Here is a 107379-nt window from a genome sequence, read left to right on the forward strand (position 1 = left end):
GTTTCCAGCCCTTTCCGGCGATTTGTATCATTTTGTCGAGAGCCCGGGCGATTGCACGGGTCCGGACGGCAGACGGGAGCTTAGCGCACCCGGCCGCGCTGGATCAGGTTGACGATCGCCAGCAACACGATGGCACCGGCAATGGCAATCAGCAGGCCGGTCAGCGAGAACGCCTGGACCGTACCCTGCACGCCGAGCAGCGGGCCTGCCAGCGCGTTGCCGATCACCGAACCGATGATGCCGACCACGATATTCCAGAAGATGCCCATCGAGGCATCGCGGTTCATGACCATGCTTGCCAGCCAGCCGGCGATGCCGCCGACGATGATTGCGATAATCCATCCCATGACTTGAATTCCTCCTGCTTGATGGCTCGGACTGGCCACACCCGCCTTCAACGCAGGTAACCGCAGCATGTTCCGGAGGGCCGGTGGCGCGCAGCAGGAGGGGCCGGAGGCGCTGCCGCCCCGGCCTCCTTTGCAGGATGATTATTGTTTTGCTTTTGCGGTGAGGGTTCAGCCCGCCGCCTTGCCCTTTTTCACCTGCCGGTAGATCGCCAGCAGGACCAGCGCGCCGATAACCGCGGCAATGAAGCCCGGGCCTTCGCCCGGTTCATACCAGCCGATCATGCTTCCCACGAATCCGGCCACGGCGGCCCCGGCAATGCCCAGCAGGATAGTGACGAAGATATTGCCCCCGTCCTTGCCCGGCATAAGAAGCTTGGCCAGCGCACCCGCCAGCCCGCCGACGATGATCCAGCCGAGCCAGCCGTATTCCACGAAAAGATCCATGACTATTTCCCCCTCTCCAATTGGAAGAAGGTTAACATAGATCAATCAAGCCCTCGTGCAACAAGGGCCTGGCGCTGTTTCAGTACTTGAGCTGGCGTTCGTAGAGGTCGCGGTAATGCTGGATGCGGGTGACGCGCAGGCCCTGCATGCCCGAACGGTCCACGGCGCGCTGCCAGCTGGCGAATTCCTCCAGCGTCAGCGAATAGCGCTCAAGTACCTCGTCGATGGTCAGCAGGCCGCCATTGACGGCTGCCACGACCTCGGCCTTGCGGCGCACCACCCAGCGCCGCGTTTCGGGCGCGGGCAGGTCAGCAATGGTCAAGGGCTCGCCGAGCGGGCCGATTACCTGTGCCGGACGTATTTTCTGGTTCTCGATCATTTATTTCCTCGGGTCGCTGCCGAAATCGGCATCATGCGACGCCCCATCAATGCAGCCGCTCCCTTTGCCATTGGCTAAATCTTCAGGGTTAACGACATGTTTTCCTTCAGCCAGCGCAGCGATGCGACGGGCCGAGTGCGCATCGAAGCTGGCCAGGTGATCCTCGTGCGATTCGTGCCGGGATTCGTGCAGGGACTGGCGCAGGTCGCGCTCCGCCTCGAGCCGGGAGCACAAGTCGCTCCAGGTCAATCCGCGCAGGGATCCGGCGCTGGCGCCATCCTCGGCAGAATCGTGCGCCACGGGGGCCAGGGGCAGTTTTCCTTCGAACATGCCGCTGTCATAAGCGCGCAACCGTCAAGAAGCGGTAAACTGGGTCCTAACCATGTGTTACCCGCCCGATGTTACCCGCTTGGCGGGAATCGGCAGACCATTTGGCGAGAGTGGGCCTTGGGTGTATGGGCCGCCGCATGGCCAGTTCCGTTTCCTCTCTCCCAGCCGTTTCCGGCGCGGTTAACGCCGCCGCCCTGTTCGACCTGCCGCGCCCCGCCGCCGAATGCCGCATCGTGGTGGCCATGTCGGGCGGAGTGGACAGCTCGGTGGTCGCCGCGCTCGCCGCATCCACCGGGGCCGAAGTGATCGGCATCACGTTGCAGCTCTATGACTATGGCGCCGCAACCGGACGCAAGGGTGCCTGCTGCGCGGGCGACGATATCGCCGACGCGCGGGCCGTGGCCGACCGGCTGGGCATTGCCCACTATGTGTTCGACCATGAAAGCCTGTTCCGCGAGGAAGTGGTCGAGCGCTTCGCCGACGATTACCTCGCCGGACGCACGCCGATCCCCTGCATCCGCTGCAACATGGGGCCAAAGTTCACCGACCTGCTCGGCATGGCGCGCGAACTGGGCGCCGATTGCCTTGCCACCGGCCACTATGTGCGGCGGGTAGAGGGTGAACAGGGTGTTGAACTGCACCGCGCGCTCGATCCGGCGCGCGACCAGTCCTATTTCCTCTACGGCACCACTGAACAGCAGCTCGCCTTCCTGCGCTTCCCGCTGGGCGGGCTACCCAAGGACGACGTGCGGCAGCTCGCCGCGCACTACGGCCTGGCCGTGGCCGCCAAGCCCGACAGCCAGGACATCTGCTTCGTCCCCGATGGCGACTATGCCAAGATCGTCACCAAGGTGCGGCCTGCGGGTGTGCGGCCCGGCAATATCGTCCATGCGCAGACCGGCGAGGTGCTGGGGCGCCACCAGGGCATCATCCATTTCACCGTGGGCCAGCGGCGCGGGCTGGAGATCGGCGGACTGGCCGCGCCGCTCTATGTCGTGGCGCTGGACGCCGAAACCGCAGAGGTCCGCGTCGGCCCCAAGGCCATGCTGGCCGTGGCCGCCGCGCACATCGTTAAGACCAACCGCATCGGCCCGCTGCCCGAGGGCGGGCTGACGGCAAAGGTGCGCAGCCTCGCCAAGCCGGTTCCGGTCACGCTGGAGGGCGAGCCGGGCGGCGGCGCTCCCTGCATGATCCGCTTCGCCACGCCCGAATTCGGCGTCGCGCCGGGACAGGCGGCGGTGCTATATTGCGGCGACAGGGTGGTCGGCGGCGGCTGGATCGAATCGACCGAAGCCGCCATCGCGCCCGAAGCCGCCTAGTCTTCCCAGCTATCCAGCACGCAGCCGAAGCCTTCGCGGAAGCGGGCCGTGTCGCTGGCGACCAGTGGAACCCTGGCGGTGACCGACATGTCCGCCTCGTTCTCGCTCACGAAGACCAGCGCCATCCCGGCCACGAAATCGCCCTTGCAACTGGCGAGATCGCGCCCCCCGAGGTACTTGCACGAACAGGCCGTGCGCGCACCATAGGCGGTACCGGCGGCGGCTTGCCCTGCAATCGCCTCGCCGTTCCACCACAGGCCTGCGCCGACCAGCGCGAGTGCTGCCAGGGCCCAGCCTTTCCAGCTGCGCCGGGTGGTTCCGGAGGTCGTAGTGGAGTTCCTGTTTCGGGTTGCCATTCCTGCCTGCCTGCACGATTGAATGCGCCCATGACGCCAGCACCCTTTCCTAGCCGCACCAACAGGTTCTGGCCATTGCTTCTGCCACTTGTCCTGCTGGCAGGCTGCGGACAGGAAGGCCCACCCCCGCTCCCGCCGCTGCCCGAAGGCGCGCTGGAAGCAGTGTCGGTCGAGCCAGGCGTGCCGCGCGAGACACTGGCCCGCGCAGTCGATGCGCTGTTCACTGGCGAAGGCATCGGCGAGGGCACCGGCGAAACCCAGGCGCTGGTCATCTTGCACCGCGGCGAAGTGGTGGCCGAACGCTATGCCGATGGTTTTGCGCCCGACACCCGCTTCATCGGCTGGTCGATGTCGAAGACCGTCACCGCCGTCCTTATCGGCATGCTGGTGGCCGATGGGCGGCTGGCGCTCGACCAGAGCCCGCCGATCGAACACTGGCAGCGCGCCGGCGAGCCGCGTGGCGAGATTACCCTGCGCCAGCTACTGCAGATGCGATCGGGGCTGCGGCACGAGGAGGGGGCTGACCCGGTTTACGAATCATCCGAAGTGCGGATGATGTTTCTCGACGGGCGCGCTGACATGGCCGCCTGGGCCGAAGCCCAGCCGCTGGCCCATCCGCCGGGCGCCGTGTTCCGCTATTCCACCGCCACCACGGTAATCCTGGCCGACGTGGCCGCCCGCCTGCTCGCCCCCGATGGCGGACCGAGCGACCGGCAGCAGGCCATGGCCGATTTCCTCGACGCCCGCCTCGCCGTGCCGCTGGGCCTCGACAGCATGGTGGCCGAATACGATGCAGCAGGCACCATGGTGGCGGGCAGCGCGGTCTGGGCCAATGCCCGCGACTGGGCACGGTTCGGCGATTTCCTGCGCAACGGGGGCTCTTCCGGCGGCGTGCAGGTGGTGCCACGCGGGTGGATCGATTTCATGCGCAGCGAAAGCCCGCGCGCGCCCGACTATGGCGCGCAATTGTGGCTCAACCGGCCATCCGGCACCGACCGGGACGTGCTGTTTGCCGACCAAGGGCCTGACAGCGCCTTTGCCGCGCTGGGTCATCTTGGGCAGATCCTGTATGTTTCACCGCGACAAGGGCTAACCCTCGTGCGGCTTGGTCATACGTCGGGCGAGCAGCAGGATGCGCTGGTGGCTGCCGTGGCGGAGATTTCGGCGCTCTATCCGGTGCGCTAAGGCCGCCGGATCAGACCCGATCCGGCAGCAGTTCCTCGCCCTCGTCGCGCTGCAGGTCTTCAGGGTCAGGGTGGATCAGCACTTCGACGCCGGGGAATTCCGCCTCGATGCGCGCCTCGATCTCGTCCATCACCCGATGCGCTTCGGCTACGGTCATCTGCGGATCGACCGCCGCATGGAACTGGACGAAATCGTTGGAGCCGCTGGTGCGGGTGCGCAGGTCATGTACGCCGCGCAACTCCGGCTGGCGGGCGAGCACCGCCAGGAAGGCCTCGCGCCTTTCGTCGGACCATTCCTTGTCCATCAGGTCGTCAATCGCCCGGCCCGCCGCGCGCCAGGCACCCCAGCCCAGCCACACTGCGATGGCGAGGCCGAAGAACGGATCAGATCCTGCCACGTCCAGATAACGGTCGAGCACCAGCGCGGCGATCACCGCCAGGTTGAGGAACAGGTCGCTCTTGTAGTGCAGGTGGTCGGTGGCGATCGCCAGGCTGCCGGTGCGGGCCAGCACGTGGCGCTGCCAGGCAAGCAGGCCGAGCGTTGCCACCAGCGCGATCAGCGACACCGCGATGCCCTCGTCTGCCGCCGTCACCCGGGCACCCGAAATCCACTGGTCGATGGCGCGGAACGCCAGCCCGAGGGCCGACAGCGAAATCAGCAGGACCTGGAAAATCGCCGCCAGCGCTTCGGCCTTGCCGTGGCCGAACCGGTGGGTCGCATCGGCCGGGCGCGAGGCGATCCACACGCCGGTCAGGGTCGCTACACTGGCAATGAGGTCAAGGCTGGTATCGGCCAGGCTGCCGAGCATGGCAGTGGAATCGGTGCGCCACACGGCCCACAGCTTCATCCCCACCAGCAGCAAGGCGACCGAGATCGAGGCATAGGCCGCGCTGCGGTTGAGCTGCCCCCGCTCGGCGAAGGTTTCGCTCACGGGTAAAGCAGCGTGCTCGACCAGCCCTGCCCGTCGCGGGTGAACTGGCGGCGTTCGTGCAGGCGATGGGCGCGGTCGGTCCAGAACTCGATGCGCTCGGGATCAAGCCGGAAGCCCGTCCAGTGGGGCGGGCGCGGCACTTCGCCGGCGCTTTCGCAAGCCGCGGCAATCTCGTCCACCCGCGCCAGATAGGTCTCGCGGCTGTCGAGCGGGCGCGACTGGACGCTGGCCGCCGAACCCACCTGGCTGGCGAAGTTGCGCGAGTGGAAATAGGCGTCTGCCTCTGCCGCGGTCACTTCTTCCAGTGGGCCTTCGATGCGGATCTGGCGGCGCAGGCTCTTCCAGTGAAACAGCAGGGCGGCCTGGGGGTTGGCAATGATCTCGGCCCCCTTGCGGCTCATGGCATTGGTGTAGAACACGAAACCGCGCTCGTCCTGCCCCTTCAGCAGCACCATCCGCACCGATGGCGCGGCATCCGGGGTGGCAGTGGCCAGCGCCATGGCATTGGCATCGTTGGGCTCGCTTGCCCGCGCCTCGGCATACCATGCCGCAAACAAGGCGAAGGGATCGGTGTGCGGAATGGCGTTTTCGGTATCGAGCATGGATAGCGCTCTACTACTGGCGTGGTCCGAGGGGAAGCGCGCTGACGCAACCGCTTGCCACGGCGCATTGCATTACCTAGCTAACACACCATGAGCGATCCCTATTCCATCCTTGGCGTTTCCCGCAGCGCGAGCGAGGCGGAGATCAAGTCGGCCTATCGCAAGCTGGCGAAGGAACTGCACCCTGACCGGAACAAGGACAACCCGGCGGCGAGCGAGCGGTTCTCCACCGTCACCCGCGCCTATGACCTGCTGTCCGACAAGGACAAGCGCGCCCGGTTCGACCGTGGCGAGATCGACGCCGATGGCAATCCGCGCGGCCCCTTCGGCGGCGGCGGCGGCGGTGGCGCGTTCGGCGGGGCTGGGGGCCATCGTCCCGGCGGACCGCAAGGCGGCGGCTTCGGGGCCGAGGAAGTCGATATCAGCGACCTGTTCGAAGGCCTGTTCGGCCGCGGTGGGGCCGGAATGGCCGGAGGCAGCGCGGGCTTCGGTCGTCGCCCGCCGCCGCCTCCACCGCGCCGGGGGGCCAACGTGTCCTATACGCTGCGCGTGCCCTTCACCGATGCCGCCACCCTCGCCGCTCAGCGGATCACCCTGGGCGATGGCAAGACGATCGACCTGAAACTGCCCGCAGGCGTAGAGGACGGCACCCAGATGCGCCTCAAGGGCAAGGGCGAGCCTGGTGCCGGGGGACCGGGCGATGCGCTGGTGGCCATCGCGATAGAGCCGCATGCCTTCTTCCGCCGCGATGGCGACGACGTGCTGCTCGACCTGCCGATCACGCTGGACGAGGCGGTGAACGGGGCCAAGGTCAAGGCGCCCACGGTGGACGGCCCCGTCATGCTGACCATCGCGCCGGGCTCCGGATCGGGCAAGGTGCTGCGACTGAAGGGCCGGGGCTTCTCCAAGAAGGGCGGCGGGCGCGGCGACCAGCGGGTCACGCTAGAAATTAACCTGCCCGAGGATCTGGACGATCTCGCCGCTCGGCTCGAAGGGTGGCAGGATCAAACTGCGGTGCGCCAGCGTTTCGGCCTCTAACGCCTTTACCGGGCGCTTCTTATGTCGGGAGGTGCGGTATCCTGCCACCCGCCCGACGAGACAGACTGGAGCCACCGCTTGACCAGCCAGGACACGCCCCACCAGCCGCCCGTTCCCGGCCCGCCCAAGCGCGATCTCTCGCCCGAGGCGCGGCGCCGGTCACCCCGCCGCCACCGGGAGCACCTGCTCGACCAGCCGCTGGCCGCGCGGTGCTGGATCGTCGGCAAGCGCGTGCTCAATGGCGCTTACAACGACGGGCTGATCCATGCCGGCAACCTGGCCTATATGTCGCTGCTGGCGATCTTCCCCTTCTTCCTGACGGGCGCTGCCATCTTCTCGCTGGTCGGCGAGGTGGAGGAGCAGGCCGCCGCAGTGGGAGCCGTGCTTGCCGCCCTGCCGCCGGTAGTGGCCGACGTGCTGCGTCCCGTGGCCCTCAACGTGATCGAGGCGCGCAGCGGGTGGCTGCTGTGGCTCGGCGGGCTGTTCGGCCTGTGGACCGTGGGCAGCCTGATCGAGACCATCCGCGATATCCTGCGCCGCGCCTATGGCACCCACGCCACCCGCGCCTTCTGGCAGTATCGGCTGCTGTCCACCGGCATCATCATCGGCGCGGTGCTACTGCTGATGCTGTCGCTGATCGCCCAGGTGGCAATCGGCGCGGCCGAGCAGGTGATCGACGCCTGGCTGCCGCAACTGACCGACATGCTCAACCGCCTCGCCTGGACCCGGATCATCCCGGCAGTCGGCCTGTTCGGATCGATCTTCCTGCTGTTTTATACCCTGACCCCGGCCCAGTACCGCCGCAGCCGCTATCCCAAATGGCCCGGCGCGCTGCTGACCACCCTGTGGTGGGTGGGGGTAACCATCGCCCTGCCTCCTGCGCTGCGCTCGATGTTCAACTATGACCTTACCTACGGATCGCTGGCCGGCAGCATGATCGTGCTTTTCTTTTTCTGGCTGGTAGGATTAGGGATGGTCGCAGGGGCGGAACTCAATGCCGCGCTGGCCGAACCGCCGGAGGACCATCCGGAGGACGAGGCGCTGGGTTTTGCGGTGCCGGAAGTGCAGGAGTACGGTTGAATGGATGGGCTGATGAAGGGCAAACGCGGCCTGATCATGGGGCTGGCGAACGACAAGTCGCTGGCCTGGGGCATCGCGCAGAAACTGCACGAACACGGCGCGGAGATGGCCTTCTCGTTCCAGGGCGATGCGCTGAAGAAGCGGGTCCAGCCGCTGGCGGCGCAGGTCGGCAGCGACTTCCTGATCGAATGCGACGTGTCCGACATGGCTGCGATGGACGCCGCCTTTGCCGAGATCGAGGCGCGCTGGGGCACGATGGACTTCCTCGTCCATGCCATCGGCTTTTCCGACAAGGCGGAGCTGCGCGGGCTCTATGTCGATACCAGCCTCGACAATTTCTTGATGACGATGAACATCAGCGCCTATTCCTTCGTCGCCGCCACCAGGCGGGCGCGGGCGCTGATGCCGAACGGCGGATCGATCCTGACGCTGACCTACTATGGCGCGGAAAAGGTCGTGCCGCATTACAACGTGATGGGCGTGGCCAAGGCCGCGCTGGAGGCGAGCGTGAAGTACCTCGCCAACGATCTTGGCCCGGAGAACATCCGCGTCAACGCGATCAGCGCCGGACCGATCAAGACCTTGGCGGCGAGCGGGATCGGCGATTTCCGCTATATCCTGAAGTGGAACGAGCTGAACGCACCGCTGCGCCGCAATGTCACGATTGAGGATGTCGGCGGTTCGGGCCTCTACTTCCTGTCCGACCTCGCCAGCGGCGTGACGGGCGAAGTCCACCATGTCGATGGCGGATACCACGTGGTCGGCATGAAGCAGGAAGACGCGCCGGATATCGCGCTTTCCTGAGGCCCTTGTTCCATATATGTTCCTTCCACGATTCGATGGAAGGAGTGATGGACATGGCAACAGGTGGATGCCGCTGCGGCGCGGTGCGGTACGAGATTTCGGGAGACGCGCTGCACAGCGCACTGTGCCACTGCCGCGATTGCCAGATGGCAGCGGGCGCACCGATGGTGGCCTGGCTGGCGGTCAAGGCCGAGGGCTTCACCCTGCTGCAGGGTAATCCTGCCAGCTATAACGGCGCGGGCCGGTCGATCCGGCACTTCTGCAGCATGTGCGGCACGCCGCTGCACTTCGTGAACGAGGAAATGCTGCCGGGGATCGTCGATATTCCGTCGGTAACGCTCGACGAGCCCGATGCGGCGGCACCGCAGGCCCATATCCAGGTGGCCGAGCGGCGGGCGTGGATGGCGGGTGCAGGTAACTTGCCTGAGTTCGAGCGATGGCCGGGTTGAGCACAAAGGTGACAGAAGTGACAGTGTGTCACCTTTGATTTCGGCCTGGAAACGGCGGAATTTTGCGGGTTTGCGGGCCGGGTGACAAAGTGACACCTGCCCGGGAGAGAGCGCGATTGGCGCGGGGGGTTTAACGGTAGGAAAGAGCCGGGCCGGGATATGGGCTGGGTTGGGTGGTGTAGGAAAGCTCCGTTGCAATCCAGCGCCGTCGCGTGAAGTCACTCCTTCGTCATTCCCGCGCAGGCGGGAATCCAGCGCGAACCTCGGAACTGGATTCCCGCCTGCGCGGGAATGACGAATCTTAAGAGCAGCGCTTAGTTCACCCCGCCTTGCGCAGATCCTCGACCACAGCCGCAACCGCTTCAGCCCGCGGCTGATCGGGCCAGATGCCGCGCGTGTCATAGACCTGCTTCGTGGCCCGTTCGGCGAGCGGCACGCTCTTGAACACGTCGTGATCGACCAGCACGATCATCACCGCGCAATCCTCCAGCGCCGAATCGATATCGGTGTGGACCGCGCCGGTGCCTTCGAATTCGCGCGGCAGTTCGGCGGCGTGGGGCTCGACCACGTGGATCCGGTCACCGAAGCGGCGGGCCAGCGTGGCCGCCACCAGCCGCGCGGGGCTCTCGCGGAAATCGTCGATGTTGGCTTTGAAGGCGAGGCCGAGGCAGGCGACTTTCGCATGCGGATTGGCTTCCACCAGCGCGGCGGCTTGCGCGATCACGTGGTGGATCTTGCCATCGTTCACCCCGCGCGCAGTGCGGATCAGCGGGCTTTGTTCGGGGGCTGCTGCCACGATGAACCACGGATCGACCGCGATGCAATGCCCCCCCACGCCGGGGCCGGGGGTGAGGATGTTGACGCGCGGGTGGCGGTTGGCGAGCTTGATCACCTCCCACACGTCCAGCCCCATCGCGTCCGAGATGATCGACAGCTCGTTGGCAAAGGCGATGTTGACGTCGCGATAGGCGTTTTCGACCAGCTTGGTCATTTCGGCGCTCTTGGCATCGGTGGTAATGCAGGTGCCGCGCACGAAGCGCTTGTAGAAGGCCAGCGCCTTCCTCGCACAACGCGGCGTGATCCCGCCGATCGAGCGATCGTTGTTGGTCAGTTCTTCGAGGATGCGCCCCGGCAGCACGCGTTCGGGGCAATAGGCGATCGAGACGTCGGGCGTGCCGCTGCACAGACCCGGCATGGCCAGATCGGGGCGTTCGGCGGCGATCATGTCGCGCATCTGCTCGGTCGTGCCCACAGGACTGGTCGATTCTAGGATCACCACATCCCCTGCCTTCAGCACCCGCGCCACGTTGCGCGCGGCATCGAGCACATAGGTGAGGTCCGGCGTGTGGCGGCCATCCTTGGCGAACGGCGTGGGCACGGCGATCACGAACACATCGGCGGGCGCAATCTCAAGCGAGGCAGTCAGCAGCCCGCGCGCAACCACGCCCTGCACCAGCCCGTCGAGATCGACCTCCTCGATATGGATCTCGCCGCGGTTGATCGTGTCCACGACATGCGGCGTCACATCCACCCCGTGCACCCGCATCCCGGCCCGCGCGATGATCGCAGCGGTGGGCAGCCCGATATAGCCGAGGCCGATGACAGAAACGGTGGGCAGAGTCTCGCCGCGCATGGAATGCCTTTCGCGTGTGTGGTGCGGACAGGCATTGGCGGAAAAAGGTTTATGTTCGGGTAACGATGGGGCGGTTCGGCTTCAAATGCGGTGTGTTGGCTTACGAACCTGTTGCGGACATAGGCCGTCCTTGGGATAGTGGGGCATGGTTGGTCGCATTTCCGTTTTGAGAAAGCTGCTCGACCGCTGGTCGCGGCAGCAAGAGACAGCGTTGTGGCAGATGACGGAGCGCAAGACGGCATTCAAACGCATCGCAGGATTCTCAAAGTCGGAACGTGTCGACGCCAAGTTCTTCCTCCTAGCGGTCGCGCCATTTGTTCCGGTCATGATCTCGGACGAACTGGGCTTATCGCGCGGTGTTCTGTGGCACGGTTGGTTTTGGCTCAGTGTGATTTGGGCAGTCGGCATCTTCGCAGTGGGGTGCGCTTCCTATTGGCGAGCCTTCCGCCGGTCTCTGGAGCGAAAGCCATAGCGTCTGCTTTCCACCCAATTCCAGCCGTTCGAAGCCGAAGTCGCGGGCCCCAAAAGCAGCCGCTTGGACAATCCAAATCACCCCGCCAGCAAATCGCAGATCCTCCGCGCCGAGTGCCCATCACCAAACGGATTGTGCGCCTGCGCCATCGCGGCATAGGCGGCGCGATCGTCGAGCAGCCGCGTTGCTTCGGCCACGATGCGGCCCGCATCGGTGCCGACCAGCATGGCCGTGCCGGCCGCCACGCCTTCGGGGCGCTCGGTCGTTTCGCGCATGACCAGCACCGGCTTGCCGAGCGCGGGGGCTTCTTCCTGCACGCCGCCGCTGTCGGTCAGCATCAGGTCGGCAATGGCGAGCAGGCGGGCGAAGTGCGGGTAATCGAGCGGTTCGATCATGGCGACATTGCCGATCCCGCCCAGTTCCTGGTCCATCACCGCGCGCACGTTGGGGTTGAGGTGGACGGGGAAGATTACCGCCACATCGTCCCGCGCGGCTAGGCGGCGCACGGCGCTGGCGATCTGCGCCATGCCCTCGCCGAAATTCTCGCGCCGGTGGGTGGTCACGCCCACGATGCGTTTGCCCGCGAATCGCTGTTCCAGCGGGGCGAGGCCTGATGCCAGTTCCGGCTCGGCCTCGATCCGTGCGGTGATCCAGTGCAGCGCGTCGATCACCGTGTTGCCGGTGACGTGGACGGTGGCGGGGTCGATATTCTCCGCCAGCAGCGCGGCTTGCGCGGTCTCGGTCGGCGCGCAGTGCAGTGCAGCGATGGAGCCGATGATCTTGCGGTTCACCTCTTCCGGCCAGGGATGGTAGATCGAGCCGCTGCGCAGCCCCGCCTCCACATGGCACACCGGGACCTTGCGGTAATAGGCAGCCAGCGCGCCCGCCATGGCCGTGGCCGTATCGCCCTGCACCACGACCCAGTCGGGCTTTTCCTCGTCCATCACCCGGCCAAGGCCAGTGATCAGCCGCGCGGTCAGTTCGTCCAGCGTCTGGTCCGGCTGCATCAGGGCAAGATCGTGGTGCGGGGTGAGGCCCGCGATGTGGAGCACCTGGTCGAGCATCCCGCGATGCTGGCCGGACACGCAGACACGGCTGTCGAAGCGGCTGTCCGCTTCCAGCGCGTGGACCAGCGGGAACAGCTTGATCGCTTCGGGGCGGGTGCCGAAGATGGTGAGGATGCGGGCTGGTGCAGTCATGTCCCGCCCATAGCCCGGCGGTGGTTAACTATGAACTACGAGAAGACTGAGGCCTACGAGGCCTATTCGCCAACCGTCGGAAGCGGCTCGTCCTCTTCGCCCGGCAGCGGGGCGTCGCGTTCGGCTTCGAGGCGCTCCAGATAGGCGCGTTCGAGTTCTTCCACCCGCGCCTGGGTGCGGGCGGCATCGACGTCGATGGTTTCGAGCCGTTCGGCGCGGGCCTGTTCGATCTGCAGGCTGAAGCGGCGTTCCGGCGCATTCTCGCGCGCGGCGACCTGGGCTTCGATCTCGGCGATGGAGCAGCCGAGTTCGGCGCCCCCGCCAATATTGTTGCACGCGTTGGGCGCCAGGGAACCGACATTCTCGGTCGCCCGGACGCGGTCGGCCCAGCTGCGGTTTTCCGGGCTCTGGCCCTGGCGAAGCTGGCTCGGGATGCGATAGGGATCCTCGATCTCCTCGCACACCACGATGGTGTTGGGGTCTTCGGACTGCGGACATGTGCCACCAGCGGGGATCTGGACCATCATGATCCGCTCCGAATCGGCCTGGGCCCCGGTGTTCTGCGCGGCGGCAGGCAGGGCGACGAGGCCCAAGGCAATTGCGGCAGGAACGGTAAGGCGGGTCATCTGGTCATGTCCTCGAATGGTGCGGCATCATCGGTGCCTGCTGCTGAACCCATAGTGAAGCGCTGGTTCCTCCACATTGGGCCTGATCAAATCTTCTCCGACAATCGGATCGCGGCGCGGCAGCCAAGGCGCACGGCGGCGGAAAACAGGGCATAGGCCGGGGCCTTTTCCGCCCCTGCCGCAAGCGCCGCATCGCGGTGTTCGCGTTCGTCATCCCTGAAACGGGCGATCATGCCGGCCAGTTCCGGATCGTCGCCACTTGCTTCCAGTTCGTCAAGCTGGGCGGTGTAGTGCCGGTCGATCTCTTCCTCGATCGCGGCGGTGCAGGCCATGGCGGCCTCGGGCCCGATCAGCGCCGATCCGGCACCAAGGGCAAAGCCCGCCACGTTCCAGAACGGCTGGAGCGCGGTTGGCCGCACGCCGCGACGCGCCATCAGGGCATCGAACTGGGCCCGGTGATCGGCTTCCTGCCCGGCCATGGCGCGGATCTCCGCCGAATGCGGCCCGCGATCGCCCATCACCGCCAGTTGCCCGGCATAGATGCGCGTGGCACCGAATTCGCCCGCCTGGTCAACGCGGATCATGGACGAACGGTCGGGTGCAATGCTCATGCTCTTTCCATTACCTTCTGGTCTTCTTTCGCAGCAGGGCGAATATGGTGATCGCCCCGCCAATCGAAAAGATCGCGTTGAACCCGGCAAGCGAGATACCCATCAGGGTCCAGGCTGGAATGTCGCACGAAATCGTCGGCTGGGCCAGGATCGCCTCCAGCGCATCGCCGCCGGTGGTGGGCGCCAGGGCGCAGGCGGTGATCCCTTCCCACCAGTCATATTCGACCCCGGCATGGAACACGCCGATCAGGCCCGAGACCAGGATCGCGACAGCCGCCAGCCCCACCAGCGGGCGGCGCTGGGGCGGCATGGCATAGGCGGCAATGGCGAAGACCAGTGCGGCGAAATGCGGCCAGCGCTGCCACCAGCACATCTCGCACGGATAGAGGCCGAAGCCATATTGCGACACATAGGCGCCCGCCAGCAACAGTGCCGGAATGGCCAGCGCCAGCCGCTGGGCGTGGAATTCCCCCTTGCGCATCATCCCAGACCTAGTTGCGAGAAGCAGGGGCAGCGCGCGTAGCCACAGTCACCCGCGACGTGCGGCGCAGGGTTTCCAGCGCATAGTGCAGCTGGAAGTCCTCGATGCCCTGTTCCTCCAGCTCGGCCGAGGTAAGCAGGAAGCGCGGGTCGTCGATCCGGTCGCGTTCCAGCGCCTCGTCCTCGCGGTTGATCTCGTTGACGAGGTGACCGCGCAGGTCGCTTTCGCGCAGGGCATAGCGCTGGCGCCGCTCGGCATCGGGATCGGACAGCTGGGGCACGCGGATATCGGGCGCGATCCCGCCTTCCTGCACACTGCGGCCCGAAGGGGTATAGTAGCGCGCGGTGGTGAGCTTCAGGGCCGAATCGCGGGTCAGCGGCAGCAGGGTCTGCACCGAACCCTTGCCGAAGCTGCGCTCGCCCATCACCAGCGCCCGGTCATGGTCCTGCAGCGCACCGGCCACGATCTCGCTGGCCGAGGCCGAGCCTTCATCGATCAGCACGATGATCGGCACGCCTGCGGCAGCATCGCCGCGATAATAGGTCTCGGCCTGGTAGAACACCGTGTCGGCGCGGTTGCGGCCGCGCTGCGAGACGATCTGGCCGGAGGACAGGAACAGGTCCGACAGGGCCACGGCCTCATCCAGCGAACCGCCGGGATTGCGCCTGAGGTCGAGCACCAGGCCCGACAGCCTGCCACCAGCTTCACTGCGCAGGGCGGCCAGCGCAGCGTTGACATCGGCCCCCACGTCGCGGCTGAATTCGTTGACGCTGATGTGGCCTATGTTGCCAGCCATCAATTCATGGGTCACCGGCTCAAGGTCGATCACGCCACGCGTCACGGTGACTTCCAGCGGCTCGTCACGGCCGGGGCGGAACAGGGTGAGGTCCACCGTGGTGCCCGCCACGCCGCGCATCTGTGCCACGGCATCGTTGATATCCAGCCCGAAGATCAGGCTGCCATCGATATGTGTGATGAAATCGCCCGCCTTGATTCCGGCTTCCTCTGCCGGACTGCCGCGGAACGGGCTGACCACCTTGACCGCGCCATCGTCCATCTGGATCGAAATGCCGAGGCCCTGGTAATTGCCGTCAATCATCGTCTCCAGCCGCTCAAGCGAGGCACCGTCCAGATAGGCCGAATGCGGATCAAGCGCAGCCAGCATCCCGTCGATCGCGCCGCGGATCAGCACCTCGTCCTCCACCGGCTCCACGTAACTCGCCTTGATCCGCTGGTAGGTGGCGAACAACCGGGCGAACTCGGGCGAGGCGCGGCTTTCGACCTGGGCGAACCCCGCCGTGGTGGCAGGCAGCAGCGCAATGGCCGTGCACAAGGCGGCAGCACGAAGAACGGGAGCGAATTTCATCAGCGGTCTGTTCCTGTCATATCCCAGCAGCGTTGTATCGCAGGCCCGGGCTTAACGCCAGATGAGGATCGGCACGGCCAAAGTGGGGTATCAGCGCGCGAATTCCAGCGGATTGACCGCCTCGCCATCGCGACGCAGTTCCAGCGTCACGGTGGGCCTACCCGGCCCCGCCACGCCGATTGGCGCGCCGCCGACCAGTTCGTCGCCCACGGCCACGTCGCTGCGGGCGAGGCCGGTGACAAGGCTGGTCCAGCCGCCCGCGTGCTCGATAATCACGATCCGGCCATAGCCGCGATAGGGCCCGGCAAAGGCCACCCGGCCCGCTGCTGGTGCCACTACCTGGGCATTGGATCGCGGGGCCAGCGTCAGCCCCTGGCTCAGCACCCCGCTTACCGGCGCGCCGAATCCGGTTACCGTGCGGCCGGCGACCGGCAGGATATATGGCGCGGGCGCGCCGACAGGTGCACTGGCAGAAGTGATCGCTGCGGGCTCCTCGGCGACAAGCGGCGCATTTCCTTCGGGCCGCAGCAGGGGTCCGGGAAGTTCGGCGAGGCGGTTGCGCAGCACGGCGGCACGGTCAAGCTCGCCCACCAGGGCATCGAGATCACGCGCCTGTTCGCCCAGGGCCAGCGCCCGTTCGGCCTCGCGGCTGGCCAGGCTTCCCGCCTCGCGCGCGGCGAGTCGCTGGCGCGCTTCGAGTGCGGCCAGTTCGGTGCGCCGCTCGGCCAGTGCAGCTTCCTCCTGCCGCAGGACCTGCGTGGCCTGTGTGGTTTCCTGCCGCAACACGGCCTGTCGATCGATCGCGGCGCGCAGGGCCACGGTGCGCGCCTCGACCTGCGGCACGGTGCTGGCCATCACGGCGCGTAGGTAAACCAGATCGCGCACTTCGCCCGGACGCAGCAGCGACAGGGCGACGGGACGGCGCGAGAACTGCTGCAGGGCGGCAGTCAGGGTAACGATGGGGCGCTGTTCGCGGCCAAGGGCACTGCGCAGCCGCGCCTGTTCCTCGCCAATCAGGGCCAGCCGCGCATCGGCGGCGGCGATCCCGGCTTCGGCCTGCTGGACCCGCGCGGCAAGCGCGGCGGCCTGGCGGGCGGTGCGATCGACCGCGTCCTGGCTGGCGGCGGCCTCGGCTTCCAGCCGGACGGAGCGCGCTTCTGCCGCCTCGCGCTCGGCCAGGGCCTGTTGCAGGGCGGCGCGGGTCTCGCCCGCGTCCTCGAACACCGGCGCGCGCTGGGCCATGGCAGCAGTGCCAAGCACGGCGCAGGCAAACAGCAGGACGAGCATACGCGACATGGCGCTATCCTGACCTGTGATAGGGGTGTCCGGCAAGGATTGATGTGGCGCGGAACAGTTGTTCGGCCAGCATGGCGCGGGCCAGCAGGTGCGGCCAGGTGGCACGCCCGAAAGCCAGCAGCAGGTCGGCCTGCCCCCGCTCCTCGTCGGAATGGCCATCCGCCGCACCCAGCACGAAGCGGCATTCGCGCATCCCGCCATCGCGCCATTTTTCGAGGATGGCGGCGAGTTCCTCCGACGACAGGTCGCGCCCCTTCTCGTCCAGCAGCACGGTGCGGCACGGGGTCAGCGGATCGGGAATGCGGCCGCCTGTTTCGGGCAGTTCTGTGAGCTTGAAGGGCCAGGTCAGGCGCTTTTCATAGCGCTGGACCAGTTGCTCTTCCGGCGAGCGGGCGATCTTTCCGCGAGCGATGATGTGGAGGAGCATTTTTTGTTTCGCCTCAAGCGGATCCCTTGCTTTCCGCACCCCCATCTGGGGGCGCGGTCCTCGGTGCTGATCCCTGCACTACGCTTCGGGGCACCTGCGGGCGGGCGTTTGCCCTATGTGGTCCGCTTGTCGCGGACCAGACCAGCTTACCGAGGAAGCGCGGGGACGGGCCGGAGGCCCGCAAGGCCGACCGGCCGTCGCGCGTCGCCGCGCGGTAGCCTAAGGGGCCGGATGGCCCCGCCGGCGCTTGAGGCAAGACAAGTCAGGCCATTCCGACCTTTTCGTCGCCGAAGCCCCACATCCTCTCAAGGTTGTAGAAGCTGCGCACTTCGGGGCGGAACAGGTGGACCACCACGTCGCCGGTGTCGATCAACACCCAGTCGGCTGCGGGCAGGCCTTCCACGCGCGGCGGGGCATAGCCGTTCTGCTTGACCTTCTCGGCCAGCTTGCTCGCCATGGCAGCGACCTGCCGGGTGGATCGGCCCGAGGCGATGATCATGTGATCCGCGATCGAGCTCTTGCCTTCCAGCGGGATGGAAACGAGGTCCTGCGCCTGATCTTCATCGAGCTGTTCGAGAATCAGGGCGTGGAGCGAGCCGGGTTCGGCGGTGATGCTGTGGTCTGGATTGCTGGTCATGGAAATGATGGTTGCGGTGCCGGAAACTGCCGGGTGGGCTTGCGCCATGTGCGGGCTATCGGTCATCGCGACGTGTCATGCTCCTGTGTCGAATGAATGGAGAATACCGACCCATAGCAGACATGCGACAGGCCGGAGCGCCTCATGCGTCCCGGTCCGGTGCTTGACTGCGAAGTAGGGAATGCGTGACTTCGTCCCGAAGAACCGGCCCAAGTGCCGGACCATGTGCAAGGCCGGAAAACCGGCTCGCCCAGTGCGGATCCGCCTGCCTTATGGCCGTGGCCGAGCGCGGATCGGGATCGAAACGCAATTCTATCAGCGCCGGTGCGCTCCATTCGCCCCGGTTGGACAATCGGGCTGCGGACAACCGGTAACGCCGCAGCCAAGCCATCGCGGGGCTCGCGATAGCGGCGTCATCATAGCCGGGGCGGGCAATGACCGCAATCGGCAATTCGCGGGCGATCTGCCGCCAGTTCTTCCAGCGGTGGAACTGGGCCAGGTTGTCGGCCCCCATCAGCCACACGAACCGACGTTTGGGATAGCGCCGCTTCAGCGCGCGCAGGGTATCCACGGTATAGCGGGTGGCGAGCTCCTGCTCGATCGCTGTCACCCTGATCGGCGCCCGCCGCGCCTGCCTTTGCGCCGAGCGGAAGCGCGCAGCGAGTAGGGCCATGTTGCTCTGCGGTTTCAACGGGTTGCCGGGCGAAACCAGCCACCAGGCCTCGTCCAGCCCGAGCGCGTCGATGGCGAACAGCGTCACCCGCCGGTGACCGCGATGGGCAGGGTTGAAGCTGCCGCCCAGCAGCCCGGTGATCGGGCCTCGCTTCACCTGTTCGGACGGCGCGGCGTTACGCGGAAGCCGTGCCGCACGTCCTGCGCCTTGATCGCCCAGGCGGGGTATTCATCGTCGAGCTTGCCCACGGCGTCCAGCGCGGCGAGCTCTTCATGGGTCAGTTCGATATCGCTCGCGGCGAGGTTCTGCGCCAGCTGTTCGGGCCGCTTGGCCCCCATGATCACGCTGGCGGTGACCGGCTGGTGAAGCAGCCAGGCGAGCGCAATGGCCGCCACCCCCACGCCGCGCGCCTCTGCCATCGGCCGCATCGCCGCCACGGCCTCTGCCGCCATGCGCTTGTCGGCGCGGGGGAAATCGAGCTTTGCCCGCCGCCCCTCGCCCGACACCGCGCCATCTTCGCCAAAATCGTACTTGCCCGACAGCAGGCCGCCCACCAGCGGGCTCCACACCATCAGGCCGAGGCCTTCGCTGAGCATCATGGGCACGATTTCGCGCTCCAGCTCGCGGCCCGAGACGGCGTAGAACGCCTGGTTGGAGACGAACCTGTCCCAGCCGCGCAATTCGGCAATGCCCAGCCCCTTGGCGATCTGCCACGCCGCCCAGTTCGATACCCCGACATAGCGCGCCCTCCCGCTGCGCACGATGTCCTCCAGCGCGCGCAGGCCCTCCTCCATCGGGGTGTTGGGATCCCAGCCGTGGATCTGGTAGAGATCGACATGGTCGAGCCCCAGCCGCGTCAGGCTGGCGTCGATCTGGTGGAGCAGGTGGACGCGGCCATAGCCGCCATCGTTCGGCCCCTCGCCCATCGGCCCCATGCCCTTGGTGGCGATCACCACCTGGTCGCGGGCAATACCGAGGTCGCGCAGCGCCTGGCCGGTGAACTGTTCGCTCTGCCCCATGGAATAGACATTGGCCGTGTCGATGAAGTTGACGCCGGCATCCAGCGCCTGTTTCATCAGCGCGGTCGAGCCTGCCTGGTCGAGATCATGCTGGAAGAAGGCGCTGGGTGCCGTGCCGAAGGTCATGGCCCCCAGGCACAGCTCCGATACGACCAGCCCCGATTGGCCAAGGCGGTTGTAACGCATCGCCAATTCTCCCCTTAGGGCCGCGCCTGCCCGCTGCCGTGCACCTGCCACTTGTAGGTCGTCAGCCCCTCCAGCGCCACGGGTCCGCGCGCATGGAGCCGCCCGGTGGCAATGCCGATTTCCGCGCCCAACCCGAATTCGCCGCCATCGGCAAACTGGGTGGAGGCATTGTGCATCACGATGGCCGAATCGACCTCGGCCAGGAAGCGGTCTGCCACGGCAGCATCGCCGGTGATGATCGCTTCTGTGTGGCCGCTGGAATGGCGCGCGATGTGGTCCATCGCCGCTTCCACCCCGTCCACCACGGCAACCGAGGCCACGGCGTCGAGATATTCGGTGTCCCAGTCTTCCGCCGAGGCCGCCTTGATGCGCGGATCGAGCGCCTGTGCGCGGGCATCGCCGCGCAATTCGCACCCGGCATCGAGCAATGCGCCCACGACCTCGACCGAGCCGGGGAAGGCAGCGTCGAGCAGCAGGGTTTCCAGCGCCCCGCAAATGCCCGTGCGGCGCATCTTGGCATTGACTGCCAGCTCCTTTGCCATCGCGGGTTCGGCGGCGGCATGGACATAGGTGTGGCAGATACCATCAAGGTGGGCGAGCACCGGCACGCGGGCATCATTCTGCACCCGTTCGACCAGGCTCTTGCCCCCGCGCGGCACGATCATGTCAATGAGGCCCGCCGCAGCCAGCATGGCACCCACGGCTGCGCGGTCCTGCGTGGGGACAAGCTGGATCGCTTCGGCCGGAACGCCTGCGCTCGCCAGCCCTTCGGACATGGCAGCAGCAATGGCCCGGTTGGAATGGACCGCTTCGCTTCCGCCGCGCAGCAGCGCCGCATTGCCCGACATCAGGCACAGCGCGGCGGCGTCTGCCGTTACATTGGGGCGGCTTTCATAGATGATCCCGATGAGGCCGATGGGAATGCGGCGGCGCACCAGGTCCATGCCCGCCAGCGCCGTGCTGCGGTCGATCACCTGGCCGACGGGATCGGGCAGGCGGGCGACATTCTCGATCGCCCCGGCAATGCCTTCCAGCCGCTTGGCATCCAGCCGCAGCCGGTCGAGCATGGCACCCGACAGGCCGCGCGCCTCGCCTGCCGCGATATCCTGCGCATTGGCTGCGAGGATCGGCCCGGCATGGGCGCGAAGGGTCGCGGCGGCTGCCATCAGGGCAGCGGCCTTGGCCTCGGTCGGCATCTGCGCCAGCACCCGCTGCGCGCGCCGCCCCGCCCGCGCCAGCCCTTCGACCAGCGTGGTTACATCGTCCTGCAAAAGCTCTGCCTGTTCCATGGTGCGGGCGGATAACACCCGGCTGGCCGCTTGTCAGGAGGAATCACGCGAATCGGCGTGGTGCTGGCTAAGTAACCGAATCTGTCGCGTTTATCCAAATCGCGTTTCGTTCCGCGCCGTCGAAAATATATTTCCACCGTGAGGATCGACTCGTCGCATTGTGCCTTCGATTCGCCCCAAAGGTTAACACCAGCCATCGACTCGCTGCGTGTTGCCGCTAACCAGACCTCCGACGGGGACTGAAGCAACACTTAAGGGGTCGTCTTGGACAAGCATACCGCCGGCGGTTTTTGGGACCGTCTGCGGGCCTGGTTTCCCGAGCGTGAGTTCTTCATGCGCTCGCACGGACAGGTCCGTTTTCTTACCGTAACCACACGCATGCAGATGACTGCCGCCGGGCTTGCCGCCGTAGCGCTGCTCGGCTGGGGTGGCTCGATGGGCGCGATGGCGATCAGCCAGTACCGTGCCAGTTCCGAACGCGCTTCGCTGCTGACCCGCGAAGCCCAGGTCGCCAAGGCGGAAGACCGACTGGAAGTCTATCGCGACGATCTTTCCGCCACCACCGAGGACCTCGCCAAGCGGCAGGACTATCTCGACGAAATCCTCAACATGCTGCCCGAAGACCTGCTGGCCGCCAGTGAAAGCGATGCCCCGGTTTCCGATTCCGCGGAAGAGGCCGCCGAACTTATCGGCCTGATCGAAGGCGCCATTCCCGAAGCAGCGGGCCTTGCCCGCCTCGAAGCGCGCCAGCTCGCCTTCGTCGAACGCCTCACCCGCTATGCCGACAGCCGCGCCAGCCGTACCGAACAGGCGATCCGTTCGCTGGGCCTCGATCCGCGCAGCGTGATGGTCCGTGACGAGGATGCCATGGGTGGTCCGCTGGAAATGCTGGCATCGGATGCCAAAGGCTCGCTCGACCCCCGGTTCGAACGGCTGGCCCTTAGCCTTGCCCGCATGGGTGATTTGGAACGCGGGCTGAGTGGTATTCCGCAGGTCATGCCGGCCGACATGCGCAACATTTCCTCGGGCTTCGGCATTCGCCGCGATCCGTTCACCGGCCGCGCCGCGATGCACTCCGGGCTCGATTTCCGCGGGCCGATGGGCGCGCCGATCCACTCTGCCGCCGATGGCCGCGTGACATTCGTTGGCAACAAGGCTGGCTATGGCCGCACGGTGGAAGTCACCCACAGCGACGGGATGATGACCCGTTATGCCCACATGTCGCGCTTCGATGCGCGCGTCGGGCAGGAAGTCACCGCCGGCACGGTGATCGGCCGGATCGGCAGTTCGGGCCGTTCGACCGGCCCGCACCTCCATTTCGAAGTCCATATCAATGGCCGCCCGGTCAACCCGCGGCCTTTCCTGGAGTCCGCCCCCGATGTTCTCGAAGAAGTCCGCGCGGGCCACACCGCGCACAGCGCCGAGAGCCACAACCATGGCCGCTAGTGGCTCGACCTTTTCGGTGATCGGCACCGATGTCACCATCCGCGGCGATGTCGAGGCTTCGGCCGACCTCCATGTCGATGGCACGGTGCTGGGCGACCTGGCCTGCGCCAACCTGGTGCAGGGCGAGGCGAGCCGCATCGAAGGCGCCATCACCGCCGAACGCGCGCGCCTCTCGGGCCACGTCAAGGGCACGATCACCACGCGCGACCTGGTGGTGCTGAAAAGCGCCCGGATCGAAGGCGACGTGGCCTATGAAACACTGACCATCGAACAGGGTGCGGCGGTCGAAGGCCGGTTTGCGCCGCGCGGCGCAGTGCGCACTACCGGTAAAACGGAAGATGGTGAGCCCAAGCTGACCCTGGCCAGCTAAGCGCTCGACCGGCAACGGATACGAAAAGGGCGGCCTTGTGGGGCCGCCCTTTCTGTTTTCATCCAGGCGAAAAGGTTCAGCCCTCGCCAGCCTCGGCAGCGCGCTTGGCTTCGAGCCATGCTTCGGCTTCGGCTTCCTGTGCCGCGCGGGCGGCAGCGGCGACAGAGGCGGTGCGCTCGGCCTTCAGTTCCTCGATCAGCACTTCGCGGTCGTCGCGGCGGACGGGGGCGTTCTCGTCCACAACCGGCTCTTCCACCGGCTGGCCGGCAGCGGCCTTCTTGGCGGCGCGGGCCACGGCGGCATCGAGTTCACGCTGCGAACACAGGCCGAGGGTAACCGGATCCTTGGCCGTTATGTTCGAGATGTTCCAGTGGCTCCGCTCGCGGATCGCCTGGATCGTGTTGCGCGTGGTGCCGATCAGCTTGCCGATCTGCGCGTCGGAAATCTCCGGGTGGTTGCGGATGATCCAGGCGATGCCATCGGGCTTGTCCTGCCGCTTGGACACCGGGGTATAGCGCGGGCCCTTGGTGCGGCTGACATCGACCGGGGCCTTCTGCATCTTCAGGCGGTATTCGGTATCGGCCTGGCCGCGCTCGATCTCCTCGTGCGTCAGTTCGCCCGAGTGGACCGGATCGCGCCCGGTGTACTTGGAGCTGGCGAGGTCGTCGGCCATGGCCTGGACTTCGAGAATGTGCAGGCCGCAGAATTCCGAGATCTGCTCGAAGCTCAGGGCGGTGTTGTCGACCAGCCACGAGGCGGTCGCATGGGGCATCAGGGGAGTGGGCTGGGCCACGTCAAATCTCCGAAATGTCGGGCGCGAAAATCGCGCCGGAAATAAAAGGGCCGCCCCTTGCGGAGCGGCCGTTACCCTTGCGGTCTAGTCGCTTGCGCCGCGATGGGCAAGCATTTGAGTCAGGGGCGGGTGGCGGGTGCGCTCAGGCCGGATGCGGCGAGAGCATGGCGGGCACCTCGGGCTGGCCCAGTGGCTGCAAGGCGGCAAGGAACTGCTGCGCACTCGCCCGCCAGCCGAACGACCGGCCATGGGCGCTGCAATCGCTGCGGTCCAGCGTCAAGGCCATGGCGATCGCCCGGTCGAGGTCATCGTCCATCACGCCGGACCGGGGCGACAGCACGTCGAGCGGGCCGGCCACCGGATAGGCCGCCACCGGCGTGCCGCAGGCCAGGGCCTCGATCATCACCAGCCCGAAAGTGTCCGTGCGGCTGGGAAACACGAACACGTCCGCCCCGGCATAGCAGGCCGCCAGGTCCGCTCCGCCAAGCTGGCCAAGGAAATGCGCCTCGGGAAAGCGGGCGCGCAGGGATTCCAGCGCCGGACCATGGCCCACCACCACCTTGCTGCCGGGATGGCTGGACCCAAGGAAGGCCTCGATGTTCTTTTCCACCGCCACCCGCCCGACATAGAGCTGGATCGGGCGCGGCAGGCCGAGGAACAGGTCGGGCGGCGGATAGTCCGGGTGGAACAGGGCCGTATCCACGCCCCGGCTCCAGTGGCGCAACTGCTCCAGCCCCTGTGCGCGCAGTTCGCACCGGATCGTCTCGGTCGCCACCATGATCGCGGCGGCGGGGCGGTGGAAGCGGCGGATGACCGGCCAGATCCAGCTTGCCGGAAGCCCGGTGCGGCGCGCCACATAGTCAGGAAACTGGGTGTGATAGGCGGTGGTGAAGGCGCGGCCATTCCTCAGGCACCAATGGCGGGCAGACCAGCCGAGCGGGCCTTCGGTGGCAATATGGATGGCGTCAGGACGCATCCGCGCCAGCATGTCGCCAACCCGGCCCGGCCCGGCCAGCGCCAGGCGGATTTCGGGATAGGACGGGCATGGGACCGAACGAAACCGGTCGGGAGAGATGATTTCCACCTCGTGCCCTAGGCTGCGCAATTCGCCGCTCACGCTGGCCAGAGTGCGGACCACGCCGTTGACCTGCGGGGCCCAGGCATCGGTGACGAGAGCTATCTTCATCAGGCTGCTTCAAGCACGACAGCGGGCACAGCCGGAACAGCCCGCGCCGCCGCTTCGGCCTGGCGCCGCGCCACTTCGGCCGGCCAGTGGAGGATTTCCATCCGCCCGTCGTCATGTTCGACCAGGGCATTGCAGCCTTCCACCCAGTCGCCGTCGTTCCAGTATTCGATCTGCCGGCCGTTGTGGGTGAACATCCGGTGTTCGGCAGTATGGATATGGCCGCAGACCACGCCATCCACCCCGCGCTCCCCTGCCGCGCGGGCGACCACTTCTTCATAGTGCGAGATGAACTCAACCGCGTTCTTGACCTTGTGCTTGGCCATCTTGGACAGCGACCAGTAGGGCAGGTCGAACCGCCGCCGCACCGCATTGACCCACAGGTTCAGGCCCATCAGCAGGTGGTAGGCCGCGTCCCCGACGAAGGCGAGCCAGCGGTGGGCCAGCATGATCGTGTCGAATTCGTCGCCATGCAGCACCATCAGGCGGCGGCCATCGGCGGTATCGTGGAAGGCCGCGCGCCGGATCTCCACCCCGCCGAAGTTCAGCCCGGTGAACTGACGGAACATCTCGTCATGGTTGCCGGGGATATAGACGATCCGCGTCCCCCGCTTGGCGCGCTTGAGGATCCGGCGGACGATGTCGTTGTGGCTGGCCGGCCAGTAGAACTTCTTCTTCAGCCGCCACCCGTCGATGATGTCGCCAACCAGGTACATCGTTTCGGAATCGACAGAGTCGAGGAAGTCGATCAGCAGTCCGGCGTTGCAGCCCTTGGTGCCGAGGTGGACATCGCTGATCCACACCGTGCGGAACTTGCGCCGTTCACCTGAAACCGGCTCGGGGATCGATGGCTCCTGCCGTTCGAAATCCGCCAGCCGTGCCACGACCGGGCTATTGCCCAGATTGCCTTCGAGATAGTCCCCGAACATGGTGCGGGATCCCTTATTGCCTGTCATGGCTAAAGGCCTATGCCGAAGGTTTGTTACACCCTGCGCTCATTTGCGAGTCAGATTGGCGACAACATGACCGACTTGTGACAGCTGGACCTGTCAGCCCTCCACCAGATAGGGCTGCGGGGCGATCCACGGGCTGACCATGTTGTAGGGCACGGTCACGAACACCGCTTCCACCTCGGCGATCTTGCCATCGACGATCTTGAACAGTTCGAGCAGCACGAAGCTGTGGGGGAAATGGAAGATCGACTTGTGGCGGCTGCCATCGGTCCAGGTGACATCGGTCACCTTGCCGGCATGGTCGATGAACCCGGCCGCCAGGACCACGCCCTTTTCCTCGTCCACCAGCGGGTAACGCCGGTCGCGCAGGCGGTCGTCATAGATGTACTGTCCCAGCCGGAACTGGTCGGCCGTGCCCATCTTCGCGATGGGATAGCCTTCGATATCGACATTGGTGGTCTGCAGCCCGTTCTCGATCCGGTCGCATTCGTCGGTAAAGTGGGTGAACAGCTTGCCATCGTTGAGCTGGATCGTGTCGAAATAGCCATCGGCAATGGAGATCAGACGCGCGCGCGGGGTACGCTGCTCCACCGGCACATCGGCCAGCAGCAGCGGGCGCGGGGCCTTTTCATAGCCGCTGATCTCCGGGAACGGCCCCAGTTCGTGGGCGCGGCAGACGATGGTCTCGACCTCGCAGATCCCGTCTTCGGCAAAGGCCAGCCGCAGGGCCAAGATGGCCGGATGCCCGCTTTCCTCGATCACCCCGAACCAGCTTGCCTGCCCGTCTTCCAGGTCAGCGTGCTTCAGGTCATAGTCGGGCCGGACGGCGGAAATGGTGTTCCACAAGCCATCGCCGATGCGCATCTGCACATTGTTCTCGGTGAAAATGACATCGGGCGAGAACACCAGGCCCGAAGGATCGCGGGCCGCCAGCGCGGCGAGGTAATCGTCCACTGCGCCCAGCAGGTCTGCCCGGTCCCACTGTTCAACCGGATGCGATGATAGGGTCATGTTCAATCCTCTCCTGTCAGGTCGAGCACGATCTTTCCGACATGCTCGCCCGCTTCCATTCTTCGGTGGGCATCTGCCGCGGCGGCCAGCGCAAAGCTGCGATCCATCTGCGGTCTGAGCACACCCTCTGCCACCAGCGGCCACACGTTCTGCGCGATGTCGTCCGCCAGGGCAGTCTTGAAGGCGTCGGACCGGGGGCGCAAGGTCGAACCGGTCATCGTCTGGCGGCGGACCATCAGCTTGCCCATGTGGACCTCGGCCACTGGACCGCCCAGCGTCGCAATGGTCACCAGTCGCCCTTCGATGGCAAGGCAATCAAGATTGCGCTGGGTATAGGTGCCCGCCACCACATCAAGGATTACGTCTGCCCCCTTGCCGCCGGTCAGCGCCTTTACCTGCTCGACGAAATCGGCGGTGCGATAGTTGATCGCATGGTTTGCACCCACATCCAGCGCAGCAGTGCATTTATCGTCCGACCCGCAGGTGACGATCACGGTCACGCCGAACAGCCTGGCCAGCTTGGTCGCCATGGTGCCGATCCCGCTGGTCCCGCCATGGACCAGCAGCACCTCGCCATCGCGCACCATGCCGCGCTGGAACACGTTGTGCCACACGGTGAACAGCGTTTCGGGCATGGCGGCGGCCTCTGCCAGTGACAGGCCGCGCGGCACGGGCAGGCAGTGGCCCGCCACGGCGAGGCAATATTCGGCATAGCCCCCGCCGTTCACCAGAGCGCAGACCCTCTGGCCCAGCAACTCCACGTCCGCGCCATCGCCTATGGCCACGACAGTTCCGGCAATCTCCAGCCCTGGCAGGTCGCTGGCACCCGGCGGCGGTGGATAGAGCCCGGCGCGTTGCAGGCAATCGGGGCGGTTCACGCCTGCATGGCTGACCCGCACCAGCACCTGCCCCGGCCCCGGCTGCGGCACCTCCCGCTCCACCAGCTGCAATACTTCCGGTCCGCCGGGCGCAGTGATCCCCACCGCCCGCATCCTGTTCGGCAAATCAAACACGAATTATCCCCAAGTCACATCTTGCTGTAACCCCTATTCCCTAGGGTTGCAGCCCATTGACAGCAAGCGGGCATGGGGCGATGCTGCGATGCAATGGAAGACGATCTTCCCCGCAAGCGCGGTGACGCGGCAGGCCTCCTGGCAAAGGAGCCGCTCGACAGCTATTCGCAGGACGAGCTGATGGAGCGGATCGCCCAGCTCGAAGCCGAAATTGCCCGCGTGAAGGCACAACACGCCAAGGCTGCCGACCATCGCAAGCTGGCCGACATGCTGTTCAAGCCGAAAAGTCAGAGCTGATGGGCCGGGGCGGCCCTTCGTACCCCTCGCAATCGCGCCGCTGCGACATATATCGTTGGTATCAAGGCGGGCGGCAGCATTCAGCCAATCGCAACTCATGTGGCGCTATCATGCGCCCGAAAGACAGGTAATCATGGCAAGGTTCGCACAAAACCTCGAAAAATCGCTCCACAACGCGCTGCAGCACGCGACTGATCGCGCGCATGAATATGCCACGCTCGAACACCTGTTGCTGGCCCTGGTGGATGACGAGGATGCGGGCGAAGTGATGACTGCCTGCGGGGTGGACCTGCCCGAACTGGGCAACGTGGTGCGCCAGTACCTCGACCAGGAATACCAGTCATTGAAAACCGATGATGACGAGGATCCCAAGCCCACCGCCGGGTTCCAGCGGGTGATCCAGCGCGCCATCCTCCACGTGCAGAGCAGCGGCAAGGACATGGTCACCGGCGCCAATGTGCTGGTCGCGCTGTTTTCCGAGCGCGACAGCTATGCGGTCTATTTCCTCCAGCAGCAGGATATGAGCCGGCTGGATGCGGTCAGCTTCATTTCGCACGGCATCGGCAAGAACGGCCGCCAGATCGAAAACCGCCCGCCTTCGGGCAGCGAAGAGCCGGAAGTTTCCCGCGCGGCGGACGAAAAGCCGGAAAAGAACAAGAAGGATTCCGCGCTCGACCAGTTCTGCGTCAACCTCAACCAGAAGGCGCTGGATGGCCGGATCGACCCGCTCATCGGGCGCGGGCCGGAAGTGGACCGGACGATCCAGATCCTCTGCCGCCGGTCGAAGAACAACCCGCTCTACGTGGGCGACCCGGGCGTGGGCAAGACGGCCATTGCCGAAGGCCTTGCGCGCAAGATTGTCGAAGGCGAAGTGCCCGAAGTGCTGGAAGATGCCGTCATCTACAGCCTCGACATGGGTGCCCTTCTGGCCGGTACGCGCTATCGCGGCGATTTCGAGGAGCGGCTGAAGCAGGTCGTCAACGAACTCGAGAAAATGCCGGAAGCCGTTCTTTTCATTGATGAAATTCACACGGTGATTGGTGCCGGCGCGACCAGCGGCGGGGCGATGGATGCCTCCAACCTGTTGAAGCCCGCGCTGTCATCGGGCGCTATCCGCTGCATCGGCTCGACCACCTACAAGGAATTCCGCAACCACTTCGAAAAGGACCGGGCCCTCCTGCGCCGGTTCCAGAAGATCGACGTGAACGAACCCACGGTGGAAGACACGATCAAGATCCTCAAGGGCCTGCGCACCGCCTTCGAGGAGCATCACAAGGTCAAGTATACGCCCGAGGCGATCAAGACCGCGGTGGAACTGTCGGCTCGCTACATCAACGACCGCAAGCTGCCCGACAAGGCGATCGACGTGATCGACGAGGCAGGCGCCATGCAGATGCTCGTGCCGCCCAGCCGCCGCCGCAAGACGCTGACCGCCAAGGATATCGAAAAGGTGATCGCCACCATGGCGCGCATCCCGCCGAAATCGGTCAGCAAGGACGACAAGGCCGCGCTGGCCAGCCTCGACAAGGACCTGAAGCGCGTCGTCTTCGGCCAGGACGAGGCCATCGGCCAGCTCGCCACAGCGATGAAGCTGAGCCGTGCGGGCCTGCGCGATCCGGACAAGCCCATCGGCTCGTTCCTGTTTTCCGGCCCCACCGGCGTAGGCAAGACCGAAGTCGCCCGCCAGCTCGCCCAGATCATGGGGATTGAGCTGAAGCGCTTCGACATGTCGGAATATATGGAACGCCACAGCGTCTCCCGCCTGATCGGCGCGCCTCCGGGCTATGTCGGCTATGACCAGGGCGGCCTGCTTACCGATGCAATCGACCAGCACCCGCATTGCGTGCTGCTGCTCGACGAGATCGAGAAAGCCCACCCCGACCTGTTCAACATCCTGCTGCAGGTGATGGATAACGGCCGCCTGACCGACCATCACGGCAAGACGGTGGACTTCCGCAACGTGGTCCTCATCATGACGACCAATGCCGGTGCATCGGACGCTGCCAAGCAGGGAATCGGCTTTGGTGCCGGGACCAAGCACGAGGCACAGGAAGAGGCGGTGAAGAAGATGTTCACGCCTGAATTCCGCAACCGCCTCGATGCCGTGGTGCCCTTTGCCTATCTCGGGACCGAGATCGTCAGCCGGGTGGTGGACAAGTTCATCCTCCAGCTCGAACTGCAGCTGGCCGACCAGAACGTCCATATCCAGTTCGACAGCGATGCCCGCGAGTGGCTGGCCAAGCGCGGCTATGACAAGATGATGGGTGCGCGGCCCATGGCGCGGCTGATCCAGGAAAAGGTCAAGCAGCCGCTGGCGGAAGAACTGCTGTTCGGCAAGCTGGCCCAGGGCGGCGAAGTCCATGTGAGCATGAAGGACGACAAGCTCGCCTTCGAACTCACCCCCGCCGCGCCCAAGGCCTCGCGGCCCAAGAAGCCGCGCAAGGCCGCTGCCAAGCAACCTGATGCCCCGGCCGAGGAAGATTCGACCGAAGACTGAGGCTCGGCTTCAGACAGGTACCAAAGGGCGGTGCTGGAACTCCAGCGCCGCCCTTGCCATTTAGGCAGCCTATGAGCGCACCCTTCTCCTGGATCCGCCCCGATCCGCACGGCATCCGCATCCTCCCGGCAAATGCCTGGATCGATCCGGCCAGGCCGGTGGACCGGGCCCTTGTCACCCACGGCCATGCCGACCACGCTCGGGGCGGCCACGGCGAGACGATTGCCACGCCGGCCACCCTCGCCATCATGAAGTTGCGCTACGCGACTTCTGCCGGGGCCATACCGGTGGAATACGGTGAGACGGTCGCACTGGGTGGCGGCGTCAGCGCCACCTACATTCCCGCCGGCCACGTGCTCGGCAGCGCGCAGATCCTGCTGGAGCACGCGGGCGAGAGGGTAGTGATAACCGGCGATTACAAGCGCCGCGCCGATCCCACCTGTCCCCCGTTCGAAGTCACCCCCTGCGACGTGTTCATTACCGAGGCGACCTTCGGCCTGCCACTGTTCACTCATCCGCCGATCGAGGAGGAGATCGCCAAGCTGCTCGCCCGGATGGGGGCCGAGCCGGACAGGTGCGTGCTGGTAGGCGCCTATGCGCTGGGCAAGGCGCAGCGGGTGATCGCCGAATTGCGGCAGGCAGGCCACCATGCGCCGATCTACCTCCACGGCGCGATGGAGAAGATGTGCCACCTTTATGAGGATTTCGGGGTGGGCCTGGGCGAACTGCGGCTGGTGGCCGACACGCCGAAAGACGAAATGCGCGGGGCCATCGTGGTCTGCCCGCCGTCGGCCCTGGGCGACAGGTGGAGCCGCCGCCTGCCCGATCCGGTCACCGCCATGGCCAGTGGCTGGATGCGCGTGCGCCAGCGCGCCCGCCAGCGCGGGGTGGAACTGCCGCTGGTCATCTCCGACCATGCCGACTGGCACGAACTGACCCGCACGGTGGAGGAAGTGAACCCGGCGGAAACCTGGATCACCCACGGCCGTGAGGAAGCCCTGCTGCGCTGGCACCAGCTCCACCAGCGCCGCGCCCGCGCCCTGGCGCTGGTCGGCTATGAAGACGAGGATGACTGAGCGGCGCAAATTCCTCCCCGAAACGGGGAGGGGGACCGCCCGAAGGGGGGTGGTGGGGGCTTGCCGCACAAGGCTACCTCGCGCCGGTACGCCGACTCCCTCCACCACCTTGCAGGTAGTCCCCCTCCCCATGCTGGGGAGGATCTAGCATGCAGCATTTCGCCGCCCTGCTCGATGCGCTGACCTATACGACCGGGCGCAATGCCAAACTGCGGCTGATCGCGGATTACCTCCTTGCCACGCCCGATCCCGATCGCGGCTGGGCCATGGCGGCCCTCACCGGCGGGCTCGATTTTCCGGCGGTCAAGAGCTCCACCGTGCGCGCGCTGATGCACGAGCGGGTCGATCCGGTACTGTGGTCACTGAGCCGCGATTTCGTGGGGGATACGGCCGAGACCGCCAGCCTGCTGTGGCCCGCGCCCGCCACAATTGACGTCACGCCGCCGCCCAGCCTTGACGAAGTGGTGGGCCGCCTGTCCGCCATGACCCGCCAGTCCGTCATGCGCGACCTGCCGCTGCTGCTCGACCGGCTGGACGAACCGGGCCGCTATGCCCTGATCAAGCTTGCCACCGGAGCCTTGCGTGCAGGCGTATCGGCGCGGCTGGCACGCACGGCCTTTGCCCTGGCCTTTGCCGTGCCGATCGACGAGGTGGAGGAGTACTGGCACGGGCAGCAGCCGCCCTATGCCCCGCTGTTCGCCTGGGCGGCAGACGGCGCGCCGCCGCCGCGCACCGATCACCTGCCGCTGTTCCGCCCCTTCATGCTGGCCCACCCGCTGGAGGAAACCGAAGTCGATCTGGCGGACTATGTCGCCGAGTGGAAATGGGACGGCATCCGCGTGCAACTGGTCCGCGTGAACGGCGAGACGCGCGCCTATTCGCGCTCGGGCGATGATATCTCGGCCAGCTTCCCTGAAATGGTCGCGGCTCTTCCGGTCGATGCCGTGCTCGATGGCGAATTGCTGGTGCGCGGCAGCCACCAGGGCGGCGAAAGTGGCGGCGCGGCCAGTTTCAACGCATTGCAGCAGCGGTTGGGCCGCAAGACCGTGTCGAAAGCCATGCTGGCCAATTACCCCGCCTTCGTGCGGCTCTATGACGTCATGGTGCTTGATGGCGAGGACTTGCGCCCGCTGCCCTGGACCGAACGACGCCAGCGGCTGGAATCGCTAATGGAGCACCTCCCCGCCAGCCATTTCGACCTGTCGCCGCTGGTCGAAGCGCCCGATTTCGCCGCCCTCGCCGCCATCCGCGAGGGCGCACGCGACGAGGCGATCGAGGGGCTTATGCTCAAGCGGCGCGACAGCCCCTATGTGTCGGGCCGCCGGGTCGGCCTGTGGTACAAGTGGAAGCGCGATCCGCTGCTGGTCGATTGCGTGCTGATGTATGCCCAGCGCGGCAGCGGCAAACGCTCCAGCTTCTATTCCGACTATACCTTCGGCTGCTGGGACGGTGATCCTGACCAGGGGGCCGACCTGCTGCCGGTCGGCAAGGCCTATTCCGGCTTTACCGACGAGGAACTGGCCCTGCTCGACAAGCATGTCCGCCAGAACACCACCCAGCGCTTCGGTCCGGTGCGCGAGACGACGCGGAGCCTGGTGTTCGAGGTGGCCTTCGATTCGGTCCACACCAGCAAGCGCCACAAGTCGGGGCTGGCCATGCGTTTCCCGCGCATCCGCCGCATCCGCTGGGACAAGCCCGCGCACGAGGCCGACCGGATCGACGCACTGCGGGCACTGATCAAGGATTGACTTTGCGGCAGGTCAAGGTGCTGGGCGGGACCGGTGCTAGGCAGGCCTCATGCAGGAAACCGCCCTAACCCCGTTCGACCGCATCGGCGGACGCACTGCCATCGCCCGGATCGTGGACCGGTTCTATGACCTGATGGACGGCGAGCCGCGCTTTGCAGCTTTGCGCGCCATGCACGGTGCTGACCTTGGCCCGATGCGCCACTCGCTCACCGGATTTCTCACCGGCTGGGCAGGCGGCCCGCGCGACTGGTTCGAGCAGAACCCCGACAAATGCATGATGAGCGCGCACGGAGGCCTGCCCATTACTCCCAAAACCGCCGCGCAATGGATCGAAGCCATGGCGGCGGCCTTTGCCGACTGCGGCCTCGCCGATCATCCGGTGGGGGTGCTGATGATGGATCGCTTCAAGATGATGGCGCGCGGTATGGCGGGCAACCACACCACCGCAGATTGAATTTCCCTGCGGTGCGGCGCAGTATAGGGCATGATCCAGCTTGATCGCGCCGAACGCCTGCTTGCCTATGCCATCGCGGGGGTAGCGGGGTTCGTCGATGCCTCGGGCTTCCTGGCGGCGGACCGCTTCTTCGTTTCGTTCATGTCGGGCAATACCACGCGGCTGGGGGTGGAACTGGCGCGCGATGCCGGTCCCGCGCTGGTTGCGGGCCTGCTGCTGGCGGGCTTCGTGCTGGGCGTGGCAGCGGGCGCATTGGTGGCCGAACATTTCGGTGCGCGCCGCAAGACTGCCGTGCTGGCCTTGTCGGCAATGCTGCTGCTGATTGCGGCCGGAGGGCAGGCGGCGGGCAGCACCGAACTGTTCCTTGGCGGGGCCGTGCTGGCCATGGGGGCGATCAACAATGTGTTCCGCAGGGATGGCGGAGTGGCGCTGGGCGTGACCTATATGACCGGCGCGCTGGTGCGCATGGGCGAAGGACTGGCAGGCTGGATCGGCGGCAGCGGCAGGGGCGGCAAGGGCGCGCTGGCCAGCCTGATCCTGTGGGCCAGCCTGGCAAGTGGCGGTTTCCTCGGCGCGATTGCCTTTCTCGGCTGGCCGGAAGCGGCGCCCTGGCTGGCCTGCCTGTGGGCGCTGGCGCTGGTACTTGTGGCAGCGGAAATCGAACGGAAGTCCGCTCAGCCCAGTTGAACCAGCTTGTCGCGCGAAGTTGCGCCGCGCAACAAGTGGAGCCGTGAGGGCGCGCAGCCGAGTGCCGTTGCCAGAAGGGCGAGGACCGCCTCGTTCGCCGCGCCGTCCTGCGGCTTCACGCGCGTTTTCACCAGCACGCGGTTGTTCTCGATCACCACGGATTCGCTGCGCGCGCCCGGCGTTACCCGCACCGCAAGCCGCCCTTCGCCATCGGCCAGCGCACGGATCGCTTCCGCTTCGGGCAGGTCAGCTTTCGGCCGCGCCATGACCGCGCAGTTCGGCAAGGTGGCGCTCTGCCAGGCGGCAATAGCGTTCCGTCTGGAAGCGGATCTTGGCGATCTGGCTTTCGTCCTGCGCCCGGAAGAATTTGGCCGGGCGGCCGACCCACACTTCGCCCGCCGGGATCACCTTGCCGGGGCTGAGAAGGGCGCCTGCCCCCAGCATCGCGCCGGGGCCGATCCGGCTGGCATCCATCGCCACCGCGCCCATGCCGACAAAGCCGCCGTCCTCCACCGTGGCTCCGTGGACGATGGCCATGTGGCCGATCACGCAATCCTCGCCGATCAGGGTGGGCAGGCCCTCTGTCGGCACGGAGGCTTCGGGCCGCGGGCCTTCGACGTGGATTACCGTGCCATCCTGCACGTTCGACCGCGCGCCGACGACGATGCGGTGGATGTCGCCGCGCAGCACGCAGTTGTACCACACGCTCGCCTGCGGGCCGATTGTCACATCGCCAATGATCCTCGCGCCGGGGGCAATAAACGCACTGTCGTGGATTTGCGGCACCTTGCCCTCGAACGGCAGGATCGTGGCCCCGGGGAAGCGTGGATCGGCAGTCATCTTGTGGCCCATTCCTCGCGGGTGATTTGGTAGACGATCGTCGGATTATCGATCGGCGGATAATCGGGATCGTGAAACTCGAGCGCGGGCGCGCGGGTCATGCCGACCGCCTCCATCAGGCTCCAGCTGGCCACGTTTCGATTCGATGCCTGTGCCACCACGAATTCAGCACCGTGATCCTCAAAGGCCCAGCGCAGAACTGCATCAACCGCCTCGCGGGCATAGCCGCGCCGCCAGCGGTCCTCGCGCACCAGCCAGCCGATTTCCAGATCGCCCGGATTAGGCGCATGGATGTCATCGACCCGCTTGAGCCCGCAATGGCCCACCAGTGCGCCACCATCCCGCTCGAACATCAGCAGGAAGCAGAACCCTTCGGCAGCAAAGGTGGCTGCAGAGCGGGCCAGCCGCTCGTCAATCTGGGCGCGGGTTATCACGCCTGCCAGATGCTCCATCACCGTCGGGGTATTGAGCACGGTGAACACAGCGCCCGTATCCTGCATCTCGCCTGCATCAGACGCCTGCGGACAGCGCAGATCCAGCCGTGCGGTTTGCAGTACCGCTTCAGCCATTGAGCAGCCGCGCCGCCAAAGGCGCGTGATAGGTCAGCACGCCGGAACAGCCCGCGCGCTTGAAGGCCAGCAGGGTCTCCATCACCAGCGCATCGCGATCCCCTGCGCCGGCCGCTGCTGCCGCTTCGATCATCGCATATTCGCCGCTGACCTGGTAGGCGAAGACCGGCACATCGAACCGCGCCTTCACCTGTGCGACGATATCGAGGTAGGGCAGGCCGGGCTTGACCATCACGCTGTCGGCGCCCTCGGCAATGTCCAGCGCCACTTCGCGGCACGCTTCCAGCGCATTGGCCGGGTCCATCTGGTAGCCCTTCTTGTCGCCTTTCAGCAGGCCGCCTGAACCCACCGCATCGCGGAACGGGCCGTAGAAGGCACTGGCATATTTGGCGGCATAGGACATGATCTGCACATCATGATGCCCGCCTGATTCCAGCGCGGCACGGATCGCGCCGATGCGGCCATCCATCATGTCGCTGGGCGCAATGATATCGGCCCCGGCGCGCGCCTGGTTCAGTGCCTGGTCCACCAGCACGGCGACCGTATCATCGTTCACCACGCGGCCCGCCTGGTCCACCAGCCCGTCCTGCCCGTGGCTGGTATAGGGATCCAGCGCCACGTCGGTCAGCACGCCGATCCCCTCGCCGCAGGCCTGCTTGATGGCGCGGATTGCCTGGCACATCAGGTTGTCGGGATTGACCGCCTCGGCCCCGTCCTCGCTGCGGCGATCGTGCGGCGTATTGGGGAACAGCGCCACGCATGGGATACCCAGGGCCATGGCCTCCTTCGTCCGCTCGGCCACCAGGTCGACCGACCAGCGCGAGACGCCGGGCAGCGAGCCGACGGGTTCTTCCACGCCCTTGCCGCCGGTCACGAACAGCGGCCAGATCAAGTCTGCCGGGGTCAGCACGGTCTCGCGGTGGAGTGCCCGGCTCCAGCCGGCAGAGCGGCTACGGCGCAAACGGGTGGCTGGATAGCTGGCGGAATGGCTGGTGTTCATGGGCGAGCGTCCTGCCGCAAAAGCCGCTGGACTGCAATCAGCCGCGCGTTACGCCGGGATCCGCTGGCGGTTCTCCAGCCGGTCGATCTCGCGCGCGGGTTCGTCGACAAAGGCAGGATCGGGTGCGAGCGGAGCCAGGGCCGCACCGGGTTCCACCCGTTGCAGCAGGTCCAACTGGGCGCGGAAATCGGCCAGTTCGCGCCCTTCGAGCTGGGCGCGGGTGACAAAGCGCACGGTTGACGGGTCGATCGTCTGGCCATTGCGGTACATTTCGTAGTGCAGGTGCGGTCCGGTGCTGAGGCCGGTCGATCCGACATAGCCGATTACCTGCCCGCGCCGGACCTGCTGGCCATTGCTCACCGCGATACGGCTCATATGGGCATAGCCCGTGCCGAGACCGCCCGCATGGCTAAGGCGCACGAAATTGCCATGCCCGCCGTTGCGCCCCGCAAAGGTCACGCGGCCATCGGTAACGGCATAGATCGGCGTGCCCTGGGCAGCCCGGAAATCGAGGCCAGCGTGCAGTCTGCGATAACCGAGGATCGGGTGGCGGCGCATGCCATAGCGGCTGGTGATCGCGCCCGGCACCGGAGCCAGCAAGCCTTCGCGCTGCTCTCCCACGCCAGAAGCTTCGAAGTAGCGCCCTTCGCGGCCCCAGCGCATCATGCGCTTTACCGGGCGGCCATCGCGCAGGATCGCGGCGTAGAGCAGTTCGCCCTCGTCCACTTCGCCGGTTGCGGCGCGCTTGTAATCGACAATCAGGTCGAACTCGTCGCCAGCGCGGATATCGCCGTTCATTTCAGCCGAGATCACCCGCAGGAACTTCTGCGCCGATGCCGCCGGGGCACCGGCCGCCCGGGCGGAGCGGAAAAGGCTGTCGCCCACCGTGGCACGGATGCGCAGCGGAGTGGCATCGACCGCGATCGGCTTGGGATTGAGCACCAGCCGCCCGTCCTGCCGCTCCACCGCCAGTTGCAGATCGAACCGCGCACGGAAGGACAGGGCATCGACCGGTCGCGGCGCACCCGAAGCGAGGCGGCGACCCAAGGTGATATCGACCTGCGTACCGGACTGGATTTCGCTTGGCGGCATGGCACCGGCAATCAGGCGGGCGATCTCGCCTGCTTCGTCCTGGCTCACCCCGGCACGGCGCAGCATGCGCTCGAAACTGTCCCCCTGGGCCAGGGTAGCAACCATGTCGAGCCGCGGGCGTTCAGGGGCATTAGTCAGCGGGATAACCGCCTGGGTCGCGCCCATCCGGCGGCCGCTGTCGGCCCCCAGGGCCAGCGGCATGATCATCTGGCTGCGGAATTCGTCGCGCACATGGTCGTCGATCACCATGGAGGGTGCGGCCTCGACTTCGGAAAAACCGGGGAATGCCGCCAGCGCCAGCGCCGACAGGCCGACCAGCGTGCCAACCCCGCGCAGCCACCGGCGCGAACCAATGTCGCGCGCCAGATCGGGCGCAAGATCGATGCCCGACAGCCTCAGCGAAGCATGTTCGCGCCATTCGTGATAGCGATCGGCAAAACCGCCGATGCGCGCCTGCTTGCGTGAAACAGCTGCGGAATCCGTTACGGATTTCGGCGGCAAAGCGTGCGCCAAAGACAGCTGCGCCGACGGGAAATTCCCGCCTGCCCCCGCTTCGTGTCCCTGGTTGTCACGCTCGGTGAACAAGCTCACCCTCCAAATGGCCGCCATGTGTCCGGACGGCCCCGTCCCGTGGGGATAATTACTGACCTTGTCCATTGCCCTGATAAAGTAAATTCGGCCTTAACAACGACCAGCCGAGTCCGCCTTGCGGTGAATCGAACTTGAGGGTTTTCCCCTATGGCCGGGCGCAAGGTGATTGCACCTGCGCCAAGCCACCCTACACTTGGGGGCAGTTGTGAATGCGCGTGTCCCCGATCACCGCATCCGCGCCGTCCTGGGGCCGACCAATACCGGCAAGACCCACCTGGCGATTGAGCGGATGTGCGGCCATTCCAGCGGGGCGATCGGCTTCCCGCTGCGGCTTCTGGCGCGCGAGGTGTTCGACAAGGTCCGCGCAATCAAGGGCGATGCCCAGGTTGCCCTGATTACCGGCGAGGAACGGATCGAACCGCCCAATGCCCGCTATCTGCTGTGCACGGTGGAGGCCATGCCGCGCAGCCTGATGGCCGAGGGCGGAGATCGCGCCTTCGTGGCGCTGGACGAAGCGCAACTGTGCGCCGACCGCGAGCGCGGCCACATCTTCACCGATCGCCTGCTCCATGCCCGCGGACGAGAGGAGACCATGCTGCTGGGTTCCGCCACGCTCGAACCCATGGTGCGGGCGCTGGTGCCGGGCGTGCAGGTGGAACAGCGACCAAGGTTCTCCACGCTCAGCCATGCAGGAACGGTCAAGTTGTCGCGCCTGCCGCCCCGCAGCGCGATCGTCGCCTTCTCGATAGAGGAGGTTTACCGCGTGGCCGAGCTGCTGCGGCGGTTTCGCGGCGGCGCGGCGGTGGTGATGGGGGCGCTCAGCCCGGAAACCCGTAACCGGCAGGTGGCGCTGTTCCAGTCGGGCGAGGTCGATTACATCGTGGCGACCGATGCCATCGGCATGGGCCTCAACCTCGATGTCCACCATGTCGCCTTCGCCTCGCTGTCGAAGTTCGACGGGGTGCGCCAGCGGCGGCTGACCCCGGCGGAAATGGCCCAGATCGCCGGGCGCGCCGGGCGGCACCAGCGCGATGGCACCTTCGGTACGCTGGCGGGAGGTCGCGGCAAGGACAATGCCTTCACCGACGAGGAGGTCTATGCCATCGAGCAGCACCGTTTTGCTCCGCTAACCCGGCTATTCTGGCGCGAGGCCGAGCCGCGCTGCACCTCTGTGGACGCGCTGATCGCCGACCTCGAGCGTCCGCCCGAGCTGCCCCAGCTGGCTGCCGCTCCCGAAGCGATCGACCTTGCCGTGCTGAAACGGCTTGCGGAGGATGAGACAGTGCGCCGTGACGCCACTACGCCTGCCCAGGTGAAGCGCCTGTGGCAGGTGTGCCAGCTCCCCGATTTCCGCCAGCAGGGAGCAGAGATGCATTCGCGCTTCGTGGCCCGGCTGTGGAGCGACCTGCGCCAAGGCCACCTGGGCGCGGATTTCGTCGCCGCCCGGATCGGCGAGCTTGGCGAGACGCGGGGCGACATCGACACATTGCAGGGGCGGCTCGCGGCGATTCGTAGCTGGGCCTACATCTGCCAGCGGCCCGACTGGGTGCTGGCGCGTGACGAAATGGCTGCCCGCGCCCGCTCGGCAGAGGCAAAATTATCCGATGCCTTGCACCAGAGATTAACCGAACGTTTTGTTAATCGGCGGACTGCTGTACTGATGAAAAGCATGGGGAAGGATGCCGGATTGTTGCGCGTAACACTTGAAGACAATGGAAAAGTCACCGTCGAGGGGGAGCCGATCGGCCACCTCGAGGGGTTTCGTTTTGTGGTTGATGCCGATGCCAGCCGCGAGGATCGCAAGTTGATGCTTGCGGCGGCGGAAAAGCACCTGCCGCAATTGCTGGCGCAGAGGGCCGAGGCCCTGGTGACGAGCGAACTCGGCGCGCTAGAGATCGGCAGGCATGACGGCGTTCCCGCCATCCTGCGCGACAACCAGCGCATCGCCCGACTGGAACACACCAAGGCGGCAACCCGTTTTCGCATAGTTCTGGACAAGGATCTGGCCCCGCTCGACCCTGCGCAGCGCACGCGGCTGGCCGAGGCGCTGGATCATTGGCTCGAAGGGCAGCTCGCCCCGCTTGCCCCCCTGCGGCAGATCGAGGAAGCCGCGGTCGATCCCGAGGCGGGCACCGAAGTGCGCGCCCTGCTGCTCACCCTGGCGGGCCGCAATGGCTCGGTCCGGCGCGAGGATGCCGGGCTGGCGACGGTCCCCAAGGAAAAGCGCCCCCTGCTGCGCCAGCTCGGCGTGCTGATCGGCACGCTCGACGTGTTCATGCCCGCCCTGCTCAAGCCTGCGCCGCGCAAGCTGCTACACGACCTGGGGCTGGATAGCCGCCCGCTCAATCCGCGGATGGAAGCGGTGATCGCGGCGGAACGGCAGATGCCGGCAGGCTATGTCCGCGCAGGCAGCCAGGCGGTGCGGATCGACATGGCCGAAAAGCTGTTCCGCGCCGCACACGACCAGCGGGCCAAGGCCGTGGCGAAAGGCAGCCCGCGCGGCTTTCCGGTCGATCCGGCCCTGCCGACATCGATGGGACTGGTGCCCGACAATTTCCGCGCCCTGATGCGCGATGCGGGCTTCCGTCCGGGCGAACAGCGGGCCTTGCCCGAGGGTGCTTTCGGACCCCCCGCGCCGCTGGTGTGGTCCTGGCGTCCTCACCGCAAGGACCAGCCCCGCTCTGAACACGGATCGCGCGAGCAGGACCGGCGTCCCCGGCACAACGGGCCCAAGGGCAAGGGCGGCAAGCCCGGGTCACACACAGGACCACAAAACCAGCCGCAAGCTGCCGAGCGCAAGCCCGAAAGCGCGCCGCCTGCCAACAATCCCTTCGCCGGACTGGCGGACCTTCTGAGGTAGAACCTGACTGCGATGCGGCTCGACCTCTTGCTCGTGCGCCTGCGCTTCGTGGCTTCGCGCAAGCTGGCGCAGGACTGGATCGGCGCTGGGCACATGCGCCGCAACGGCAGCCGGGTGGTAAAGGCCAACCAGCCGGTGGCTCCGGGCGACGTGCTGACCTTGCCGCTGCCAATTGGCATGGCAACGACTGTGCGGGTGATAGAAATCCTTGCTTTGCCCGAGCGGCGCGGTCCGGCAAGCGAGGCACAGACCTGTTATCGGGTGCTTGACGTCCAGACTTGACCGGGGCGCGGCAATCGCCATAGCAGGGCAAAACCCGGCGCCCGATGAAAGACAGGCGGCCGAACGGATCGAAGGGAACTCGCTCACATGACTTATGTCGTCACCGACGCCTGCATCAAGTGCAAGTACACCGACTGTGTCGAGGTGTGCCCGGTGGACTGCTTCTACGAAGGCGAGAACATGCTCGTGATCAACCCTTCGGAATGCATCGACTGCGGCGTCTGCGAGCCCGAATGCCCGGCCGAAGCCATCCTGCCCGATACCGAAAGCGGCACGGAAAAGTGGCTCGAGCTGAACACCCAGTATTCCGCCCTGTGGCCCAACATCACCGAAAAGAAGGATCCGCCGGAAGATGCGGATGAATTCAAGGGCCAGGAAGGCAAGTTCGACGCCTTCTTCTCGCCTGAGCCCGGCGAAGGCGACTAAGCCGCTTTAAACGCTTGTAAAATTGCTGGAAAGCCCGGTGTACCTGCAAAAGGCACGCCGGGTTTCCGTGCACCTTGCCGCCCCACTGGTAATTTTGTTGCGAATCTGCTATATAATGAAACGCTCACCCGTATCCCTTTCGTGGAACGGGCAGATAGGAAGGCAGGTTTCCCCCTCTCAGCGTCGTCACAACCGGGATGAAGGCCGCCGGCGGGTCGCGCGGTCGATCAATCCCTGTCGCTGAAGCAGAGACCTGTCGGCAGTGAAAGGACAATACATGGCATCTGTTGCCCCCGCCTTCGACGTAGGCGATTATGTTGTTTATCCCAAGCACGGTGTCGGTCGCGTGATCGAGTTGCAGAGCGAGGAAATCGCCGGAATGCAGCTCGAACTCTACGTGCTCCGGTTCGAGAAGGAACGCATGACCTTGCGCGTTCCGGTCAACAAGGTCGAAGCCATCGGCATGCGCAAGCTGTCGAGCGACAAGACCCTGAAGGAAGCGATGGAAACCCTCAAGGGCAAGCCCAAGGTCAAGCGCACCATGTGGAGCCGCCGGGCGCAGGAATACGAAGCGAAGATCAATTCGGGCGACCTGGTGTCAATCGCCGAAGTGACGCGCGACCTGTTCCGCCCGGAAGACCAGCCCGAGCAGTCTTATTCCGAACGCCAGATCTTCGAGGCTGCCTCCAGCCGCCTCGCCCGCGAACTGGCGGCGATGGAAAAGACCGATGAACCCGCCGCGTTGCAGAAGATCCTCAACGTGCTGAAGGAGCATGCTCCCCAGTACTACGAGACCGCTGCCGAAGACGCCTGAAGCGGGCCCAAAGGGCACCAGAAGGTCTAGAAGGGGCCGCTCCGCATGCCGGGGCGGCCCTTTTCGCATGTCGACCAGCGACCTGTCAGGATCGACCGGTGCGTTTGCCTGGTCGGCCCCGCTCGTGTATCAGTGACTTAACACACAGATACAGGAGTCGTCATGAACGGCAAGATCAACGGCAGGGGTTTCGAGAAGATGTTCCGCGCAGTCGGCCCCTTCGTGGCCATGGCCGCGATGAGCGGGGTGATGGCAGCCCAGCGCAAGAACGGCAAATTCCAGTTCGACTGGGATGGCCCCGATTGCGGCGCCGGCAAGGGATTCGGTGCCAAGGGCAGCGTTCCGCTGGATGACCTCGACATGGGCGGCGAGACGCCGACCGGGCTGGTCCTTGCCGGAGCCGACCGGGTGACGATAACCGAAGGCGAAGACTTCGCCATCGCCATCCAGGGTGATGACGAGGCGAAGGAGGACTTGCGCTTCTGCCTGAAGGACGGTGCGCTCCATGTGGCCAGCAACAACAGCAGCCATGGCGGCGAAGGCGTGGCGACGATCACCGTGACCATGCCTGCCCCGCACAAGGTCACCCTTGCCGGATCGGGCGAAATCACAGTCGAATGCCTGCCCGACGATGCCGAAGTGGTGATCGCCGGGTCCGGCCGCGTGGTGGCGCGCGATATCGCGGTTGACCGGCTCGACGTGTCGATCGCCGGCAGCGGACGGTTCAAGGCGAGCGGCAAGGTCGCACGGCTCGATCTCAATGTCGCGGGCAGTGGATCGGCGAAGATGGGTGCGGTCATGGTCGACAAGGCCCGCGTCACCATCGCCGGGTCGGGCAACGCGGTGTTCGCCAGCGATGGCGAGGTGAAGGCGCGGCTGATGGGTTCGGGCACGGTCACTGTGCGCGGCGGGGCGCGGTGCAAGGTGCAAGGCATGGGCACCGGCTCGCTGGTCTGCGAACGGCGCGACAGCGGGATCGACGACACGGGCGGGGACAGCGGCGACTGAGCATGGTGCGTCGTTGCGCCGCGCTTTCCGGCGGTCCATGTTCGCCATTCCATCAACGGCAAGGACTGGCCGATGAAACTGCCCGCGCTGCTGCTGTGCTCGGCCTTGCCGCTGTTTCTCGGCGGCTGCCTCAGTACGGCAGCCGATATCGTAACCGCGCCGGTGCGCGTGGCGGGCAAGGCGGTGGACCTTGCCACGACCAGCCAGTCCGAAGCGGACGAGAATCGCGGTCGCGAAATTCGCCGCCGCGAGGAACGGCTGGGCCGCCTGCAGCGCGAATACGAAGACAAGGCCGAGCTCTGCGACCGGGGGAATGACCGCGCCTGCCGCGAGGCGGTGGCCCTGCGGCGCGAAATGGATGCACTGATTCCGACCATTCCGATGGAGCCGGACAACGATTGAGGGGCCGGGGGGCATGGCACAGAAACCGACACGATTCAGCACGCGCGAACTGGGCTTCTCCGCAGCCATGGGTGTGGTTGCGGCGGGCGGCATCGCCCTCGTCGTCTATGACGACGATTTCCAGGGCGACCGACGGATTGTGCAGGCGGATGCTTCGGCCGATGCCGAGCTGGTGTACCAGCTCGAATCGTTCAACCAGGTCGCCTCGGTCGGGCCACAGGATGTGAAGATCACATTGGGTGACAGCTTCTCGGTACGTGCCGAGGGGCCGGGCGATGCCCTCGACGGGCTCGAAGTGGTGGTCGAACAGGGCAGTTTGATGATCCGCCCGCGGGACGAGGGCTTGTCATTCAGCAGGCCGCAGTTCGCGGATGTCACCCTCCACATCACCATGCCAATGGTCGATCGCGTGTCGCTGTCCGGATCGGGCGACATGAGCGTGGACCGCGTGGAAGGCACGCTGTTCACCGCCTCTGTCGAAGGCTCGGGCGAAATCGAGGTCGGCGAGCTGGCGGTCGGGCAGGCCGAACTGGTGCTGGCGGGCTCCGGCGACATGAAGTTGGGCGGCAGAGTGCAGGACCTGCGGCTGGAGATAAACGGATCGGGCGAGCTGGACGCCTCGGGACTTGAAACAACCAGCGCCACAATCACCATCAACGGATCGGGCGAAGCGGCGCTCGATGTCGCCAGCCAAGCGCAAGTCACTATCAACGGCAGCGGCGATGTCGAGATTACCGGGCCTGCGGTCTGTACGGTGACGATAAACGGCAGCGGCGATGTGAGCTGCGAGGGCAGCGCCAGCTAGGCCGCAGCGCGTTTCAGCCGGTCGTTGATTGCAGCGCCAATGCCATCAGGCGGGATCGGGGCCACGGCAATGCGCGGAAGGTCCGATGCGGCGGCTTCATGCAGGCAGGCATAGAGCCGCGCCGCCGCCTGCGACAGGTCGCCGCTGGCCGACAGGGTGCAAGCCCCCTCCACCGGCCCGAAACCGATCAGGAACTCGTCCGCTTCGGCCTTGTCTACATCGAGCCGCAGCGGCTTGCCGGGCGAATAGTGGCGCAGCATCTGGCCGGGCGCTTCGATGCCTGCACCGGCATCCACTGGCGCGCATCCCAGCAGCTCCGCAATCTGTGCTGCCGTCACCGGTCCTTTGCGCAGCAGGCTCCAGGCACCCCTTTCGCGCAGGGCCACGATGGTCGATTCGAGGCCCGCCTCGCAGGCTCCGCCATCGAGGATTGCCGCCAGGCCTTCGTCCAGCGTGGCGGCGACGTGAGCGGGCGTGGTGGGGCTGATATGCATCGAACGGTTGGCAGACGGTGCGGCCAGCGGCAGGTCCAGCGCCTCCAGCACCGCCCGCGCAACCGGGTGGGCGGGCATGCGCAGGGCCACCGTCGGCAGGCCCGCCGTTACGGCCGGAGCGATCCCTGCATCGTCGCGGAGCGGAAGAACGAGAGTGAGCGGTCCCGGCCAGAACCTGCCTGCCAGCATCGCCGCACGGTCATCGAACAGGGCCAGCCGCCGCGCCATGGCCTCGCCCGAAACGTGCACGATCAGCGGATTGAACCCCGGCCTGCCTTTCGCGCGGTAGATTGCCGCCACGGATCCTTCGCGATCGGCACGGGAGGCCAGGCCATAGACCGTCTCGGTCGGCAGGGCGACCAGCGCACCTTCGCGCAGCAGGTGCACGGCGCGGGCAATGCCCTTGGAGTCTGCAGGCAGGATTGCTGTCATGACGCTTGCGCTAATACCCGCCCGCCGCCAAGCCAAGCCTATTGCGCAAGCGCCTTGACGCGGGGCGGCGATGAAGGCGAGGCAAGGGCATGGACAACAGTGAACCCCTGATGCGCCGCCTGGCCGATGCGCTGGACCGGCTGGCCCCTCCTCCTCCTGCTCCTGCCGACTGGCTGGCGGCCCCCGCCTATGTCTGGACCGGCACGGCCCGCGCCGTTGCCGCGATCGAAGCCCCGCCGCTCGCCCTGCTGCGCGGGATCGACCAGCAAAAAGAGGCGGTGGTCGCCAATGTTGCCCGCCTCGCCCACGGCCATGCGGCGCACGACATGCTGCTGTGGGGTGCGCGCGGCATGGGCAAGTCCGCCCTGCTGCGCGCTGCGGTGAAGGATGCCCAGGCGGCTGGCGGAGCTATCGCGCTGGTGCAGGTGGCGAGCGATGCCGTCTCCAGCCTGCCCGCGCTGTTCACCCAATTGGCCCAGACGCAGCGCAACATGCTGGTGTTCCTCGATGACCTGGGCTTTGCCGAAGGCGACGGCGAAGGCCCGCGCACCCTGCGGTCATGGCTCGATGGCGGGGTTGAGGCCAGGCCACCCAATGTGCGGCTCGCCGTAACTTCAAATCGCCGCGCCATTGTGGTGCGCCACGGGGCCGAACAGGACGATCCTATCAACCCGCGCGACGTGGTGGACGACCGATTGGCCCTGGCCGACCGTTTCGGCATGTCACTTGGCTTCCACGCCTGTTCGCAGGACGATTACCTCGCCATCCTGCGCGGCTATGCGGCGGAATATGGACTGCCGCTGGACGAGCACGAGGCGCTGGAATGGTCCAAGCGGCGCGGCGCGCGGTCGGGCCGCGTCGCCTGGCACTACATTACCGAACTGGCCGGACGCGCCGGGCGCACCCTCGCCTAGAGCCGGTCGCCTTACAGACTGTCGGGCATGATATCGGCGGGCGGCTCCTCGAAGGCTCGCGCCGGATCACCGATCAGCTCGCGCCGGGGAGGCAGCGGCTCGCCGCGGTTGCGTAGCGGGGCAGCCGTGCCATTGGCGGAAGGGTTGGTCACGCGCCAGATGATGTTGGCGGTGTCGTCGCTCACCAGCAAAGCGCCGGTGCGATCGAACGCCACCCATGTCGGGCGGCCTCGCGTCTCGCCCTCGCCCGCCAGGAAACTCTCCAGCACGGTAACCGGCTTGCCCAGCGGATTGCCCCGCTCGTCAAAGGCAACATAGACCACGTCATAGCCGCCCATCGGCTGCCTGTTCCACGACCCGTGACGCGCGATGAAGGCGCCCTGCCCGAAAGTCGGGCCCAAGCGCGATCCCTCGCGGCTGAAGGTCAGGCCCAAGGCCGCGACATGGGCACCCAGGGCATATTCGGGCACCCGTGTATACTGGGTGAAGAACCGCGGCATGGGATGCTCGACCCGCTCGTCAAAAATGTCGCCCCAATAGACCCACGGCCAGCCATATTGCGAACCGAGCGGCACATTGGTGAGGTAATCTGGCACGAGGTCCGACCCCAGCTGGTCGCGTTCGTTCACCGTGGTCCACAGCTCGCCGCTCCACGGGTTCCAGGCGAGCCCGTTGGGGTTGCGCAGGCCGGCGGAATAGAGGCGCGAAGTGCCGGTGGCGAGGTCCAGCTCGTGGATCGCGGCGCGGCCCTGTTCGATATCCATCCCGCCTTCGCCGATGTTCGAGGCGGAGCCGACAGCGACATAGAGCAGCGTGCCTTCAGGATTGAGCAGGATATTGCGCATCCAGTGGTTGCCCGCCGCCGGCAGGTCCATCAGCTTCTCGCCCGCGCCTGTCACCCTATTGGCGCCCTCGGCATAGTCGAAGCGCAGCACCTCGTCGTGGTTGGCGACGTAGAGATTGCCATCATGCCAGGCGATGCCCGAGGGCGAATCGAGATTGTCGAGCAGCACGTGCCGTTCCTCGGCCACGCCATCGCCATCGCCATCGCGCAGCAGCACCAGCTGGTTGGGCGAAGGCACGTCGGCCCCGGCCCGGCTGAACAGGATGCCGGCCACGAAATTGGTCAGCCAGCCACCAGCGATCGGCCGTTCGGGCGCATTGGTCAGGGTGACCAGCACGTCGCCGCCCGGCATGGTGTAGATCACACGCGGGTGTTCCAGTCCTTCAGCGAAGCGGTTGACCACCAGGCCTTCTGCCGCTTCAGGCACACCGTCCTCGCCCCAGCCGATGGGCTTGGCGACGCCGACCGTGGGAATCAGCTGCGGATCGGGTTCCGCCAGCACGGGATCGGTCCCGCTCGTCTCCTCCAGCGAATAAAGCGCCGGAACAGGCCGCGACAGCCACCACAGGACACCGCCCGCCACCACCAGGAGGACGAGCAGGACAATGAGCACTTTCTTGAATATCCGCATGCCGAACAGATAGGCCGCGCGGCGTCTGCTCGCAACGATTGCTTTGGGCCACGCCGCAGGTCTAGGGCCTGTGCCATGCACGATTTCCGCCCCACCCCCGGTGCCGCCAAGCCGGAACTCTATGCCGACCTGTTATTGGCAGCCGATGCCCTGACAGCGGGCGAACCCGATGGCGTGGCCAATATGGCCAACGTGGCCGCGCTGATGTGGGACATGCTGCCGCAGGTGAACTGGACCGGGTTCTATCGCCTGATTGGAGGTGAACTCGTCCTTGGGCCATTCGCCGGGCGGCCAGCCTGCATCCGGATCGCGCTGGGCCAGGGGGTTTGTGGTGCGGCAGCAGCCAGCGGTCAAACCCAACTGGTGGCCGATGTCCACGCCTTCCCCGGCCACATTGCCTGCGATGCCGCCTCGCGCTCGGAACTGGTCGTGCCGGTCATGCGCGATGGAGCAGTGATCGCGGTGATCGACCTCGACAGCCCTGACCTTGCCCGGTTCGATGCTGAGGATGCGGCCGGGATCGAGGCGCTGGCGGCGCTGGTCGCTTCCCGCATCTGAGCCCAAACCTTTGGCCCGAAACGGGACAGGCGCGGCAACCCTCTTGGGAATCGCGCGGGCGGGCGTAGTAAACAAACGGTAAATCCGAGCGCCGCGGGCGCCGATTCCTGTCTGAGGGGCCGTTTCATGTCCAAGCGTCTTGCCATCCTTGCCGCCACTACCGCGCTGGTCGCCGTGGCCCTGCCTGCCGCGGCGCAGGACAATTACGAATCCATCGCCCAGACCGCAATGCGCGGCGGGCAAGCCTGGGCGGACGAAGCCCAGGCCGGTGTTTCGTGGGGCGATACCGCCAATGCCGTGATCGAACAAAACTCCTACGGACCCGATGTTACCTACGAGTACGAAAGCCGCGAGGTGGTGCAGGACACCTATGAGCCCACCGATTGGGAAGATGCGGACGAATGGGATCGCGATGCCCGACCCGACGGATACCACACCGCCCGCCGCGCCATCCACCGCGAGCGGGGTCCGCACCGGATGGACCGCAACCCAACGCCGCGTCTTGCCTATAGTGCAGCTGAGCGGGACGAATGGCTGGACCAGTGCCGCGCGCTCCATGCGCCGCAGCAGGCAACGGTCTATTACGAGGAAGAGGAAGACCGCGACGGTGGCCTGATCGGCGGCCTGATCGGCGGGATTTTCGGCGGCTTTGCAGGCAATCGCATTGCCGATGGCGACCGCCTGCTCGGCACCATCGTGGGCGCGGGAGTTGGCGGCCTGGCAGGGGCCGTGATCGGCTCGGCCATCGACCGGGCGGATGATCGTGATGACCGGCGTTTGGTCTATGTCGAGGACGACTACGGCTTCGACTATTGCGCGGCCTACCTGCAGAACTACGAGCGCGGCCACGGCACCCCGTCGCAGGTTACCTATGCCCCGGTGATGATGGTCCCGGTGGCCCATGGTGCCCAGCCGATGGAGCGCCGCACCAGCTACCGCGTGATCGAGGAAGAGGTCGAGGTTGACGCCCGTCACCCGCGTCCGGCCCCGCGCCAGATCCGCCGCGCCATGCCTCCGCGCGAACAGGGAAAGACCTTGAGCGCCAATTAAGCATTTGAATTTGAACGATTATGTCGGGACCTGGCCCAGCTAGATCCCGCTGCCGGTCAGTCGGCCACAGATCAGGTCAAGCTGGTCCAGCGTGCGATAACGGATCGTGACCGAGCCTGAGCGGGGATCGGCATCGGTCGCGATCTTGACCGGCAGGCCGAGAAACTCCTCAAGGTGGCTCTCCACCGCAGAGATATCCGCATCATGCATTGGGTCGCGCGGCTCGCGGGCCGTACGGCGGCGCTGGGTGGCGCCATCCTGCGACCGGGCGAGCTTCTCGACCTCGCGCACCGACAGCTTGCGCAGGATCGCCTGGGCCGCCAACTCCTCGGCATTGTCTCGGCCAATCAGCGCACGGGCATGGCCCATATCGAGCCGCCCTTCCTCCAGATGATCGAGCACCGCGCTTGGCAGGGTTAGCAGGCGCTGCAGGTTCGCCACGTGACTGCGCGATTTCTCCACCAGCCGGGCGATTTCGGCCTGGGTCATGTCTTCCAGTTCGGCCAGCCGGTGATAGGCGCGCGCCTCTTCCACCGGGTTCAGGTCCTCGCGCTGAATATTCTCGATCAGCGCCAGGGCCATCACGTCCCGATCCGCCAGATCGCGAATTAATGCTGGAATTTCATGGAGTTGTGCCTTCTGAGCCGCACGCCAACGGCGTTCGCCCGCGACCAGCTGGTAACGGCCGCCCGGTAGCGGGCGGACGATGACGGGCTGGATGACCCCGCGCGTCGAGATGGAGGCAGCCAGTTCATCGAGCGCGGCCTCGTCGAAATGACGGCGGGGCTGATCTGGATGGGCCTCGATCGACGAAACCGGGAGATTGGCCAGGCCATCGGCGCGGGCCACTGGTTCTGCCGGCGATCCCTCGGTGGTCACGCTGGACGCTGTCGGCATTGCCAGCGGCTCTTCCCGCCGGCTTTCACCCATCAGGGCGCCCAGGCCCCTGCCCAAAGCCCGACGCGGCGCTGCGCGGGTGGTTGCCGCTGTCTCGGACTTGTCGTCAGGCGGCGTCATGCAGCAATCCTCTGTTTGGGCAGGCGACCGATCAGTTCGCGGGCAAGCGCCATATAGGCGCGGCTGCCGGGACAGGCGTGGTCATAGATCAGCGCGGGCAAGCCATGGCTTGGTGCTTCAGACAGCCGCACATTGCGCGGAATCACCGCCTCGAACACCAGATTGCCCAGGCACTCGCGCACGTCGTCGCTTACCTGGTCTGTAAGGCGGTTGCGCCGGTCGAACATGGTGAGCACGATCCCGACGATGCCGAGATCAGGGTTCAACCGCTGCTGGACCTGCTCCACCGTTTTCAGCAACTGACTGAGCCCTTCCAGCGCAAAAAATTCGCATTGCAACGGCACCAGCAAGGTGTCTGCCGCGCACAGGGCGTTCAGCGTCAGCAGTCCGAGCGAAGGTGGGCAGTCGATGAAACAAATGTCATGGCCCTTGTGGTCGGCCAAGGCCTGTTGCAGCCGGTGGGTGCGGTTCTCGACTCCGACCAGTTCCACTTCTGCTCCGCTCAGATCCACCGTTGCAGGCAATAGGTCCAGACCCGGAATGCGCGAGGTTACGATGCAATCATCCAGCGCAACTTGGTCGACCAGCACGTCGTAACTCGACATATCGCGCTGGTCGGCACCAAGGCCAACGCCAGTGGAAGCGTTGCCCTGGGGATCGAGATCGATAAGCAGCGTTCGCCACCCGGTTGCCGCCATCGCCGTGGCGATGTTGATTGCTGTGGTGGTCTTGCCCACTCCGCCCTTCTGGTTGGCAATGGCGATAACGATCATCGGATTGGCGGCCTCCCCTGCCCGGTTACGATCCCTGCCTGGCCGTCGGTCCGCGATTGTTCCACGTGGAACATTTGGCGGATCGATTCGGGCTGCTCCGACAGTTCTTGCGCTGCCGAACGCCCTTTGGGCAACAACCAGACGGTGTCCTGTGTGGAAAACCGGGCGGATAAGCTGAGGAGCTTTTCAAGCGGAGCAAAGGCGCGGGCGCAAATGACGGCCATCGGAGCCGATTCGACCGACTCCAAACGTGTTCCGTGAACGTGGCAATTCTGCAGGTCGAACTGGCGGGCTACGCCTTCCAGCCAGGCGACGCGCTTCTTGCGCGATTCGACGAGATGGAAAGTCAGCTCAGGTCGGGCGATGGCCAGGACCAGTCCGGGCATCCCTGCTCCGCTCCCCAAGTCCATCCAGGGCGACGGTGTTTCACGTGGAACATGCAGTAATAGCTGGAGGCTGTCGGCAATGTGACGCTGCCAGACCTGGTCGAGGCTCGCGGTGGAGATCAGGTTCTGTTGTCGGTTCTCTGCTGCGAGTAGGCCGATGAACGTGGCAAGACGGTCCATTGCCGCTTCGTCGGAAAGCGTGGCGCAGAAGGCGCGTGCCTCGGCTTCGCTGGCAATGAATGGAAGACATTCGCTCATGCTGCCGCATTCTCCATTGCCTGACGCCGCGCAAAGACCAGAAGGGCTGCTAGGGCTGCAGGTGTGATCCCCCGGACCCGACCGGCAGCCGCCAGGTCAACAGGGCGGGCTTTGGACAGTCGCTCGATCATTTCGTTGGATAGACCCGGCACTTGGGAAAAGGGGAAGTCCCGCCCCAACTTCACTCCTTCGCTGGCTCGCAGATCGCGCAGTTCACCCTCTTGCCGTTCGAGATAGGGGGCATAGGCCACGTCCTCCGCCAGTTCGGCCGCAAGGTCGCTGGTGACATCGAGGGATTCGGGCAAGAGCGGGGCCAGCCCATCGAGCGAGATATCCGGAAATCGCAGCCATTCCCTCAAGGACATGCGGCCAACGTCGTCGCGCGTCGAAAGGCCGGTCGTGCGGAGTTCACCCGCACTGGCCTTCCTATCCAGCGCCCGGTTCCACTCTGCCAGTTCCGCTTCCCGGTGCGTGAACCACTCGCGGCGATCAGGGCCAACACAATTGGCTGCGATGGCCAAAGGAGTGAGCCGGGTGGCCGCATTGTTGGCTCTCAGGCGCAGGCGATATTCGGCGCGCGCCGTGAGCATGCGATAAGGTTCACTCACGCCGTGCAGCGTGAGGTCATCGATCATCACCGCCATGTAGGAATTGGCGCGATCAAGCGGCGCGGGTTCGATCCCCGTGATCGCTGCAGCGGCGTGCATCCCGGCCATGAGGCCCTGGGCAGCAGCCTCCTCATAGCCCGTGGTCCCGTTGATCTGCCCGGCGCAATAGAGCCCCGGAATCGTCCGCAGTTGCAGATCGGGGCCGAGTGCGCGAGGGTCGATGTGATCGTATTCCACCGCATAGCCCGGCACCGCCATATGCACCGCTTCCAACCCCTCCATGCTGCGCAGCATGGCGAGCTGCACGTCCGTGGGCAGCGAGGTGGAAATGCCGTTGGGATACACAAGCGCCGTATCCAGCCCCTCCGGCTCCAGGAATACCTGATGCCCGTCACGATCGGCAAAGCGGTGAATCTTGTCTTCGATCGAAGGGCAATAGCGCGGCCCGGCCGCGCCGATGGCCCCGCTGAACAGGGGCGAACGGTGGAGGTTGTCGGCGATGATCGCGTGAGTGACCGCGTTGGTCCGGGTGATTGCGCAGAAGACCTGCGGGTTAACGCGCCCCGGCGTGAGCGGCGACATGGTCCATTGGTCGGCATCGCTGGGCTGTTCAGCCAGCCGCGCCCAATCGATGGTCCGCCCTTCGAGCCGCGGCGGGGTTCCGGTTTTCAGCCGCGCCATCGGCAAGTCAGCCTCGCGCAATTGCCTCGCCAGTGCCTGCGCAGAAGCTTCGCCAATCCGCCCTCCGGTGAGCCGTTCCTCGCCGCGGAACAGTGTGCCGCCGAGGAAAGTGCCAGTACACAGGATCACCGCCTTGCAGACAAGCCGCGTGCCATCGGCGAGGTCCAATCCCGTGACCCGCCCTCTTTCAAGGACCAGCGCCGCAGCCTCTCCCTGGATCACCGTGAGACCTGCCTGCCCGGTGATCATCCGCTGGATCGCGGTAGAGAACAGCTTGCGGTCGGCCTGAACGCGCGGACCCTGGACAGCGCTGCCCTTGGATCGGTTGAGCATACGATAATGGATGGCAGCGGCATCGGCGGCGCGACCGATCAGCCCGTCAAAGGCATCGACCTCGCGCACGAGATGCCCTTTGCCCAGCCCGCCGATCGCCGGATTGCAGCTCATCGCGCCAATCTTTGTCGCGTCGAAACTGACCAGCGCTGTCCGGGCACCCATGCGCGCAGCAACAGCCGCCGCCTCGCAACCTGCGTGGCCTCCCCCGATCACGATGATATCGAACGCGCTCATATGCCGCCGATAGTGCCAGCACGAAGCAAGGTCAAAGGCCGCGTTTCCGCCCATGTTCCACGTGGAACATTACTTGCCGATACAGAAGCGGCCAAACAGCGAGTCCAGCAGGTCTTCAGTCGCCGTGCGGCCCAGCAGCATGTCGAACGCGATCCTGGCCTGGCGCAAGTGCTCGGCAAGGATGAGGGGGTCATCCACTGGCCCCACCTGCCCCAGGGCATCGGCCGCCTGGACCAGCAGGTCACGCTGGCGGCGGTTGAAGGCCACGTCTCCCGGTCCCGGCAGGTGGCTGCGCGCATGATCGACCAAGGCCTGTTTCAGCCGGTCCATGTTCATGCCGGTAACTGCCGAGATGATGTAATCGGGATCCGTCTTGGCGGCCCGATCATCACGGTCGCATTGCGCTTCGATTTCCCAGGCACCGGGAGGCCCGTCCCCTTCCGGCCCGAGCCACAGGACCAGGTCGGCCCGCGCAATCTCGCCGTGGGCCCGATCGATGCCGATAGTCTCGATGGCATCGTCGCTACCCTCGCGCAGTCCCGCCATGTCAACGAACGAGAACGGCACGCCACCAATCGCGACCGGTCGCACCAGCACATCGCGGGTAGTGCCCGCCGTTGCTGCTGTTATGGCCGCCTCGTCTTCCAATAACGCGTTGAAAAGTGTGGACTTACCGGCATTCGGCGGACCAGCAAGGGCAACCCGGAAGCCTTCGCGCAAGGGTTCGGCTGAAGGCGCGGCCAGTGCGGCCCGCAGGTCATCGGCCAGCATAGCCAAATCGAGCGGAAAAGCGGTGGGCAGGCCCCCGACATCGTCCTCGTCATCGAAATCGAGCACGGCCTCGACCTGGGCTGACAGGATCAAGAGGCGTTCGCGCCAGCCCTCGACCTTGGACGAGATCTGCCCACCCGCACCGGACATGGCCGCACGCCGCTGCAGCTCGGTTTCAGCAGACAGCAGGTCAGCCAGTCCTTCGGCTTCGGCGAGATCGATCCGGCCATTGGCAAAGGCGCGACGAGTAAATTCGCCCGGCCTGGCCCGGCGCAGGCCGGGTAGTGCCGCCAGTGCGGCCTCGACGGCGGCAATCACCGCCCGCCCACCGTGGAGATGGAATTCCGCCAGGTCCTCGCCTGTTACCGATCCCGGGGCGGGAAACCACACGACCAGCCCGTCATCCAGCCGCTCGCCACTTTTATCGACCAGCCAGGCTCGGGTCGCGCGACGCGGTTCGGGCAGCTTTCCGGCAAGGGCCTGAAGCGCAGCACCGGCTTGCGGGCCCGTCACCCGGATGACAGCAATACCCGCCGGCGGCGCTCCGCTCGACAGGGCGAATATCGTATCCATCGTGAAAAAGGGCTCAGTCCTCGTCGGACGGCTTGCGCGACTTGCCCGAAGCAGAACCGCCAGAAGCAGAACCGCTTGCAGCAGTGCGTGTTGCCCCCTCCACGAAGGACTGGAAGATCTTCAGCCCCATCTGGCCCATCGGGGCGAGCTGCTGGGCATATTCCTGCAACTGGTCGGTGTTGGTCACACCCTTCATCGCCTTGGCAATGGTATCGACATAGACCTCGTTCGCCTTGTCCACATCGGGCAGGCCCATGAACCGCCGCGCTTCCTCGGGCGAACAATCGATTTCTATGCTGACTTTCATGGCCTTGCCTTCCAGAAACCCCGTCCCGGTGTCCTATATGCGCAAGACGGTGGACATTTTCCAGTCCTGCACGCGGTGCGTCTGCCCAAGGATTCGAAAAAGGGGGCCGCAGCCCCCTTCCCCTTACTGGTTCATCGTGGCGAAGAAGTCCTCGTTGGACTTGGAATCCTTCATCTTGTCGAGGAGGAATTCCATCGCGTCGATCGTGCCCATCTGCATCAGGATGCGGCGCAGGACCCACATCTTGGAAAGCTGGTCCTTGCCCACCAGCAGTTCTTCCTTGCGGGTGCCGGACTTGCCGACATCGAGCGCCGGGAAGATACGCTTGTCGGCCACCTTGCGGTCGAGGACAATTTCGCTGTTGCCGGTGCCCTTGAACTCTTCGAAAATGACCTCGTCCATACGGCTGCCGGTATCGATCAGCGCCGTGGCGATGATCGACAGCGAGCCGCCTTCCTCGATATTGCGGGCCGCGCCGAAGAAGCGCTTGGGACGCTGCAGGGCATTGGCATCGACACCGCCGGTCAGCACCTTGCCGGAGCTTGGCACCACGGTGTTGTAAGCGCGGCCGAGGCGGGTGATGGAATCTAGCAGGATCACCACGTCGCGCTTGTGTTCGACCAGCCGCTTGGCTTTTTCGATAACCATTTCAGCAACTTGCACGTGGCGCGAGGCAGGCTCGTCGAAGGTTGAGGAGATCACCTCGCCCTTCACGCTGCGCTGCATGTCGGTCACTTCCTCGGGCCGTTCATCGACCAGGAGGACGATCAGGAACACCTCGGGATGGTTGTCGGTAATGGCTTTTGCCATGTTCTGCAGCAGCACGGTCTTGCCGGTACGCGGCGGGGCGACGATCAGGGCGCGCTGGCCCTTGCCCTGCGGACTGATCAGATCGATCACGCGGGCGGACTTGTCCTTCACCGTGGGATCGACCGTGTCGAGGATCAGGCGCTCGTCCGGATAGAGCGGCGTCAGGTTGTCGAAATTGGTGCGGTGGCGCACGGCATCGGGATCGTCGTAATTGACCTTCAGGAGCTTGGTTAGCGCGAAATAGCGTTCGCCATCCTTGGGTGCGCGGATCTCGCCTTCGACCGTGTCACCGGTGCGCAGGCCCATCTTGCGGACCTGGTTGGGCGAGACGTAGATGTCATCCGGGCCGGCGAGGTAGTTCGCTTCCGGGCTGCGCAGGAAGCCGAAGCCATCCGACAGCACTTCGATCGTGCCGATGCCGAGGATTTCCTCGCCGTCTTCGGCCACTTCCTTGAGGATCGCGAACATGAGGTCCTGGCGGCGCATGGTGCTGGCGCCTTCGACATCGTATTCCTCGGCCATGGAGACCAGCTCCGCGGGCGTCCTCTGCTTGAGTTCTTTGAGATGCATGTGAAAAATTCCGTATTCAGACGTTCGGGAAGCCGGCAGGCCTAAGGGGCTGGGAGACAGCGGACCCTGTCGCTCGAGATGGCGACATCAGCCGGAACGGATTGGCGGATATGCCTTTCGGCCGCCAGCGTCAATTCGCTTTGCGGTGATCCGCGCGCGGCGACGGCTCAGAAGGGTTTGATGACCACCAGCACCACGATCAGCGCCGCGGCAATGCCCGGCACCTCGTTGAACAGCCTGAGCTGCTTGCCGGTCAGGCTGCGTTCGCCGCGCGCCAGTTTCTTGTGATAGCCCGCAAGATAGCCATGATAGGCCGACAGACCGAGGACAGCCAAGAACTTGGCGTGCATCCAGCCCTGGGTGAAGGCGCCCGTCGTATAGGCCAGTACCAGTCCCAGCACCCAGACCACGATCAGCGACGGGTTGAGGATGATCTTGAGCAGCTTGCGCTCGCGATCGGTCCACACGGCGTTCTCGGGCGAATCCGGCGCTGCTTCTTGGTGATAGACGAAATAGCGCGGCAGCATGAACAGCCCGGCCATCCAGAAGATCACAAAGATGATATGGCCCGCCTTGAGCCAGGCGTAGATCATGAACAGCACTTCCTGCATCGCGGCAAGCTAGTCATTACCGCGCACAATTTCCAGCAGGCGTTCGACATGGGCAATCGGCGTGGTCTTGTCGATCCCGTGGCCGAGGTTGAACACGTGCGGCCGACCGGCGAAAGCGCTGAGCACATCGCGCGCCGCATCCTCCAGCTCCACCCCGCCCGAAATCAGCAGCAGCGGATCGAGATTGCCCTGCACTGGCATGCCCTGCGGCAGCTCGCGGTGGACCCAGCGCGGATCCTGCGTTTCGTCGACGCCCACGGCATCGACGCCGGTCTCATGGGCATAGGCAGGCAGCTTGGCCCCGGCACCCTTGGGGAAGCCGATGATCGGCACATCGGGATGGCGGCTGCGAATGGCATCGACGATGGTCCGCGTCGGCTCGACCACCCAGTGCTGGAACTGGCGGGGCGAGAGGCTGCCGGACCAGCTATCGAACAATTGCACGGCTTCTGCCCCGGCATCGATCTGGCCCGACAGGTAGATGATGGAACTGTCCACGATAGCCTGGATGATCTCGCCAAAGGCCTGCGGGTCGCGATAGGCCATCGCGCGGGCGAGGTGATGGTCCTTCGAGCCTTCACCAGCCACCATATAGGTCGCCACGGTCCACGGACTACCGATGAAGCCCAGCATGGTCACGCCATCGGGCAGGGCGGCACGGGTGAGGCGCACGGTGTCCCACACCGGCTGGAAGTGGTGCGGCGCAGGCATGAGCGAGGCGAGCGTCGCATCGACCAGCCGCGGCGACAGGTGCGGACCCTCGCTTGCCAGGAACTGCAAGTCCTGCCCCAGGGCATGGGGGACGATCAGGATATCGGAAAACAGGATCGCGCCATCGAACCCGAAGCGCCGGATCGGCTGCAGGGTGATCTCGCTGGCTGCCTCGCTGTCATAAACCAGGTTGAGGAATCCGCCCTTCTCGGCCCGCAAGGCGCGGTACTCGGGCAGGTAGCGACCTGCCTGGCGCATCAACCACACGGGGCGCTTTTCGGTCACTGACCCACGCAAATTATCGAGCAAAATTCCGGGCATCGGGGAGTCCAGACTAAATATAATAGAGTCTTATAAGAGGTTTATGCTGTTAGTAGGCCCTGTGGAAAGCGGGGACAGCGCGCCCTTGCCCGATTTGTCCCGCTTTGGCCAGATGCTGCCCGCGATGCGACTCACTGGCTTCTCGTGGTCAAGCCGGAGTTCTCCCCGCTATCCCCGGCCTGTTGAAAAGCCTGGCTGCCTGTCCACAAGGCATCTCGCCAAATGACCGGTAGCGGGGGTGAAATGTCATCCCGTGCTTGTCCGCCATTCCCTCCCGTGGTTTATGCTGCCACTTGTCCACATGGCCCGGCTGCACCTCCACCTCCTGTCGGATTCAACCGGCGAAACGCTCGAGATGATCGCCAAGGCGGCTCTCGCGCAGTTCGACGATGCCGATGTCACGCGCCATTTCTGGCCGATGGTCCGCTCGCGCCAGCATCTTGACCGCATCATGGACGAGTTCAAGGCCAATCCCGGCCTGGTGCTGTTTACTCTCGCCAATCCCGAAACCCGCGCCCGGCTGGAGGAGCGCTGCCGCCTGCTCGGCCTGCCGCATATTGCCGCGCTCGATGCCGTCACCCATGCGCTGGAGGACCGGCTGGGACAGGAAGCCCATGCCCGCCCGGGCGCGCGCCACGTGATGGACCAGGCCTATTTCGACCGGGTCGATGCCATCCAGTTCACTATCGCCCACGATGACGGGATCGGCTGGGAGAACTGGGAAGCGGCCGATATCCTGCTGGCGGGCGTGTCACGCAGTTCCAAGACGCCAACCAGCATCTACCTTGCCAACCGCGGCTTCAAGGTGGCGAACATCCCGCTGGTGGTGGAAAGCCCGCCGCCTTCCTCGCTGTTCGAACTGCGTGGGCCGATGGTCGTGGGCCTCACCACTGCTCCGCGCCGCCTGATCGAGATCCGCCGCAACCGCCTGCTGTCATTGAACGAACGGACCGAGACGGCCTATGTCTCGGAAGAGCGGGTTGAAGCCGAAGTCGCCTTTGCCCGCCGCATGTTCGCCGACAACGGCTGGCCGGTGATCGATGTCACCCGGCGCTCGATCGAAGAGACTGCCGCTGCGGTGATCAAGCTTTACCAGGAGCGGCAGGCGCGGACCAATCCCGAGGTGGTGGGACCGAAGCCGATATGATTGTTCTGGCTTCCAAGAGTGCCTCGCGGCAGGCAATGCTGACGGCTGCGGGTGTGGCATTCGAGGCGCGCCCCGTAGCGCTGGACGAGCGCGCGGTTGAAGCCGCGCTGGGCGATGCCCCGCCCGCCCAGGTGGCTCTCGCCCTTGCCCGGGCCAAGGCGCTGGCCGTGGACGAGGCTGCTGCGCTTGTGCTGGGCAGCGATTCGCTGGTGGTCTGTGACGGCCGCCGGTTCGACAAGCCCGCCAGCCGCGAAGATGCCGCTACTCACCTGCGCTTCTTCTCGGGCAAGGAGATGGAATTGCACTCGGCAGCGGCACTTGCGCGAAGCGGCGCTGTCGTGTGGGACCATGCGGCCGTCGTACGCCTGCATGTCCGCGACCTGAGCGATGACTTCATCGCAAGCTATCTCGCTGCGGAATGGCCCGAAGTCGGCTATTGCGTGGGCGTGTTCCGGATCGAGGCTATGGGTGTGCAACTGTTCGACAGCATAGAGGGCGACCACTTCACCGTCCTCGGCATGCCCCTGCTGCCGGTGCTCGGTGCGTTGCGTGACATGGCGGAGCTGCCTGCATGACCCTGCCCTATGCCGAAGTGATCGGCGACCCCATCGTGCAATCCAAGAGCCCGGCGATCCACAATTACTGGCTCGGCACGCTGGGCATCGCGGCGGATTATCGCGCGGCCCACGTTACGGCTGAGGGGCTGGAAAGCTATCTCGCCAAACGGCGCGAGGATCCGCTGTGGCGCGGGTGCAATGTCACCATGCCGCACAAGCAGGCGGTGATGCCCTTCCTCGACCGGCTGGAAATCGGCGCGGAAATGGTCGGCGCGGTCAATACCATTACCCGGCGCGAACGGTCGGGCGAGGTGCGGTTGATCGGCACCAACACCGACATGGCGGGTTTCATGGAGCCGCTGCTGCCCATGCTCGAAACGCCGCACTATTTCCGCATGGCCCGCGTGCTGGGCACAGGCGGCGCGGCGCGGGCCATCGTGGCGGCGCTGGCCGAACAGGGGGTGATGGTGGTGCTGGCGGGCCGCGATCCGGCCAAGGCCCGCGCCATCCTCGACGAGATTGACCCCGAGGGCGAACATCACGTGGCGGACCTGTCGCATTTTGCCGACCCCACCGATTTTGCATTCGATGACCGCGAAGGCTGTTTCGACCTGGTGGTGAACGCCAGCCCGCTGGGCATGGCGGGCCAGCCGCCGCTGCTGTTCGACCTAACCCATGCCCCGCCCGGTTCGATCTTTTATGACATCGTCACCTATCCCGCCGACACACCCCTGTTGCAGGCGGCACGCGGTGCCGGTTTTCGCACGATCGACGGGTTGTCGATGCTGATCGGGCAGGCGGCCGTGGCCTTCGAGAAGTTCTTCGGTTCGCCGCCGCCACGCGATGACGGGGACGCCGGTCTGCGGGCGCTGCTGGCAAAATGAAGCGCCCGCTCATCATCGGCCTCACCGGCTCGATCGGCATGGGCAAGAGCACTTCGGCGCGCATGTTTGCCGACCTGGGTGTGCCGGTGTTCGATGCCGATGCCGAGGTTCACCGCCTGCAGGGGCCGGACGGCGCGCTGGTCGAAGCCATCGAGGCGGCCTTTCCCGGCACGACCGGGCCGGACGGCGTGCGGCGCGACAGGCTGGGCGCACAGGTGTTCGGCGATCCGGCGGCTCTCGCCAGGCTCGAAGCCCTGGTCCATCCGGCGGTCCAGGCCGCCCGCGCGCAGTTCCTGGCCGAGCACCGGGAAGCCCCGCTGATCGTGTTCGATATCCCCCTGCTGTTCGAGAAGGATCTCGTGCACGAGGTGGACCGCGTGGTGGTTGTCTCCGCTCCGGCCGCTGTCCAGCGCGAGCGGGTGATGGCGCGGGCGGGCATGACCGAGGAGAAATTCGCTGCCATCCGCGCCGCCCAGATGCCCGATGGAGAAAAGCGCGCCCGCGCCCACTTCGTGATCGACAGTAGCGGACCACTGGAACAGACCGCAAAAACCGTGGCGAAGCTGGTGGCAAGCCTCAAAGCCTAGTTGCCAGCGCCCGCCCTGAGTCCGATAGTCCGATCATGCGCGAAATAGTCTTCGATACCGAAACCACCGGCCTCGATCCCCTGTCGGGCGACCGGCTGGTGGAAATCGGCTGTGTGGAAATGGTCAACCGCTGCCCCACGGGTCGCAATTTCCACGCCTGGTGCAACCCGCAGCGCGACATGCCGATGGAGGCAGAGCGCGTCCATGGCCTGAGTTCCGCCTTCCTGGCCGACAAGCCGCTGTTCGGCGCCATTGCCGCAGACCTGCTGGCTTTCCTCGGCGACAGTCCGCTGGTGGCACACAACGCGCAGTTCGATTTCGGCTTCCTCAATGCCGAGCTGGCGGCTTGTGCACATGAACCGATCAGCCTCGACCGGATGGTCGACACCCTGGCCATAGCCCGCCGCCGTCATCCGGGAGCCAAGCATTCCCTCGATGCGCTGTGTACCCGCTATGGCGTGGACCGCAGCCACCGGGTGAAGCACGGCGCGCTGCTCGATGCCGAGCTTCTGGCCCAGGTCTATGTCGAATTGACCGGCGGGCGCCAGATCGGGCTGGAGCTGGCAGGCGAAGTGACTGTCACCACGGTCGAAATCACCACGTTCCGCCCGCGTACAGGCGGCGTGCTGCGCCCCGCCCGGCCCCACGCCGCCACGGCAGAGGAACTGGCCCGCCACGCGGAATTTCTTGAAACACTGAAAGCCCCTTTATGGCTTAATTAGGTCCCAATCGGTTCCTATATAGAGTTTCGAGGATCATCGAAGGAGAGACCAAGCTATGGATATCCGCGTTTCCGGCCACCAGATCGACACCGGCGCTGCCCTGCAGGAGCACGCTTCCGACCGTCTCGGATCGATTGTGGACAAGCATTTCAGTCGGGCGCTGTCATCTGCGGTTACTTTCGGCAAGGCACCGGGCCACGCGTTCGACTGCGATATCGTGCTGCACGTCAACCAGGGCCTGATCCTCAAGAGCCACGGCGAGGCGCACGATGTGCACGTGGCGTTCGACCAGGCAGCAGACAAGATCGAGAAGCAGCTGCGCCGCTATCGCCGCCGGCTGAAGGACCGCCACGAACAGGCCGCCCATGCCCAGCGCGAGGAAGATGCCGCCTATACCGTCTTCGCCTATGTCGAACCCGAAGCCGAAGAGGACGAGGACCAGGGCGCCGATGCCCCGCCGGTAATCGCCGAGACGCGGGTCGATATCCCCGAAGTCAGCGTGTCGGACGCGGTCATGCTGCTCGACTTGCGGCACACCAACGCGCTGTTCTTCAAAAATGCTGGCACCGGGCGGCATAATATGGTGTACCGCCGCCGCGATGGATCGATCGGCTGGGTCGAACCGTCCTGATCGCGGCGGGCTGCCTATTGGCCCGCCAGTCCAGATCGCTGTTTTTCTTGGCGATTCTTGAACCTTTACAAAGCCTTCGTGGCCCATTCGGCTGACGCGGCTTGTTCCGGCTTACCCAGAGACTGACACCATGGATGCACACTTCGCCATAAAGCCCGAATCGGTGGCAATCGTCGACGCCGATGGCAAGCAGGCGATTCTGGCTGCATTGAGCAAGCTGTTCGCGTCAAGCTGGGAGCTGGATGCCGGTCAGGTGCTCGAACTGCTGGAGGAGCGCGAGGCGCTCGGCAGCACCGGGTTCGGGCGCGGGGTGGCGATCCCCCATGCCCGCATCGCGGGAATCCAGCGTCCCGTCACCGCGCTGCTGCGCCTGCGGCATCCGGCCGATTTCAACGCGGCAGACGGCCTGCCAGTGGACCTGGTGTTCGGCCTCCTATCACCCGAGAACAGCGGGGCGAGCCATCTCCATGCGCTGGCCGCAATATCGCGCATCATGCGCGACGAGGACATGCGCGATGCCTTGGCCGATGCGCCCGATGTCGAAGCGATCTATGGCTTGCTGACCAATGTCACGGACCGCGACGTCGCCTGATTCTGGCCTCCTCGCGTCGAGCACGCATTTTCGCGCGCTCGAGGCACTCTATGCCAGCGCGCCGGTCAACGCGCTGTTCGACTCGCGCCTGCATATTGCCGAAGCCGAGCATTCGACCATCGTGTTCAGTGTGGACGAGACCATGCATCACGCGGCCAGGGCGGCGCACGGCACGATCTATTTCAAGATGCTCGACGATGCGGCCTTCTATGCGGCCAATTCGCTGGTTCCGGACCGTTTCCTGCTGACCACGGCCTTCAACCTCCATTTCACCAAGCCCGTCCGTTCGGGCGAGGTCACGGCGCATGGCCGCTGGATCAGCGGGCGGCGGCGGGTGTTCGTGGCCGAGGCGAACCTGATCGACAGCGAGGGCGAGGAAATCGGGCGCGGGACCGGAACCTTCATGCGCTCGTCGATCGAACTGGCGGGCCTGCCCGGTTATCGGGCACCGGAATGACCGATGCGCGCCTTCCCGCCCATGTCGAGGCAGGCGGCCTGATCCGCGCGGTCCAGGCCGAAGGCGGCTTCGGAATGGTTATTGCAAAGGGTGAACGCGACGCTGGGACTTTGCTGGTAATCTGTTGCGAAAACGGCACAAACGCGCGGTTGTACGATCGGATGCCGCAGCTTGATGGCAGCAGGAAATGGACTCTTTCGAAGTCACAAGACCCTGAAAACCCGCATGAATTCAGCGAATATTGCGACCGTCGCAAGCGGCAGGATCCGGACATCTGGATCGTCGAGCTGGATATCGCAAATGCGGAACGTTTCATCGGCAACCAGGGAACGACTGGTTGACAGGCGGCCGGCCATCGCTATGTGCCGCCCCGACTTCCCCAGCGTAGCCAATGCGGGCCGGCAATACAGCCGGTGACTTTGGTGCGCAGACGGGGGGCAAACCGGCAGGTTCCTTATTTCGGGATCGCAGGTCTTGTTTAAGGCACCGGCAAGGTGCGCAGCAAGGCCGGCCTGCGACGGGTTACCCACCGCCCTGAGTTTCCTCAGTAATGATTCGCAAGACCCTCCGAGCCGGGGCGTTCGCTTCGGCTGCCCTGATGATTGCCATTGTTTCCGGCACCGGCCTGACCGGCGCCATTGCCCAGGACCAGACCCAGGCCGACCAGCCTGCGGCCGTTCCCACCCAACCGGTGGTCGAAGCGCCCGAAATGGTCCGCTTCGTTTCCGAGCCCGTGGTGCAGGATATCTCCGCCCCCGAGGCCCAGCCCGGACCAACGGCCGAAACACTCCATGCCCTTGTCGCGACGTTTCCGGCCGGTGACGCGCTGTCGCCGGAGCTGACCTGCCTGGCGCAGGCCGTCTATTTCGAAGCCCGCGGCGAACCGCTGGGCGGCCAGCTCGCCGTTGCTCGCGTGGTCATCAACCGGACGGACTCGAACCAGTTCCCTGATGACTATTGTTCGGTCGTGACCCAGCGCAGCCAGTTTTCCTTCGTGCGCAACGGCCGCATCCCGCAGCCCAACACGTCATCCACCGCTTGGCAGCGCGCCCGCGCCATTGCTCGCATCGCCCACCAGGACCTGTGGGCGAGCGAAGTGGACGATTCGCTGTTCTTCCACGCCACCCACGTCCGCCCGAGCTGGGCAGGCCGCAAGGCCAGCGTGGCGCGGATCGATAGCCATATATTTTATAGGTGATTTTGCAGGCCCATCCGGTCCTGCATCCTCGCCGCGATTCCTTCCGCTTCGGGACAGTTCCGGCTGGCAACAGCGTTGCTTGAGCGGCTAGTCCTTCAGCTCGACCCACACCGGAGCGTGGTCGCTGGCCTTTTCCCGGCCACGGTGATCCTTGTCCACTCCGGCGGCGACAAGGCGGTCGGCGCAGTCGGGTGACAGCAGAAGGTGGTCGATACGGAAGCCGTGGTCGCGCTGCCAGGCACCGGCCTGGTAGTCCCAGTAGGTCCAGACCCCGCCGCGCGGGTTGAGCGTGGCGATGGCATCGGTCCAGCCGTCGGCCAGCAACCGGGCATAGGCATCGCGCGACTGCGGCTGCATCAGCGCATCGTTCTCCATCGCCCGCACCGACCACACGTCCCGGTCTCCGGGGATGACGTTGAAATCGCCCAGCACCACCGTGGGCATCTCGCCGGCCAGGTGCTGGCGGCACCGCGTGCGCAGGCGCTCCATCCAGGCCAGCTTGTAATCGAACTTGGGGCCGGGCTGCGGATTGCCGTTGGGCAGGTACAGGTTGCACACCCGCACGCCGTTAACCTCCGCCTCCAGATAGCGTGCCTGCTCGTCGCTATCGTCGCCCGGCAGGCCGCGCTGCATTTCGACCGGGGCCACGCCATCGGCCAGGATCGCCACCCCGTTGAAGCCCTTCTGGCCATGCCACACGGCATGATAGCCGATCTTCTCGAATTCTTCCGCCGGGAAGCCTTCGTCCTGCGTCTTGATTTCCTGCAGGCAGGCGACCGCGGGGCGGGTTTCCTCCAGCCATTCGAGCAGGCGCGGCAGGCGGGCCTTGATACCGTTGATATTGAAGCTGGCGATCTTCACGCGGCGTTCGGCCTAGATGCCGAAGCTGGAGCCGCAGCCACACCCGGCGGCGGCCTGCGGGTTCTCCACCTTGAAGGCCGCGCCGCCCAGCGATTCGACATAATCGACCGTTGCGCCCGACACGAGGTCGAGGCTGACCGGATCGACCACCAGCCTGACACCGCCGGTTTCGCTGACCAGGTCATCGCCATCCGGCCCGTCGGCCAGGTCGAACTTGTACTGGAAGCCCGAACAGCCCCCGCCCTCTACGGCAAGCCGCAGCACGGCAGGTTTGCCCTGCTTGCCGGCGATGAGCGCCACGCGGGCGGCAGCGGACTGAGTCAGGATCAGGGGTTGGGCCATGGCACCCATGTAGGGCCTGGCGCCGCCGACCTCAAGTCTCGGGCCTCAAGCCTTGGGACAAATCAGGCGCCCGGTTCAGGCGCTGGTGATATATTCGCGCATCAGCTCGGCCTCGGCCTCGATCTGTTCGATGCGGTGCTTCACCAGGTCGCCGATGGAAACGAAGGCGAGCAAGCGCGCCCCCTCACCGGCGCCTTCGACCACCGGCAGGTGCCGGATGCGGCGGCGGGTCATCAGGGTCATGGCCTGCAATGCGTCCTGCCGCGGATCGATGGTGATGGCAGGCGCGGTCATCACTTCGCCCACTGCCCGGTCCAGCGCAGCGCCGCCTTCCTTTGCCACGCAATAGAGCAGGTCGCGTTCGGAAAAGATGCCCGCCACCCTGTTGCCATCCATCACCGGCATGGCGCCGATGCGCTTTTCGGCCAGCAAGGCAGCGGCGTGGCGCACGCTGTCCCTGGCCGTGCAACTGATGATATCCTGCTGGCGGTCCTCGATGATCCTGGCAATCGACATGGCGCGTTCCTCCTTCTCCCGCAGGGATAATGGCACGAAATGTCGAGTCCCGCCAAATGGGCATGAACACGCACCGTTGCGCAGGCAGGCCGGAAGGCCCATGTGGGGGCAATGGTCCAGAACACACCCGTTAAACGGTCCCCGCTCGACGATCCGCAGACTGCCGCCCATGCCTGGGCCCGTTATCGCCGGTTGATGCGGCTGATGTTCGGCCTGACCACCGGCGTGGTCATCGTCGCACTGGTGATGATCTACAAGGAAGTGGGGCTGGTATCGGTCCACTTCTACATTGCCACGGCGCTGGGCATTGCTGCCGCCATGCTGCTGATGAGCGCGCTGATGGGTCTGGTGTTCCTGTCATCCGGCACCGGGCACGACGAGTCGGTCGATAACTCGCTGGACGAACTGGAGCCCTAGGCTTTCGCCGGCTTCAGCCGGTATTCCTCGACCGGCTCTCCGCCGATCAGGTGCTGCTGGATGATCTGTTCGAGCACTTCAGGCGTGCACGAATGGTACCACACCCCGTCAGGCCAGACGACGGCGACAGGGCCTGCCACGCAGACCTGCAGGCAATCGGCCTTGGTCCGCTGGACTCCTCCATCGGCCACAAGGCCCAGTTGCTTGAGCCGCCGCTTGAGAAACTTCCAGCTCGCCTCGCCCTGTTCACGGTTGCAGCACTGCTGCTTTTCCGAGATTCCGCACAGGAAGATATGCCGCTGGATGTGCGTCCCGCCGATCTTGTCGAGTGCGCGTTCAGCCTGGTTGAGATCGCTTGCGGAAGAGGACAGGGTCAGCGCTTCTTGCCCGCGATGCGGGCTATCTCCGCCTTGACCAGCCGTTCGACGATGCCGGGCAGATGGGCATCGAGCCATTGCGCCATCATCGGCCGCAGCATTTCGCGCACCAGGCCTTCGATCGACGTTTCGCCCGAACGCACGATGCGCGGCGGAGCAGAGGGTTCGGCCAGCATCGCCAGCGCGGCGAGCGACTGGCGCATGGCATCGGCGGCCCCGGCATTGGTCAGGCCTTCGGCGGCCACGGCTTCCTCGACCTGCTGCGACATGGTGCCAAGGTCGAGCACGTCGTCATCGCCCAATTCCTCACCGTCATCGCTTTGCGCCACCGCCTCTTCATAAGATGGGCGGGTTATCAGGCCTTCGGTTTCGCGGCGGCGACGCACGGCTTCGGCGCTGTCGCGGTTGTCGCGCGCGATCACCTTCTTGATCGATTCGAGGATTTCCTCGACCGAGGGTTCGCCTTCCTGCCGCATGAATGTCCCCACCTGGTACCTCAGTTGTCCGGAATGTCGCCACCCTGCGCGGGTATGTCAACGGTGCGCGTGGACCGGGCGACAGGATCGGGATCGCGCTGCCAGTCCCAGATGATGTTGCGGACCCGGTCATAGTTGACCACCGGATCGTAGAGCACGCCTTCGCTTTCCAGCCCGAGGTCGCGCGCTTCGGCGCGGCCCATGGCGGCCAGCAGGGTGAATCCGGCAACATATTCGTTGCGTCGTGCCGTCACCAGCTGCACCCGCGCTGCCAGCAGTTCCTGTTCGGCATTGAGCACGTCGAGGACATCCCTATTGCCGATGGAATTTTCCGCCCGCACGCCTTCCAGGCTCAATTCTGCGGCATCGACGGCTGACTGGGTGCTGGCGATGATGGCATTGGCCGCGCGCCAGCTCGCCCACGCGCCGCGCACCTGCGCCAGCACATTGCGTTCGGTGGCGATGGCCTGTTCGATCTGGGCGAGCGATTGCTGCTGCGCTTGCCGCTGCTGGGCTGCCACCCGGCCACCCTGGAACAACGGCACCGACAGCCTGAGCCCCGCCTGGGCCGAAGTGCTGACCTGCGAGGCGGCACCAGTGCCGGGGATCGCGCCCAGCGTGCCGAGGAAGTTCTGGTATCCGCCGGTGGCAAAGGCTTCCAGCCGGGGCAGGCGACCGGCACCCGCCACGCGGATGTCATAGCCCGAAGCCTCGGCCCGTTCGCGCGCGGCGATCAGGTCGGGGTTGTTTTCAAGCGCTGCATCCTCGGCCACTTCGATGCTGGCGGGCAGGCCTGGCAATGGTGGTGGCGGTTGCAGATCGCCGGGAGCCGACCCGACCAGGGCGACGTAGTTCTCGCGGGCGATGGCGAGATTGGCCTCGGCCGACTGCAGGTCGCTACGGGCAAGGGCCAGCCGGCTGGCGGACTGCGCCACATCGGTGCGGGTGAGATCGCCGATTTCGAACCGGTCGCTGGTTGCCTCAAGGTTGACCGACAGCACCTCGACGTTGCCCTGCGACAAGCCGACAATCGCCTCGCCCCGGATCACGTCCATGTAGGCGGCCACGACCTGGCTGAACAATGCGCTTTCGGTGCCCCGCAGGTCCGCGCGTCCGGCTTCGATCCGCCCTTCGGCCGCGCGGATGCCGTTACGCACGCTGCCGCCCGTATAGAGCGGCACACCGAGGTTGAGGTTGGCGGAAACCGACCGTTCGGGCGAAGTGAAGCTGGTCGAGCTCTGCTTGACGAATTCAGTGAAGCTGCCCGACACATCGGCCGATGGCAAGCCGCCCGAGCGCTGGATCACCACGCTTTCATCCGTGGCGCGCTGCTGGGCGCGGGCGGCTTCGAGCTGCGGGTTGGTCTGGTAAGCCTGGGCCAGCGCCTCGCGCAGGGTGTCTGCCGCTGCGGGTGCGGCAACAAGACACGATAGAGCCAGCAGCGAAGCTTTCAGGCCGAAACGGATCATGATCAGAAGCTCCAGCCTTTCGGCTTGTCGAATTCGGGGAGGCGCGGGATGCCGATTTCACCCAGTTTAAGGAAGGCGACCTCGCTGCCGGACTTGCGTCCGCGGGCCAGACTGGTCACGCCGTCCTGGACCAGTCCGGTGACCACGCGCCCGCCATCGACCAGGCGATTGGCGAGGCCGGCGGGCAGCTGCTCGATGGCGCCATCGATCAATATGAGATCCGCCTTGGCACCCTTGCCAGCTGCGCCTTGCGCTTCTGCGGGGGACAGGATGGTCAGCCCTGCGACCAGCGGACGGACCAGTTCGGCGAGGTAGCCACTGCCGCAATCGACCACCACCACATTGTCGGTCGGCAAAGGGGCGGCTTCCTGCAGCATCATACCATGCACCAGCGGGGAGGGGAGAAAGTGTCCATCGCCGAGCGGTACGGCGCGATCGACATAGGCCACATCGCGCATGGCTGCCGGAACAAACTGCTCACGCGGAACGCTACGCATACGGGCAATGGTGACATCGGCAGTGACACCGCTGGTGCGCAGCTGGCTGTCGATCATCGCACGGCGGGCGGCGGTGAAGCTGTTGCCAGTTGGTGCGTCTTGCTCTGGGGATACGACGGTGGTCACGGTTCTGTTCTCTCGTCACTCTTGATGGAGCGAGCCTTAGGCGTATGAGGGCGGCAGGCCAAGGGGGCTTTGGGGGCACTTCGGGCGGCATAGCAGCAACCAGCCCCCCGGCGTGTCAGAAATTGTATCAGCAGGAGACTGGCTTCGATGAACGGCGTTACCACTATCCGCGAAAAGGATATCATCGAGAGCGTGGCCGACGCGCTGCAATATATCTCCTACTACCATCCGATGGACTACATCCTCGCGCTGGGCGAGGCCTACAAGGTGGAGCAGGGCCCGGCAGCGAAAGACGCGATCGCGCAGATCCTTACCAATAGCCGCATGTGCGCCGAGGGCCACCGGCCGATCTGCCAGGACACCGGCATCGTCAACGTGTTCGTCAAATGGGGGCAGGACTGCCGCCTGGAATCGGACAAGAGCCTGCAGGACGTGGTCGATGAAGGCGTGCGCCGCGCCTACAACCTGCCGGAAAACAAGCTGCGCGCCTCGATCCTGGCCGATCCGGCCTTCACCCGCCGCAACACCCGCGACAACACCCCTTGCGTGCTGAGCGTGGACATGGTGCCGGGCAACACGGTCTCGATCGATGTCGCGGCCAAAGGCGGCGGGAGCGAGAACAAGAGCAAGTTCAAGATGATGAACCCGAGCGACAATATTGTCGATTGGGTGCTCGAGCAGATCCCCCACATGGGGGCCGGCTGGTGTCCGCCGGGCATGCTGGGCATCGGAATCGGCGGCACGGCGGAACACTGCATGAAGCTGGCCAAACTGTCGCTGATGGAACCGATCGACATGGCGCAATTGAAAGCGCGCGGACCGCAGAACGATATCGAGAAGCTGCGCATCGACATCTTCGACGCGGTCAACGCCACCGGCGTGGGCGCGCAGGGGCTTGGCGGGCTTTCCACCGTGCTCGACGTGAAGATACTCGACTGGCCGTGCCATGCGGCGGGCAAGCCGGTGGCGATGATCCCCAATTGCGCGGCCACGCGCCACGCCCATTTCACGCTGGACGGCTCGGGACCTGCTTTCCTACCGCAGCCCGATCTCGACCAGTGGCCCGATGTCCAGTGGGAGCCCGATGTCGAGGCGAAGAAGGTCGATCTCGACAACCTGACCCGCGAAGAAGTGCAGAGCTGGAAGCACGGCGACCGCCTGCTGTTGAGCGGTGCCATGCTGACCGGGCGCGATGCGGCGCACAAACGCATTGCCGACATGATTGCGGCGGGCGAGGAGCTGCCGGTCGATTTCAGTGGCCGGGCAATCTACTATGTCGGCCCGGTCGATCCGGTCATGGGCGAGGTTGTCGGCCCGGCCGGCCCCACCACGGCCACCCGGATGGACAAGTTCACCGACATGATGCTCGACCGGGGTCTGCTGGCGATGATCGGCAAGGCCGAGCGCGGGCAGGGCGCGGTCGATTGCATCGCCAAGCACAAGGTGGCCTACCTGATGGCAACCGGCGGCGCGGCCTACCTCGTCAGCCGGGCGATCCGCGAATCGCGGGTGGTCGGCTTCGAGGATCTGGGCATGGAAGCGATCTACGAGTTCACAGTTAAGGACATGCCGGTGACCGTGGCTGTGGATTCGGATGGCAACAACGTCCACAAGCTCGCGCCGCTTCACTGGCAGCGCAAGATTGCTGAAGAGGGGCTACTGAAAGCCTGAAGCGGCTTCGGCTGATCGAGCCTATTGATCGACCAAGCGGCGATCAGGGCCGACCGGCAGGCTACGCGGGGCTGGCATAGCGCTGCGAGGGCGGGCTAGATGCGTAGGATGGAAGCGGAGCAGACAGATCAGGATCACGCACGCGTACCGTTCCGCACGGTACTGTTGTCGATCGTGGGGCTGTGGCTGTGCTACTTCGTCCTCACCACCCTGCGTGGCGAGCTGGTGGACCTTGGCTTCACTTTCGAGGCAACCTGGCGGCGGGCGCTATCTTCGATCGCCGGCGTGGTCATCACCGTGGGGTTGTGGCTGATCTTGCGCCTGTTCGATGGCCGTGCCATGTGGATCAAGATCGGCGCAGCCCTGCTGTTGTCGCTGCCGGTGGCCCTGCTGATCGCCCAGGCCAACCAGATGGTCTTCGCTTCGATGGAGGAGCGGGTGTTCGCCCGTTCGGCAGAACAGCGCGGCTTCACTGTCCACCGTGACCAGTCGGGCGACTTGCTGGTCGATATCCCGGCTCGTGCCATGCCCGGAGCGCCAATCGATGCGCCAATCGATGCGTCTGTCAGTGCGGGCAACGGACCACAGGATATTGTCACCGTCCCTGCTGCCCGGCTGCAGGGCACATACTGGCAGGAAGTGGTCGAGGTCGCCTATGGCCGCTATTTCATGATGCTGGCCTGGTGCGCGCTCTACCTTGCGCTGTTGACGGGAGAGAAGGCGCGCGCGGCTGAACGGCGCGAGGGGACCTATCGCCGCGCGGCCAAGGCGGCCGAATTGCGCTCTCTACGTTACCAGGTGAACCCCCATTTCCTGTTCAATACGCTGAATTCACTCTCAGCCCTGGTGCTGACCGGGCGGACAGAAGCGGCCGAGCGGATGATTCAGATGATCAGCACCTTCTATCGCCGCAGCCTGGCCGACGATCCCACCAGCGACGTGCCGCTGGCCGACGAGATCGCGCTGCAGAAGCTCTACCTTGATATCGAGGGTGTGCGCTTTCCGCTGCGGCTGGTGGCGGAATACGACGTGCCGCCCGATCTGGAGGACGTGCTGGTGCCCGGGATGATCCTGCAGCCACTGGTGGAAAATTCGGTCAAGCATGCGGTTGCGCCATCGGGCGACCAGGTGAAAGTCACCATTTCGGCGGTCGAGGACTATGGCCGGCTGGTCTTGAGCGTTTCCGACAACGGCACGCCTGCAGACACCGGCGGCCCGGCGCGCGATGGCTTCGGCATCGGCCTTACCAATGTGCGCGAGCGGCTGGCGGCCCGGTTCGGCAAGGAAGCCACGGTCGTGTCCGGTCCGGTGCCCGGCGGCTATGCCACCCATCTGCGCCTGCCGATCACCCACGGCATCCACAAGCGGGAAGCCGCGCAATGACCGATAGGCCAACTACCCAGCGCCCCTCCCTGCGTACCCTGATCGTCGATGACGAGCCGCTGGCGATTGAGCGCATGCAGGTGCTCTGCGCCGAGATTGACGGCTTGCAGGTGGTCGGCACGGCCAGCGACGGGCGTGCGGCGCTGCGCCTGGCGGAAAAGCTGCTGCCCGACCTGCTGCTGCTCGACATGACCATGCCGGGTACTGATGGCCTTGCCGTGGCGCGTGAACTGGCCAGTCGTCCCGCCCCGCCCGCCGTGATCTTCGTTACCGCGCACGAAAACTTCGCGGTCGAGGCGTTCGATCTGGACGCTGTGGACTATGTCCTGAAACCGGTTGCGGGCGAACGGCTGGAACGGGCCATCGGTCGCGCCCTGGCTCGCCGCGACAAGGCGGATGGCCAATTGCCGGGCAACGGGCCTTCAGGCACTGGTCCGACTTCCGAATGGCAGACCGAATTCTGGGTGCCCAACCGTTCGGAACTGCTGCGCATCGACGCCGCCGAAGTGCGCCGTATCGATGCCGAGCGCGACTATGTGCGGCTTCACGTCGGCAGCAGTTCATACCTGCTGTTGCAGACGATCGCCGGACTTGAAGCGCGGCTCGATCCCGAGCGGTTCATCCGCATCCACCGGTCCACCATCCTCAGGCGCGACATGATCCGCGGCCTGCGGCACGAAGGGCTGGGCGTGTGGTGCGTCGAGCTGGAAGCCAGGGACGGGGAGACCGACACGGAACTGCGGATCGGGCGGACCTACCTGAAGCGGGTCAAGGCCATGGCCGGGCGCTGAGCGCGTTTGGGGCCGTGCGCTGAGCACGACTCGAACTATTTAATTTATCACAAAAAGTTGAAGGGCGCCCGGGGTCGAGCGCCCTTCTCCAGGGTCCGGACTGCGGAGACTGGCAGCAACCGGCGCCCGATACCGGGGGACGATCAGCCTGCCCGGGCTCCGTCTGCCAGGACCCGAGCAAAATGGCTCTGCAAATCACGCTTGGCGTTGCGGTAGCATTCGCGGGCATCGCGTGGCACGATGTGGGATCCCGTTTGCCGCTCGTTCATCCCGCACACCTGCTTGGCGGCGCTGTCGATGCGGCGGTTGAGTTCGTTGCGGCCTTCCTCGGTCGCCAGGTCGAGATCGCGATAGGTCACGCCGGTGGTGCGCGTATCGCGTTCCAGTGCCGCGACCGATCCGGTGGCGAGCAGCGCGGCTCCTGCCAGCGCGATTGAAATGGTCTTGAACATGCCCTTCTCCTTCCTTGGTTGGACCTCCCACCCGAAGGCTCCGAAACCTCGGGGAGCCTCGCAGGTTGCGCCGCGACCGCTGGGACTGGAGCGGCCGCGGCGCAGGACCAGATCTAGGGCCGGGCTGCGGGCAAAGCGCGCCAGTCTCGACCTGCGGCAGCCAGCCATCGACCGGCGATTGCCCGGGCCGACCAACAGCCGAGCAAGGTCCACCAACGGCATTCCGGGCTTTCCCCGCTAACCGCAATTGCCCTTCTGCGAGGCAGGAGGCACAAGGCGCGCATGGCCGTGGGTATCGTCTTCCTGTTGGGTATTGCCAGCTTCGCGCTGCACAGCGCCGTGCTGGCGAGCGGGCACGTAGTGGTGCGGGCATTTACCGGAAGCGGTGCGGTGTCATCGCGCCTCACCCTGGTGCTCGAATTTGCCGTGCTGGTCGTGGCCATGGCGGCAGCGCAGGCCGACAGCGCTTGGGGCTGGGCCTATGCCATCTATACGGCGTGCAACGCGGCCGCTGGCTGGGCCATCCTGACCGGGCGCATGTAGTGGGAACCGGAAGGCCTGCAGATCGCTGTCCCGGCGTGGTTCGCGCATCCAAATTCTGCCTCGTGTCCAATGCGAAAAGCGGCAGCAACGATGCCGAGACGCTCGATTCGCTGATGCAGCAATTGACAGCGGACGGATCGGCCCTGGCACGCCATGTATCGTTCCCCGATGAACCGCTCCCCGTACCGGCCGAACTCGATGCCGGGGATATCGACTTCGTTGCGGTTTTCACCGGGGATGGCACTATCAAGGCTACGCTCGATGCGCTGGCGGGCTGGGGCGGCGCGGTGCTGGTCCTGCCGGGAGGGACCATGAACCTGCTTTACCACCGCCTGCACGGCGATGCGTCGAGCGAGGAGGTGATTGCCGCCTTCCACACCGGCAAGCTGCAGCGCCTCCGTCCGCAAGTGATCCGGTGCACGGCAGGCCGGGCCTATGCGGGGTTGCTGGCCGGTCCCGGCACCGCGTGGAACCATGTGCGCGAGGCGATGCGCGAGGCCGATGTGGTGGAGTTCGCCAGTGGCACCGTGGCGGCCATGTCCGAAACCCTGGCCGCTCCCGGTGTTGCCTGCACCGTTCCACCGATGGGGCGGCCCGAAGGCTATCCGCTGCTGCTGCTCGATCCGACCGCGCACGGCATCGAGGTGACCGCCTTCCACGCCGAAGAGCCGGGCGAATATCTCGCCCAGGCTGTGGCCCTGCTGCGGCGCAATTTCCGCGAAGGCCCGCATGATTTGCTGGGATCGGTTCCGGCGGTCACCCTGACCGGGAGTGAAGGCGAGGAGTTCGGCTTGCTGCTCGATGGCGAACCGGCCGAGGCCTGCACTTCCGACCGGTTTGAACTGGTCCGATGCGAAGTCGATCTGCTAGCCTTCGAGAGCCATGCCTGATCCTGTCCTCCTGTTTCACCTCAGTGATATCCATTTCGGGGTTGAGGACGTGGGCGCGCTCGACTGGGTGCGGCGCGAAATTGATCGCTTGCGTCCCGATGCCGTGGCGATCACCGGCGACCTCACGATGCGCGCGCGCCACCGCGAATTCGCCGCCGCCGAAAAGTGGATCCACGGCCTGGATGTTCCGGTGACGGTGGAGCCGGGCAACCATGATCTGCCCAACTACTACCTGCCATCGCGCTACCTGCGCCCGTTCGGCCGGTTCAATGCCTTTCGTGAAGTGGTCGAACGGCGGCTCGAATTTGCCGATATCGCGCTGGTCCCGCTCAACACCAATGTGTCGGCCCAGCCACGGCTCAACTGGTCAAAGGGCTGGGTAACCAGCCGCGCCCTGGCCGATTGCCTGGCGCAGATCGATGCCCTGCCACCGGGCACGCACGCCCTGGTCACTGCACACCATCCCCTGCGCGAAGCGGGTACCAGGGGAACGGCGCTGACCCGCGGCGGGACGAAAGCCCTGGCCGAACTGGCAAAGCGCAATGTGCTGGCGGTGTTGACGGGCCATGTGCACGATGCGTTCGACATCATGGAGCCGACGGCCAACGGCCTGGTGCGGATGATCGGCGCGGGCACCCTGTCGCACCGCCTGCGCACCACCCCTCCCAGTTTCAACGAGTTGCACTGGGATGGCCGCGAACTGACGGTGACGGTGCGCAATCTCGAGGGCCGCTCCACCCCAGAAATGATGATCCACGATGTGCCCGAGGACGCAACCCCGCCCGCAGACGGGGAGGACAGCGGGAACAAGGCGGCAGATCCTCAGTTGCGCGCTCCATGAGCGGCAAGATCCTTTTCAAGATCCTTGTGGTCGAGGACGACCTGCTGAACCGCATGTTCTATCACGAAGCGCTTGGTGCGCATGGCTATGACGTGGCCCTGGTCAGCGATGGCGCGGCGGTGCTGGCCGAAGTCGAGCGGTTTCACCCTGATCTTATCACGATGGATATCAGCCTGCCCAATATATCCGGCCTGCGCCTGATCCGCCTGCTCAAGAAGGACCAGGCCACCCGCGACATTCCGATCCTCGCCATTACCGCTTTTGCCGGGCGCGAGGAGGAAGGTCGCGTGCGCCTGGCCGGGGCGGGCGGCTATCTTGCCAAACCGGTGTCGATGGACAAGCTGGTCAGCGCGGTCGAGGGGATGCTCTCCGGTTGATCTTCAAAATATGAAACGAAAAAGGGCGGCCCCGCAGGACCGCCCTTTTTGATACCGGCGGGGCCGGAAGGTCCGCTTAGCGCTTCGAGAACTGGAAGCTGCGGCGTGCCTTGGCGCGGCCGTACTTCTTGCGTTCCACCACGCGGCTGTCACGGGTGAGGAAGCCGGCAGCCTTGACCGTGCCGCGCAGGGCAGGCTCGAACCTGGTCAGCGCCTGCGAGATACCGTGCTTTACCGCGCCGGCCTGGCCCGAGAGGCCGCCGCCCTTGACGGTGGCGACCACGTCGTACTGGCCCTCACGCTCGGAGATCGAGAACGGCTGGTTGATCACCAGACGCAGCGTGGGGCGGGCGAAGTAGACTTCCTGGTCCTTGCCGTTGACGGTGACCTTGCCGGTGCCCGGCTTGATCCACACGCGGGCCACGGCGTCCTTGCGGCGGCCGGTGGCATAGGCGCGGCCCTGGGCATCCAGGATCTGTTCGCGCAGGGGCATGGTCGGCGCAGCGGGAGCCGTGGGGGCGTCGGGCGTATCAACCGCCAGGGTGTTCAGGTCCGACAGGTCGGACACGGTGGTGTTTTCATCAGCCATCACGCAGCAGCCTTGTTCTTGCGGTTCATCGAGGCAACGTCGAGCACTTCGGGCTGCTGGCCCGCGTGGGGGTGATCGGTGCCGTTGTAGAGGTGCAGGTTCTTCATCTGCACCCGGCCGAGCGGGCCGCGCGGGACCATTCGTTCAACCGCTTTCTCGATCACGCGCTCGGGGAACTTGCCGCCCAGCACCTTTTCAGCGGTGACCGCCTTGATGCCGCCGGCATAGCCGGTGTGGCGATAGTAAACTTTGTCGGCCAGCTTCTTGCCGGTGAACCGCACCTTGTCGGCGTTGAGGATGATCACATGATCACCGCAATCGACGTGGGGGGTGTAGGTCGGCTTGTGCTTGCCGCGCAGGAGGTTGGCGACGATCGTGGCGAGACGCCCGACCACCAGGCCTTCGGCATCGATAACGTGCCACTTCTTTTCGACCTCGGCCGGCTTGATCGACCGGGTCTGCTTGCTGAGCGCCTTCATGGCTGCAATTTCCCTATTGATGCGAAAAGTTCGCCGCCCGGACAGCCTGCGAAGATCCGGACTAGGGAATCATCGCCGCACTGCCCGTGCGAAGGGGCGGCATTTGTCGTGGAAGGGGCGGGAAGTCAAGCTTTCTCGCGGTTTTGCGGGGAGGTAAAATAATACCTTCAGTGCGTAGGGGTTAATCAGGCGGTGGCCTGGTCGATGCAGAACAGCTCCCATTGCTCGCCGCTCCGCCGCTCGTCGTTGCCGATCCTGGTGGTTATCTCGCGTCGAGCCGATGACATCAGTCGGCTCGCGGGGTCGCGCAAGGCGGTAAACCGGGTCTCAATTTCGCCGGCGTCCCCCCAGGGCAGGATGACCTCTTCGCGCGCGCTGCGTTCGTCAGCGAGGGGGGCAAACAGGTCGCGCGGCAAGTGGGTAGTCAGGCGCGTGCCGCTCTGATGTAGCGCCTCGACCAGCGTGCTTGCCTCCTCGCCCGCGCCGGCCATCATGGCGCGCACATCGGCCAGCGCTCGCGACAGTTCCTCGCCCGATGCGGCCTCAGGTCCTTCGACGATGTGGCCAACCTCGTCCAGCAGCATGGGGAACACGCCGTTTTCCACCCGCTGGCGCTCGAGTGCAGCGAGGTGTTCGAGGGGAGCAGGCCAGTCCACCCGCGCGGCCACCTGCTCACCGGTGACCCGGAAGCCGGTATCGAGCCGTTCGAACTCCACGGCGAAATCGCGCGAGATTGCCAGTGTCGGCCCACCCGGCAGCTGCCGTTCGATAGATCGGCGATAGATCATCTGTCCGGGAGGGGGTGCAATCTGATCAACCATCGGGTTGGCACTTGCCAGCGCGGGGCGCGTGGCGAACAGCGGCAGCAACGCTGCGCCCAGTGCCAGGCGCAAGGCATCGCGCCGGTTGCTGCCTGGCAAGATTGATCTATTCCGGCCCATCGCCATCGCACCCCCAAACCGGCCCCGCAGCAAGCCCCGCCAACCAGTCGCTGGTGGCCTGCGGAGCGGCGGAAACGTCCCATAGCATGATCGCAGGGCTTTGGTAGGAATGCAATTGGGCAAGGCGGTCCGCCATGCGTTTGGCCACTTCCGAATGGGTCTTGAACAGCACGCCAACTTCGCGGCTTTCGCCCTTTTCACCCTGCCAGCGATAGAGCGAGACCATGCCGGGAATGATGTTGGCGCAAGCAACCATCCCTTCGTCGAGCAGAGCGCCGGCTACCTTGCGTGCCTCGGCCTCGGTGGGGAAGGGGCACCAGGCGAGCATCGCCCCTTCGCTCATGCGGACCTCTGCCCCAGCCGATGCGCCCCCCATGCCGTGGCACCCACCAGCAGCGCGCCGACCAACTGGTGCGCCACCGCCAGCCACAGCGCCACGCCGGACATGACCGTGGCGATGCCAAGCAGGATCTGCACGCCGAATGCGGAGTGGATATAGATCGAGGCCCTGCGGTCGCCATGGCGCTTCACCGCGCGGGCCATGACGATGAGGGCGGCAACTGCGGGCCAGGCCCACCAGCGGTGCAGCCAGTGGAGCAGGAAGGGGTCGTGGGTCAGCGTGTAGAGGAAGCCGCGATCCCACCCGAATTGCGGCAGGAACTGTCCGCTCATCAGGGGCCAGCTATCGGAAGCATGCCCCGCGTTAAGGCCCGCGACCCAGGCGCCCAGCAGCAATTGCACGAACAGAATGACCATGGTGACGATGGACAGGCGGGTCAGCCGGGCAGGGCGCGCGGCTGGATTGGCATGGAGCACCAGCAGGTCACGCGCGGTCCATAGCAGGCCACCGAGCGTGACCAGCGCTGTCAACAGGTGGATCGACAGCCAGAAGTGCGACACGTCGGTCACTTCGGTCGACAGGCCCGAGCGGACCATGAACCAGCCGAAGGCGCCCTGCAGCCCGCCCAGCGCGAGCAGAGCCACGAGGCGTGGCTTGTAACCGGTGGGGATCGCTCCCTTGACCCAGAACCAGGCGAGCGGCACGGCAAAGGCCAGGCCGATGATCCGTCCGATCAGCCGGTGGAACCACTCCCAGAAATAGATGAACTTGTAATCTTCCAGCGTCATGCCCTGGGGCCCTGCAACCTGCTGGAATTCGCCGATCTGCTGGTAGGCTTCGAACTCGGCCAGCCATTGCTCCTCGCTCATCGGCGGCAAGGTGCCGGTAACGGGCTTCCATTCGGTGATCGACAGGCCCGATTCGGTCAGCCGGGTGATCCCGCCGACAGCCACGATCAGTGTCACGAGGGCCGCCACCACGAACAACCATCGGGCCAGCGCCAGTGGACGCCATTCTGGATGGAAGGACTGGCTGCCGGGGGAAGGAAGTGTTGCCATTCGCGCCATCTGGGCCTGTCGCGGGTGAATCGCAAGGCGGCTTTTGGGCCAGTTTCCCAGCAAAAGTCTTGCGCCATGATATAGCGTTACATACATGGACCTGCATGAGCACGATCATTCCCCGGATTCGCGAAGGGCTGAAAGGCCGGATGGATCGCCTTGGCGTGCTGCTGTCATGCCTGTGCCTGCTCCATTGCGTCGTGGGGCTGATCCTGGTCGCCGGCATGGGCGCAGGCGCGTCCTTCCTGCTTGATCCGGCGATCCACAAGTATGGACTGCTGCTGGCGACCATTGTTGCCGGGGCGGCCATCGGCCTCGGCGCGATCCGCCATCGCCGGGCGGCACCGTTCGTGGTGGCGATGACCGGGCTGTCGTTCATGGGCGGGGCGCTGGCCGTGGGTCATGGCTATGAAGAGGCCGTGCTGACCGTGATCGGGGTGGTCCTGGTGGCAGCGGGCCATGTCCTGAACTTGCGTAAAGCCTGATCCGCGCTATCTCGGACGCATCATGAGCGCGTCCATCTCCATCTCCAAGACTATCACCGTCAACGGCGAGCCACGCCGCACCGCTGCTGCCACCATTGCGGATTTCGTCCGCGAACTGGGGTTGAAGGTGCCCAAGGTGGCCGTTGAGCACAATGGCACGATCGCCCCGCGCTCCTCGCTGGAGCAGGTCCCGCTGGGCGATGGCGACGTGCTGGAAATCGTCCATTTCGTCGGCGGGGGATGATCCGCCTTGTCCTCGGGCGATCCGAAAGATACCGCCAACAGCATGACTGATACAGCCAACCCTGACACCCGGCCCGATACCTGGACCGTCGCCGGCCGCACCTTCACCTCGCGCCTGATCGTGGGGACCGGCAAGTACAAGGACTTCGCCCAGAACGCCGCTGCGGTCGAGGCAAGTGGAGCCGAGATCGTCACCGTGGCCGTGCGCCGGGTGAACATTTCCGATCCCACGCAGCCCGTGCTGATGGACTATATCGACCCGAAGAAGATCACCTACCTGCCCAACACCGCCGGCTGCTTCACTGCCGACGATGCGATCCGCACCCTGCGGCTGGCGCGCGAGGCGGGCGGCTGGGACCTGGTCAAGCTGGAAGTGCTGGGCGAGGCGCGCACGCTCTATCCCGACATGCGCGAAACGCTGAAGGCCTGCGAAGTGCTGGCCAATGAAGGCTTCGCGCCGATGGTCTATTGCGTGGACGATCCGATCGCCGCGAAGCAGCTGGAAGACTGCGGCGCCGTGGCGGTCATGCCGCTGGGCGCGCCGATCGGCAGCGGCCTCGGCATCCAGAACCGCGTCACCATCCGCCTGATCGTGGAAGGCGCGAAAGTTCCGGTGCTGGTCGATGCCGGCGTCGGCACCGCCAGCGAGGCCGCCGTGGCGATGGAACTGGGTTGCGACGGCGTGCTGATGAACACCGCCATTGCCGAGGCGAAGGATCCCGTCCGCATGGCCCGCGCCATGAAGCACGGTGTCATCGCCGGGCGTGAGGCCTATCTGGCGGGCCGCATGATGACCCGCAAATATGCCGATCCCAGCAGCCCGCTCGCCGGTTTGATCTGAGGCCAGAAAGTTAAGCCTGCGTCGATCCGGCGGGGCTGTTCAACCTTTCCTTAACCATGATGGCCGATGTTCCTGCTGTAACCGCAGGAGGCCGCCATGGCACGATCGCAGACAACCAGTTGCCCCAGCATTTGCGAAATGCGCGAATTCGCCAGCTTTTCAGCCAGCGAGCAGCGTTTCATCACCCGCAGCCTGGACGTCTTCATGGCGCGCGGCGATGCCTTCAAGGATTGGGCGCAGGAGAGCGGCGGCAGCTCGGCCATTCGCGGGCAATATCTTGCCTATCGCCAGCTTCGCAGCCTGGCCGCTTGCATTCCTTCAACCACTGCGTTCGACGGGGTGACAGATTTCATCGGACTGCTGGTGCGGATTTCCGCGCAGGACCTGGCACAGGAGCAGCTGGAAAGCTTTTCGGCCTACCGCTTCCTCTACGAACGCATGCTGGGCGCCGCTTCGCGCCCGTTCCTGCCGGCGGGTTTCGTCGGCGCGGCAGCCCTGCCGCAGATCAGGCCCGAACACCGCCGCGTGCTGCTCCAGTCGCTGAGCGAAGCTGCCGCCACCGCCCCCGCCTGGAGCCCGCGTGAACCCGCCTTCTTCCCTGAACGGATCGAGGACGAGGTCGGCTGAACTGTTTTAGGGAGCCAGAACGGGTAGCAGGACCATCTCGTAAAAGGTCCACCGCTCGTCCCGGTCCTGCGGCGGGGTTTTCTGGCTGATTTGCAGGTGTCCCAGGTCGGGGTCGCGGGCAAACGGCGTGGCGAAATAGAACTCATCGCTGCCGGGTGAAACACGCACCATTTCGCCTGCCACTGGATCGGGACCAAAATTCACATCCCAGTGCATCGCGGTGCCGGGGGCTGGCGTGTGCAACCGGCACTCGACGTAGAATGCCCGCCAGTGGGGTGCCACCATGCTCATGATAAGGGCGCCTTTTGCGCTGAATAGGGTGATCGAGCTGCGTGCCTGGGTTTCCGGCACGGAAATCTCGCTGACCGAGCGCAGAGTCGACCCCCATTGCAGGGGACTGTCCGAACCGAGCGACCGTGCGTTGACGACAAGCGGCTGCATAGCCGGATCGATGCGGTATCCCCCCTGCCCTGTAATCATGGCGGGCAATCGCGCGGCTGCGCGCTGGATCAGATCCGGCCTGTCGGAAGTCATGCAATTCCCTCAATAAAGCGCGTCGATCCTGTCCTGGTAGGCGGCGCGGATCGGGTTGCGGCGGATTTTCATTGTCGGGGTCATCTGGCCGTTGTCCACGCTGAAGGGTTCGTCCGCCACGGTGAACTTGCGGATCTTCTCGATCACCGACAATTCCTGGTTGGTGCGGTCCACCGCTGCCTTGAGGGCACGGATGAAGGCCGGGTTGTCCTTCAGCGCGGCCATGTCGCCATCGGCCCCGTTATCCTTGGCCCACTGTTTGGCCCATTCGGGATCGGGCACCAGCAGGGCCACCATATGCGGGCGCTTGTCACCGCTGACCATGGCCTGCGCGACTTCGGGCTGCAGGGTCAGCATGCCTTCCAGTTTCTGCGGGGCGATGTTGTCGCCCTTGTCGTTGACGATGATATCCTTCTTGCGGTCGGTGATGACGATCCGCCCGCCTTCGTCGAGGTGGCCGATGTCGCCGGTTTGCAGCCAGTCGCCGCCCAGTTCCGCAGGCATGGCCGCGGCCGTCGCCTCGGGGTTGTTCCAGTAACCCTTCATCACCAGTTCGCCGCGAACGAGGATTTCTCCGTCAGCGGCGATCTTCACCTCGACCCCGCGCAGGGGTGGGCCGACGGTGTGCAGGCGGATACCGGCGCTGGGGAAATTGCAGCAGGCAACCGGGGCGGTCTCGGTCTGGCCATAGCCTTGCAGCATGACGAGGCCCATGGCCTGGAAGAACCCGCCGACATCGGGATTGAGCGGCGCTCCGCCAGATACCAGCGCCTTGACCCGCCCGCCGAACCGCGCCTTGACCTTGGGGCGCAGGGTGAGGTTGAGCAGCAGGCTCACGGGCAGGTCTTTCAGCGAAGTCTTGCCCGATATCTGCCGCTCGCCCAGGTGGATTGCGCGTTCGAGCAGGAAGCTGGCCGCGCCGCCCTGCTTTTCGACCGCCTTGATGGTCTTCTCGCGCATGATCTCGAACAGGCGGGGGACCACGATCATGAAAGTCGGCTGGGCCTCTTCCAGATTGCTCGACAGCTTGTCGAGCCCCTCGGCAAACCAGATATCGGCGCCAAGGCCGATGGGAAGGTAGAGCCCGGCAGTATGTTCCAGCGCATGACTCAGCGGCAGGAATGACAGGAACCGCTCGTCCGCCCAGTCGAAATCGGTCGCCAGCACGTCGCCCGCCGCCAGCACATTATGCAGGATCGCCCCGTGGTGCAGCATCACGCCGCGCGGGGATCCGCTCGTGCCGCTGGTGTAGATGATGCAGGCGATGGTATCGCGCGTGACCGTGGCCATCCGCGCTTCCACTGCCGCGCGGGCCGCGACAGGATCGCCTTCCAGCATCTGCGGCCAGTGATGGATTTCGAAGCCGCCACTTTGCGACGAGTGGATCTGTTCGATGGCGATAAGGTGCTCGGCATGGCCCGCCCGCAGCATGGCGGCGAGCAGGGGGCGGGCAAGCTTGTCGGTCGAGACGATGACTGCTTTTGCCCCGCTGTCCGACAGGATGTGGCAGTGATCGCCTTCAGTGTTGGTGGTATAGGCCGGCGTGGTGATGCAGCCCGCCGCCATGATGGCGAGGTCCGCGATGCACCACTCGGGCCGGTTTTCTGACACCAGCATCACCCGGTCGCCCGGCTTCAGGCCCAGCGCCACGAGGCGCTCGGCCAAAAGGCAGACCTGTCGCGCCGCCTCGGCATAGGAAATCGGTATCCATTTCCCGTCGATCCGGGCGGTAAGGAACGGCATGTCGCTGCGTTCGTCGGCGCGCTGCAGGAACAGGCCTACCAGGCTCTGCGCATTCTCGATGTCTTGTAGCTGCACTGGCTTCCCACTCCCCGCCTGCCGCCGGGTATTCCCGTTCGGACCTACTGTCTCATGAGAGAGTGACTAGGGGCAGACGTCGTCGCGGGCAAGATCAGGCCGGCAAGATCAGGGTTGAACGGCCACGCCTTCGCTGCGGGGATCGGCAGCGCCGGTCCAGCGCCCGCCGACCAGTTGCGCCGCATTGGCCTTGAACGGCAGGCGCCGTGCCTGGATCGTGTGGCCCAGCGCTTCGAGCTCGGCCCGCATCGCCAACAGGGGCGAGTCTTCCTCAACCGTGATGGCATCACCGGGGGAATAGAGGCCGGGCAGGCCGATCGCCTCCTCCACCGGCAGGCCCCAGTCGATCACCCCGATCAGTGCTTTGGCCACCTGTACCGGTATCGTCCCGCCACCCGCCGCGCCCACGGCCAGCACCAGCGAGCCATCGGGCGCATAGACCAGCGTGGGTGCCATCGAACTGCGCGGTCGCTTGCCACCTTCGACCCGGTTGGCCACCGGCACGCCATCGCGCTCGGGCACGAAGCTGAAATCGGTCAGCTCGTTGTTGAGGTAGAACCCGCCGTACATGTGGCCCGAGCCGAACCCGCCTTCGATGGTCGAGGTATAGGATACTGCCGTGCCCCACTGGTCCACCGTCACGAAATGGCTGGTCCCGTTCTCGGTCGGTTCGCTACCCTCGGCCAGAGTCAGTGCCGCGCCCGGCGGCGTTCCTGCTTCGGCCGAAGCCATGCGCGTGGTGGCCGAGATCAGCGCGCCGCGCTGCGCCAGATAGGCCTCGTCCATCAGTCCCGTCATCGGCACGGCGAGGAAATCGCTGTCGGCCAGGTACAGTTCGCGGTCGGCATAGGCGAGCCGCTGGCTTTCGGCGAACAGGTGCCAGCTGATGGGCGATTGCGGGCCGAGTGCGGCAAGGTCGAACCGTTCGAGCTGCTTGAGCACGGCATAGACTGTCGTCGCGCCCGAACTTGGCGGGCCCATGCCGCAAATGCGATATTCGCGGTAGGAACCGCAGGGGCTGTCACGCCAGGTGGCGGAATAGGTGGCGAAGTCCTGCGCCGTCATGCGGTCGGTTCCGGGCGTAGCTTCGGCGATCACGCCAACCATCTGCTCCGCCATCGGGCCGTGGTAGAACGCACCCGGTCCGGCCTCGGCCAGGGCTTCCAGCGTGTCGGCGAGCGCCGGGTTGCGCACCACGGTGCCTGCCGCCAGCGGCTCGCCCTCGGCATCATAGAACAGGGTGCGGCCTTCCGCCGTCAGTCCGGCGCGGTTGGGTGAGGATTGCAGGAAGTCGCGGAACCGCGGGGTGATTTCCCACCCGTCGCGGGCCAAGGCGATGGCCGGGGCGAACAGGTTTGCCCAGTTAAGGGTACCATATTTGTCGTGCGCTTCGGCGGCCAACGCGATGTTGCCCGGCACGCCGATCGACAGCCCGGTCACCACGGCCTGCCCGAATGGGCGCGGCGATCCGCTCTCATCGAGGAACCAGGCGGGCGTGGCGGCGGCAGGGGCGGTTTCGCGCCCGTCGAGCGTCACGACTTCGCCTGTGGACGTGCCGCGCAGGTAGAAGCCTCCGCCGCCGATGCCTGAACTTTGCGGTTCCACCACGGTTAGCGCCAGCATCACGGCAATGGCTGCATCGGTCGAAGTGCCGCCCTGCCGCAATATCGCCGCGCCCGCTTCGGCGGCGCGCGGATCGGCAGCGCTCACCACTCCCGACGAAGGCGCTGCCATGGGTGATGCAGTGATCGGCGATGGGGCAACGGTGGAGCAGGCGGCCAGCACCACGGGGGCGAGCAGCAGGGCAAAACGACGGAAAAAATTGTGCATGTGCGAAAGGCTATTCGCTTCCGACCGCTTCGGCAATGCTGCCAAAGCCGTATTGACGTAAGCACGTTTCCAGTCCTGCGGTCACTTCTCGGGCGATTCCGGGTCCGGCATAGACCATGGCGGAATAGAGCTGCACCAGGCTTGCCCCTGCGCGAATGCGGGCAAAGGCATCCTCTGCCGTGGCGATCCCGCCCACGCCCACCAGCGGCATGGCCCCGCCCGTGGCCTTGCGGAAATCCCGCAGCCGGTCGAGCGCGGCGGACTTGAGCGGCTGGCCCGACAACCCGCCTGCTTCGCCCGCATGGGCCGAGTGCATCGGCGGGCGGGCGATGGTGGTGTTGGATACGACCAGCGCGCCCAGTGCCTTGTCGATGGCGATGCGGGCAATGGCATCGACATCGGCCGGTTCCAGATCGGGGGCCACTTTCAGGAACACCGGCACGGCAAGCTCGCCCCGCGCTTCCAGCACGGCATCGAGCAGGCCCACCAGCGCGCCTTCGTCCTGCAGGGCCCGCAAGCCCGGGGTGTTGGGGCTGGAAATGTTGACCACCAGGTAATCGGCCAGCGGGGCCATCAGCCGGGTCATGCTGACATAGTCTGCCACCCGGTCCACGCTTTCCTTGTTTGCACCAATGTTGATGCCGACGATCCCGCGTCGCTTACGCAAGGCGAGGTTCTGTGCCGCCGCCGCGCCGCCACCATTATTGAACCCCATGCGGTTGATCACCGCTTCGTCCTCCACCAGCCGGAACAGGCGCGGTTTGGGATTGCCGGGTTGGGGCAGCGGAGTGATCGAGCCGACCTCGGCAAAGCCGAAACCCAGCGCCAGCAGGGCATCGGGGACTTCCGCATCCTTGTCGAAACCTGCCGCCATGCCCAGCGGATTGGGGAAGCGCAGCCCCGCCACCGTGGTCGCCTGCGGGCTTTCGACATGGGCCGGTGCGTCTGGCGCCCAGAGTTTGAGCGCTGCAATGGTCAGGCGGTGGGCGCGCTCGGCGTCGAGGGCAAACAGGGCCGGGCGGATCAGGCGATAGAACATGGTCCGCCTATGGCAAAGGGGGGGTGCGATGTCGATTGGCCGGATGTTGATCGGCCGGGCGGCGGCAGAAAAATGCGCCGAATGAAAGGCTTGAATCGCCAGATACCGCCATTCCTGTCGTATCTTTACAATGACACGCCCGGCGAATCTGCTAGTCAGCCTGCGCGACCCGAAGGGCTCGACGCGTTGACGCGACGGGTTCTCGACTATCAGGGCGGTCCTGTTTTGCAGGGCCGCCCTTTTTTTATCGCGCGGATTCAGCTGATTGCTAACGACTCGCAACAAGCGATGGTTCATTGAAACCCGCGAATCGGCTCACTAGGTGAAATCGGAACGAATCACTCCGATTTAACTGGTGGAGCCAAATGCGCCTGTCGAGCATGGCCGATTATGCCGTTGTCACAATGTGCGCCGCCGCGCGCCATTGCGGATTTGCGCGCGTTTCGGCCAGCGATCTGGCGCAGGAAACCGGCCTCCCGCTGCCCACGGTGCAGAAGCTGGTCAGCACCCTGTCCAAGGCAGGCCTGCTGAAGGCAATGCGCGGGGCGGGCGGCGGCATCCAGCTATCGCGACCGGCAGCGGCGATTACTCTGGCCGATATCGTCGAGGCGATCGAAGGGCCGATTGCCCTTACCGCCTGTGTTGAAGACGGCCGCCACGATTGCGCTCTGGAAGCCCGGTGCGGCGTGCGCCCGCACTGGGGCGTAGTGAACAAGGCGATGCGCGGGGCGCTTGAACAGGTCCGCCTGTCCGATCTCGCCCGCCTCAAGGAAGACGTAGCAGCATGACTGAACAGACCGCCATTCCCGAAGCCGAAGTCCAGGACCGCGAGGCCCGCGATGCCGCCGCGCGTGCAGCCGATTACGAGCACGGCTGGTCGGCCGATATCGACACCGAATTCGCGCCCAAGGGCCTGTCGGAAGATACTGTCCGGTTCATCAGCGCCAAGAAGGACGAGCCGGAATGGATGCTCGAATGGCGGCTGAAGGCCTATCGCCTTTGGCTGACCATGGAGGAGCCCGACTGGGCCAAGGTCGGCTATCCGAAAATCGATTACCAGGACGCCTTCTACTACGCCGCGCCGAAGAAGAAGGTGGAGCTCGATTCGCTCGACGATCTCGATCCGGCGATCAAGGCGGTCTATGACAAGCTGGGCATCCCGCTGGGCGAGCAGGAACTGCTGGCCGGCGTGAAGAACACCCGCAAAGTCGCGGTCGATGCCGTGTTCGACAGCGTTTCGATTGCCACGACCTTCCGCAAGGAGCTGGAAGCCGCCGGCGTCATCTTCCGCTCGATCAGCGAAGCGATCCGCGAATATCCCGAGCTGGTGAAGAAGTGGCTGGGCCGCGTGGTGCCGCAGCAGGACAACTTCTTTGCCGCCTTGAACTGCGCGGTCTTTTCGGATGGCACCTTCGTCTACATCCCCGAAGGCGTGCGCTGCCCGATGGAGCTTTCTACCTATTTCCGCATCAATGCGGAGAACACCGGCCAGTTCGAACGCACGCTGATCATTGCGGAAAAGGGCAGCTACGTCAGCTATCTGGAAGGCTGCACCGCGCCGATGCGCGACGAGAACCAGCTCCACGCCGCCGTGGTCGAACTCGTCGCGATGGAAGATGCCGAGATCAAGTATAGCACGGTCCAGAACTGGTATCCGGGCGACGAGAACGGCAAGGGCGGGATCTACAACTTCGTCACCAAGCGCGGGTTGTGCCAGGGTGCGCGGTCGAAGATTTCGTGGACCCAGGTCGAGACCGGCAGCGCCGTGACGTGGAAATACCCCAGCTGCGTGCTGAATGGCGAGGACTCCGTGGGCGAGTTCTACTCGGTCGCGGTCACCAACAATTACCAGCAGGCCGATACCGGCACCAAGATGATCCACAACGGCAAGGGCAGCCGCTCCACGATCATCTCCAAGGGGATCAGCGCGGGCCATTCGAACAACACCTATCGCGGGCTGGTGCGCGTGGGCGCCAATGCCGACAATGTCCGCAACTTCACCCAGTGCGATTCGCTGCTGCTGGGCAGCCTCAGCGGCGCGCATACCGTGCCCTATATCGAGGTGAAGAACCCCAGCGCCCAGATCGAGCACGAGGCGACCACCTCGAAGATCTCGGACGACCAGCTGTTCTACGCCATGCAGCGCGGCCTCGGCGCGGAAGAAGCCGTGGCGCTGATCGTCAACGGCTTCGCCAAGGACGTGCTGAAAGAGCTGCCGATGGAGTTTGCGGTGGAAGCGCAGAAGCTGCTGGCAATCTCGCTTGAGGGGAGCGTGGGGTGAGTTTCATTTTGTTTATCTCGGCCGCATCGCAGGTCTTTAGCGCGATTGAAGAATTGCCCGTTCCAGCAGGCATTTCTGTCGAGATCGTTGAGACTGCTCAGAGCTTCTCAGATTGTGTGCTGCAACGGACTTGGGACTTCGAGGCTTCACGAGAAGAGGCTGACACTGTCGTTTCAGCGGCGATGAGCGCTTGTCGAGAGGAAGAGGCAATCTTCGTGGGGAATTATATTGGCGAAATGGCCGTGAAAAACCTTCAAAGTCTGGAAGCGACTGAGACCGCTATCGAGCGGTTCAAGGGAGCGCTGACTTCTCGAGCGATCGAATTGGTCGTTCGCGTCAGATTGAGAGGGGCAAGCCAATGACCGAAAAGAAAACCCTCCAGCTCCGCTCCCCTGAGGAGCAGGCCGATACCCCCGCGATCAAGAAGAAGGGCCGCGGGTGGGAGATTTCGGAAAAGCGCCTCGACGTGCTGCACGAGCAGGCGCGCGACTTGCGGCGCCATTCGACCGAGGCGCACAAGGCCCTGGCCGAGCGGTTCTCCAAGGCGGACTTGGGCCAGCATACCTTCAAGCGCCACGCCGTGGTCGGCAGCGCGATCGTGGATTTCAACTGCCACACCCTCGGCATGGCGATCGTCATTGATGAAGAAGGCGCGAACGAGGTGCTGACCACGCGCCGCGACAAGAGCCTGGAAGCCGTTGGCATCCGCGTGATGCGGATCGATGCGGCGGACATCCTGGAAAACATGGATGCGGTGCTCGAACGGATCACTGCGGGCATGCGTGTGCGTATCGAAGACAAGAAGAGAGCGCGCCGCGCCCATGGCGACCAGATGCGGGGCAGCCGTGCCCCGGCTGGCCGCCCAGTTTCTGATCGCTCAGGGCCGCGCACAAGGACATGACCATGCTGAAAATCGACAACCTGACCGCCGAAGTGGGCGGCAAGACCATCCTCAACGGCCTCTCGCTCAGTGTGAACGCGGGCGAAATCCACGCGATCATGGGCCCGAATGGCGCGGGCAAGAGTACGCTGTCCTATGTGCTGGGCGGTCGGCCCGGTTATGAGGTGACCGGCGGTTCGGCGACGCTCAATGGCGTGGACCTGCTCGCCCTTGACCCGCACGAGCGGGCCGCCGCCGGCCTGTTCCTGGGCTTCCAGTACCCGGTCGAAATTCCCGGCGTGTCCAACGTCCAGTTCCTGCGCGAGGCGCTGAATTCGCAGCGCAAGGCACGCGGCGAGGCTCCGCTCAGCGGCGGTGAATTCCTCAAGCTGGCGAAGGACAAGGCCGGGCTGCTCAAGCTCGACATGGATATGCTGAAGCGCCCGGTAAACGTGGGCTTTTCCGGCGGCGAGAAGAAGCGCGCCGAGATGGTCCACATGGGCATCCTCGATCCCATGTTCGCCGTGCTGGACGAGACCGACTCCGGCCTCGATATCGATGCGCTCAAGATCGTCGGCGCGGGGATCAATGCGATCATGCGCAAGCCCGACAAGGCGGTCCTGCTGATCACCCACTACCAGCGCCTGCTCGACTATGTGCGGCCCGATTTTGTCCACGTTCTGGCGGGCGGCAGGATCGTCAAGACCGGCGGGGCGGACTTGGCGCATATGCTCGAACGCGAGGGTTACGAGGCGGTGGCCTGATGGCGCAAAATCTCCCGACTACCCGCGACGAGGAATGGCGCTATGCCGATATTCCCGCGCTCGAACGGCTCGCGCCGGACCTTGCGCAGTGGACCGTCGTCGATGTGGCCGCCGGTGAAACGCATAGCCAGTGCATGATCGCAGGCGGCAACGCGCCCGAACTGCACCGCATCCGAATTACTGTGGGCGAAGGCGGGCGGGCAGAACTGTTCGCCGTGATCGCGGGCGATGACTACACCCGGGTCGAGGTGGAAGTGCGGCTGGCCCAGGGAGCGCACTTCGAATTCGGCGGCGTCACTATCGGCGGCGGCGATGCCACGCGCGAATTCGTCACCCGGCTGGACCATGCAGAGCCCGATGCCACCAGCCACCAGGTCGTCCGTGCGGTGCACTGGGACCAGTCGACCGGCAATTTCCTCGGCCGCATCCATGTGGCCCGCGACGCGCAGAAGACCGACGCGGCGCAGGATTTCAAGGCCCTGCTACTTGAGAAGGGCGCGACAGCCAATGCCCGGCCCGAACTGGAAATCTTCGCCGACGATGTGAAATGCGCCCACGGTGCGGCCATCGGCCAGATGGACGAAGCGGCGCGGTTCTACATGGCGAGCCGCGGCATCGCGCCCGATGTTGCCAAGCAGCTCCTCATCCGCGCCTTCATCGGCGATGCCTTTACCGCGCTCGCCGATGGGGCCGAGCAGGAGCGCCTGCAGAATGCCGCGCTGGAAAGCCTTGAGGCGCGGGCATGAACAACAGCCTGTCCCCGTTCGCATCGAGCGAAGTCGAGATGCCGCGCGCTGGTGTCTCGACTTCGCTCGACACGAACGGAATCCGCTCCGACTTTCCCGGCCTCGTCACCGCTGGCGGCGAGCCGTGGCACTACCTCGATTCCGCCGCCACGGCGCAGAAGCCGCAGGTCGTGGTCGATACGATGGCCCGCGCGCTGGGCGCAGACTACGCCACGGTCCATCGCGGGGTCTATTCGCGCAGTGCCGAGATGACGCTGGGCTATGAAGCCGCGCGCCGCCGCGTGGCCGCATTCATCGGCGGGGCGGAGGAGGAGCTGGTCTTCACGCGCGGCGCGACCGAGGCGATCAACCTTGTCGCGGCAAGCTGGGGCGGGGCCAATATCGGGGCGGGTGACCGGATCCTGCTGTCCACGCTGGAACACCATTCCAACATCGTGCCGTGGCAGATGCTGGCAGAGCGGGTTGGCGCGCATATCGACGTGTGCCCGCTGACCCACGATGGCCGGATCGATCTCGACGCGGCGGAACAGATGCTCACTCCCCGGCACAAGCTGGTGGCGTTGGCCCATGTCTCCAACGTGCTCGGCTCGGTACTCGACGTGCCGCGCGCTGCAGCATTGGCGCATGGTGTCGGGGCAAAGCTGCTGGTCGATGGCTGCCAGGCCGTGCCGCGCCTGCCCGTCGATGTGGCCGCGCTGGGTTGCGATTTCTACGCCTTCTCGGCCCACAAGCTCTATGGCCCGACCGGCATCGGTGCCCTGTGGGCGCGCTCGGAAATCCTCGCCGCCATGCCCCCCTACCAGGGCGGCGGGGCAATGATCGACAAGGTGACTTTCGAGCGCACCACCTATGCCCCCGCCCCCCAGCGGTTCGAGGCAGGGACGCCCGCCATTACCGAGGCGATCGCCTTTGGCGCGGCCTGCGAATACGTTTCCGCTATCGGGCTTGAAGTCATCCACGCGCACGAGAGCGAGCTGGTGGCTTCCTTGCGCGATGCGCTGGGCCAGATGAACGATGTCACCCTGTTCGGCCCCGCCGACAGTGCGGGCATCGTCAGCTTCATGATCGACGGCGTCCACCCGCACGATCTCGGCACGATCCTTGACGAGGAAAACGTGGCGATCCGCGCCGGGCACCACTGCGCCCAGCCGCTGATGGAGCACCTGGGCGTCAGCGCCACGGCCCGCGCCAGCTTCGGGCTCTACAGCTCGCACGACGACATTGCCGCTTTGGTCCGCGGCATCGAACGCACCAAGAGGATTTTCGGCTGATGGACAATTCCAACACCTGGCCAGACGACACCACGCAATCCGTTCCCGCCGCAGAAGTGGTCGAAGCCGCCGACAAGCCGCCGCGTGCGAAGGTCGAGGACGCGCCCGAGGAAACCGCCGCGCAGAAGCTGGAACGCAAGCGCGACTATCTCGAAGGCTTCCTTGCCGCCAAGCCCGCCGATCTCAACCCGGCCGAGCCCGGCGGCGACCTCTACGAGGAGGTGATTGCCGCGCTGAAGGACATTTTCGATCCGGAAATCCCGGTCAACATCTACGACCTTGGCCTGATCTACCGCGTCGATGTGACGCCCGATGCCGATGTCGCCATCACCATGACGCTGACCACGCCGCACTGTCCGGTGGCCGAGTCCATGCCGACCGACATCGAACTGCGTGTCGGCGCGATCCCCGGCGTGCGCGATGCGGAGGTGGTGGTCACCTGGGATCCGCCATGGGATGCGTCCAAGATGAGCGATGAAGCCCGGCTCGAACTTGGCATGTTGTGAGCACACAGGCCCCCACCCTCGCGGTCTCGCTGGTCGACTATGCCGATCCGCAGGACGGGGCGGACCTCATCGCCCTGCTCGATGCCTATGCGCGCGATCCGATGGGCGGCGGCGAGCCGCTGGCCGACCATGTGCGCGGCAGGCTGGTGGCCGGCCTTGCCGCCCTGCCCCATGCCTTTTCGCTGATCGCGCGGCTTGATGGCGAGGCTGTGGGCCTGGCCAATTGCCTGCTGGGCTATTCCACCTTTGCCGCCGCGCCGCTGGTCAACATTCACGACATGGCGGTGATGCCCGGCCATCGCGGGCAGGGCATCGGTCGCGCATTGATGAAGGCGGTTGAAGGCGAGGCCTTGAAGCGGGGGGCCTGCAAGGTCACATTGGAAGTGTTGAGCGGCAATGATGCCGCACGCCACCTCTACGCAAGTTGCGGCTATGGCGATTACCAGCTCGACCCGGCCGCCGGCAAAGCCATGTTCTGGCAGAAGAGTTTGACATGACCGACACGAAATCCCGCGCCCGTCCCGCCGCCGTGATCCTCACGCCGTCTGCCGAGCAGCGCGTGGCCGACCTGATGGCCCGCGCACCGGCCGATGCGATTGGCGTAAAGCTCAGCACGCCGCGGCGCGGCTGTTCGGGCCTCGCCTATTCGGTCGATTACGTCACGGCGGAAACCCCGTTCGACGAAAAGATCATCACGCCGGGCGGCACCTTCTACATCGATGCCGCCAGCGTGCTCTACCTGATCGGCTCCACGATGGACTGGCGCGAGGATGATTTCGCGGCGGGTTTCGTGTTCGAGAACCCCAATGCTAAGGGCGCCTGCGGCTGCGGCGAAAGCTTCATGGTCTGACCGCGTGCTGATCGAGGTTTCCTCGCACCTCCCGATCCCGCCAGCCCTGGCGTGGGAGCAGGTGCAGAGCCCGCAACTGCTCCAGCACATCGCTGCACCGCTGCTCACCTTCCACCCGCGCAAAGGGGCATTTCCGGAGACCTGGCAGCCGCGCGAATATCGTGCGGGGCTCAGGCTATTCGGGATCTTGCCCGTGGGCGAGCAGGTGATCGGGATCGAGTACCCGGAACACGGCGCGCCCGAGGGAGGCCACGTGCTGCGCGATAACGGGCGCGGCGGGCTGGTGACGCGGTGGGACCACCTGATGCTGATCGCGCCCGAAAATGGCGGCACCCGTTATACCGACAGGGTGGAAATCGAGGCGGGGGCTGTAACCGGCCTTGCGGCGGCCTTTGCGCGCTACTTCTACCGCCACCGGCAGAAGCGCTGGCTGCAACTGATCACGCGCGATTACCAGCGGGCCTAGGCTTCTCCGGCTTCCTCGGCGATGAATTCGAGCAGGGCCTGGTCATAGCTATCAACCTGGCCGTTGGCCTCAATCATCCCGTTGAGCCAGTCCTCTTCCGTCGCGGTGAATTCGGCAGCCTGGGCCGCCAGGTCCCCGCGACTGGGCAGCTGATCGCCCTTCTTGCCGAACACCACGCCGAAGGCATTGGGCGCGGAGCGGGCCATCTGTCCCATAAACCGCCCGACGCTGGCCTTGTTGTCGGCCACGAAAGCCTCCAGTTCGAGCATCCGCGCCCGGTCGATATGGGCCGTGTGGCTGGCGAAACCGAGCAGGTAATTGCCCACCCCTTGCACGAAAATCCGCTGGAATTCCGGCGCATTGGCCTGGTGCAGCGTTGCATCCTTGAGGCGGAACAGCATCTCGGCTTCGCTGCGGCTGACGGCAGCGGGTCGCTCGCTGGCAGAGCCGAACACCACGCGGCGCAGCAGGTTCGCTTCGGCATGGGTAACGTGCGTGTCGGCCAGCTCGCCGCCGCAGCGGGTGGGGCCGGTGCCGGTGAAGACTTCTGCCTCCAGCACGCCCAGCACATAGGCCTTCAGCGCGTCGGCCACGTTGACCCCGCGCTCGATCACCTGGACCAACAGTTCGAGCTCGGTCATCGAGCAGACCTTGCCGTCGGCCTCGACCATGGCGATCAGCCAGGCCGATTCCTCTTCGCTGGCATAGCCGCGCGGGGCGGTGCCGTTGAGCACGAAGTTGCGCAGGGCCTCGACGAAGAAGTCGGTCCACAGGGCGGTCGGTGCGCTGGTCGCCTGCTGGAGCGCGAACAGGGCCTCGGCTTCCTCGCGTGCGATATGGCCGTCAGCCCAGCCAGCGGCGCGCAGCTGCTGCACTTCGGCATCGGAAATGGCGCCGTCTGCGGCGGCCTTCATCGTGAGATCGGCAAAGTGGGCGGTCATCTGCGCGCGGTTCCCTTATCGGTATTCGACCGCAGCATATGCTCCAATAGGCTTAAATTCGGGTTATCAGCCTGCCCGATCTGGTTTCCGGACCCTAGTTTCCGGCGCGGCGCAGGGCCTGCATACAGGCGAGCAGGTCCACTTCGGCCCCGTCGCTCGACCGGCGCGCCTCCAGCCAGGTCGATTCGGGTTCGGCACCCGGGCGCAGCGGGTAGAGGTACACGTCGAGCACGCAGGCCTCGCTGGCGAACTGCAGTTTGCGCATGTCGCCTTCGGCCACATCGAGGCGCGGCTGGCCGAACTGGCGCACCAAGCTGGGCGCGCGTTCCCGCACCACGCCGTCGAGGCCAGGGCCGCGCATGATTTCCGGCGTGCGGAACCCGGCGACCGGCGGCGGCGGCGGGGCGGTGGGAGGCACGCGCGTGACGACAGGCGGGCGCGTGATCGGCGGGGCCGGTTGCGGGCCGGGCTGTGGTTGCGGGACGGTAGAAGCGCAGGCGGCAAGCGCCATGCTGGCCAGGGCAACAGCTATCAGGCGCATGTCAGGTTCCGCTGCTCCGTGCAGGTCTCGGGCGGTGGACCAGATGGGCCGCTCCGGCTGCCCCGAGCACCGGGGCGATGAAATTGGCGAAGGGCACCACCAGCAATGCGGCGATAACTCCGCCCAGCGCCAACCGTTCCCCGCGACTTACCGGACACAAGGCCGGACCATGCCCATCGCCCGAATGCCGGTGCCGCAGCCACACCATGTCCTGGAGGTCGCGGCCCACCAGCAGGGCATTGACCGCCCAGAACAGCAGGGCCGGGCCGATCCCCGTGACCAGCAGCAACAGGGCAAAGGGCAGGGCAGCAAGGTTGAACACCGTGGCCCGCCCCGCACTGCCGAGGCCTGCCCTCACCTGATCGCCCAAGGGCAAGTCCCGCGCGGCGCTGGCGGCGTGGGGATAGAACCGCGCCTCCACTGCCCGCACCACGTCCTCGGCATAGAACTGGATCACCGCCATGGCGACAACCCGCCATACCAGCCACAGCCCCGCCAGCGCCAGCAGCAGCGATGCCGCGCCGCGCAGCCCCTCGGCCCCGGCAAAGCGCGAATCGGCGAGGCCCGCCCGGGCCAGCAGCCAGTCGAAGGCGAACCAGCCAGCGGTTGCCACCACAAGGAACACCAGCACGGTCACGCCCAGGCTCTTGGCCAGCACGCGCAGCACTGCGGGATCGGCCAATTGGCCGAGCGCGCGAACGAGGCTGGTGAATACGGCGGCCATCGGCACTTGCGATTGCCCGAGCTTGCGGCCAAGTCAATCGCGCAAGTCTGACCTCACTTACGGGAATCTCCATGTCCGCACCTCGTTATGATGTAATCGCCATCGGCAATGCAATTGTCGATGTAGTGGCCTCCTGCTCGGACGAGCTGATCGAGGAGCTGGGCATGGCCCGCGGCGGCATGACCCTGATCGACGATGCCCAGGCTCAGGAACTCTACGATGCGATGGGCCCGGCGCGCGAGATTTCGGGCGGTTCGGCCGCCAATACCCTAGCGGGCCTGTCGGCGCTGGGTGCCCAGTGCGCTTTCGTTGGCCAGGTGGCGGACGACCAGTTGGGCCAGGTCTTCGCCCACGATATCCGCGCTGTCGGCATCGACTATGACACCCCGCCCCGCAGCGGAGAGCCCGCCACGGCCCGCTGCCTCATTTTCGTGACGCCCGATGGCCAGCGCACGATGAACACCTTCCTGGGTGCCAGCCAGTACCTCCCCGCCTCGGCGCTGGACGAGGAAGCGGTCGGCGGGGCCTCGATCCTCTATCTCGAAGGCTATCTGTGGGATCCCGAAGAGCCCCGCGCCGCGATGCGCCGCGCGATCGAAAGCGCGCGGGCTGCTGGCCGCAAGGTTGCTTTCACGCTGTCCGATGCCTTCGTGATCAGCCGCTATGGCGATGATTTCCGCGCGCTGATTGCCGATGGCCTGATCGACATCCTGTTCGCCAACGAAGTGGAACTGGCCGCGCTCACGCAGACCGACGACTTCGAGGCCGGACTTGCCAGCCTGTCCGCCAGCGTGCCACGTGCTCGTGGTTACCCGCAGCGAAAAGGGCGCGGTTGCCGTGGCGCATGGCGTGCGCGCCGAAGTGGCCGCCGAACCGGTCGAAAAAGTGGTCGACACCACTGGCGCAGGCGATCTGTTTGCCGCCGGGTTCCTCGCCGGATACGTCAAGAACAAGCCGCTCGACATCAGCTTGCGGATGGGCGCGATCGCGGCGGCTGAAATCATCAGCCACTATGGCGCGCGGCCCGAGGTTGACCTTGCCGAACTGATGGCGGCCAAGCTTGGCTGACCGGCCATAAACCGTAAAAAGCGGGTGACACAGGTTACACCGTGTCACCCATCATTTTTCCTTCGCGCCAGACTTGCACCCGCAAGGTAACATCAGTTCTCCAACGGGCGGCGGGCCAAAAAGCAGATATGTCCAGACAGGCGTAATTTCAGGTAGTTGCGCTTTCTTGCGTCCCAATTGTTCAGGCGACCCTTCGCCTCGACAAGCGGGTAGTAGAGGCTGAAATTCTTGATTCGCAGGCTGGTGATCCGCCGCATGATGAGGGCCATGCCCTCCATGCCCGGTCGCATTTCCATAAGATCAAGGCCGTTGTCCTCCATGATCCGAAAGACGCCATACGGTGTGTAATTGAAGATCGAGTAGGAGTGATAAGGCTCAAGGTTTGACATTGAACCGACGAACATCCCGCCCGGCTTTAATACCCGCCGGATCTCCGCCACAACCTTGTCCGGGTGGCGGACGTGTTCGAACACCTGACGGCTATAGACGATATCGAATGCGGCGTCTGCAAATGGAAGATCGGTGCCATTGTAACTGTGGAAGCGGGCATCCTGCTTGCTGCGCTGGGTAACTTCGGGGGAGCCTTCGATGTCCACACCGCAATAGTCCGCTTGGGGCATCGTGGAGGTGACCAGATCAAGGCCGCGTCCGTCTCCGCAGCCAAGATCGAGTACGCGCAGCGGGCCATCAACACGTCTTGCGGCTTCTGCAAGCATCTGTTCGGCCGAAGACACGCGCGCATCGTCATTCGGAATGCAGCGGGCGATTTGCTCGAATTCTGGACCCAGCATGGTCAGCGTTCTCCTCGTCCTATTTCGCGCCAGCCAATATCGCGCCTGCAGAAGCCGCTCGCAAAGTCGATCCGGTCCACCGCCGCATAGGCGGCTGCCTGTGCGGTGGCAACATCGGCGGCCCGCGCGGTGACACTGAGCACGCGGCCGCCATTGGCGCGCAAGGTGCCGTCTTCCTCGTCGATCACGGTGCCGGCGTGGAACACCATCGCGCCGCCAGAATCCTTGGCAGCCTCGGCATCCTTGAGGTCGATCAGCCCGCCCTTTTCAGGCGTAGCGGGATAGCCGTTGGCGGCCATCACCACGGTCAGCGCGACATCCTGCGAAAACTTCGGCGGCGGCATCGAGGCCAGCGCCGAGGTGGCGGCGGCATAGAGGTAATCGGCCAGATCATCCTCCAGCCGCATCATCAGCACCTGGCATTCAGGATCGCCGAAGCGGCAATTGTATTCGACGAGCTTGGGGCCGTCCTCGGTCAGCATAAGCCCGGCATAGAGCACGCCGACATAGGCCATGCCATCGTCGGCCATCTGCTTGACTGTGGGGGCGATGATCCGGCTCATCACGAAGCCGCGCTGATCGGGGGTGAGCACGCGCGCGGGGCTGTAGGCGCCCATGCCGCCGGTATTGGGGCCGGTATCGCCATCGCCCACGCGCTTGTGATCCTGCGCGGTGCCGAAGGGCACGATGGTGGCGCCATCGGTGAGCGCGAAGAAGCTCACTTCCTCGCCGGTCATGAATTCCTCGATCACCACTTCGTTGCCCGCGTCCCCGAACGCGCCATCGAACATGTCTTCCAGCGCGGCCTCCGCCTCGGCGCGGGTTTCGGCGATGACGACGCCTTTGCCTGCCGCCAGCCCGTCTGCCTTGAGCACGAATGGCGCTGCAAACCCGTCGAGCGCGGCTTTCGCCTGATCAAGCGAGGTGGTGCGGACATAGCCGGCGGTGGGAATGTTTGCCCGCGCGCACAGGTCCTTGGTAAAGCCTTTGGACCCTTCAAGCTGGGCGGCGGCGGCAGAAGGGCCGAACACGGCCACGCCTTCGGCACGCAGGCTGTCGGCCAGGCCATCGACCAGCGGGGCTTCGGGGCCGATCACGACAAGGCCGATATGCTCCTGTTCGCAAAACGCCAGCACCAGTTCGTGATCGGTCACGTCGGTCTCGAAGCATTCCGCATATTGCGCTATGCCCGGATTGCCGGGGCAGGCGAACAGCTGTCCGCCCTCGGTCGCGATCGCGTGGGATTGCGCCAGCTTCCAGGCCAGCGCATGTTCGCGTCCACCCGATCCCAGCAAGAGGATGTTCATGCCCGGCCCTTTTTCCGATTTCGATTCTGCAGATGAAGGGCTGGTAGCCAAGGAGCGCGCCGGGGACAATTCCGCAGCCCTGTCCATCACCGAGATTTCGCAGGCGCTGAAGCGTACGGTGGAGGACCGGTTCGGCTTTGTGCGGCTGCGCGGCGAGCTTTCGGGCGTGAAGCGGGCGGCATCGGGGCACTTCTATTGCAGCCTCAAGGATGAAGGCGCGGTGCTCGATGCGGTGATGTGGAAGGGGTCGGTCCAGCGGCTGGCCTTTCGCCCGGAAGACGGGATCGAGGTGATCGCGACGGGCAAGATCACCACCTATCCGGGGCGGTCGAAGTACCAGATCGTGATGGAAAGCATGGAGATCGCCGGCGAAGGCGCGCTGCTGGCACTGCTGGAGAAAACCAAGGCGCGGCTGCAGGCCGAAGGGCTTTTCGCAGCGGAGCGCAAGCGCGCCCTGCCGTTCATCCCGCGCCGCATTGGCGTGGTGACGTCGCCAACAGGTGCGGTGATCCGCGATATCCTCCACCGGTTGGCCGACCGCTTTCCCAGCCACGTGCTCGTCTGGCCGGTGCTGGTGCAGGGCAACGGCGCGGCGGCGCAGGTGGCAGCGGCGGTGCGCGGGTTCGGGGCGATGCCCGAAGGCGAGCGGCCCGACTTGGTGATCGTGGCGCGTGGCGGCGGCTCGATCGAAGACCTGTGGGCGTTCAACGAGGAAGTGGTGGTGCGCGCTGTGGCCGATTCGCCGATTCCCGTGATCAGCGCCGTCGGGCACGAGACCGACACCACGCTGTGCGATTTCGCCGCCGACCGGCGTGCGCCAACGCCCACGGCAGCGGCGGAAATGGCCGTGCCGGTGCGTAGTGAACTTGCCACCTCGCTGGCCGAACTGGGGCTGCGGCAAAGGAAATGCGCGCTGCGGCCCGTTGCCCTGGGGCGCGAGCGGCTGGAGGCCCGCGCGCGCCATCTGCCCCGGCCTGACCAGTTGCTGCAGCCGCAGGCGCAGAAGCTCGATGACCTGGGCGAACGCCTGCGCCGCGCGCTGGTGGACCGCGCGGCGGCGGGGCGCGAGAAGCTGGGTGCGCTGCGCCTGTCGCCCGCCATGCTCCAGCGCGGCTGGCGCGATGCAAGGGGGCGGCTGGAAACTGTGCGCCTTGTTCCCGCGCTGGTCCTGCGCCCTCTGGCCGAGCGCCAGCAGCGCCTTGCCGCGCTGGCCCGACTGGCGGAACAGTTGCACCCTGAACGCCCCTTGCAACGCGGCTATGCCATGGTGCTGGATAGCGCGGGCAAGGCGGTGACCAGCAAGGCTTCAGCCCAGCGACAGGCCGCATTGGCTATCCGCTTTGCCGATGGCGATCTGGACGTCGTGCCTGCTGGGGCGAAGCGCTCACCCGCTCCCAAACCTACGGCACCCACCAACAGCCAGCCGAAATTGCTTTGACCCGCGCCACTTGATAGAGACCACCCCATGCTGATGTCCGCTTCCGACAAACCCGCCACGCTGATCTATGGCCCCAACGGCTTTCGCGTGGTCCGCCCCGGCACCTTCGTGCTCTGCGCTGTCACCGGCCAGCCGGTCGATCTGGAGGAGCTGCGCTACTGGAGCGTAGATCGGCAGGAGCCCTATGCCAGTGCCGAGATTTCGACCCGGCGGGCGCTGGAGCTTTAAGGGCAATGCGCCCACCTGTCAGGATCGTGTGGCTGGCCCCGGCTGCTCTTGCCGTTGCAGGGTGCCAGGTGGTCCCCGCCAGCGACGCCCCGCCCCCGCCCGAGGAAGTCATTGCGGTAGCTGCTCCGGTGATCCAGCCGGTGCCGCCGCCCCCTTCCGCTCCGCCGCCCCCGATCCCGCTGACCCCCTTCACCTATGCCGGGGAATTGACGCAGGGCGGCTGGATTCGCGGGCAGGCACCCACCGGGACCGTGGCCGCGCGGCTGGGCGAACAGGCGCTGGTGCTGGATGAGCAGGGCCGCTTCTTCGCCGCCTTCGACCGCGATGCGGGCAATCAGGCCGTGCTCATCGCCACCCTGGCCGACGGGCGGCAGGTGACCGAGACCCTGGCCGTCTCCCCCCGCGACTGGCAGATCGAGCGGGTCAACGTGGCGCGCAGCCCCGGCGGATCAAGCGCCGCCTTCATGGAGCGCCGCCGCCCCGAATTGGCCCGCATCAACGCCGCCCGCGAGGTCAACGCGCAATCGCAGGGCTGGACGCAACAGTTCATCTGGCCGGTGACGGGGCGCATCTCCGGCCGCTTCGGCTCGCAGCGGATCTATCGCGGCGGGGAGGCGGGCGCCTACCATTCCGGCCTCGACATCGCCGGTGGAAACGGCACGACCTATGTCGCGCCTGCCGATGGGGTGGTGACCCTGGCGACCGACCAGCCGTTCAGCCTCGAAGGCTATCTCCTGATCATCGACCACGGCCACGGCCTCAACAGCGCGTTCCTGCACAATTCCGCCCTGCTGGTGCGCGAAGGCGACGTGGTCAGGCAGGGCCAGCCGATCGCCCGCATCGGTTCCACCGGGCGATCGACCGGGCCGCACCTGCACTGGGGTATCAAGTGGCGCGATGCGCGGCTCGATCCGCTGCTGTTCCTCGGACCCATGCCCTGAGCAAGGGCGTGCGCCGCACCATCGACGGGCGGCGCGCTTTCGCCGTGGGGCTGTTCTCGACCCTGATGCTGTCGCTGGTGTGGGTGCGGAGCGAACCCTGGACCGTGCCGGCGGCAGAAGTGCGCGAAATGCCCGTGACCGTGGACCTTCCGGCCGAACGCGACGGCTTTGTCCGCGAAGGCGTGTGGCACCTGGACAGCCCGGGCATGATGTTCGGCGGCTATTCGGCCATGCTGACGATCGGCGAGCACGAGTTGCTATTGTTTTCCGATCGCGGATCGTCGCTCACATTCCCGCTGCCTGGCACCCGTCTGCCGCCGGACCATCCGCGCCGGGCAAGCTTTTCCAACGTATGGGACATCGGCCCCTTTTCCGACAAGTTCCCCGATATCGAATCGGCGACCCGCCATCCGGAGACGCGCGACTACTGGTTGGGCTTCGAGAATTTCAACGCCGTGGTCCGGTATGATCTGACGGGCCGGTTCATTGCCGCGCGCCAGCCGCCCGAGATGCGCCACTGGCCGGTCAACGGCGGGCTGGAGGCCATGACCCGGCTGGCGGACGGACGTTTCCTGCTGCTGCCCGAAAGCAGGCTGCGCGGCCTGCTGTTCGACGGCGATCCGGTCGAAGAGGGGGCCACGGCGCGCGCGTTCCGCTTTGCCCTGCCCGAGCCATATTATGCCACCGGCATGGTCCTGCTGCCGGACGGGCGGGTGCTGGTGCTGGGGCGCGGGCTGCGGTGGGGCTGGCTGCCGTTCACCGCGCGCCTGTTCGTGGGCGATCCGGCGCAGATCGGCGAACAGGACCCTTGGCAGCTGCACGAAGTCCTAGATCTCGATGCCATTATCCCGCGCGAGAACTGGGAGGCGCTGGCGGTCACCCCGCTGGACGATGGCTCCATCCGCATCTGGATTGCCTCGGATGACAATTTTGCAGCCCTGCAGCGCACCCTGCTGGCGCAACTGCACTGGACACCGCCGCCCGCCGAATCGGGCATCGCACAAGACGGGCAATGAAAAGGGCGCCTCGCCATATGGCGGGCGCCCCTGTCATGTACCAAAGCTGGCGAATCAGGCTGCGGTCAGCGCCTTCTTCAGCTCGCGCTTCACCTTGACGGCATTGGTCGAGAGCTTCTCGTCGCTGGTCTTCATCAGCCAGTTGTCGAGTCCGCCGTTGTGCTCCACCGAGCGCAGGCCGTGGGTCGAAACGCGGAACTTGAAGCTGCGATCGAGCTTTTCCGAGATCAGCGTGACGTTCTGCAGGTTGGGCAGGAAGACGCGCTTGGTCTTGTTGTTGGCGTGGCTGACATTGTGGCCGGTCTGGCGGCCCTTGCCGGTAAGTTCGCAGATGCGCGACATGACAAAATCTCTCTTGCGAGTGTGAATCGGTTGCCGACCATTAGCCGGAAGAAGGCGGGCGCATACAGTGGGGCCCAGGAGTCGTCAAGCAAATGGGGGTCGTCAAGCAATCGCGGGCCCATCCGGCTGCCATTGCGGTTGGCGCTGCCAGCGGTTAGCGCCGTGGCATGACCCGCTGGCCGATCCCCCTATCGATGCAACAGGCGCTTGAACAGGCGCGGCTGGCGGCCGCAGCGGGCGAAGTGCCGGTGGGCGCGGTGGTGGTGAAGGACGGCGAGGTGATCGCCATGGCCCACAACAGTCCGCGCACGCTGCACGATCCCACGGCCCATGCCGAACTGCTGGCTATACGCCGGGCCGCCCAGGCGCTGGGTCAGGAACGGCTGGAAGGCTGCGACCTCCATGTCACGCTGGAACCCTGCGCCATGTGCGCCGGAGCGATCAGCCACGCCCGCATCGCCCGCCTCTATTACGCCGCCAGCGATCCCAAGGGCGGTGCGGTGGAGCATGGAGCGCGGGTGTTCGACCAGCCGCAATGCCTCCACCGGCCCGAAGTATATTCCGGCATGGGCGAGTGGGAAGCGGCGGAATTGCTGCGCGGGTTTTTTGCCGCAAGGAGGTAAGCGCTCGCAGAGGCGCAGAGGCGCAGAGGCGCAGAGAAGTGGCGCCCAATCCGCGTAGCGGCGTCATGCAGGCCCTAAGGGATACTGCGGCTTTGCCGCTTGCAGAATTTCCTCTGCGCCTCTGCGCCTCTGCGAGCGCCCCTTTTCTACAGCCCCCGCCAGATCCGCACCGCTGCACCATCCTCCGGCCCATAGCGTCGCGGCGTGCAGCGGGCGGGGCGGAAGCGGCGATCGTAGCACAGGCGCATTTCTTCCAGCCAGCCGCGCTCGTTGACCTTGAGGCCCACGTGCTCGGCCTCCCAGTGCGGATTGGCATCGGCGAAGGCCTCGCGAATCGCCCCTGCGGTCAGGCCCTCGCGGCGCGACAAGCGGTCGAAATCGGGGAAGCGCAGCGAATTCCACAGCACGCGGGTGACGCTGAAATAGGTCTCGGGCGTGCCCACCATGCAGCTGCCGTGCTTCGCCCATTCATGCGCCAGCAGCCGGGTGTCGGGCGTCATGCACAGGTTCTGGCGCAGGGCGGCGGGGCCGGGCTGGCGGCTGGTGGGGCACCATTGCGGCCATGATTCGCCGCGCCCGTTGGGCCACAACCCGTGGACGATAAAGCCAAACCGCCCGTCCTGCCCCGAACACTGGCGCGCATTGCGCGCACTGTCCTCGCGGGTGCGGCAGAATTCCGGGCTCCACGACAGGGCCAGGGTATAGCCTGCGACCGGCATCAGCCGGGTGGGGCCGTCCTGT

Annotated in this window: 128 protein-coding genes and 1 pseudogene (1 of these 129 running past the window's edge); 65 read left to right on the forward strand and 64 right to left on the reverse strand. The window is 65.6% G+C overall.

Going from position 1 to position 107379, the window contains the following annotated elements; all coding sequences use genetic code 11:
• Positions 1 to 80 precede the first annotated feature (80 nt).
• The 4 genes from M3P36_RS02355 to M3P36_RS02370 form a co-directional block, all read right to left on the reverse strand.
• On the reverse strand, positions 81 to 347 hold the full coding sequence (locus tag M3P36_RS02355; protein ID WP_249700020.1) for a GlsB/YeaQ/YmgE family stress response membrane protein: 267 nt from the start codon (positions 345 to 347) through the stop codon (positions 81 to 83).
• Positions 348 to 515: 168 nt separating this feature from the next.
• Complete coding sequence (locus tag M3P36_RS02360; RefSeq protein WP_249700023.1) at positions 516 to 791, reverse strand: GlsB/YeaQ/YmgE family stress response membrane protein; 276 nt, start codon at positions 789 to 791, stop codon at positions 516 to 518.
• Positions 792 to 870: 79 nt separating this feature from the next.
• Positions 871 to 1170 carry a CtrA inhibitor SciP gene (sciP, locus tag M3P36_RS02365; protein WP_249700025.1) on the reverse strand — a complete coding sequence of 100 codons (300 nt, stop codon included), beginning with the start codon at positions 1168 to 1170 and terminating at the stop codon, positions 871 to 873.
• Positions 1171 to 1500, reverse strand: coding sequence for a hypothetical protein (locus tag M3P36_RS02370; RefSeq protein ID WP_249700027.1), 330 nt, complete (start codon positions 1498 to 1500; stop codon positions 1171 to 1173).
• 137 nt (positions 1501 to 1637) lie between these two features.
• Here M3P36_RS02370 and mnmA point away from each other — a divergent pair, with 137 nt between their 5' ends.
• A complete protein-coding gene (mnmA, locus tag M3P36_RS02375; RefSeq protein WP_249700037.1) occupies positions 1638 to 2819 on the forward strand; it encodes a tRNA 2-thiouridine(34) synthase MnmA in 1182 nt (393 codons plus the stop codon).
• Here the strand turns inward: mnmA and M3P36_RS02380 are convergent.
• Positions 2816 to 3175: a hypothetical protein gene (locus tag M3P36_RS02380; RefSeq protein ID WP_249700040.1), complete on the reverse strand. Its 360-nt coding sequence runs from the start codon at positions 3173 to 3175 to the stop codon at positions 2816 to 2818. The genes mnmA and M3P36_RS02380 overlap by 4 nt on opposite strands.
• Before the next feature lie 30 nt (positions 3176 to 3205).
• Between M3P36_RS02380 and M3P36_RS02385 the strand changes: the two genes are divergently transcribed.
• Positions 3206 to 4360, forward strand: coding sequence for a serine hydrolase domain-containing protein (locus M3P36_RS02385; RefSeq protein ID WP_249700049.1), 1155 nt, complete (start codon positions 3206 to 3208; stop codon positions 4358 to 4360).
• A 10-nt stretch (positions 4361 to 4370) separates the two neighbouring features.
• Here M3P36_RS02385 and M3P36_RS02390 read toward each other — a convergent pair whose 3' ends face one another.
• The gene (locus M3P36_RS02390; RefSeq protein WP_249700059.1) at positions 4371 to 5291 is read right to left on the reverse strand and encodes a cation diffusion facilitator family transporter; all 921 of its coding nucleotides are present in this window, start codon (positions 5289 to 5291) and stop codon (positions 4371 to 4373) included.
• Positions 5288 to 5893 carry a pyridoxamine 5'-phosphate oxidase gene (gene pdxH, locus M3P36_RS02395; RefSeq protein WP_249700077.1) on the reverse strand — a complete coding sequence of 202 codons (606 nt, stop codon included), beginning with the start codon at positions 5891 to 5893 and terminating at the stop codon, positions 5288 to 5290. The genes M3P36_RS02390 and pdxH overlap by 4 nt, the downstream gene beginning before the upstream one ends.
• A gap of 90 nt (positions 5894 to 5983) precedes the next feature.
• Here pdxH and M3P36_RS02400 point away from each other — a divergent pair, with 90 nt between their 5' ends.
• The 4 genes from M3P36_RS02400 to M3P36_RS02415 are packed head-to-tail and all read left to right on the forward strand — an operon-like array spanning position 5984 to position 9264.
• Entirely contained in the window at positions 5984 to 6931 is a 948-nt protein-coding gene (locus tag M3P36_RS02400; protein ID WP_249700085.1) for a DnaJ C-terminal domain-containing protein, read from the forward strand.
• Positions 6932 to 6952: 21 nt separating this feature from the next.
• A complete protein-coding gene (locus M3P36_RS02405) occupies positions 6953 to 8011 on the forward strand; it encodes a YihY/virulence factor BrkB family protein (protein ID WP_249700087.1) in 1059 nt (352 codons plus the stop codon).
• Positions 8012 to 8815, forward strand: coding sequence for an enoyl-ACP reductase FabI (gene fabI / locus M3P36_RS02410; RefSeq protein WP_249700097.1), 804 nt, complete (start codon positions 8012 to 8014; stop codon positions 8813 to 8815).
• Positions 8816 to 8868: 53 nt separating this feature from the next.
• Positions 8869 to 9264, forward strand: a complete 396-nt coding sequence (locus M3P36_RS02415; protein ID WP_249700104.1) for a GFA family protein — start codon at positions 8869 to 8871, stop codon at positions 9262 to 9264.
• Positions 9265 to 9583: 319 nt separating this feature from the next.
• On the opposite strand, the gene wecC is transcribed toward M3P36_RS02415, so the two are convergent.
• The gene (gene wecC / locus M3P36_RS02420) at positions 9584 to 10897 is read right to left on the reverse strand and encodes a UDP-N-acetyl-D-mannosamine dehydrogenase (protein WP_249700113.1); all 1314 of its coding nucleotides are present in this window, start codon (positions 10895 to 10897) and stop codon (positions 9584 to 9586) included.
• Between the two features lie 145 nt (positions 10898 to 11042).
• Between wecC and M3P36_RS02425 the strand changes: the two genes are divergently transcribed.
• On the forward strand, positions 11043 to 11369 hold the full coding sequence (locus tag M3P36_RS02425; RefSeq protein WP_249700117.1) for a hypothetical protein: 327 nt from the start codon (positions 11043 to 11045) through the stop codon (positions 11367 to 11369).
• 77 nt (positions 11370 to 11446) lie between these two features.
• On the opposite strand, the gene wecB is transcribed toward M3P36_RS02425, so the two are convergent.
• From wecB to M3P36_RS02480, 11 genes are all read right to left on the reverse strand, one after another.
• Entirely contained in the window at positions 11447 to 12568 is a 1122-nt protein-coding gene (wecB, locus tag M3P36_RS02430) for a non-hydrolyzing UDP-N-acetylglucosamine 2-epimerase (protein WP_249700126.1), read from the reverse strand.
• A gap of 62 nt (positions 12569 to 12630) precedes the next feature.
• Entirely contained in the window at positions 12631 to 13194 is a 564-nt protein-coding gene (locus M3P36_RS02435; RefSeq protein WP_249700134.1) for a hypothetical protein, read from the reverse strand.
• An 86-nt stretch (positions 13195 to 13280) separates the two neighbouring features.
• The gene (locus M3P36_RS02440) at positions 13281 to 13805 is read right to left on the reverse strand and encodes a demethoxyubiquinone hydroxylase family protein (protein ID WP_249700136.1); all 525 of its coding nucleotides are present in this window, start codon (positions 13803 to 13805) and stop codon (positions 13281 to 13283) included.
• A gap of 10 nt (positions 13806 to 13815) precedes the next feature.
• Positions 13816 to 14289: a disulfide bond formation protein B gene (locus M3P36_RS02445; protein ID WP_249700139.1), complete on the reverse strand. Its 474-nt coding sequence runs from the start codon at positions 14287 to 14289 to the stop codon at positions 13816 to 13818.
• Positions 14290 to 14296: 7 nt separating this feature from the next.
• Complete coding sequence (locus M3P36_RS02450) at positions 14297 to 15652, reverse strand: S41 family peptidase (protein ID WP_249700147.1); 1356 nt, start codon at positions 15650 to 15652, stop codon at positions 14297 to 14299.
• A gap of 90 nt (positions 15653 to 15742) precedes the next feature.
• Positions 15743 to 16948, reverse strand: a complete 1206-nt coding sequence (locus tag M3P36_RS02455) for a murein hydrolase activator EnvC family protein (protein WP_249700159.1) — start codon at positions 16946 to 16948, stop codon at positions 15743 to 15745.
• Between the two features lie 4 nt (positions 16949 to 16952).
• The gene (locus M3P36_RS02460; protein ID WP_249700162.1) at positions 16953 to 17375 is read right to left on the reverse strand and encodes a 23S rRNA (pseudouridine(1915)-N(3))-methyltransferase RlmH; all 423 of its coding nucleotides are present in this window, start codon (positions 17373 to 17375) and stop codon (positions 16953 to 16955) included.
• 262 nt (positions 17376 to 17637) lie between these two features.
• Positions 17638 to 18012 carry a ribosome silencing factor gene (rsfS, locus tag M3P36_RS02465; RefSeq protein ID WP_249700618.1) on the reverse strand — a complete coding sequence of 125 codons (375 nt, stop codon included), beginning with the start codon at positions 18010 to 18012 and terminating at the stop codon, positions 17638 to 17640.
• Between the two features lie 142 nt (positions 18013 to 18154).
• The gene (locus tag M3P36_RS02470; RefSeq protein WP_249700173.1) at positions 18155 to 18841 is read right to left on the reverse strand and encodes a nicotinate-nucleotide adenylyltransferase; all 687 of its coding nucleotides are present in this window, start codon (positions 18839 to 18841) and stop codon (positions 18155 to 18157) included.
• Positions 18838 to 19890, reverse strand: coding sequence for an aldo/keto reductase (locus tag M3P36_RS02475; RefSeq protein WP_249700176.1), 1053 nt, complete (start codon positions 19888 to 19890; stop codon positions 18838 to 18840). The genes M3P36_RS02470 and M3P36_RS02475 overlap by 4 nt, the downstream gene beginning before the upstream one ends.
• A gap of 14 nt (positions 19891 to 19904) precedes the next feature.
• Positions 19905 to 21179: a glutamate-5-semialdehyde dehydrogenase gene (locus tag M3P36_RS02480; protein ID WP_249700197.1), complete on the reverse strand. Its 1275-nt coding sequence runs from the start codon at positions 21177 to 21179 to the stop codon at positions 19905 to 19907.
• 264 nt (positions 21180 to 21443) lie between these two features.
• On the opposite strand from M3P36_RS02480, the gene M3P36_RS02485 reads away from it, so the two are divergent.
• Positions 21444 to 22625, forward strand: a complete 1182-nt coding sequence (locus tag M3P36_RS02485; RefSeq protein WP_249700199.1) for a M23 family metallopeptidase — start codon at positions 21444 to 21446, stop codon at positions 22623 to 22625.
• Positions 22615 to 22995 (forward strand): bactofilin family protein, encoded by a 381-nt coding sequence (locus tag M3P36_RS02490; protein WP_249700208.1) that lies wholly within the window; start codon positions 22615 to 22617, stop codon positions 22993 to 22995. The genes M3P36_RS02485 and M3P36_RS02490 overlap by 11 nt, the downstream gene beginning before the upstream one ends.
• Positions 22996 to 23071: 76 nt before the next feature.
• Here M3P36_RS02490 and M3P36_RS02495 read toward each other — a convergent pair whose 3' ends face one another.
• The 5 genes from M3P36_RS02495 to M3P36_RS02515 form a co-directional block, all read right to left on the reverse strand.
• Entirely contained in the window at positions 23072 to 23767 is a 696-nt protein-coding gene (locus M3P36_RS02495; protein ID WP_249700217.1) for a DUF1013 domain-containing protein, read from the reverse strand.
• Positions 23768 to 23930: 163 nt separating this feature from the next.
• Positions 23931 to 24974 (reverse strand): glycosyltransferase family 4 protein, encoded by a 1044-nt coding sequence (locus M3P36_RS02500; RefSeq protein WP_249700225.1) that lies wholly within the window; start codon positions 24972 to 24974, stop codon positions 23931 to 23933.
• Positions 24974 to 25900: a UDP-2,3-diacylglucosamine diphosphatase gene (locus tag M3P36_RS02505; protein WP_502798349.1), complete on the reverse strand. Its 927-nt coding sequence runs from the start codon at positions 25898 to 25900 to the stop codon at positions 24974 to 24976. Before M3P36_RS02505 ends, M3P36_RS02500 begins: the two co-directional genes overlap by 1 nt.
• A 120-nt stretch (positions 25901 to 26020) precedes the next feature.
• A complete protein-coding gene (locus M3P36_RS02510) occupies positions 26021 to 26935 on the reverse strand; it encodes a DUF8021 domain-containing protein (protein ID WP_249700236.1) in 915 nt (304 codons plus the stop codon).
• Between the two features lie 2 nt (positions 26936 to 26937).
• Complete coding sequence (locus M3P36_RS02515) at positions 26938 to 27927, reverse strand: NAD(P)H-quinone oxidoreductase (protein ID WP_249700620.1); 990 nt, start codon at positions 27925 to 27927, stop codon at positions 26938 to 26940.
• A 114-nt stretch (positions 27928 to 28041) separates the two neighbouring features.
• Here M3P36_RS02515 and M3P36_RS02520 point away from each other — a divergent pair, with 114 nt between their 5' ends.
• The 6 genes from M3P36_RS02520 to M3P36_RS02545 all read left to right on the forward strand — a co-directional run bounded on the left by M3P36_RS02520 (position 28042) and on the right by M3P36_RS02545 (position 34707).
• Complete coding sequence (locus tag M3P36_RS02520; protein ID WP_249700246.1) at positions 28042 to 28245, forward strand: DUF1192 domain-containing protein; 204 nt, start codon at positions 28042 to 28044, stop codon at positions 28243 to 28245.
• A 133-nt stretch (positions 28246 to 28378) separates the two neighbouring features.
• Positions 28379 to 30742 carry an ATP-dependent Clp protease ATP-binding subunit ClpA gene (clpA, locus tag M3P36_RS02525; protein WP_249700257.1) on the forward strand — a complete coding sequence of 788 codons (2364 nt, stop codon included), beginning with the start codon at positions 28379 to 28381 and terminating at the stop codon, positions 30740 to 30742.
• A 71-nt stretch (positions 30743 to 30813) separates the two neighbouring features.
• Positions 30814 to 31818: a ligase-associated DNA damage response exonuclease gene (locus tag M3P36_RS02530; RefSeq protein ID WP_249700267.1), complete on the forward strand. Its 1005-nt coding sequence runs from the start codon at positions 30814 to 30816 to the stop codon at positions 31816 to 31818.
• A gap of 149 nt (positions 31819 to 31967) precedes the next feature.
• Positions 31968 to 33566 carry a cisplatin damage response ATP-dependent DNA ligase gene (locus tag M3P36_RS02535; RefSeq protein WP_249700277.1) on the forward strand — a complete coding sequence of 533 codons (1599 nt, stop codon included), beginning with the start codon at positions 31968 to 31970 and terminating at the stop codon, positions 33564 to 33566.
• 49 nt (positions 33567 to 33615) lie between these two features.
• A complete protein-coding gene (locus tag M3P36_RS02540) occupies positions 33616 to 34020 on the forward strand; it encodes a group II truncated hemoglobin (protein WP_249700290.1) in 405 nt (134 codons plus the stop codon).
• Positions 34021 to 34050: 30 nt separating this feature from the next.
• The gene (locus M3P36_RS02545; protein WP_249700293.1) at positions 34051 to 34707 is read left to right on the forward strand and encodes a YoaK family protein; all 657 of its coding nucleotides are present in this window, start codon (positions 34051 to 34053) and stop codon (positions 34705 to 34707) included.
• Here the strand turns inward: M3P36_RS02545 and M3P36_RS02550 are convergent.
• From M3P36_RS02550 to M3P36_RS02570, 5 genes are read right to left on the reverse strand one after another with little or no spacing between them, the layout of a single operon-like run.
• A complete protein-coding gene (locus M3P36_RS02550) occupies positions 34695 to 34973 on the reverse strand; it encodes a DUF167 domain-containing protein (RefSeq protein ID WP_249700302.1) in 279 nt (92 codons plus the stop codon). The two genes, M3P36_RS02545 and M3P36_RS02550, sit on opposite strands and share 13 nt — an antisense overlap.
• Positions 34954 to 35547: a gamma carbonic anhydrase family protein gene (locus tag M3P36_RS02555; protein ID WP_249700305.1), complete on the reverse strand. Its 594-nt coding sequence runs from the start codon at positions 35545 to 35547 to the stop codon at positions 34954 to 34956. The genes M3P36_RS02550 and M3P36_RS02555 overlap by 20 nt, the downstream gene beginning before the upstream one ends.
• Entirely contained in the window at positions 35544 to 36116 is a 573-nt protein-coding gene (locus M3P36_RS02560; protein ID WP_249700307.1) for a GNAT family N-acetyltransferase, read from the reverse strand. Before M3P36_RS02560 ends, M3P36_RS02555 begins: the two co-directional genes overlap by 4 nt.
• On the reverse strand, positions 36109 to 37116 hold the full coding sequence (gene hemB / locus M3P36_RS02565) for a porphobilinogen synthase (protein ID WP_249700313.1): 1008 nt from the start codon (positions 37114 to 37116) through the stop codon (positions 36109 to 36111). The genes M3P36_RS02560 and hemB overlap by 8 nt, the downstream gene beginning before the upstream one ends.
• A gap of 48 nt (positions 37117 to 37164) precedes the next feature.
• Positions 37165 to 38799, reverse strand: coding sequence for a peptidoglycan DD-metalloendopeptidase family protein (locus M3P36_RS02570; RefSeq protein WP_349630534.1), 1635 nt, complete (start codon positions 38797 to 38799; stop codon positions 37165 to 37167).
• A gap of 205 nt (positions 38800 to 39004) precedes the next feature.
• Between M3P36_RS02570 and M3P36_RS02575 the strand changes: the two genes are divergently transcribed.
• From M3P36_RS02575 to M3P36_RS02605, 7 genes are all read left to right on the forward strand, one after another.
• On the forward strand, positions 39005 to 41659 hold the full coding sequence (locus M3P36_RS02575; protein ID WP_502798347.1) for a helicase-related protein: 2655 nt from the start codon (positions 39005 to 39007) through the stop codon (positions 41657 to 41659).
• A gap of 12 nt (positions 41660 to 41671) precedes the next feature.
• Positions 41672 to 41941, forward strand: coding sequence for a S4 domain-containing protein (locus M3P36_RS02580; protein WP_249700315.1), 270 nt, complete (start codon positions 41672 to 41674; stop codon positions 41939 to 41941).
• Positions 41942 to 42028: 87 nt separating this feature from the next.
• Positions 42029 to 42367, forward strand: coding sequence for a ferredoxin FdxA (gene fdxA, locus M3P36_RS02585; RefSeq protein WP_249700324.1), 339 nt, complete (start codon positions 42029 to 42031; stop codon positions 42365 to 42367).
• A 277-nt stretch (positions 42368 to 42644) separates the two neighbouring features.
• Positions 42645 to 43181 carry a CarD family transcriptional regulator gene (locus M3P36_RS02590; RefSeq protein WP_249700326.1) on the forward strand — a complete coding sequence of 179 codons (537 nt, stop codon included), beginning with the start codon at positions 42645 to 42647 and terminating at the stop codon, positions 43179 to 43181.
• 162 nt (positions 43182 to 43343) lie between these two features.
• The gene (locus tag M3P36_RS02595) at positions 43344 to 44189 is read left to right on the forward strand and encodes a head GIN domain-containing protein (RefSeq protein ID WP_249700334.1); all 846 of its coding nucleotides are present in this window, start codon (positions 43344 to 43346) and stop codon (positions 44187 to 44189) included.
• A gap of 72 nt (positions 44190 to 44261) precedes the next feature.
• Positions 44262 to 44591, forward strand: a complete 330-nt coding sequence (locus M3P36_RS02600; protein WP_249700338.1) for a hypothetical protein — start codon at positions 44262 to 44264, stop codon at positions 44589 to 44591.
• Positions 44592 to 44604: 13 nt separating this feature from the next.
• Positions 44605 to 45396, forward strand: coding sequence for a head GIN domain-containing protein (locus M3P36_RS02605; protein WP_249700341.1), 792 nt, complete (start codon positions 44605 to 44607; stop codon positions 45394 to 45396).
• Here the strand turns inward: M3P36_RS02605 and M3P36_RS02610 are convergent.
• Positions 45393 to 46322 (reverse strand): L-threonylcarbamoyladenylate synthase, encoded by a 930-nt coding sequence (locus tag M3P36_RS02610; protein ID WP_249700348.1) that lies wholly within the window; start codon positions 46320 to 46322, stop codon positions 45393 to 45395. The two genes, M3P36_RS02605 and M3P36_RS02610, sit on opposite strands and share 4 nt — an antisense overlap.
• Before the next feature lie 89 nt (positions 46323 to 46411).
• Here M3P36_RS02610 and M3P36_RS02615 point away from each other — a divergent pair, with 89 nt between their 5' ends.
• A complete protein-coding gene (locus M3P36_RS02615) occupies positions 46412 to 47236 on the forward strand; it encodes an ATP-binding protein (RefSeq protein WP_249700350.1) in 825 nt (274 codons plus the stop codon).
• An 11-nt stretch (positions 47237 to 47247) separates the two neighbouring features.
• Here the strand turns inward: M3P36_RS02615 and M3P36_RS02620 are convergent, their stop codons facing one another.
• Complete coding sequence (locus tag M3P36_RS02620; protein ID WP_249700352.1) at positions 47248 to 48711, reverse strand: PQQ-dependent sugar dehydrogenase; 1464 nt, start codon at positions 48709 to 48711, stop codon at positions 47248 to 47250.
• A gap of 75 nt (positions 48712 to 48786) precedes the next feature.
• Here M3P36_RS02620 and msrC point away from each other — a divergent pair, with 75 nt between their 5' ends.
• Both msrC and M3P36_RS02630 read left to right on the forward strand, forming a co-directional pair.
• The gene (gene msrC, locus M3P36_RS02625) at positions 48787 to 49269 is read left to right on the forward strand and encodes a free L-methionine (R)-S-oxide reductase MsrC (RefSeq protein ID WP_249700355.1); all 483 of its coding nucleotides are present in this window, start codon (positions 48787 to 48789) and stop codon (positions 49267 to 49269) included.
• Between the two features lie 126 nt (positions 49270 to 49395).
• Positions 49396 to 50319, forward strand: coding sequence for a glycine zipper 2TM domain-containing protein (locus M3P36_RS02630; protein WP_249700363.1), 924 nt, complete (start codon positions 49396 to 49398; stop codon positions 50317 to 50319).
• Between the two features lie 39 nt (positions 50320 to 50358).
• Here the strand turns inward: M3P36_RS02630 and M3P36_RS02635 are convergent, their stop codons facing one another.
• The 9 genes from M3P36_RS02635 to hemE form a co-directional block, all read right to left on the reverse strand.
• Positions 50359 to 51336: a ParB/RepB/Spo0J family partition protein gene (locus M3P36_RS02635; RefSeq protein WP_249700375.1), complete on the reverse strand. Its 978-nt coding sequence runs from the start codon at positions 51334 to 51336 to the stop codon at positions 50359 to 50361.
• On the reverse strand, positions 51333 to 52109 hold the full coding sequence (locus M3P36_RS02640) for a ParA family protein (protein ID WP_249700390.1): 777 nt from the start codon (positions 52107 to 52109) through the stop codon (positions 51333 to 51335). The genes M3P36_RS02635 and M3P36_RS02640 overlap by 4 nt, the downstream gene beginning before the upstream one ends.
• The gene (gene rsmG, locus M3P36_RS02645) at positions 52106 to 52753 is read right to left on the reverse strand and encodes a 16S rRNA (guanine(527)-N(7))-methyltransferase RsmG (RefSeq protein ID WP_249700400.1); all 648 of its coding nucleotides are present in this window, start codon (positions 52751 to 52753) and stop codon (positions 52106 to 52108) included. Before rsmG ends, M3P36_RS02640 begins: the two co-directional genes overlap by 4 nt.
• A complete protein-coding gene (gene mnmG, locus M3P36_RS02650; RefSeq protein ID WP_249700410.1) occupies positions 52750 to 54612 on the reverse strand; it encodes a tRNA uridine-5-carboxymethylaminomethyl(34) synthesis enzyme MnmG in 1863 nt (620 codons plus the stop codon). The genes rsmG and mnmG overlap by 4 nt, the downstream gene beginning before the upstream one ends.
• 69 nt (positions 54613 to 54681) lie before the next feature.
• Positions 54682 to 55956: a tRNA uridine-5-carboxymethylaminomethyl(34) synthesis GTPase MnmE gene (mnmE, locus tag M3P36_RS02655; RefSeq protein WP_249700420.1), complete on the reverse strand. Its 1275-nt coding sequence runs from the start codon at positions 55954 to 55956 to the stop codon at positions 54682 to 54684.
• A 13-nt stretch (positions 55957 to 55969) separates the two neighbouring features.
• Positions 55970 to 56263, reverse strand: a complete 294-nt coding sequence (locus M3P36_RS02660; protein ID WP_249700433.1) for a DUF6489 family protein — start codon at positions 56261 to 56263, stop codon at positions 55970 to 55972.
• 123 nt (positions 56264 to 56386) lie between these two features.
• Positions 56387 to 57643 carry a transcription termination factor Rho gene (gene rho, locus M3P36_RS02665; RefSeq protein ID WP_249700435.1) on the reverse strand — a complete coding sequence of 419 codons (1257 nt, stop codon included), beginning with the start codon at positions 57641 to 57643 and terminating at the stop codon, positions 56387 to 56389.
• Positions 57644 to 57810: 167 nt separating this feature from the next.
• On the reverse strand, positions 57811 to 58254 hold the full coding sequence (locus tag M3P36_RS02670; protein WP_249700437.1) for a CopD family protein: 444 nt from the start codon (positions 58252 to 58254) through the stop codon (positions 57811 to 57813).
• 9 nt (positions 58255 to 58263) lie between these two features.
• Entirely contained in the window at positions 58264 to 59286 is a 1023-nt protein-coding gene (hemE, locus tag M3P36_RS02675) for a uroporphyrinogen decarboxylase (protein WP_249700439.1), read from the reverse strand.
• 301 nt (positions 59287 to 59587) lie between these two features.
• On the opposite strand from hemE, the gene M3P36_RS02680 reads away from it, so the two are divergent.
• The 10 genes from M3P36_RS02680 (at position 59588) to M3P36_RS02725 (ending at position 66061) form a co-directional block, all read left to right on the forward strand.
• On the forward strand, positions 59588 to 60433 hold the full coding sequence (locus tag M3P36_RS02680; RefSeq protein ID WP_249700441.1) for a pyruvate, water dikinase regulatory protein: 846 nt from the start codon (positions 59588 to 59590) through the stop codon (positions 60431 to 60433).
• On the forward strand, positions 60430 to 61008 hold the full coding sequence (locus M3P36_RS02685) for a Maf family protein (RefSeq protein ID WP_249700443.1): 579 nt from the start codon (positions 60430 to 60432) through the stop codon (positions 61006 to 61008). Before M3P36_RS02680 ends, M3P36_RS02685 begins: the two co-directional genes overlap by 4 nt.
• The gene (locus M3P36_RS02690; RefSeq protein ID WP_249700445.1) at positions 61005 to 61874 is read left to right on the forward strand and encodes a shikimate dehydrogenase family protein; all 870 of its coding nucleotides are present in this window, start codon (positions 61005 to 61007) and stop codon (positions 61872 to 61874) included. Before M3P36_RS02685 ends, M3P36_RS02690 begins: the two co-directional genes overlap by 4 nt.
• The gene (coaE, locus tag M3P36_RS02695; protein ID WP_249700447.1) at positions 61871 to 62461 is read left to right on the forward strand and encodes a dephospho-CoA kinase; all 591 of its coding nucleotides are present in this window, start codon (positions 61871 to 61873) and stop codon (positions 62459 to 62461) included. The genes M3P36_RS02690 and coaE overlap by 4 nt, the downstream gene beginning before the upstream one ends.
• 35 nt (positions 62462 to 62496) lie before the next feature.
• Positions 62497 to 63183: a DNA polymerase III subunit epsilon gene (gene dnaQ / locus M3P36_RS02700; protein WP_249700449.1), complete on the forward strand. Its 687-nt coding sequence runs from the start codon at positions 62497 to 62499 to the stop codon at positions 63181 to 63183.
• 55 nt (positions 63184 to 63238) lie between these two features.
• Positions 63239 to 63814, forward strand: coding sequence for a ribosome hibernation-promoting factor, HPF/YfiA family (hpf, locus tag M3P36_RS02705; protein WP_249700451.1), 576 nt, complete (start codon positions 63239 to 63241; stop codon positions 63812 to 63814).
• 130 nt (positions 63815 to 63944) lie between these two features.
• Positions 63945 to 64406: a PTS sugar transporter subunit IIA gene (locus M3P36_RS02710; protein ID WP_249700453.1), complete on the forward strand. Its 462-nt coding sequence runs from the start codon at positions 63945 to 63947 to the stop codon at positions 64404 to 64406.
• Complete coding sequence (locus M3P36_RS02715) at positions 64381 to 64863, forward strand: PaaI family thioesterase (RefSeq protein ID WP_249700454.1); 483 nt, start codon at positions 64381 to 64383, stop codon at positions 64861 to 64863. Before M3P36_RS02710 ends, M3P36_RS02715 begins: the two co-directional genes overlap by 26 nt.
• A complete protein-coding gene (locus tag M3P36_RS02720) occupies positions 64860 to 65204 on the forward strand; it encodes a DUF1491 family protein (protein ID WP_249700456.1) in 345 nt (114 codons plus the stop codon). The genes M3P36_RS02715 and M3P36_RS02720 overlap by 4 nt, the downstream gene beginning before the upstream one ends.
• A gap of 209 nt (positions 65205 to 65413) precedes the next feature.
• A complete protein-coding gene (locus M3P36_RS02725) occupies positions 65414 to 66061 on the forward strand; it encodes a cell wall hydrolase (RefSeq protein ID WP_249700458.1) in 648 nt (215 codons plus the stop codon).
• A gap of 87 nt (positions 66062 to 66148) precedes the next feature.
• Here the strand turns inward: M3P36_RS02725 and xth are convergent, their stop codons facing one another.
• The 3 genes from xth to M3P36_RS02740 form a co-directional block, all read right to left on the reverse strand.
• Positions 66149 to 66922: an exodeoxyribonuclease III gene (xth, locus tag M3P36_RS02730; RefSeq protein ID WP_249700461.1), complete on the reverse strand. Its 774-nt coding sequence runs from the start codon at positions 66920 to 66922 to the stop codon at positions 66149 to 66151.
• 12 nt (positions 66923 to 66934) lie between these two features.
• Positions 66935 to 67264 (reverse strand): HesB/IscA family protein, encoded by a 330-nt coding sequence (locus M3P36_RS02735; RefSeq protein ID WP_249700463.1) that lies wholly within the window; start codon positions 67262 to 67264, stop codon positions 66935 to 66937.
• A gap of 75 nt (positions 67265 to 67339) precedes the next feature.
• Positions 67340 to 67780 (reverse strand): CBS domain-containing protein, encoded by a 441-nt coding sequence (locus M3P36_RS02740; RefSeq protein WP_249700466.1) that lies wholly within the window; start codon positions 67778 to 67780, stop codon positions 67340 to 67342.
• Between the two features lie 111 nt (positions 67781 to 67891).
• Here M3P36_RS02740 and M3P36_RS02745 point away from each other — a divergent pair, with 111 nt between their 5' ends.
• A complete protein-coding gene (locus M3P36_RS02745) occupies positions 67892 to 68197 on the forward strand; it encodes a hypothetical protein (RefSeq protein ID WP_249700468.1) in 306 nt (101 codons plus the stop codon).
• On the opposite strand, the gene M3P36_RS02750 is transcribed toward M3P36_RS02745, so the two are convergent.
• Genes M3P36_RS02750 through M3P36_RS02765 form a run of 4 tightly spaced genes read right to left on the reverse strand, consistent with a single transcriptional unit; the run spans position 68194 to position 71142 of the window.
• Positions 68194 to 68568 (reverse strand): (2Fe-2S) ferredoxin domain-containing protein, encoded by a 375-nt coding sequence (locus tag M3P36_RS02750; protein WP_502798350.1) that lies wholly within the window; start codon positions 68566 to 68568, stop codon positions 68194 to 68196. The two genes, M3P36_RS02745 and M3P36_RS02750, sit on opposite strands and share 4 nt — an antisense overlap.
• 2 nt (positions 68569 to 68570) lie before the next feature.
• Positions 68571 to 69050, reverse strand: a complete 480-nt coding sequence (locus M3P36_RS02755) for a DUF2497 domain-containing protein (protein ID WP_249700473.1) — start codon at positions 69048 to 69050, stop codon at positions 68571 to 68573.
• 20 nt (positions 69051 to 69070) lie between these two features.
• Complete coding sequence (locus M3P36_RS02760) at positions 69071 to 70519, reverse strand: TolC family outer membrane protein (RefSeq protein ID WP_249700476.1); 1449 nt, start codon at positions 70517 to 70519, stop codon at positions 69071 to 69073.
• Positions 70520 to 70521: 2 nt separating this feature from the next.
• Positions 70522 to 71142, reverse strand: a complete 621-nt coding sequence (locus tag M3P36_RS02765; protein WP_249700477.1) for a protein-L-isoaspartate O-methyltransferase family protein — start codon at positions 71140 to 71142, stop codon at positions 70522 to 70524.
• A 147-nt stretch (positions 71143 to 71289) separates the two neighbouring features.
• Between M3P36_RS02765 and M3P36_RS02770 the strand changes: the two genes are divergently transcribed.
• From M3P36_RS02770 to M3P36_RS02780, 3 genes are all read left to right on the forward strand, one after another.
• Entirely contained in the window at positions 71290 to 72813 is a 1524-nt protein-coding gene (locus tag M3P36_RS02770; RefSeq protein ID WP_249700479.1) for a fumarate hydratase, read from the forward strand.
• A 99-nt stretch (positions 72814 to 72912) separates the two neighbouring features.
• Positions 72913 to 74196 carry a sensor histidine kinase gene (locus M3P36_RS02775; protein WP_249700481.1) on the forward strand — a complete coding sequence of 428 codons (1284 nt, stop codon included), beginning with the start codon at positions 72913 to 72915 and terminating at the stop codon, positions 74194 to 74196.
• A complete protein-coding gene (locus M3P36_RS02780; protein WP_249700483.1) occupies positions 74193 to 74987 on the forward strand; it encodes a LytR/AlgR family response regulator transcription factor in 795 nt (264 codons plus the stop codon). The genes M3P36_RS02775 and M3P36_RS02780 overlap by 4 nt, the downstream gene beginning before the upstream one ends.
• Positions 74988 to 75130: 143 nt before the next feature.
• On the opposite strand, the gene M3P36_RS02785 is transcribed toward M3P36_RS02780, so the two are convergent.
• On the reverse strand, positions 75131 to 75439 hold the full coding sequence (locus M3P36_RS02785; protein ID WP_249700485.1) for a UrcA family protein: 309 nt from the start codon (positions 75437 to 75439) through the stop codon (positions 75131 to 75133).
• A 282-nt stretch (positions 75440 to 75721) separates the two neighbouring features.
• On the opposite strand from M3P36_RS02785, the gene M3P36_RS02790 reads away from it, so the two are divergent.
• The 4 genes from M3P36_RS02790 (at position 75722) to M3P36_RS02805 (ending at position 78090) form a co-directional block, all read left to right on the forward strand.
• The gene (locus M3P36_RS02790; protein WP_249700487.1) at positions 75722 to 75982 is read left to right on the forward strand and encodes a hypothetical protein; all 261 of its coding nucleotides are present in this window, start codon (positions 75722 to 75724) and stop codon (positions 75980 to 75982) included.
• A 62-nt stretch (positions 75983 to 76044) separates the two neighbouring features.
• A complete protein-coding gene (locus M3P36_RS02795) occupies positions 76045 to 76872 on the forward strand; it encodes a diacylglycerol kinase family protein (protein WP_249700489.1) in 828 nt (275 codons plus the stop codon).
• Positions 76865 to 77713 carry a metallophosphoesterase family protein gene (locus M3P36_RS02800; RefSeq protein WP_249700491.1) on the forward strand — a complete coding sequence of 283 codons (849 nt, stop codon included), beginning with the start codon at positions 76865 to 76867 and terminating at the stop codon, positions 77711 to 77713. The genes M3P36_RS02795 and M3P36_RS02800 overlap by 8 nt, the downstream gene beginning before the upstream one ends.
• The gene (locus M3P36_RS02805; RefSeq protein ID WP_249700493.1) at positions 77710 to 78090 is read left to right on the forward strand and encodes a response regulator; all 381 of its coding nucleotides are present in this window, start codon (positions 77710 to 77712) and stop codon (positions 78088 to 78090) included. The genes M3P36_RS02800 and M3P36_RS02805 overlap by 4 nt, the downstream gene beginning before the upstream one ends.
• 76 nt (positions 78091 to 78166) lie before the next feature.
• Here the strand turns inward: M3P36_RS02805 and rpsI are convergent, their stop codons facing one another.
• From rpsI to M3P36_RS02830, 5 genes are all read right to left on the reverse strand, one after another.
• On the reverse strand, positions 78167 to 78679 hold the full coding sequence (gene rpsI / locus M3P36_RS02810) for a 30S ribosomal protein S9 (RefSeq protein WP_249700494.1): 513 nt from the start codon (positions 78677 to 78679) through the stop codon (positions 78167 to 78169).
• Complete coding sequence (gene rplM, locus M3P36_RS02815; protein WP_249700496.1) at positions 78679 to 79158, reverse strand: 50S ribosomal protein L13; 480 nt, start codon at positions 79156 to 79158, stop codon at positions 78679 to 78681. The genes rpsI and rplM overlap by 1 nt, the downstream gene beginning before the upstream one ends.
• A 185-nt stretch (positions 79159 to 79343) precedes the next feature.
• Positions 79344 to 80078 (reverse strand): hypothetical protein, encoded by a 735-nt coding sequence (locus M3P36_RS02820; RefSeq protein ID WP_249700498.1) that lies wholly within the window; start codon positions 80076 to 80078, stop codon positions 79344 to 79346.
• A 7-nt stretch (positions 80079 to 80085) separates the two neighbouring features.
• Positions 80086 to 80442: a divalent-cation tolerance protein CutA gene (gene cutA / locus M3P36_RS02825; RefSeq protein ID WP_249700500.1), complete on the reverse strand. Its 357-nt coding sequence runs from the start codon at positions 80440 to 80442 to the stop codon at positions 80086 to 80088.
• Positions 80439 to 81497, reverse strand: a complete 1059-nt coding sequence (locus M3P36_RS02830) for a COX15/CtaA family protein (RefSeq protein ID WP_249700502.1) — start codon at positions 81495 to 81497, stop codon at positions 80439 to 80441. Before M3P36_RS02830 ends, cutA begins: the two co-directional genes overlap by 4 nt.
• A 104-nt stretch (positions 81498 to 81601) precedes the next feature.
• On the opposite strand from M3P36_RS02830, the gene M3P36_RS02835 reads away from it, so the two are divergent.
• The 4 genes from M3P36_RS02835 to M3P36_RS02850 all read left to right on the forward strand — a co-directional run bounded on the left by M3P36_RS02835 (position 81602) and on the right by M3P36_RS02850 (position 83693).
• Entirely contained in the window at positions 81602 to 81982 is a 381-nt protein-coding gene (locus M3P36_RS02835; protein ID WP_249700505.1) for a MerC domain-containing protein, read from the forward strand.
• 22 nt (positions 81983 to 82004) lie between these two features.
• Entirely contained in the window at positions 82005 to 82226 is a 222-nt protein-coding gene (thiS, locus tag M3P36_RS15295) for a sulfur carrier protein ThiS (protein ID WP_249700507.1), read from the forward strand.
• Between the two features lie 42 nt (positions 82227 to 82268).
• Positions 82269 to 83066, forward strand: coding sequence for a thiazole synthase (locus M3P36_RS02845; RefSeq protein ID WP_249700509.1), 798 nt, complete (start codon positions 82269 to 82271; stop codon positions 83064 to 83066).
• Between the two features lie 96 nt (positions 83067 to 83162).
• A complete protein-coding gene (locus M3P36_RS02850; protein WP_249700511.1) occupies positions 83163 to 83693 on the forward strand; it encodes a hypothetical protein in 531 nt (176 codons plus the stop codon).
• Positions 83694 to 83699: 6 nt separating this feature from the next.
• Here M3P36_RS02850 and M3P36_RS02855 read toward each other — a convergent pair whose 3' ends face one another.
• The 4 genes from M3P36_RS02855 to M3P36_RS02870 all read right to left on the reverse strand — a co-directional run bounded on the left by M3P36_RS02855 (position 83700) and on the right by M3P36_RS02870 (position 88914).
• On the reverse strand, positions 83700 to 84227 hold the full coding sequence (locus M3P36_RS02855; protein WP_249700513.1) for a hypothetical protein: 528 nt from the start codon (positions 84225 to 84227) through the stop codon (positions 83700 to 83702).
• Positions 84228 to 84236: 9 nt separating this feature from the next.
• Complete coding sequence (locus M3P36_RS02860) at positions 84237 to 86045, reverse strand: AMP-dependent synthetase/ligase (RefSeq protein ID WP_249700515.1); 1809 nt, start codon at positions 86043 to 86045, stop codon at positions 84237 to 84239.
• 108 nt (positions 86046 to 86153) lie between these two features.
• A complete protein-coding gene (ggt, locus tag M3P36_RS02865; RefSeq protein ID WP_249700516.1) occupies positions 86154 to 87875 on the reverse strand; it encodes a gamma-glutamyltransferase in 1722 nt (573 codons plus the stop codon).
• 10 nt (positions 87876 to 87885) lie between these two features.
• Positions 87886 to 88914, reverse strand: a complete 1029-nt coding sequence (locus M3P36_RS02870; RefSeq protein WP_249700519.1) for a quinone-dependent dihydroorotate dehydrogenase — start codon at positions 88912 to 88914, stop codon at positions 87886 to 87888.
• Positions 88915 to 88995: 81 nt separating this feature from the next.
• On the opposite strand from M3P36_RS02870, the gene M3P36_RS02875 reads away from it, so the two are divergent.
• The 12 genes from M3P36_RS02875 (at position 88996) to M3P36_RS02930 (ending at position 96678) form a co-directional block, all read left to right on the forward strand.
• Complete coding sequence (locus tag M3P36_RS02875) at positions 88996 to 89214, forward strand: hypothetical protein (RefSeq protein ID WP_249700521.1); 219 nt, start codon at positions 88996 to 88998, stop codon at positions 89212 to 89214.
• A 65-nt stretch (positions 89215 to 89279) separates the two neighbouring features.
• Positions 89280 to 89702, forward strand: a complete 423-nt coding sequence (locus tag M3P36_RS02880; RefSeq protein WP_249700524.1) for an SUF system Fe-S cluster assembly regulator — start codon at positions 89280 to 89282, stop codon at positions 89700 to 89702.
• Positions 89699 to 91195, forward strand: coding sequence for a Fe-S cluster assembly protein SufB (gene sufB / locus M3P36_RS02885; protein ID WP_249700526.1), 1497 nt, complete (start codon positions 89699 to 89701; stop codon positions 91193 to 91195). Before M3P36_RS02880 ends, sufB begins: the two co-directional genes overlap by 4 nt.
• Positions 91192 to 91557 carry a hypothetical protein gene (locus M3P36_RS02890; RefSeq protein ID WP_249700529.1) on the forward strand — a complete coding sequence of 122 codons (366 nt, stop codon included), beginning with the start codon at positions 91192 to 91194 and terminating at the stop codon, positions 91555 to 91557. The genes sufB and M3P36_RS02890 overlap by 4 nt, the downstream gene beginning before the upstream one ends.
• Positions 91554 to 92096, forward strand: a complete 543-nt coding sequence (locus M3P36_RS02895; RefSeq protein ID WP_249700531.1) for an endonuclease domain-containing protein — start codon at positions 91554 to 91556, stop codon at positions 92094 to 92096. Before M3P36_RS02890 ends, M3P36_RS02895 begins: the two co-directional genes overlap by 4 nt.
• Positions 92097 to 92098: 2 nt before the next feature.
• Positions 92099 to 92839 (forward strand): Fe-S cluster assembly ATPase SufC, encoded by a 741-nt coding sequence (gene sufC / locus M3P36_RS02900; protein ID WP_249700625.1) that lies wholly within the window; start codon positions 92099 to 92101, stop codon positions 92837 to 92839.
• The gene (locus M3P36_RS02905) at positions 92839 to 93585 is read left to right on the forward strand and encodes a SufD family Fe-S cluster assembly protein (RefSeq protein ID WP_249700533.1); all 747 of its coding nucleotides are present in this window, start codon (positions 92839 to 92841) and stop codon (positions 93583 to 93585) included. The genes sufC and M3P36_RS02905 overlap by 1 nt, the downstream gene beginning before the upstream one ends.
• 38 nt (positions 93586 to 93623) lie before the next feature.
• Complete coding sequence (locus tag M3P36_RS02910; protein WP_249700627.1) at positions 93624 to 94856, forward strand: aminotransferase class V-fold PLP-dependent enzyme; 1233 nt, start codon at positions 93624 to 93626, stop codon at positions 94854 to 94856.
• Positions 94856 to 95362 carry an SUF system Fe-S cluster assembly protein gene (locus M3P36_RS02915; protein WP_249700535.1) on the forward strand — a complete coding sequence of 169 codons (507 nt, stop codon included), beginning with the start codon at positions 94856 to 94858 and terminating at the stop codon, positions 95360 to 95362. The genes M3P36_RS02910 and M3P36_RS02915 overlap by 1 nt, the downstream gene beginning before the upstream one ends.
• Complete coding sequence (locus tag M3P36_RS02920; RefSeq protein WP_249700537.1) at positions 95359 to 95859, forward strand: GNAT family N-acetyltransferase; 501 nt, start codon at positions 95359 to 95361, stop codon at positions 95857 to 95859. Before M3P36_RS02915 ends, M3P36_RS02920 begins: the two co-directional genes overlap by 4 nt.
• Entirely contained in the window at positions 95856 to 96212 is a 357-nt protein-coding gene (locus tag M3P36_RS02925; RefSeq protein ID WP_249700539.1) for a HesB/IscA family protein, read from the forward strand. Before M3P36_RS02920 ends, M3P36_RS02925 begins: the two co-directional genes overlap by 4 nt.
• A 4-nt stretch (positions 96213 to 96216) precedes the next feature.
• Positions 96217 to 96678 carry an Rv1443c family protein gene (locus tag M3P36_RS02930; protein WP_249700540.1) on the forward strand — a complete coding sequence of 154 codons (462 nt, stop codon included), beginning with the start codon at positions 96217 to 96219 and terminating at the stop codon, positions 96676 to 96678.
• Here the strand turns inward: M3P36_RS02930 and M3P36_RS02935 are convergent.
• The 3 genes from M3P36_RS02935 to M3P36_RS02945 all read right to left on the reverse strand — a co-directional run bounded on the left by M3P36_RS02935 (position 96675) and on the right by M3P36_RS02945 (position 98884).
• Positions 96675 to 97619 (reverse strand): hypothetical protein, encoded by a 945-nt coding sequence (locus tag M3P36_RS02935; protein WP_249700542.1) that lies wholly within the window; start codon positions 97617 to 97619, stop codon positions 96675 to 96677. The genes M3P36_RS02930 and M3P36_RS02935 overlap by 4 nt on opposite strands.
• A 94-nt stretch (positions 97620 to 97713) precedes the next feature.
• Complete coding sequence (locus M3P36_RS02940) at positions 97714 to 98160, reverse strand: hypothetical protein (protein ID WP_249700544.1); 447 nt, start codon at positions 98158 to 98160, stop codon at positions 97714 to 97716.
• Between the two features lies 1 nt (position 98161).
• Positions 98162 to 98884 carry an EI24 domain-containing protein gene (locus M3P36_RS02945; protein ID WP_249700546.1) on the reverse strand — a complete coding sequence of 241 codons (723 nt, stop codon included), beginning with the start codon at positions 98882 to 98884 and terminating at the stop codon, positions 98162 to 98164.
• Between the two features lie 71 nt (positions 98885 to 98955).
• On the opposite strand from M3P36_RS02945, the pseudogene M3P36_RS02950 reads away from it, so the two are divergent.
• Positions 98956 to 99952, forward strand: a pseudogene (locus tag M3P36_RS02950) (adenosine kinase).
• 92 nt (positions 99953 to 100044) lie between these two features.
• Here M3P36_RS02950 and M3P36_RS02955 read toward each other — a convergent pair.
• Positions 100045 to 100743, reverse strand: coding sequence for a class I SAM-dependent methyltransferase (locus tag M3P36_RS02955; protein WP_249700549.1), 699 nt, complete (start codon positions 100741 to 100743; stop codon positions 100045 to 100047).
• A 2-nt stretch (positions 100744 to 100745) separates the two neighbouring features.
• The gene (gene purD, locus M3P36_RS02960) at positions 100746 to 102050 is read right to left on the reverse strand and encodes a phosphoribosylamine--glycine ligase (protein ID WP_249700551.1); all 1305 of its coding nucleotides are present in this window, start codon (positions 102048 to 102050) and stop codon (positions 100746 to 100748) included.
• Here purD and xseA point away from each other — a divergent pair.
• The 4 genes from xseA to M3P36_RS02980 are packed head-to-tail and all read left to right on the forward strand — an operon-like array spanning position 102049 to position 105673.
• On the forward strand, positions 102049 to 103488 hold the full coding sequence (gene xseA, locus M3P36_RS02965) for an exodeoxyribonuclease VII large subunit (protein ID WP_249700554.1): 1440 nt from the start codon (positions 102049 to 102051) through the stop codon (positions 103486 to 103488). The genes purD and xseA overlap by 2 nt on opposite strands.
• Before the next feature lie 27 nt (positions 103489 to 103515).
• Positions 103516 to 103716: a DUF2093 domain-containing protein gene (locus tag M3P36_RS02970; protein WP_249700556.1), complete on the forward strand. Its 201-nt coding sequence runs from the start codon at positions 103516 to 103518 to the stop codon at positions 103714 to 103716.
• Positions 103717 to 103721: 5 nt separating this feature from the next.
• Positions 103722 to 104657, forward strand: a complete 936-nt coding sequence (locus M3P36_RS02975) for a M23 family metallopeptidase (protein ID WP_249700559.1) — start codon at positions 103722 to 103724, stop codon at positions 104655 to 104657.
• Between the two features lie 8 nt (positions 104658 to 104665).
• Positions 104666 to 105673 carry an esterase-like activity of phytase family protein gene (locus tag M3P36_RS02980; RefSeq protein ID WP_249700561.1) on the forward strand — a complete coding sequence of 336 codons (1008 nt, stop codon included), beginning with the start codon at positions 104666 to 104668 and terminating at the stop codon, positions 105671 to 105673.
• A 54-nt stretch (positions 105674 to 105727) separates the two neighbouring features.
• On the opposite strand, the gene rpmB is transcribed toward M3P36_RS02980, so the two are convergent.
• Complete coding sequence (rpmB, locus tag M3P36_RS02985) at positions 105728 to 106015, reverse strand: 50S ribosomal protein L28 (protein ID WP_249700563.1); 288 nt, start codon at positions 106013 to 106015, stop codon at positions 105728 to 105730.
• 167 nt (positions 106016 to 106182) lie between these two features.
• On the opposite strand from rpmB, the gene M3P36_RS02990 reads away from it, so the two are divergent.
• The gene (locus tag M3P36_RS02990) at positions 106183 to 106638 is read left to right on the forward strand and encodes a nucleoside deaminase (protein ID WP_249700565.1); all 456 of its coding nucleotides are present in this window, start codon (positions 106183 to 106185) and stop codon (positions 106636 to 106638) included.
• 146 nt (positions 106639 to 106784) lie between these two features.
• On the opposite strand, the gene M3P36_RS02995 is transcribed toward M3P36_RS02990, so the two are convergent.
• Positions 106785 to 107379: the 3' portion of a ribonuclease T2 family protein gene (locus tag M3P36_RS02995; protein ID WP_249700567.1), read on the reverse strand. Its footprint extends 140 nt past the window's final position; the window shows 595 of its 735 coding nt (coding positions 141–735); its start codon lies off the right edge, out of view — the gene reads right to left on this strand; its stop codon occupies positions 106785 to 106787.

It is taken from the genome of Altererythrobacter sp. KTW20L (genome assembly GCF_023501975.1).
GTDB lineage: Bacteria > Pseudomonadota > Alphaproteobacteria > Sphingomonadales > Sphingomonadaceae > Alteraurantiacibacter.

Excerpts from the sequence above, each read along its gene's own strand:
- M3P36_RS02690 (WP_249700445.1), top strand. The coding sequence starts at position 61,005 with ATGACCCTGCCCTATGCCGAAGTGATCGGCGACCCCATCGTGCAATCC.
- M3P36_RS02540 (WP_249700290.1), top strand. The coding sequence starts at position 33,616 with ATGCAGGAAACCGCCCTAACCCCGTTCGACCGCATCGGCGGACGCACT.
- M3P36_RS02755 (WP_249700473.1), bottom strand. The coding sequence starts at position 69,050 with ATGCGGCAGGAAGGCGAACCCTCGGTCGAGGAAATCCTCGAATCGATC.
- M3P36_RS02515 (WP_249700620.1), bottom strand. The coding sequence starts at position 27,927 with ATGCGGGCGGTGGGGATCACTGCGCCCGGCGGACCGGAAGTATTGCAG.
- M3P36_RS02670 (WP_249700437.1), bottom strand. The coding sequence starts at position 58,254 with ATGCAGGAAGTGCTGTTCATGATCTACGCCTGGCTCAAGGCGGGCCAT.
- xseA (WP_249700554.1), top strand. The coding sequence starts at position 102,049 with ATGCCCGGCCCTTTTTCCGATTTCGATTCTGCAGATGAAGGGCTGGTA.
- M3P36_RS02425 (WP_249700117.1), top strand. The coding sequence starts at position 11,043 with ATGGTTGGTCGCATTTCCGTTTTGAGAAAGCTGCTCGACCGCTGGTCG.
- rplM (WP_249700496.1), bottom strand. The coding sequence starts at position 79,158 with ATGAAGGCGCTCAGCAAGCAGACCCGGTCGATCAAGCCGGCCGAGGTC.
- rsfS (WP_249700618.1), bottom strand. The coding sequence starts at position 18,012 with ATGACCAGCAATCCAGACCACAGCATCACCGCCGAACCCGGCTCGCTC.
- M3P36_RS02555 (WP_249700305.1), bottom strand. The coding sequence starts at position 35,547 with ATGACTGCCGATCCACGCTTCCCCGGGGCCACGATCCTGCCGTTCGAG.
- M3P36_RS02875 (WP_249700521.1), top strand. The coding sequence starts at position 88,996 with ATGAAAGGCTTGAATCGCCAGATACCGCCATTCCTGTCGTATCTTTAC.
- purD (WP_249700551.1), bottom strand. The coding sequence starts at position 102,050 with ATGAACATCCTCTTGCTGGGATCGGGTGGACGCGAACATGCGCTGGCC.
- msrC (WP_249700355.1), top strand. The coding sequence starts at position 48,787 with ATGCACGATTTCCGCCCCACCCCCGGTGCCGCCAAGCCGGAACTCTAT.
- rpsI (WP_249700494.1), bottom strand. The coding sequence starts at position 78,679 with ATGGCTGATGAAAACACCACCGTGTCCGACCTGTCGGACCTGAACACC.
- M3P36_RS02775 (WP_249700481.1), top strand. The coding sequence starts at position 72,913 with ATGCGTAGGATGGAAGCGGAGCAGACAGATCAGGATCACGCACGCGTA.
- M3P36_RS02870 (WP_249700519.1), bottom strand. The coding sequence starts at position 88,914 with ATGTTCTATCGCCTGATCCGCCCGGCCCTGTTTGCCCTCGACGCCGAG.
- M3P36_RS02770 (WP_249700479.1), top strand. The coding sequence starts at position 71,290 with ATGAACGGCGTTACCACTATCCGCGAAAAGGATATCATCGAGAGCGTG.
- wecC (WP_249700113.1), bottom strand. The coding sequence starts at position 10,897 with ATGCGCGGCGAGACTCTGCCCACCGTTTCTGTCATCGGCCTCGGCTAT.
- M3P36_RS02940 (WP_249700544.1), bottom strand. The coding sequence starts at position 98,160 with ATGCGCCTGATAGCTGTTGCCCTGGCCAGCATGGCGCTTGCCGCCTGC.
- M3P36_RS02510 (WP_249700236.1), bottom strand. The coding sequence starts at position 26,935 with ATGACCCTATCATCGCATCCGGTTGAACAGTGGGACCGGGCAGACCTG.
- pdxH (WP_249700077.1), bottom strand. The coding sequence starts at position 5,893 with ATGCTCGATACCGAAAACGCCATTCCGCACACCGATCCCTTCGCCTTG.
- rpmB (WP_249700563.1), bottom strand. The coding sequence starts at position 106,015 with ATGTCGCGCATCTGCGAACTTACCGGCAAGGGCCGCCAGACCGGCCAC.
- M3P36_RS02610 (WP_249700348.1), bottom strand. The coding sequence starts at position 46,322 with ATGACAGCAATCCTGCCTGCAGACTCCAAGGGCATTGCCCGCGCCGTG.
- M3P36_RS02915 (WP_249700535.1), top strand. The coding sequence starts at position 94,856 with ATGGACAATTCCAACACCTGGCCAGACGACACCACGCAATCCGTTCCC.
- M3P36_RS02905 (WP_249700533.1), top strand. The coding sequence starts at position 92,839 with ATGGCGCAAAATCTCCCGACTACCCGCGACGAGGAATGGCGCTATGCC.
- M3P36_RS02715 (WP_249700454.1), top strand. The coding sequence starts at position 64,381 with ATGTCACGGACCGCGACGTCGCCTGATTCTGGCCTCCTCGCGTCGAGC.
- dnaQ (WP_249700449.1), top strand. The coding sequence starts at position 62,497 with ATGCGCGAAATAGTCTTCGATACCGAAACCACCGGCCTCGATCCCCTG.
- sufC (WP_249700625.1), top strand. The coding sequence starts at position 92,099 with ATGCTGAAAATCGACAACCTGACCGCCGAAGTGGGCGGCAAGACCATC.
- M3P36_RS02855 (WP_249700513.1), bottom strand. The coding sequence starts at position 84,227 with ATGACTTCCGACAGGCCGGATCTGATCCAGCGCGCAGCCGCGCGATTG.
- sufB (WP_249700526.1), top strand. The coding sequence starts at position 89,699 with ATGACTGAACAGACCGCCATTCCCGAAGCCGAAGTCCAGGACCGCGAG.
- M3P36_RS02415 (WP_249700104.1), top strand. The coding sequence starts at position 8,869 with ATGGCAACAGGTGGATGCCGCTGCGGCGCGGTGCGGTACGAGATTTCG.
- mnmE (WP_249700420.1), bottom strand. The coding sequence starts at position 55,956 with ATGGATACGATATTCGCCCTGTCGAGCGGAGCGCCGCCGGCGGGTATT.
- M3P36_RS02975 (WP_249700559.1), top strand. The coding sequence starts at position 103,722 with ATGCGCCCACCTGTCAGGATCGTGTGGCTGGCCCCGGCTGCTCTTGCC.
- wecB (WP_249700126.1), bottom strand. The coding sequence starts at position 12,568 with ATGACTGCACCAGCCCGCATCCTCACCATCTTCGGCACCCGCCCCGAA.
- M3P36_RS02440 (WP_249700136.1), bottom strand. The coding sequence starts at position 13,805 with ATGAGCATTGCACCCGACCGTTCGTCCATGATCCGCGTTGACCAGGCG.
- M3P36_RS02910 (WP_249700627.1), top strand. The coding sequence starts at position 93,624 with ATGCCGCGCGCTGGTGTCTCGACTTCGCTCGACACGAACGGAATCCGC.
- cutA (WP_249700500.1), bottom strand. The coding sequence starts at position 80,442 with ATGAGCGAAGGGGCGATGCTCGCCTGGTGCCCCTTCCCCACCGAGGCC.
- fdxA (WP_249700324.1), top strand. The coding sequence starts at position 42,029 with ATGACTTATGTCGTCACCGACGCCTGCATCAAGTGCAAGTACACCGAC.
- M3P36_RS02630 (WP_249700363.1), top strand. The coding sequence starts at position 49,396 with ATGTCCAAGCGTCTTGCCATCCTTGCCGCCACTACCGCGCTGGTCGCC.
- M3P36_RS02805 (WP_249700493.1), top strand. The coding sequence starts at position 77,710 with ATGAGCGGCAAGATCCTTTTCAAGATCCTTGTGGTCGAGGACGACCTG.
- M3P36_RS02595 (WP_249700334.1), top strand. The coding sequence starts at position 43,344 with ATGAACGGCAAGATCAACGGCAGGGGTTTCGAGAAGATGTTCCGCGCA.
- M3P36_RS02660 (WP_249700433.1), bottom strand. The coding sequence starts at position 56,263 with ATGAAAGTCAGCATAGAAATCGATTGTTCGCCCGAGGAAGCGCGGCGG.
- hemE (WP_249700439.1), bottom strand. The coding sequence starts at position 59,286 with ATGCCCGGAATTTTGCTCGATAATTTGCGTGGGTCAGTGACCGAAAAG.
- M3P36_RS02620 (WP_249700352.1), bottom strand. The coding sequence starts at position 48,711 with ATGCGGATATTCAAGAAAGTGCTCATTGTCCTGCTCGTCCTCCTGGTG.
- M3P36_RS02615 (WP_249700350.1), top strand. The coding sequence starts at position 46,412 with ATGGACAACAGTGAACCCCTGATGCGCCGCCTGGCCGATGCGCTGGAC.
- M3P36_RS02640 (WP_249700390.1), bottom strand. The coding sequence starts at position 52,109 with ATGATCGTTATCGCCATTGCCAACCAGAAGGGCGGAGTGGGCAAGACC.
- M3P36_RS02760 (WP_249700476.1), bottom strand. The coding sequence starts at position 70,519 with ATGATCCGTTTCGGCCTGAAAGCTTCGCTGCTGGCTCTATCGTGTCTT.
- M3P36_RS02725 (WP_249700458.1), top strand. The coding sequence starts at position 65,414 with ATGATTCGCAAGACCCTCCGAGCCGGGGCGTTCGCTTCGGCTGCCCTG.
- M3P36_RS02400 (WP_249700085.1), top strand. The coding sequence starts at position 5,984 with ATGAGCGATCCCTATTCCATCCTTGGCGTTTCCCGCAGCGCGAGCGAG.
- M3P36_RS02495 (WP_249700217.1), bottom strand. The coding sequence starts at position 23,767 with ATGCCCCATGCGACCGCCTCGTGGCTGGTCGACAACACCGCCCTGAGC.
- M3P36_RS02500 (WP_249700225.1), bottom strand. The coding sequence starts at position 24,974 with ATGAAGATAGCTCTCGTCACCGATGCCTGGGCCCCGCAGGTCAACGGC.
- M3P36_RS02455 (WP_249700159.1), bottom strand. The coding sequence starts at position 16,948 with ATGTCGCGTATGCTCGTCCTGCTGTTTGCCTGCGCCGTGCTTGGCACT.
- M3P36_RS02480 (WP_249700197.1), bottom strand. The coding sequence starts at position 21,179 with ATGGAACAGGCAGAGCTTTTGCAGGACGATGTAACCACGCTGGTCGAA.
- M3P36_RS02635 (WP_249700375.1), bottom strand. The coding sequence starts at position 51,336 with ATGACGCCGCCTGACGACAAGTCCGAGACAGCGGCAACCACCCGCGCA.
- M3P36_RS02445 (WP_249700139.1), bottom strand. The coding sequence starts at position 14,289 with ATGATGCGCAAGGGGGAATTCCACGCCCAGCGGCTGGCGCTGGCCATT.
- M3P36_RS02405 (WP_249700087.1), top strand. The coding sequence starts at position 6,953 with ATGTCGGGAGGTGCGGTATCCTGCCACCCGCCCGACGAGACAGACTGG.
- M3P36_RS02785 (WP_249700485.1), bottom strand. The coding sequence starts at position 75,439 with ATGTTCAAGACCATTTCAATCGCGCTGGCAGGAGCCGCGCTGCTCGCC.
- M3P36_RS02490 (WP_249700208.1), top strand. The coding sequence starts at position 22,615 with ATGGCCGCTAGTGGCTCGACCTTTTCGGTGATCGGCACCGATGTCACC.
- mnmG (WP_249700410.1), bottom strand. The coding sequence starts at position 54,612 with ATGAGCGCGTTCGATATCATCGTGATCGGGGGAGGCCACGCAGGTTGC.
- M3P36_RS02505 (WP_502798349.1), bottom strand. The coding sequence starts at position 25,900 with ATGTTCGGGGACTATCTCGAAGGCAATCTGGGCAATAGCCCGGTCGTG.
- M3P36_RS02935 (WP_249700542.1), bottom strand. The coding sequence starts at position 97,619 with ATGACCGCCCACTTTGCCGATCTCACGATGAAGGCCGCCGCAGACGGC.
- M3P36_RS02945 (WP_249700546.1), bottom strand. The coding sequence starts at position 98,884 with ATGGCCGCCGTATTCACCAGCCTCGTTCGCGCGCTCGGCCAATTGGCC.
- M3P36_RS02800 (WP_249700491.1), top strand. The coding sequence starts at position 76,865 with ATGCCTGATCCTGTCCTCCTGTTTCACCTCAGTGATATCCATTTCGGG.
- M3P36_RS02600 (WP_249700338.1), top strand. The coding sequence starts at position 44,262 with ATGAAACTGCCCGCGCTGCTGCTGTGCTCGGCCTTGCCGCTGTTTCTC.
- M3P36_RS02530 (WP_249700267.1), top strand. The coding sequence starts at position 30,814 with ATGAGCGCACCCTTCTCCTGGATCCGCCCCGATCCGCACGGCATCCGC.
- M3P36_RS02895 (WP_249700531.1), top strand. The coding sequence starts at position 91,554 with ATGACCGAAAAGAAAACCCTCCAGCTCCGCTCCCCTGAGGAGCAGGCC.
- rsmG (WP_249700400.1), bottom strand. The coding sequence starts at position 52,753 with ATGAGCGAATGTCTTCCATTCATTGCCAGCGAAGCCGAGGCACGCGCC.
- M3P36_RS02780 (WP_249700483.1), top strand. The coding sequence starts at position 74,193 with ATGACCGATAGGCCAACTACCCAGCGCCCCTCCCTGCGTACCCTGATC.
- M3P36_RS02520 (WP_249700246.1), top strand. The coding sequence starts at position 28,042 with ATGGAAGACGATCTTCCCCGCAAGCGCGGTGACGCGGCAGGCCTCCTG.
- M3P36_RS02720 (WP_249700456.1), top strand. The coding sequence starts at position 64,860 with ATGACCGATGCGCGCCTTCCCGCCCATGTCGAGGCAGGCGGCCTGATC.
- M3P36_RS02355 (WP_249700020.1), bottom strand. The coding sequence starts at position 347 with ATGGGATGGATTATCGCAATCATCGTCGGCGGCATCGCCGGCTGGCTG.
- M3P36_RS02360 (WP_249700023.1), bottom strand. The coding sequence starts at position 791 with ATGGATCTTTTCGTGGAATACGGCTGGCTCGGCTGGATCATCGTCGGC.
- M3P36_RS02475 (WP_249700176.1), bottom strand. The coding sequence starts at position 19,890 with ATGCGTTACAACCGCCTTGGCCAATCGGGGCTGGTCGTATCGGAGCTG.
- hpf (WP_249700451.1), top strand. The coding sequence starts at position 63,239 with ATGGATATCCGCGTTTCCGGCCACCAGATCGACACCGGCGCTGCCCTG.
- M3P36_RS02680 (WP_249700441.1), top strand. The coding sequence starts at position 59,588 with ATGGCCCGGCTGCACCTCCACCTCCTGTCGGATTCAACCGGCGAAACG.
- M3P36_RS02830 (WP_249700502.1), bottom strand. The coding sequence starts at position 81,497 with ATGGCAACACTTCCTTCCCCCGGCAGCCAGTCCTTCCATCCAGAATGG.
- ggt (WP_249700516.1), bottom strand. The coding sequence starts at position 87,875 with ATGCACAATTTTTTCCGTCGTTTTGCCCTGCTGCTCGCCCCCGTGGTG.
- M3P36_RS02435 (WP_249700134.1), bottom strand. The coding sequence starts at position 13,194 with ATGACCCGCCTTACCGTTCCTGCCGCAATTGCCTTGGGCCTCGTCGCC.
- M3P36_RS02560 (WP_249700307.1), bottom strand. The coding sequence starts at position 36,116 with ATGGCTGAAGCGGTACTGCAAACCGCACGGCTGGATCTGCGCTGTCCG.
- coaE (WP_249700447.1), top strand. The coding sequence starts at position 61,871 with ATGAAGCGCCCGCTCATCATCGGCCTCACCGGCTCGATCGGCATGGGC.
- M3P36_RS02580 (WP_249700315.1), top strand. The coding sequence starts at position 41,672 with ATGCGGCTCGACCTCTTGCTCGTGCGCCTGCGCTTCGTGGCTTCGCGC.
- M3P36_RS02880 (WP_249700524.1), top strand. The coding sequence starts at position 89,280 with ATGCGCCTGTCGAGCATGGCCGATTATGCCGTTGTCACAATGTGCGCC.
- M3P36_RS02970 (WP_249700556.1), top strand. The coding sequence starts at position 103,516 with ATGCTGATGTCCGCTTCCGACAAACCCGCCACGCTGATCTATGGCCCC.
- M3P36_RS02710 (WP_249700453.1), top strand. The coding sequence starts at position 63,945 with ATGGATGCACACTTCGCCATAAAGCCCGAATCGGTGGCAATCGTCGAC.
- mnmA (WP_249700037.1), top strand. The coding sequence starts at position 1,638 with ATGGCCAGTTCCGTTTCCTCTCTCCCAGCCGTTTCCGGCGCGGTTAAC.
- M3P36_RS02380 (WP_249700040.1), bottom strand. The coding sequence starts at position 3,175 with ATGGCAACCCGAAACAGGAACTCCACTACGACCTCCGGAACCACCCGG.
- M3P36_RS02385 (WP_249700049.1), top strand. The coding sequence starts at position 3,206 with ATGACGCCAGCACCCTTTCCTAGCCGCACCAACAGGTTCTGGCCATTG.
- sciP (WP_249700025.1), bottom strand. The coding sequence starts at position 1,170 with ATGATCGAGAACCAGAAAATACGTCCGGCACAGGTAATCGGCCCGCTC.
- M3P36_RS02955 (WP_249700549.1), bottom strand. The coding sequence starts at position 100,743 with ATGCTGGGTCCAGAATTCGAGCAAATCGCCCGCTGCATTCCGAATGAC.
- M3P36_RS02835 (WP_249700505.1), top strand. The coding sequence starts at position 81,602 with ATGAGCACGATCATTCCCCGGATTCGCGAAGGGCTGAAAGGCCGGATG.
- clpA (WP_249700257.1), top strand. The coding sequence starts at position 28,379 with ATGGCAAGGTTCGCACAAAACCTCGAAAAATCGCTCCACAACGCGCTG.
- M3P36_RS02535 (WP_249700277.1), top strand. The coding sequence starts at position 31,968 with ATGCAGCATTTCGCCGCCCTGCTCGATGCGCTGACCTATACGACCGGG.
- M3P36_RS02740 (WP_249700466.1), bottom strand. The coding sequence starts at position 67,780 with ATGTCGATTGCCAGGATCATCGAGGACCGCCAGCAGGATATCATCAGT.
- M3P36_RS02460 (WP_249700162.1), bottom strand. The coding sequence starts at position 17,375 with ATGCTCCTCCACATCATCGCTCGCGGAAAGATCGCCCGCTCGCCGGAA.
- fabI (WP_249700097.1), top strand. The coding sequence starts at position 8,012 with ATGGATGGGCTGATGAAGGGCAAACGCGGCCTGATCATGGGGCTGGCG.
- M3P36_RS02550 (WP_249700302.1), bottom strand. The coding sequence starts at position 34,973 with ATGGCGCGGCCGAAAGCTGACCTGCCCGAAGCGGAAGCGATCCGTGCG.
- M3P36_RS02845 (WP_249700509.1), top strand. The coding sequence starts at position 82,269 with ATGACTGATACAGCCAACCCTGACACCCGGCCCGATACCTGGACCGTC.
- hemB (WP_249700313.1), bottom strand. The coding sequence starts at position 37,116 with ATGAACACCAGCCATTCCGCCAGCTATCCAGCCACCCGTTTGCGCCGT.
- rho (WP_249700435.1), bottom strand. The coding sequence starts at position 57,643 with ATGCATCTCAAAGAACTCAAGCAGAGGACGCCCGCGGAGCTGGTCTCC.
- M3P36_RS02790 (WP_249700487.1), top strand. The coding sequence starts at position 75,722 with ATGGCCGTGGGTATCGTCTTCCTGTTGGGTATTGCCAGCTTCGCGCTG.
- M3P36_RS02850 (WP_249700511.1), top strand. The coding sequence starts at position 83,163 with ATGGCACGATCGCAGACAACCAGTTGCCCCAGCATTTGCGAAATGCGC.
- M3P36_RS02545 (WP_249700293.1), top strand. The coding sequence starts at position 34,051 with ATGATCCAGCTTGATCGCGCCGAACGCCTGCTTGCCTATGCCATCGCG.
- M3P36_RS02370 (WP_249700027.1), bottom strand. The coding sequence starts at position 1,500 with ATGTTCGAAGGAAAACTGCCCCTGGCCCCCGTGGCGCACGATTCTGCC.
- M3P36_RS02685 (WP_249700443.1), top strand. The coding sequence starts at position 60,430 with ATGATTGTTCTGGCTTCCAAGAGTGCCTCGCGGCAGGCAATGCTGACG.
- M3P36_RS02605 (WP_249700341.1), top strand. The coding sequence starts at position 44,605 with ATGGCACAGAAACCGACACGATTCAGCACGCGCGAACTGGGCTTCTCC.
- M3P36_RS02590 (WP_249700326.1), top strand. The coding sequence starts at position 42,645 with ATGGCATCTGTTGCCCCCGCCTTCGACGTAGGCGATTATGTTGTTTAT.
- M3P36_RS02450 (WP_249700147.1), bottom strand. The coding sequence starts at position 15,652 with ATGAAATTCGCTCCCGTTCTTCGTGCTGCCGCCTTGTGCACGGCCATT.
- M3P36_RS02990 (WP_249700565.1), top strand. The coding sequence starts at position 106,183 with ATGACCCGCTGGCCGATCCCCCTATCGATGCAACAGGCGCTTGAACAG.
- M3P36_RS02925 (WP_249700539.1), top strand. The coding sequence starts at position 95,856 with ATGACCGACACGAAATCCCGCGCCCGTCCCGCCGCCGTGATCCTCACG.
- M3P36_RS02735 (WP_249700463.1), bottom strand. The coding sequence starts at position 67,264 with ATGGCCCAACCCCTGATCCTGACTCAGTCCGCTGCCGCCCGCGTGGCG.
- M3P36_RS02745 (WP_249700468.1), top strand. The coding sequence starts at position 67,892 with ATGGTCCAGAACACACCCGTTAAACGGTCCCCGCTCGACGATCCGCAG.
- thiS (WP_249700507.1), top strand. The coding sequence starts at position 82,005 with ATGAGCGCGTCCATCTCCATCTCCAAGACTATCACCGTCAACGGCGAG.